The organism is Sphingobium fuliginis, from assembly GCF_015074805.1.
GTDB classification, from domain to species: Bacteria; Pseudomonadota; Alphaproteobacteria; order Sphingomonadales; family Sphingomonadaceae; genus Sphingobium; species Sphingobium fuliginis.
In genome coordinates, this window is record NZ_CP060035.1 from 453,180 (window position 1) to 565,606 (window position 112,427).

At 64.6% G+C, this 112,427-nt stretch carries 111 protein-coding genes, 2 tRNA genes and 1 other RNA gene (2 of these 114 cut by a window edge); 79 read left to right on the forward strand and 35 right to left on the reverse strand.

Features of this window, described 5'->3' with window-relative positions:
• The 5 genes from H5V43_RS02160 to H5V43_RS02180 form a co-directional block, all read left to right on the forward strand.
• Positions 1-1,052, forward strand: partial view of a carboxyl transferase domain-containing protein gene (locus H5V43_RS02160; RefSeq protein ID WP_025549292.1) — the 3' portion only. Its footprint begins 550 nt before the window's first position; 1,052 of the gene's 1,602 nt are visible here — the last part of the coding sequence; the start codon falls outside the window, past its left edge; its stop codon occupies positions 1,050-1,052.
• A 62-nt stretch (positions 1,053-1,114) separates the two neighbouring features.
• Positions 1,115-1,534, forward strand: coding sequence for an endonuclease domain-containing protein (locus H5V43_RS02165; protein ID WP_193666737.1), 420 nt, complete (start codon positions 1,115-1,117; stop codon positions 1,532-1,534).
• Complete coding sequence (locus tag H5V43_RS02170; RefSeq protein ID WP_025549289.1) at positions 1,531-3,429, forward strand: acetyl/propionyl/methylcrotonyl-CoA carboxylase subunit alpha; 1,899 nt, start codon at positions 1,531-1,533, stop codon at positions 3,427-3,429. The genes H5V43_RS02165 and H5V43_RS02170 overlap by 4 nt, the downstream gene beginning before the upstream one ends.
• Positions 3,429-3,881, forward strand: a complete 453-nt coding sequence (locus tag H5V43_RS02175; RefSeq protein ID WP_025549288.1) for a MaoC family dehydratase — start codon at positions 3,429-3,431, stop codon at positions 3,879-3,881. Before H5V43_RS02170 ends, H5V43_RS02175 begins: the two co-directional genes overlap by 1 nt.
• Complete coding sequence (locus tag H5V43_RS02180; protein ID WP_025549287.1) at positions 3,878-4,714, forward strand: HpcH/HpaI aldolase/citrate lyase family protein; 837 nt, start codon at positions 3,878-3,880, stop codon at positions 4,712-4,714. Before H5V43_RS02175 ends, H5V43_RS02180 begins: the two co-directional genes overlap by 4 nt.
• 37 nt (positions 4,715-4,751) lie before the next feature.
• Here H5V43_RS02180 and H5V43_RS02185 read toward each other — a convergent pair whose 3' ends face one another.
• On the reverse strand, positions 4,752-5,699 hold the full coding sequence (locus H5V43_RS02185) for a DUF2171 domain-containing protein (RefSeq protein WP_025549286.1): 948 nt from the start codon (positions 5,697-5,699) through the stop codon (positions 4,752-4,754).
• 230 nt (positions 5,700-5,929) lie between these two features.
• On the opposite strand from H5V43_RS02185, the gene H5V43_RS02190 reads away from it, so the two are divergent.
• A tRNA-Ala gene (locus H5V43_RS02190) sits at positions 5,930-6,005 on the forward strand.
• A 91-nt stretch (positions 6,006-6,096) separates the two neighbouring features.
• Positions 6,097-7,884, forward strand: a complete 1,788-nt coding sequence (locus H5V43_RS02195; RefSeq protein ID WP_025549285.1) for a site-specific integrase — start codon at positions 6,097-6,099, stop codon at positions 7,882-7,884.
• Between the two features lie 78 nt (positions 7,885-7,962).
• Here H5V43_RS02195 and H5V43_RS23745 read toward each other — a convergent pair whose 3' ends face one another.
• On the reverse strand, positions 7,963-8,085 hold the full coding sequence (locus H5V43_RS23745) for a hypothetical protein (RefSeq protein ID WP_274599455.1): 123 nt from the start codon (positions 8,083-8,085) through the stop codon (positions 7,963-7,965).
• A gap of 932 nt (positions 8,086-9,017) precedes the next feature.
• On the opposite strand from H5V43_RS23745, the gene H5V43_RS02200 reads away from it, so the two are divergent.
• Positions 9,018-9,389 (forward strand): hypothetical protein, encoded by a 372-nt coding sequence (locus H5V43_RS02200; protein ID WP_128830755.1) that lies wholly within the window; start codon positions 9,018-9,020, stop codon positions 9,387-9,389.
• Positions 9,390-9,471: 82 nt separating this feature from the next.
• On the opposite strand, the gene H5V43_RS02205 is transcribed toward H5V43_RS02200, so the two are convergent.
• Both H5V43_RS02205 and H5V43_RS02210 read right to left on the reverse strand, forming a co-directional pair.
• Positions 9,472-9,930, reverse strand: coding sequence for a hypothetical protein (locus tag H5V43_RS02205; RefSeq protein ID WP_128830754.1), 459 nt, complete (start codon positions 9,928-9,930; stop codon positions 9,472-9,474).
• Positions 9,890-11,083 carry an RNA-dependent RNA polymerase family protein gene (locus H5V43_RS02210; RefSeq protein ID WP_128830753.1) on the reverse strand — a complete coding sequence of 398 codons (1,194 nt, stop codon included), beginning with the start codon at positions 11,081-11,083 and terminating at the stop codon, positions 9,890-9,892. Before H5V43_RS02210 ends, H5V43_RS02205 begins: the two co-directional genes overlap by 41 nt.
• Positions 11,084-11,256: 173 nt before the next feature.
• On the opposite strand from H5V43_RS02210, the gene H5V43_RS02215 reads away from it, so the two are divergent.
• The 12 genes from H5V43_RS02215 to H5V43_RS02270 all read left to right on the forward strand — a co-directional run bounded on the left by H5V43_RS02215 (position 11,257) and on the right by H5V43_RS02270 (position 22,755).
• Complete coding sequence (locus H5V43_RS02215; protein WP_025549284.1) at positions 11,257-11,943, forward strand: recombinase family protein; 687 nt, start codon at positions 11,257-11,259, stop codon at positions 11,941-11,943.
• Positions 11,944-12,016: 73 nt separating this feature from the next.
• Positions 12,017-12,619 (forward strand): hypothetical protein, encoded by a 603-nt coding sequence (locus tag H5V43_RS02220; RefSeq protein ID WP_128830752.1) that lies wholly within the window; start codon positions 12,017-12,019, stop codon positions 12,617-12,619.
• A gap of 356 nt (positions 12,620-12,975) precedes the next feature.
• Complete coding sequence (locus H5V43_RS02225) at positions 12,976-14,151, forward strand: PDDEXK family nuclease (protein ID WP_025549283.1); 1,176 nt, start codon at positions 12,976-12,978, stop codon at positions 14,149-14,151.
• Positions 14,152-14,249: 98 nt separating this feature from the next.
• On the forward strand, positions 14,250-14,741 hold the full coding sequence (locus tag H5V43_RS02230) for a hypothetical protein (protein ID WP_128830751.1): 492 nt from the start codon (positions 14,250-14,252) through the stop codon (positions 14,739-14,741).
• A gap of 569 nt (positions 14,742-15,310) precedes the next feature.
• Positions 15,311-15,964, forward strand: coding sequence for an outer membrane protein (locus H5V43_RS02235; protein ID WP_193666738.1), 654 nt, complete (start codon positions 15,311-15,313; stop codon positions 15,962-15,964).
• Positions 15,921-16,628, forward strand: coding sequence for a hypothetical protein (locus tag H5V43_RS02240; RefSeq protein ID WP_193666739.1), 708 nt, complete (start codon positions 15,921-15,923; stop codon positions 16,626-16,628). The genes H5V43_RS02235 and H5V43_RS02240 overlap by 44 nt, the downstream gene beginning before the upstream one ends.
• Before the next feature lie 228 nt (positions 16,629-16,856).
• Complete coding sequence (locus H5V43_RS02245; RefSeq protein ID WP_157846852.1) at positions 16,857-17,477, forward strand: HIT domain-containing protein; 621 nt, start codon at positions 16,857-16,859, stop codon at positions 17,475-17,477.
• A gap of 23 nt (positions 17,478-17,500) precedes the next feature.
• On the forward strand, positions 17,501-18,061 hold the full coding sequence (locus H5V43_RS02250; RefSeq protein ID WP_025549280.1) for a hypothetical protein: 561 nt from the start codon (positions 17,501-17,503) through the stop codon (positions 18,059-18,061).
• 35 nt (positions 18,062-18,096) lie between these two features.
• Positions 18,097-20,562: a nucleoside triphosphate pyrophosphohydrolase gene (locus H5V43_RS02255; RefSeq protein ID WP_128830748.1), complete on the forward strand. Its 2,466-nt coding sequence runs from the start codon at positions 18,097-18,099 to the stop codon at positions 20,560-20,562.
• A 237-nt stretch (positions 20,563-20,799) separates the two neighbouring features.
• The gene (locus tag H5V43_RS02260; RefSeq protein WP_025549278.1) at positions 20,800-21,570 is read left to right on the forward strand and encodes an NUDIX hydrolase; all 771 of its coding nucleotides are present in this window, start codon (positions 20,800-20,802) and stop codon (positions 21,568-21,570) included.
• Between the two features lie 3 nt (positions 21,571-21,573).
• Positions 21,574-22,299, forward strand: coding sequence for an extensin-like domain-containing protein (locus H5V43_RS02265; RefSeq protein ID WP_025549277.1), 726 nt, complete (start codon positions 21,574-21,576; stop codon positions 22,297-22,299).
• Between the two features lie 183 nt (positions 22,300-22,482).
• Complete coding sequence (locus H5V43_RS02270) at positions 22,483-22,755, forward strand: DUF4242 domain-containing protein (RefSeq protein ID WP_025549276.1); 273 nt, start codon at positions 22,483-22,485, stop codon at positions 22,753-22,755.
• 90 nt (positions 22,756-22,845) lie between these two features.
• Here the strand turns inward: H5V43_RS02270 and H5V43_RS02275 are convergent, their stop codons facing one another.
• A complete protein-coding gene (locus tag H5V43_RS02275) occupies positions 22,846-25,518 on the reverse strand; it encodes a coiled-coil domain-containing protein (RefSeq protein ID WP_025549275.1) in 2,673 nt (890 codons plus the stop codon).
• 80 nt (positions 25,519-25,598) lie between these two features.
• Between H5V43_RS02275 and H5V43_RS02280 the strand changes: the two genes are divergently transcribed.
• The 4 genes from H5V43_RS02280 to H5V43_RS02295 all read left to right on the forward strand — a co-directional run bounded on the left by H5V43_RS02280 (position 25,599) and on the right by H5V43_RS02295 (position 29,672).
• Positions 25,599-25,901 (forward strand): hypothetical protein, encoded by a 303-nt coding sequence (locus H5V43_RS02280; RefSeq protein ID WP_025549274.1) that lies wholly within the window; start codon positions 25,599-25,601, stop codon positions 25,899-25,901.
• 78 nt (positions 25,902-25,979) lie between these two features.
• Positions 25,980-27,146, forward strand: coding sequence for a hypothetical protein (locus H5V43_RS02285; RefSeq protein WP_025549272.1), 1,167 nt, complete (start codon positions 25,980-25,982; stop codon positions 27,144-27,146).
• 46 nt (positions 27,147-27,192) lie between these two features.
• Positions 27,193-28,290 (forward strand): DUF2336 domain-containing protein, encoded by a 1,098-nt coding sequence (locus H5V43_RS02290; protein ID WP_025549271.1) that lies wholly within the window; start codon positions 27,193-27,195, stop codon positions 28,288-28,290.
• Positions 28,290-29,672: a sensor histidine kinase gene (locus H5V43_RS02295; RefSeq protein ID WP_193666740.1), complete on the forward strand. Its 1,383-nt coding sequence runs from the start codon at positions 28,290-28,292 to the stop codon at positions 29,670-29,672. Before H5V43_RS02290 ends, H5V43_RS02295 begins: the two co-directional genes overlap by 1 nt.
• Before the next feature lie 205 nt (positions 29,673-29,877).
• Here the strand turns inward: H5V43_RS02295 and H5V43_RS02300 are convergent, their stop codons facing one another.
• Complete coding sequence (locus tag H5V43_RS02300; RefSeq protein ID WP_025549270.1) at positions 29,878-31,164, reverse strand: citrate synthase; 1,287 nt, start codon at positions 31,162-31,164, stop codon at positions 29,878-29,880.
• Positions 31,165-31,181: 17 nt separating this feature from the next.
• Positions 31,182-32,636, reverse strand: a complete 1,455-nt coding sequence (gltX, locus tag H5V43_RS02305) for a glutamate--tRNA ligase (protein WP_025549268.1) — start codon at positions 32,634-32,636, stop codon at positions 31,182-31,184.
• Between the two features lie 47 nt (positions 32,637-32,683).
• On the opposite strand from gltX, the gene H5V43_RS02310 reads away from it, so the two are divergent.
• Positions 32,684-34,828, forward strand: a complete 2,145-nt coding sequence (locus tag H5V43_RS02310) for a ComEC/Rec2 family competence protein (RefSeq protein ID WP_193666741.1) — start codon at positions 32,684-32,686, stop codon at positions 34,826-34,828.
• Here the strand turns inward: H5V43_RS02310 and lexA are convergent.
• Complete coding sequence (gene lexA, locus H5V43_RS02315) at positions 34,819-35,505, reverse strand: transcriptional repressor LexA (protein WP_025549267.1); 687 nt, start codon at positions 35,503-35,505, stop codon at positions 34,819-34,821. The genes H5V43_RS02310 and lexA overlap by 10 nt on opposite strands.
• A gap of 153 nt (positions 35,506-35,658) precedes the next feature.
• On the opposite strand from lexA, the gene H5V43_RS02320 reads away from it, so the two are divergent.
• On the forward strand, positions 35,659-35,817 hold the full coding sequence (locus tag H5V43_RS02320; protein WP_165363390.1) for a hypothetical protein: 159 nt from the start codon (positions 35,659-35,661) through the stop codon (positions 35,815-35,817).
• A gap of 84 nt (positions 35,818-35,901) precedes the next feature.
• Here H5V43_RS02320 and H5V43_RS02325 read toward each other — a convergent pair whose 3' ends face one another.
• The 6 genes from H5V43_RS02325 to H5V43_RS02350 all read right to left on the reverse strand — a co-directional run bounded on the left by H5V43_RS02325 (position 35,902) and on the right by H5V43_RS02350 (position 41,216).
• A complete protein-coding gene (locus H5V43_RS02325) occupies positions 35,902-37,083 on the reverse strand; it encodes a molybdopterin molybdotransferase MoeA (RefSeq protein WP_193666742.1) in 1,182 nt (393 codons plus the stop codon).
• Positions 37,080-37,565 (reverse strand): cyclic pyranopterin monophosphate synthase MoaC, encoded by a 486-nt coding sequence (gene moaC / locus H5V43_RS02330; protein WP_025549266.1) that lies wholly within the window; start codon positions 37,563-37,565, stop codon positions 37,080-37,082. Before moaC ends, H5V43_RS02325 begins: the two co-directional genes overlap by 4 nt.
• A complete protein-coding gene (trpC, locus tag H5V43_RS02335) occupies positions 37,562-38,353 on the reverse strand; it encodes an indole-3-glycerol phosphate synthase TrpC (RefSeq protein ID WP_025549265.1) in 792 nt (263 codons plus the stop codon). Before trpC ends, moaC begins: the two co-directional genes overlap by 4 nt.
• A complete protein-coding gene (gene trpD, locus H5V43_RS02340; RefSeq protein ID WP_025549264.1) occupies positions 38,350-39,342 on the reverse strand; it encodes an anthranilate phosphoribosyltransferase in 993 nt (330 codons plus the stop codon). The genes trpC and trpD overlap by 4 nt, the downstream gene beginning before the upstream one ends.
• 370 nt (positions 39,343-39,712) lie before the next feature.
• Positions 39,713-40,303: an anthranilate synthase component II gene (locus H5V43_RS02345; protein WP_025551081.1), complete on the reverse strand. Its 591-nt coding sequence runs from the start codon at positions 40,301-40,303 to the stop codon at positions 39,713-39,715.
• 160 nt (positions 40,304-40,463) lie between these two features.
• On the reverse strand, positions 40,464-41,216 hold the full coding sequence (locus H5V43_RS02350) for an NRDE family protein (RefSeq protein WP_025551083.1): 753 nt from the start codon (positions 41,214-41,216) through the stop codon (positions 40,464-40,466).
• Between the two features lie 24 nt (positions 41,217-41,240).
• Between H5V43_RS02350 and ssrA the strand changes: the two genes are divergently transcribed.
• The 5 genes from ssrA (at position 41,241) to H5V43_RS02375 (ending at position 48,621) form a co-directional block, all read left to right on the forward strand.
• Positions 41,241-41,585, forward strand: a transfer-messenger RNA (tmRNA) gene (gene ssrA, locus H5V43_RS02355).
• Between the two features lie 291 nt (positions 41,586-41,876).
• Complete coding sequence (locus H5V43_RS02360; RefSeq protein WP_025551084.1) at positions 41,877-42,257, forward strand: tetratricopeptide repeat protein; 381 nt, start codon at positions 41,877-41,879, stop codon at positions 42,255-42,257.
• Between the two features lie 387 nt (positions 42,258-42,644).
• Entirely contained in the window at positions 42,645-44,228 is a 1,584-nt protein-coding gene (locus tag H5V43_RS02365) for a hypothetical protein (RefSeq protein WP_193666743.1), read from the forward strand.
• Between the two features lie 93 nt (positions 44,229-44,321).
• Complete coding sequence (locus H5V43_RS02370) at positions 44,322-47,003, forward strand: TonB-dependent receptor domain-containing protein (RefSeq protein ID WP_025551086.1); 2,682 nt, start codon at positions 44,322-44,324, stop codon at positions 47,001-47,003.
• Between the two features lie 169 nt (positions 47,004-47,172).
• The gene (locus H5V43_RS02375) at positions 47,173-48,621 is read left to right on the forward strand and encodes a CYTH and CHAD domain-containing protein (protein WP_025551088.1); all 1,449 of its coding nucleotides are present in this window, start codon (positions 47,173-47,175) and stop codon (positions 48,619-48,621) included.
• Positions 48,622-48,728: 107 nt separating this feature from the next.
• On the opposite strand, the gene H5V43_RS02380 is transcribed toward H5V43_RS02375, so the two are convergent.
• Complete coding sequence (locus H5V43_RS02380; protein WP_171009974.1) at positions 48,729-49,376, reverse strand: prolyl hydroxylase family protein; 648 nt, start codon at positions 49,374-49,376, stop codon at positions 48,729-48,731.
• Between the two features lie 171 nt (positions 49,377-49,547).
• On the opposite strand from H5V43_RS02380, the gene H5V43_RS02385 reads away from it, so the two are divergent.
• The 21 genes from H5V43_RS02385 to H5V43_RS02485 all read left to right on the forward strand — a co-directional run bounded on the left by H5V43_RS02385 (position 49,548) and on the right by H5V43_RS02485 (position 70,676).
• A complete protein-coding gene (locus H5V43_RS02385; protein WP_193666744.1) occupies positions 49,548-50,378 on the forward strand; it encodes a type II secretion system protein N in 831 nt (276 codons plus the stop codon).
• On the forward strand, positions 50,375-52,561 hold the full coding sequence (gene gspD, locus H5V43_RS02390; protein WP_025551091.1) for a type II secretion system secretin GspD: 2,187 nt from the start codon (positions 50,375-50,377) through the stop codon (positions 52,559-52,561). The genes H5V43_RS02385 and gspD overlap by 4 nt, the downstream gene beginning before the upstream one ends.
• 111 nt (positions 52,562-52,672) lie before the next feature.
• The gene (gene gspE / locus H5V43_RS02395; protein ID WP_272481264.1) at positions 52,673-54,217 is read left to right on the forward strand and encodes a type II secretion system ATPase GspE; all 1,545 of its coding nucleotides are present in this window, start codon (positions 52,673-52,675) and stop codon (positions 54,215-54,217) included.
• Positions 54,210-55,427: a type II secretion system inner membrane protein GspF gene (gspF, locus tag H5V43_RS02400; RefSeq protein ID WP_025551095.1), complete on the forward strand. Its 1,218-nt coding sequence runs from the start codon at positions 54,210-54,212 to the stop codon at positions 55,425-55,427. The genes gspE and gspF overlap by 8 nt, the downstream gene beginning before the upstream one ends.
• Positions 55,428-55,670: 243 nt before the next feature.
• Entirely contained in the window at positions 55,671-56,132 is a 462-nt protein-coding gene (gene gspG / locus H5V43_RS02405) for a type II secretion system major pseudopilin GspG (RefSeq protein WP_137709218.1), read from the forward strand.
• Positions 56,133-56,223: 91 nt separating this feature from the next.
• The gene (locus H5V43_RS02410) at positions 56,224-56,673 is read left to right on the forward strand and encodes a GspH/FimT family pseudopilin (RefSeq protein ID WP_037484497.1); all 450 of its coding nucleotides are present in this window, start codon (positions 56,224-56,226) and stop codon (positions 56,671-56,673) included.
• A 10-nt stretch (positions 56,674-56,683) separates the two neighbouring features.
• Positions 56,684-57,067 (forward strand): type II secretion system minor pseudopilin GspI, encoded by a 384-nt coding sequence (gene gspI / locus H5V43_RS02415; RefSeq protein ID WP_083199098.1) that lies wholly within the window; start codon positions 56,684-56,686, stop codon positions 57,065-57,067.
• Complete coding sequence (gspJ, locus tag H5V43_RS02420) at positions 57,064-57,801, forward strand: type II secretion system minor pseudopilin GspJ (protein WP_244968648.1); 738 nt, start codon at positions 57,064-57,066, stop codon at positions 57,799-57,801. The genes gspI and gspJ overlap by 4 nt, the downstream gene beginning before the upstream one ends.
• Positions 57,794-58,783, forward strand: coding sequence for a type II secretion system minor pseudopilin GspK (gene gspK / locus H5V43_RS02425; RefSeq protein ID WP_025550188.1), 990 nt, complete (start codon positions 57,794-57,796; stop codon positions 58,781-58,783). The genes gspJ and gspK overlap by 8 nt, the downstream gene beginning before the upstream one ends.
• Entirely contained in the window at positions 58,780-59,892 is a 1,113-nt protein-coding gene (gene gspL / locus H5V43_RS02430; RefSeq protein WP_193666745.1) for a type II secretion system protein GspL, read from the forward strand. Before gspK ends, gspL begins: the two co-directional genes overlap by 4 nt.
• Positions 59,889-60,374, forward strand: a complete 486-nt coding sequence (gene gspM, locus H5V43_RS02435; RefSeq protein ID WP_025550187.1) for a type II secretion system protein GspM — start codon at positions 59,889-59,891, stop codon at positions 60,372-60,374. Before gspL ends, gspM begins: the two co-directional genes overlap by 4 nt.
• The gene (gspN, locus tag H5V43_RS02440) at positions 60,371-61,093 is read left to right on the forward strand and encodes a type II secretion system protein N (RefSeq protein WP_025550186.1); all 723 of its coding nucleotides are present in this window, start codon (positions 60,371-60,373) and stop codon (positions 61,091-61,093) included. Before gspM ends, gspN begins: the two co-directional genes overlap by 4 nt.
• Positions 61,090-61,851, forward strand: a complete 762-nt coding sequence (locus H5V43_RS02445) for a prepilin peptidase (RefSeq protein WP_025550185.1) — start codon at positions 61,090-61,092, stop codon at positions 61,849-61,851. Before gspN ends, H5V43_RS02445 begins: the two co-directional genes overlap by 4 nt.
• A gap of 107 nt (positions 61,852-61,958) precedes the next feature.
• Positions 61,959-62,035, forward strand: a tRNA-Met gene (locus tag H5V43_RS02450).
• 113 nt (positions 62,036-62,148) lie between these two features.
• Positions 62,149-63,558 (forward strand): circularly permuted type 2 ATP-grasp protein, encoded by a 1,410-nt coding sequence (locus H5V43_RS02455; protein ID WP_025550184.1) that lies wholly within the window; start codon positions 62,149-62,151, stop codon positions 63,556-63,558.
• Between the two features lie 160 nt (positions 63,559-63,718).
• On the forward strand, positions 63,719-64,651 hold the full coding sequence (locus H5V43_RS02460) for an alpha-E domain-containing protein (RefSeq protein WP_025550183.1): 933 nt from the start codon (positions 63,719-63,721) through the stop codon (positions 64,649-64,651).
• 13 nt (positions 64,652-64,664) lie between these two features.
• Positions 64,665-65,534, forward strand: a complete 870-nt coding sequence (locus H5V43_RS02465) for a transglutaminase family protein (protein WP_025550182.1) — start codon at positions 64,665-64,667, stop codon at positions 65,532-65,534.
• A gap of 24 nt (positions 65,535-65,558) precedes the next feature.
• Complete coding sequence (locus H5V43_RS02470; RefSeq protein WP_025550181.1) at positions 65,559-66,296, forward strand: proteasome-type protease; 738 nt, start codon at positions 65,559-65,561, stop codon at positions 66,294-66,296.
• Between the two features lie 120 nt (positions 66,297-66,416).
• Entirely contained in the window at positions 66,417-67,379 is a 963-nt protein-coding gene (trxB, locus tag H5V43_RS02475) for a thioredoxin-disulfide reductase (protein WP_025550180.1), read from the forward strand.
• A 192-nt stretch (positions 67,380-67,571) separates the two neighbouring features.
• Positions 67,572-68,390, forward strand: a complete 819-nt coding sequence (locus H5V43_RS02480; RefSeq protein WP_025550179.1) for an arginyltransferase — start codon at positions 67,572-67,574, stop codon at positions 68,388-68,390.
• 180 nt (positions 68,391-68,570) lie between these two features.
• Entirely contained in the window at positions 68,571-70,676 is a 2,106-nt protein-coding gene (locus H5V43_RS02485; protein ID WP_025550178.1) for a sensor domain-containing protein, read from the forward strand.
• Positions 70,677-70,924: 248 nt separating this feature from the next.
• Here H5V43_RS02485 and H5V43_RS02490 read toward each other — a convergent pair whose 3' ends face one another.
• The 4 genes from H5V43_RS02490 to H5V43_RS02505 form a co-directional block, all read right to left on the reverse strand.
• Positions 70,925-71,728 carry an RcnB family protein gene (locus H5V43_RS02490; protein WP_025550177.1) on the reverse strand — a complete coding sequence of 268 codons (804 nt, stop codon included), beginning with the start codon at positions 71,726-71,728 and terminating at the stop codon, positions 70,925-70,927.
• 173 nt (positions 71,729-71,901) lie between these two features.
• Positions 71,902-72,387: a GAF domain-containing protein gene (locus H5V43_RS02495; protein WP_025550176.1), complete on the reverse strand. Its 486-nt coding sequence runs from the start codon at positions 72,385-72,387 to the stop codon at positions 71,902-71,904.
• Positions 72,388-72,428: 41 nt separating this feature from the next.
• Positions 72,429-72,854 carry an alternative ribosome rescue aminoacyl-tRNA hydrolase ArfB gene (gene arfB / locus H5V43_RS02500; RefSeq protein ID WP_025550175.1) on the reverse strand — a complete coding sequence of 142 codons (426 nt, stop codon included), beginning with the start codon at positions 72,852-72,854 and terminating at the stop codon, positions 72,429-72,431.
• 5 nt (positions 72,855-72,859) lie between these two features.
• Positions 72,860-73,537 carry an RluA family pseudouridine synthase gene (locus tag H5V43_RS02505; RefSeq protein WP_025550174.1) on the reverse strand — a complete coding sequence of 226 codons (678 nt, stop codon included), beginning with the start codon at positions 73,535-73,537 and terminating at the stop codon, positions 72,860-72,862.
• A gap of 68 nt (positions 73,538-73,605) precedes the next feature.
• Between H5V43_RS02505 and H5V43_RS02510 the strand changes: the two genes are divergently transcribed.
• The gene (locus tag H5V43_RS02510) at positions 73,606-74,568 is read left to right on the forward strand and encodes an acyltransferase family protein (protein ID WP_025550173.1); all 963 of its coding nucleotides are present in this window, start codon (positions 73,606-73,608) and stop codon (positions 74,566-74,568) included.
• Positions 74,569-74,678: 110 nt separating this feature from the next.
• On the opposite strand, the gene H5V43_RS02515 is transcribed toward H5V43_RS02510, so the two are convergent.
• Entirely contained in the window at positions 74,679-75,539 is an 861-nt protein-coding gene (locus H5V43_RS02515) for a sigma-70 family RNA polymerase sigma factor (protein ID WP_025550172.1), read from the reverse strand.
• Positions 75,539-75,994 carry a carboxymuconolactone decarboxylase family protein gene (locus H5V43_RS02520; protein WP_025550171.1) on the reverse strand — a complete coding sequence of 152 codons (456 nt, stop codon included), beginning with the start codon at positions 75,992-75,994 and terminating at the stop codon, positions 75,539-75,541. Before H5V43_RS02520 ends, H5V43_RS02515 begins: the two co-directional genes overlap by 1 nt.
• A 174-nt stretch (positions 75,995-76,168) precedes the next feature.
• Here H5V43_RS02520 and crcB point away from each other — a divergent pair, with 174 nt between their 5' ends.
• The 7 genes from crcB to H5V43_RS02555 all read left to right on the forward strand — a co-directional run bounded on the left by crcB (position 76,169) and on the right by H5V43_RS02555 (position 80,920).
• Entirely contained in the window at positions 76,169-76,552 is a 384-nt protein-coding gene (gene crcB, locus H5V43_RS02525) for a fluoride efflux transporter CrcB (protein WP_025550170.1), read from the forward strand.
• Positions 76,549-77,868: an RluA family pseudouridine synthase gene (locus H5V43_RS02530; RefSeq protein WP_193666746.1), complete on the forward strand. Its 1,320-nt coding sequence runs from the start codon at positions 76,549-76,551 to the stop codon at positions 77,866-77,868. The genes crcB and H5V43_RS02530 overlap by 4 nt, the downstream gene beginning before the upstream one ends.
• Positions 77,865-78,467, forward strand: coding sequence for an FMN-binding negative transcriptional regulator (locus tag H5V43_RS02535; RefSeq protein WP_025550169.1), 603 nt, complete (start codon positions 77,865-77,867; stop codon positions 78,465-78,467). The genes H5V43_RS02530 and H5V43_RS02535 overlap by 4 nt, the downstream gene beginning before the upstream one ends.
• Positions 78,464-79,153 (forward strand): HAD-IA family hydrolase, encoded by a 690-nt coding sequence (locus H5V43_RS02540; protein WP_025550168.1) that lies wholly within the window; start codon positions 78,464-78,466, stop codon positions 79,151-79,153. The genes H5V43_RS02535 and H5V43_RS02540 overlap by 4 nt, the downstream gene beginning before the upstream one ends.
• Positions 79,150-79,407: a hypothetical protein gene (locus tag H5V43_RS02545; protein WP_025550167.1), complete on the forward strand. Its 258-nt coding sequence runs from the start codon at positions 79,150-79,152 to the stop codon at positions 79,405-79,407. The genes H5V43_RS02540 and H5V43_RS02545 overlap by 4 nt, the downstream gene beginning before the upstream one ends.
• Positions 79,404-80,099, forward strand: coding sequence for an ATP12 family chaperone protein (locus H5V43_RS02550; RefSeq protein ID WP_025550166.1), 696 nt, complete (start codon positions 79,404-79,406; stop codon positions 80,097-80,099). The genes H5V43_RS02545 and H5V43_RS02550 overlap by 4 nt, the downstream gene beginning before the upstream one ends.
• Before the next feature lie 92 nt (positions 80,100-80,191).
• Positions 80,192-80,920 (forward strand): hypothetical protein, encoded by a 729-nt coding sequence (locus H5V43_RS02555; RefSeq protein ID WP_025550165.1) that lies wholly within the window; start codon positions 80,192-80,194, stop codon positions 80,918-80,920.
• Positions 80,921-81,131: 211 nt separating this feature from the next.
• Here H5V43_RS02555 and H5V43_RS02560 read toward each other — a convergent pair whose 3' ends face one another.
• The 3 genes from H5V43_RS02560 to H5V43_RS02570 form a co-directional block, all read right to left on the reverse strand.
• A complete protein-coding gene (locus tag H5V43_RS02560) occupies positions 81,132-81,812 on the reverse strand; it encodes a murein L,D-transpeptidase catalytic domain family protein (RefSeq protein ID WP_025551774.1) in 681 nt (226 codons plus the stop codon).
• 110 nt (positions 81,813-81,922) lie between these two features.
• Positions 81,923-82,219: a hypothetical protein gene (locus H5V43_RS02565; RefSeq protein ID WP_025551772.1), complete on the reverse strand. Its 297-nt coding sequence runs from the start codon at positions 82,217-82,219 to the stop codon at positions 81,923-81,925.
• 5 nt (positions 82,220-82,224) lie between these two features.
• Entirely contained in the window at positions 82,225-83,679 is a 1,455-nt protein-coding gene (locus H5V43_RS02570; RefSeq protein WP_025551770.1) for a L,D-transpeptidase family protein, read from the reverse strand.
• 73 nt (positions 83,680-83,752) lie between these two features.
• On the opposite strand from H5V43_RS02570, the gene H5V43_RS02575 reads away from it, so the two are divergent.
• Positions 83,753-84,658, forward strand: coding sequence for a histone deacetylase family protein (locus tag H5V43_RS02575; RefSeq protein WP_025551769.1), 906 nt, complete (start codon positions 83,753-83,755; stop codon positions 84,656-84,658).
• Positions 84,659-84,781: 123 nt separating this feature from the next.
• Here H5V43_RS02575 and H5V43_RS02580 read toward each other — a convergent pair whose 3' ends face one another.
• The 7 genes from H5V43_RS02580 to hisB form a co-directional block, all read right to left on the reverse strand.
• A complete protein-coding gene (locus H5V43_RS02580; RefSeq protein WP_025551767.1) occupies positions 84,782-85,363 on the reverse strand; it encodes a hypothetical protein in 582 nt (193 codons plus the stop codon).
• Between the two features lie 77 nt (positions 85,364-85,440).
• Positions 85,441-85,761, reverse strand: a complete 321-nt coding sequence (locus tag H5V43_RS02585) for a phosphoribosyl-ATP diphosphatase (RefSeq protein WP_025551765.1) — start codon at positions 85,759-85,761, stop codon at positions 85,441-85,443.
• A 42-nt stretch (positions 85,762-85,803) separates the two neighbouring features.
• Positions 85,804-86,040, reverse strand: a complete 237-nt coding sequence (locus H5V43_RS02590; RefSeq protein ID WP_025551763.1) for a PEP-CTERM sorting domain-containing protein — start codon at positions 86,038-86,040, stop codon at positions 85,804-85,806.
• Between the two features lie 161 nt (positions 86,041-86,201).
• Positions 86,202-86,966: an imidazole glycerol phosphate synthase subunit HisF gene (gene hisF / locus H5V43_RS02595; protein WP_044661851.1), complete on the reverse strand. Its 765-nt coding sequence runs from the start codon at positions 86,964-86,966 to the stop codon at positions 86,202-86,204.
• On the reverse strand, positions 86,963-87,700 hold the full coding sequence (gene hisA / locus H5V43_RS02600; protein ID WP_025551761.1) for a 1-(5-phosphoribosyl)-5-[(5-phosphoribosylamino)methylideneamino]imidazole-4-carboxamide isomerase: 738 nt from the start codon (positions 87,698-87,700) through the stop codon (positions 86,963-86,965). The genes hisF and hisA overlap by 4 nt, the downstream gene beginning before the upstream one ends.
• A complete protein-coding gene (gene hisH / locus H5V43_RS02605) occupies positions 87,697-88,314 on the reverse strand; it encodes an imidazole glycerol phosphate synthase subunit HisH (RefSeq protein ID WP_025551759.1) in 618 nt (205 codons plus the stop codon). The genes hisA and hisH overlap by 4 nt, the downstream gene beginning before the upstream one ends.
• Positions 88,311-88,898 carry an imidazoleglycerol-phosphate dehydratase HisB gene (gene hisB / locus H5V43_RS02610; protein ID WP_025551758.1) on the reverse strand — a complete coding sequence of 196 codons (588 nt, stop codon included), beginning with the start codon at positions 88,896-88,898 and terminating at the stop codon, positions 88,311-88,313. The genes hisH and hisB overlap by 4 nt, the downstream gene beginning before the upstream one ends.
• A 98-nt stretch (positions 88,899-88,996) precedes the next feature.
• On the opposite strand from hisB, the gene H5V43_RS02615 reads away from it, so the two are divergent.
• The 6 genes from H5V43_RS02615 to H5V43_RS02640 all read left to right on the forward strand — a co-directional run bounded on the left by H5V43_RS02615 (position 88,997) and on the right by H5V43_RS02640 (position 94,292).
• Positions 88,997-89,473 (forward strand): SspB family protein, encoded by a 477-nt coding sequence (locus tag H5V43_RS02615; RefSeq protein WP_025551757.1) that lies wholly within the window; start codon positions 88,997-88,999, stop codon positions 89,471-89,473.
• A gap of 67 nt (positions 89,474-89,540) precedes the next feature.
• On the forward strand, positions 89,541-90,926 hold the full coding sequence (gene fumC / locus H5V43_RS02620; RefSeq protein ID WP_025551755.1) for a class II fumarate hydratase: 1,386 nt from the start codon (positions 89,541-89,543) through the stop codon (positions 90,924-90,926).
• 49 nt (positions 90,927-90,975) lie between these two features.
• Positions 90,976-91,317: a hypothetical protein gene (locus H5V43_RS02625; RefSeq protein WP_193666747.1), complete on the forward strand. Its 342-nt coding sequence runs from the start codon at positions 90,976-90,978 to the stop codon at positions 91,315-91,317.
• A 51-nt stretch (positions 91,318-91,368) separates the two neighbouring features.
• Positions 91,369-92,034 carry a guanylate kinase gene (gene gmk, locus H5V43_RS02630; protein ID WP_025551753.1) on the forward strand — a complete coding sequence of 222 codons (666 nt, stop codon included), beginning with the start codon at positions 91,369-91,371 and terminating at the stop codon, positions 92,032-92,034.
• 242 nt (positions 92,035-92,276) lie between these two features.
• A protein-coding gene (locus H5V43_RS02635; protein ID WP_128830902.1) for an IS5 family transposase occupies positions 92,277-93,028 on the forward strand; the annotation gives its coding sequence in 2 pieces (ribosomal slippage) (positions 92,277-92,607 and positions 92,607-93,028; 753 coding nt in all).
• A gap of 322 nt (positions 93,029-93,350) precedes the next feature.
• Positions 93,351-94,292 (forward strand): IS110 family RNA-guided transposase, encoded by a 942-nt coding sequence (locus H5V43_RS02640; protein ID WP_193666748.1) that lies wholly within the window; start codon positions 93,351-93,353, stop codon positions 94,290-94,292.
• A 14-nt stretch (positions 94,293-94,306) separates the two neighbouring features.
• On the opposite strand, the gene H5V43_RS02645 is transcribed toward H5V43_RS02640, so the two are convergent.
• The 4 genes from H5V43_RS02645 to H5V43_RS02660 all read right to left on the reverse strand — a co-directional run bounded on the left by H5V43_RS02645 (position 94,307) and on the right by H5V43_RS02660 (position 97,868).
• Positions 94,307-95,374 (reverse strand): class I SAM-dependent methyltransferase, encoded by a 1,068-nt coding sequence (locus tag H5V43_RS02645; RefSeq protein WP_025549640.1) that lies wholly within the window; start codon positions 95,372-95,374, stop codon positions 94,307-94,309.
• Positions 95,364-96,266, reverse strand: coding sequence for a prolipoprotein diacylglyceryl transferase (gene lgt, locus H5V43_RS02650; protein WP_173664357.1), 903 nt, complete (start codon positions 96,264-96,266; stop codon positions 95,364-95,366). Before lgt ends, H5V43_RS02645 begins: the two co-directional genes overlap by 11 nt.
• Before the next feature lie 275 nt (positions 96,267-96,541).
• Positions 96,542-96,832: an acyl carrier protein gene (locus tag H5V43_RS02655; RefSeq protein ID WP_025549642.1), complete on the reverse strand. Its 291-nt coding sequence runs from the start codon at positions 96,830-96,832 to the stop codon at positions 96,542-96,544.
• Between the two features lie 28 nt (positions 96,833-96,860).
• On the reverse strand, positions 96,861-97,868 hold the full coding sequence (locus H5V43_RS02660) for a GNAT family N-acetyltransferase (protein WP_025549643.1): 1,008 nt from the start codon (positions 97,866-97,868) through the stop codon (positions 96,861-96,863).
• Positions 97,869-97,917: 49 nt separating this feature from the next.
• Between H5V43_RS02660 and H5V43_RS02665 the strand changes: the two genes are divergently transcribed.
• The 12 genes from H5V43_RS02665 to H5V43_RS02720 all read left to right on the forward strand — a co-directional run.
• Positions 97,918-99,468, forward strand: coding sequence for an acyl-CoA ligase (AMP-forming), exosortase A system-associated (locus H5V43_RS02665; protein WP_244968649.1), 1,551 nt, complete (start codon positions 97,918-97,920; stop codon positions 99,466-99,468).
• The gene (locus H5V43_RS02670) at positions 99,465-100,697 is read left to right on the forward strand and encodes a pyridoxal-dependent decarboxylase, exosortase A system-associated (RefSeq protein WP_025549645.1); all 1,233 of its coding nucleotides are present in this window, start codon (positions 99,465-99,467) and stop codon (positions 100,695-100,697) included. The genes H5V43_RS02665 and H5V43_RS02670 overlap by 4 nt, the downstream gene beginning before the upstream one ends.
• A 146-nt stretch (positions 100,698-100,843) precedes the next feature.
• Complete coding sequence (locus H5V43_RS02675) at positions 100,844-101,488, forward strand: XrtA/PEP-CTERM system exopolysaccharide export protein (RefSeq protein WP_025549646.1); 645 nt, start codon at positions 100,844-100,846, stop codon at positions 101,486-101,488.
• A gap of 1 nt (position 101,489) precedes the next feature.
• Positions 101,490-103,001 (forward strand): XrtA system polysaccharide chain length determinant, encoded by a 1,512-nt coding sequence (locus H5V43_RS02680; protein WP_025549647.1) that lies wholly within the window; start codon positions 101,490-101,492, stop codon positions 102,999-103,001.
• Positions 103,002-103,014: 13 nt separating this feature from the next.
• Positions 103,015-103,962: a P-loop NTPase gene (locus H5V43_RS02685; protein WP_025549648.1), complete on the forward strand. Its 948-nt coding sequence runs from the start codon at positions 103,015-103,017 to the stop codon at positions 103,960-103,962.
• Positions 103,962-105,548 carry a hypothetical protein gene (locus H5V43_RS02690; protein ID WP_025549649.1) on the forward strand — a complete coding sequence of 529 codons (1,587 nt, stop codon included), beginning with the start codon at positions 103,962-103,964 and terminating at the stop codon, positions 105,546-105,548. Before H5V43_RS02685 ends, H5V43_RS02690 begins: the two co-directional genes overlap by 1 nt.
• 30 nt (positions 105,549-105,578) lie before the next feature.
• A complete protein-coding gene (locus H5V43_RS02695; RefSeq protein ID WP_025549650.1) occupies positions 105,579-106,814 on the forward strand; it encodes an XrtA/PEP-CTERM system-associated ATPase in 1,236 nt (411 codons plus the stop codon).
• A 7-nt stretch (positions 106,815-106,821) separates the two neighbouring features.
• Entirely contained in the window at positions 106,822-107,667 is an 846-nt protein-coding gene (locus H5V43_RS02700; RefSeq protein ID WP_025549651.1) for an XrtA system polysaccharide deacetylase, read from the forward strand.
• Positions 107,664-108,725, forward strand: a complete 1,062-nt coding sequence (locus H5V43_RS02705; protein WP_193666749.1) for a FemAB family XrtA/PEP-CTERM system-associated protein — start codon at positions 107,664-107,666, stop codon at positions 108,723-108,725. Before H5V43_RS02700 ends, H5V43_RS02705 begins: the two co-directional genes overlap by 4 nt.
• A complete protein-coding gene (locus H5V43_RS02710) occupies positions 108,722-109,951 on the forward strand; it encodes a TIGR03087 family PEP-CTERM/XrtA system glycosyltransferase (RefSeq protein WP_025549652.1) in 1,230 nt (409 codons plus the stop codon). The genes H5V43_RS02705 and H5V43_RS02710 overlap by 4 nt, the downstream gene beginning before the upstream one ends.
• Positions 109,951-111,471: an exosortase A gene (gene xrtA, locus H5V43_RS02715; RefSeq protein WP_193666750.1), complete on the forward strand. Its 1,521-nt coding sequence runs from the start codon at positions 109,951-109,953 to the stop codon at positions 111,469-111,471. Before H5V43_RS02710 ends, xrtA begins: the two co-directional genes overlap by 1 nt.
• Before the next feature lie 10 nt (positions 111,472-111,481).
• Positions 111,482-112,427: the beginning of an XrtA/PEP-CTERM system amidotransferase gene (locus tag H5V43_RS02720; RefSeq protein WP_193666751.1), read on the forward strand. 950 nt of this gene lie beyond the right edge of the window; only the first 946 of its 1,896 coding nucleotides appear in the window; its start codon is at positions 111,482-111,484; its stop codon lies beyond the right edge, outside the window.

Genomic DNA, 112,427 nt, shown 5'->3' on the forward strand with positions numbered 1-112,427 from the left:
CCTGCGTCATGGGAAGCTGCACGGCGGGCGGCGCCTATGTGCCCGCCATGTCGGACGAGACGGTGATCGTGCGCAACCAGGGCACGATCTTCCTCGCCGGGCCGCCGCTGGTGCAGGCCGCGACGGGCGAGGTCATTTCCGCCGAAGACCTGGGCGGCGCGGAAGTGCATGGCCGCCGCTCCGGCGTGGTCGATCATGTCGCGGAGAATGACGAGCATGCGCTGACCATCGTGCGGGACATCGTTTCGACGCTGCAACCGGCGCCGGAAATCGACCTCAACCTGCGCGAGCCGAAAGCGCCGAAATATGACCCGGCGGAACTGTACGGCATCATCCCCCAGGACGTCCGCGCCCCCTATGACGTGCGCGAAGTGATCGCCCGCATCGTCGACGGCAGCGAATTTCACGAGTTCAAATCGCTCTACGGCACCACGCTCGTCTGCGGTTTCGCCCATATCTGGGGCATGCCGGTCGCGATCCTCGCGAACAATGGCGTGCTGTTCAGCGAGAGCGCGCAGAAGGGCGCGCATTTCATCGAACTGGCCTGTCAGCGGCGCATTCCGCTGCTGTTCCTTCAGAATATCTCCGGCTTCATGGTCGGCGGCAAATATGAGGCGGAGGGGATCGCCAAGCATGGCGCGAAGCTGGTGACCGCGGTCGCGACCGCCAGCGTGCCCAAGATCACCGTGCTGATCGGCGGCAGCTTCGGCGCGGGCAATTACGGCATGTGCGGCCGGGCCTACAGTCCTCGCTTCCTCTTCACCTGGCCCAACAGCCGCATCTCCGTGATGGGCGGCGAGCAGGCGGCGAGCGTGCTGGCGACCGTCCACCGCGACGCCGCCAGATGGACGCCGGAAGAAGCCGAAGCCTTCAAGGCCCCGATCCGCCAGAAATATGAGGATGAGGGCAACCCCTATCACGCCACGGCGCGTCTGTGGGACGATGGCGTGATCGACCCCGCCCAGACCCGCGACGTGCTGGGCCTGGCCTTCGCCGCCACGCTCAACGCCCCGGTCGAGGAGGCGCCCCGCTTCGGGGTGTTCCGCATGTGAGGGGAGGGGACGAAGTACCTCCCCGGAACGGGGAGGGGGACCAGCCAAAGGCTGGTGGAGGGGTGTTCTCGGCAACGACTGAAGCCATCCGCACGGCACGCAAGGAACGCCGCAGCGGCAATCTGCCGGAAGTCATTTTATGGCGTGCATTGAAGATGCGGCCGGGCGGTTTCAAATTCCGCCGCCAGTATCCTATCAATCGTTACAGCTTGGATTTCGCCTGTCTGTCGGCGCGATTAGTCATCGAGGTGGATGGGGAAATCCATTCACGCGGAGATCAGCCGGGGCTGGATCAGAATAGAGACGCTCATCTGGAACGGCTGGGCTTTCACACCCTCCGCATTCCCGCCCGCGATGTCCTCCAGAATCCGGACAATGTCGTCAAGGCGATCACAGCCGCCTGTGTTGCGCGCCAGCCCCTCCACCAGCCTGCGGCCGGTCCCCCTCCCCATATTGGGGAGGTATTTGGGAGTCTCTCATGATCCAATCCCTGCTCATAGCCAATCGCGGCGAGATCGCCTGCCGCATCATCCGCACCGCCCGGCGTCTCGGCATCCGCACCGTTGCGGTTTATTCCGACGCCGATGCGAAAGCGCTCCACGTCCGCGAAGCCGATGAAGCCGTGCATATCGGTCCATCCCCGGCGCGCGAATCCTATCTGATCGGTGACCGCATCATTGCCGCCGCCCAGGCGACTGGGGCCGAAGCGATCCACCCCGGCTACGGCTTCCTCTCGGAAAACGCCGCCTTCGCGCAGGCCGTCATCGACGCAGGCCTCATCTGGGTCGGTCCCAATCCCTCCAGCATCACCGCCATGGGCCTGAAGGACGCCGCCAAGACGCTGATGGCCGACGCGGGCGTGCCCGTCACCCCCGGCCATCTGGGCGAGGACCAGAGCGCAGAGCGCCTGCAAGCCGAAGCCGACGCCATCGGCTATCCCGTGCTTATCAAGGCGGTCGCGGGCGGCGGCGGCAAGGGCATGCGGCGCGTCGAAGCCGCGGCGGATTTTGCCGACGCGCTGCTTTCCTGCCAGCGGGAGGCGGCGTCCTCCTTCGGCAACGACCAGGTGCTGATCGAGAAATATATCCTCTCGCCCCGCCATATCGAAGTGCAGGTGTTCGGGGACAGCCACGGCCAGGTCGTGCACCTGTTCGAACGCGACTGCTCGCTCCAGCGCCGCCACCAGAAGGTGATCGAGGAAGCCCCCGCACCCGGCATGGACGCGGCCACCCGCGAAGCCATTTGCGGCGCGGCGGTGCGGGCAGCGCAGGCGGTGGACTATGTCGGCGCGGGCACGATCGAGTTCATCGCCGACGCCAGCGAAGGCCTGCGCGCCGACCGCATCTGGTTCATGGAGATGAACACGCGCCTCCAGGTCGAGCATCCCGTGACGGAAGAGATCACCGGCGTCGATCTGGTCGAATGGCAACTCCGCGTGGCGAGCGGCGAACCGCTGCCGAAAAAGCAGGAGGAGCTGTCGATCAACGGCCACGCCATCGAGGCGCGGCTCTATGCCGAAGATCCTGCCAAAGGCTTCCTGCCCAGCCCCGGCAAGATCGACCGGCTGCTGTTCGACAACCGCGCCCGCGTGGAAACGGGCGTGGAGGAAGGCGATACCGTCAGTTCCTTCTACGACCCGATGATCGCCAAGGTCATCTGCCATGGCGAGGATCGGGAGGAAGCGCGGGGCGGCCTGATCCGCTGGCTCGACAGCAGTTTTGTCGGGCCGCTGCACACCAACAAGCCGTTTTTGCACGCTTGCCTTTCCATGGCCGATTTTGCCGAGGGTCGCCTCGACACCGGCCTGATCGAGCGGCAGGGAGAGGCGCTGACAAGGATCGATGGCCCCTCGGACCGAGTCCTTGCGGCGGCGGGTGAGCGATTCCGCAGCGACTGGCTCGCCCGGAGCGATTGGGACGATCGGTCCTTTCGCGACGGCTTGTTCGGTTTCCGCCTCAACGGACAGTCGAAGACGAAGGTCGACCTGTTCGTGGACAGCCGCCATGTCGTAGTGGAAGCGCAATCGGACGACCTGCGCACCGGTCTCTGCTCCGACATGGAGCGCGACGGCACGATCATCGTCACCGAAGCCGGGCAAAGCTGGTTCTTCAGCCAGACCCCGCCCGTCAAGGCAGGCGGCGCCGCCGCATCCGACGGCGCGATCCTCTCCCCCATGCCGGGCCGCATCATCGCCGTCGCCGTGGCGCAGGGCGACAAGGTCGCCAAGGGCCAGAAGCTGGTCACGCTGGAGGCGATGAAGATGGAGCATAGCCTGACGGCGCCCTTCGACGGCGTAGTGGCGGAACTGGACGCGTCCGAAGGCGGCCAGGTCAGCGAAGGCGCGCTGCTGGTGCTGGTTGAGCGGGAGGAGGGCTGATGGCGGGCCGCTATTATGACGAATGGCGGATTGGCGACCGGATGACCCATGACATCCGCCGCACGGTGACGGAAACCGACAATCTCCTCTTCTCGACCATGACCCACAACCCCCAGCCGCTGCATCTGGACGCTGAGGCCGCGAAAGCCTCGGAGTTCGGCCATATCCTCGTCAACGGCACCTTCACCTTCGCGCTGATGGTGGGGCTGTCGGTGGGCGACACGACGCTGGGCACGCTGGTCGCCAATCTGGGCTATGACAAGCTCGTCATGCCCAAGCCCGTCTTCATCGGTGACACGATGCGGGCGGACAGCGAAGTGACGGACCTCAAGGAAAGCCGTTCCCGCCCCGAAGCGGGGATCGTGACATTCACCCATCGGCTCTATAACCAGCGGGACGAAATCGTCTGCCAATGCCTGCGCATGGCGCTGCTGAAGAAGAGGCCCGCATGAAGCTCCGTTCGCTGCTTTTCGTACCCGCCGACCGCCCCGAACGCTTCGCCAAGGCGGCGGCCAGCGGCGCCGACGCCATCATCCTGGACCTGGAGGATTCGGTCGCCCCGGAACGCAAGGCCCTTGGGCGGGAAGCGATTGCGGAATGGCTGGCCTCGCCCCGCGACTGCGTGGCCTTCGTCCGGGTGAACCCGCTGGACGGCGATCACACCCGCGCCGATCTGGCCGCCGTGCTGCCCGCTGCGCCGGACGGGATCATGCTGCCCAAGGCGGAAGGCGCCCCCAGCATTCAGGCGCTGATCGCCCTGGCGGACGGCGCGAATGTGCCGCCGATCCTGCCCATCGCGACCGAAACGCCCACTGCCATCTTCGAACTGGGCACGTTCCGGCAGGTTCGCGAAAAGCTCGCTGGCCTGACCTGGGGGGCGGAGGATCTGCCCGCCTCGGTGGGCGCGTCGACCTCCCGCGAGGAGGACGGCCGCTACACCGCGCCCTTCGAACTGGCGCGCAGCCTCACGCTGTTCGCCGCCCATGCAGCAGGCGTGCCAGCCATCGACACGGTCTTCCCCCGGATTGAGGCGATGGACGATCTCAAGGCCTATGTAGGAAGGGCGCGTCGCGATGGCTTCACCGGCATGATGGCGATCCATCCGGTACAGGTCGCCGCCATCAATGATGGCTTTACCCCCAGCGAGACCGAAATCGCCCGGGCGAGGGCGGTGATCGAGGCCTTCGCCGCTAATCCGGGTGCAGGGGTGCTGAAACTGGACGGCAAGATGATCGACCGTCCGCATCTGGTCCAGGCGCAGCGGGTGCTGGCCGCCGCCGAATGAAGAAGGGGCCCGGCCCGCGGCCGGGCCCTCCCATTTTTTACCGGTAACGGCCCTTTTCGGAGGTCGAGCCGCTTGCGCCGCTGAACCTGTCGCTCGCATCGTCGTCCTGCGATCCGAACAGGGCCTGCTGCTCCCGCTCGGTGCGCCATGCGGTCTGCGCCTGTTCCGCCGTCTTTTCCAGCGTCACCTTCTGCGCGTCCACCGACCTGATCCAGGATGACGGGATCGAATGATGCACGCCGCCGGATTCCTGATCGCTCTTGGTCAGGATGATGCGGTCGCCGCGCAGCTTGTCGACCGTGCCGACATGCTCGCCGTCGCTGCCGACGACTTCCATATGCTCGCGGACCTGCTGGACCGCCTGGCGCTGCTCGCCGCGGCGGTTCCGCCAACTGCCGAACTCATTGTTGAAGCGTTCGCGATTCTCCCGCTGATATTCGGCATAGTCGCGGTCCAGCTCGTCGATCCGTTGCTGACGCCAGGCATAGTAATTGGCGTCGTGATGCTCGCCATAATCATGGTTGGGGCCATAGGCGCGCACCCGATAGCCATGATCCTCGCTGCCGAAGCCGCTGCGTTCGCCGGCAAAGGGCGCATAGCCGCGATTGGGCAGGTAACGCGCCGAATTGGAGGCAGAGGCATAGCCGATCCGGCTGCTCTGGTCCCGCGGATCGCCATAGGGCCGGTTGTAATAATCGTCATATTCGCGGCGACGCTCCGCCTCTTCGTCACCGAACCAGCTCCGGATTTCGTCGCCCGCGCGGTCGAAGAAGCCCCGTTCTTCCGGATCATAATCTTCGGGCGGGCGCCGGTTGCCCGATCCGCCATATCCCGATCCCGATCCGCCGAACTGGCCGCGCGTGCCATATCGATAGCTGCGGTCGTCCCGCCAGTCGCGCCGCGCACGGTAACGGTCGGAATCGCGGTCCCAGTCCGTCCAGTTACGATCGCCGTCACCATAGCGACGTCCGCCTTGGTAACCCATTGTCCGTCTCCTTGTCTGCTTTTTGCACGACGTCCTTTCGGAAGCGTCGTCACCGCACCAATGAGCATGCGGCCGCATCGTTCCGGGCGTTACGCAGGAGTAATGTTCCGCCTTGGCCCCGACAGAGCGGCTGCGCTGCGCGGTTCCGGGCCTGTTCGCGGCCGTCGCATTTTGCGCAAAAAGACCGTTGCATGGGCGCAATCGCTCGCTTATAGGCAGCGCTCCTTTACGGGGCCGTAGCTCAGCTGGGAGAGCGCGTCGTTCGCAATGACGAGGTCAGGGGTTCGATCCCCCTCGGCTCCACCAATTTTCCTCCAGGACGCAGAAGTCCTAGAGGACCAGCATTTCCGTTGGTTTTCTTTGCTTACTGCTACATTTTTCTGCTACTCAGCGGGGGATGGATCAGGTGGCGAAACCAAGGGGCTTGCACCTTCGCGGATCGGTTTATTATTCGCGTGTCCTTGTGCCCAAGACGCTTGTTGCGAAATTCGGGCGAACCCAAATCTGGAAGAGCCTGGGAACGTCCGACAGGGACGAGGCTGAAGCCCTGCATCTGAAGGAAGCTGCGAACTGGAAGGCGGCCTTCGTCGAAGCAAGTCGGACAGGCGGGCGTGGTAAACCTGCGAAACCCCTATTGGCCGAGCGTGTGCTGACCGATGCAGATGCCGCGCGGCTTGCACGGCAATTTTTTGATCGGGGCCGAACCGACCTTGATCGAAACCCGTTCTCATCGGCTGATCTGGATGAAGATCAGCGGGAGCAAATGGCCGAAGGGTTGCACATGCAACTCGCGTCTCTTTCATCGTGGCGCAACCCTGACGCCCATCTCCTTGTCGGTGACGCCGTATCACAGGTGCTGGCAGGCACGGGCTTGCCTCTTGTCCACGACACAGCGTCGGCGCAGCTTCTCTCGGAATACCTTCGCCGAGCCTTGATCCAGTTGCATTCACTGGAGTTGGCCCGGCTGGCGGGGGATTATCGAACGCGCGTGGACGACAGCTTCTTTGCGAACGGGCAGGCAGACAATGTGGTTGGGCAGGGGACGCCGGTAACGCAATCAACCGACCTAACCCTGAAGGACGCAGCCGACCGATATTTGACGGAAGAGCTGGATTTGCGCTCGGTCAGCGACAAGACCAGTCTGAAACATCGCTCGCTGCTTACCCATATTGCGGATTTCTTTGGCCCTGAACGGGCGGTTGGGTCGATCACCCGCGCGGATTGCAACCAGTTGCGCGACACGCTATCCCGGCTCCCTCCCAATTTCGGTAAAAAGACGGGTGGCAAGCGGACGCTGGAACAGATCGCCGCGAGTAACAAGATCGGCAACACGCTGGCATGGGAGACGCAGAATAACTACTTGCGGATGACAGACAATCTGTTTGGTTGGATGGTCAAGGAACGACTGATCCGGGATAACCCGGCAAGCGGGATCAACCCTTTACGTCGGCGGGAGGCTCCTGAAACGCAACGGCTGCCGTTTAATCGCGGGGAATTGCAATCAATCTTCTCCACGCCGCTTTACACAGGCTGCGTTGACGATGAGCATGGGTTTTCGAGGGCTGGGCCAAACATTGTCCGCAGGAGCCGCTATTGGGTTCCCCTGCTGGCCTTGTTCACCGGCATGAGGATGGGCGAAGTCCTGCAACTCACGCCCGACCATGTGCGTCTTTCGGCTCAGGGCACAAATTTTATTGTGCTCACCCGTGACATGAAGCTCAAAACCGATGGGGCTGAACGGGAAATCCCGATACATCCAGAATTGGAGCGTATGGGCTTCCTGGCTTGGGTCGAAGAGAAACGCAAAGCCAAGGCCGGAGCATTGTTCGATGATGTGCCCGTCAGCAAACATGGCTATCGAAGCGACATTTTCACCAAGCGCTTTGCCAGTTTTCTGAAAAAGATCGATCTACCTGCCGCCCGGCGTCCGAAACTCTGTTTCCATTCGTTCCGCCACACATTCAAGGATGCGTTGAACGAGACGGATGCCAGCGAAGAGGTCAAGGACGAAATCTGTGGTTGGTCACGGGCAAAGAAGACGGGTCGTCGTTACGGCACGGGTCTGAGCGCCGAGCGGTTGAAACCATATGTCGAGCAGATTGTCTTCGACATCGATCTGACCCACTTGGTTTCATTTTTGCCGGGAACCGTGCGGCGCCAACGGGCAATCGATCCTTCCTATTAAGGCGCTTTGCGCGCCGGGTTTGGTCAATCTGTGAAAGCGGATTGCCGGTTACCAGTTTCCGACATTTATCGCTGGATTTTAAATTTCCGGAAGCAGGCCTTTAAAATCGAATTTGATTTCTAACGCATCGACATGAATAAGATCAACAGATTGGGTGGAGGTTGGAATGAGGCGCGCGCGGATAGCGGCTGTATGGATCATATTTCTGGCGCTATCCTTTTTCTATTGGAAGTGGTGCGCAGAAAATGTGCATGATGGCAAAACCATTCGCGCGGCCCTGATTTATTTCTGTTTCCTTTCGTTCGGCGTTCTTGCTCTGATAGCTAAAATATTCCGGCTAAATCCTCCACCGGGCTAATCTTTTCGCAAACCACCTAATCACGAATAGACCGTGCCGGTTGAAGCAGCGGAGTTGGTGGCTGGCTTGGGTGGAAAGGGGACTGTCGGGTTCTGAGCGGCGTTGGGCAGTTAGCTGCCGTTTCCGATCTGCTCGTATTGCAATCCGATTGGGAGATCTGCCGTCGCCTTCAAGCGCCCCCCTCCAAGGTAAACCAGATAGCAGTTACCAGCGCCTGAAAACCTCCTTGAAAATTCGCTGCTGGGACATGCCGAAGCGAGACGCGCTATTCCCGCTGCCGACCATCCATAATCGCGTCCCCCATCCTTGATCCGAAGCCCACGGATTTCCTGTATCCAATGCGCTCTTGCAAAAGACATCGCGAATCCAGCTTTGATGGGAAACGGTGCAGACCAGTAATCATAGTCCTGATGCAGATATCGGACCGAGATCGGCCCTTGGGCACGATTATCAACAACAGTGGGCCATGCGTCGCACGCGGTTAGAGCCAGAGCGATGCCAAGGATGAAAAACGTCCGCATGAAGGCTGTGTATGATTGTTTGCCCCTGTCCACAAATGGTCGCCTGCCGCCGGGTGGCTTTCCAAGCCCGCAGCGGACTAGCAGGGTATCCTAAGCATAGCGGCATTCGTTGGAAGGGAGCGACGATGCGGGGTGGTTTGGAGACGATCAGCTTTTCCATCAAAATGGTGGCAAGCTGACGTTCTGAACGTTACAGCGGCTTCGAAATTAGGGGTGAGCGTCGGCGCTTGTCATGGCAAAATCAAGGGATGTGGATGCTTCTTCTGCTACTGGCTTTGGCAGCTTCCACCAGTGTCTTGGCACCGGCGCAGGCGGTCAATCCTGGTCTTCCGCCGCCGCTACCGGGCGGAATGCCGTTTGACTTCTCTTCCGTTTGCTATGTCGTGATGACAGCAGAGGCTGAAAAGCTCCATGCGCAGAACAAGACGTCACGGTATGAAGATGCAGCAAGCGGCTATTTTGCGGCGCAACTTTCCCAGGCCCATCCCGGAAGCGAACAAGATGCAATCGCTAAGGCGAAAAATGTAATCGCTGGTCGCCCAGAACGCTATCACCTCAACTGCGCAGACGCATTTTCAATCGGTTACGCTCCCCTGCATGAGAGTCCGCCGGGAGTCCCTCGTTAGACCACAGGGATTGCTGGCCGCTTTTCGCCTATGACCGCTATTGGCGAGAGGAATAGCCCCTTTCAAAGGCAATTTCTGGTCGCTAGCGGTCTACCTGCTGGTAGTCGATCTTGACCCCGTCCACTTCGCTTTCCTGCGCAAAAATGCGAGATTTCGTAGCATAGCGGATTAGGAGGCGATCTGTCCCAAGCCAACGCATATTTGCCCAAGGCCCTTGCCAATCGCCTACCGCAGCGACCCCATGATTGTCATCTGCTTGATAGGCATTGCCGCTGCCGCTGGGTGCTCCGCCGTTGCCCAACACCGAGATTTGGGTCGAGAAACCCGTCGTCGCGCCACAATCACGCTGGAATAGAATAGCAGAATGAATGCCGTCAGGGGACAGGGCACGAGATGCAACGGTATTCTGGCAGGCATTGGAGCATCCGGCGCACGCCAGCAATGCGATAAGTGGCAGATATTTTTTCATCCAGCCCAAAACAGCGTAGCGCCAATCCGCGTCAACAGTAGGTTTCAGGAAGCAAGGATGGTCCATATGCATGATTTTTCACTGTGCCCCACGCATTTTCAAGAAAGTCTTGCTTCCACCCTTCACGGTTGGTCCAAGCGCTGTAACCACTGAAGCTGTCTCGGATGGCTGCCTCGCTTTCCGAGGCCACCCTATCTTCACGAAGTAGATCGCGGTCCAGTGCGGTTACAATCCGGCCATAGAGGCGGTCCCAACCGGCATGGCTGGGTTCGATTGCCACGCCGTTCGACACGAACTCGAATGCGTAGCCAAGGAACTCGAATGGGCATCTTTTCCCAACGACGCGGCTGTCAGGTTTCAGATCGAACGGACCAGCAGGATGCCCGTGAAAAAAATCACGTATCAAGGAAATAGTCGTAGCCAGCACCGGTTCAGACTTTGCCGCAATCAGCAGGTTATCGCTGACTGTGAAGAGCAAGCAATCGTGGGGATCGATTTGTGCAGCCATGCGGGCGAACAGCATGGCCAGTATGATGCTTGATGCCGGTGACCCTTGAAGCAAACCTTGCGGCCCGTTCCATCCGTGACCTAAGGAGGCATAGATACCGCCAGATACACTATTGGCTCTACGGTGCCTTAGGGCTAGGTTGCGGTAGTCAAGTGCGGAACTGACTACCGACCTAGGCAAGGGAAGCTGATCGGCTAGGCTGCTTGCTGATACGTGCTGATAGCAGTCACGCACATCCCCAATGAAGCAATGTTCATAGCCAGCTTCCAGTGCTCTTTTTATGGCCAGGGCTGCACAATCTCTTCCCCGGCCTTTGATGTCGTAAATGTGCTGTGGTGAACAGAATTGCGCCTCCAGCACGTCCTTGATGAGGAAATGGCTGCCTCTGAGCGCCGGTGGAAGTGCGCAAATAATTCGATATCCTGCACCGGATTTCTTTGGTTCATTCCGCCAATGAATATGTCCGGTCACGGTCTCAAATGGATTGATGCGCTCGGCAAGCCTCATGACCGATCTGTCCGAGGCCGTGAATGGCAATGCCCTCAATGCGGCCCAATGGCGGGCAATTCTTGAATTGAGATATGCGTGAGTAAGGCGTCGCAAGCGCGCTGGCCGCCCGCCTTCATTCGCCGTTTCGCTGATTTTCCAAAGTAAGGCACGAGCATCATCGCTGATTTTTTGTGTGTCGCGAGCACGCCCGCGTTGAAATTGCGTCATCTTTAAATTGCCAGCATCTGAAGGAGGTGTTGCTCAATGTCAACATGTCGCAAATGATTCGTCAATAATAAAAAACGTTTCAATTTAAGTACTTACTTGACGAAGGATTTGCGATTTAGTATCGATTAACAAGTCAAATCGTTCGTTAAGAGTTATTACGGGCCGATAAATCTGTGAAACAGATTACGCAAAATTCTACATGTGTAGGTTACACGCGAGTCTCGACTTCGCAGCAGGGTCGCTCCGGCCTTGGCTTGGATGCTCAACGCGAAACGATAGCGAGATTTGCGGAACGCGAAGGAATAGAGGTTCTCGACTGGTTCACGGAGGTGGAAACCGGGAAGGGGGCGGACGCGCTGGATCGAAGGCCGCAGTTGGCGGCGGCGTTGCAGGCTGCCCAGCGGGTCAAATGCCCCATCATCGTCGCCAAACTTGATCGGCTTTCCCGTGACGTGCATTTCATCAGTGGGATGATGTCGCAGCGCGTCCCGTTCATCGTGGCCGAGCTTGGGTTGGATACAGACCCTTTCCTTCTCCACCTCTATGCGGCACTGGCCGAAAAGGAGCGGGCGCTGATCTCCGAACGCACAAAGGCGGCGCTGGCGAGGAAGCGGGACGCAGGTGCCATCCTCGGCAACAGAACCAATCTCCGCGAAGCCCAGCTTGCCGGGGCTGCCGCGAACAAGGCCGCCGCTGCCCGGTTCGCGTCGAACGTCCTTCCGATCATCCGACATATTCAAGCCCAGGGGGTTACAAGTAACCGGGCAATCGCATCAGCATTGGCCGCCAGAGGGGTTCGAGCGGCACGCGGTGGAAAATGGACGGCTGTTCAGGTCGGGAATTTGCTTAGCCGTGGGTGACATTATGCGGCCACGGCAGAACCGAGTGTCACCCACTGGAGAAATCGCCGCAGTGTCAGCGCGGGGCCTCTTCATGGGCAATCGCGGCGACCTCCACGCTCCGGACGGCTCATATGGTGGCAAGTTATCCGCGCGCGATGCTTGGATCAGTTGCCTCCTGATCCACCAGAGCGGTCGCAAAATCACGTTTGAACGTCCCGGAAGATATTACCCGCTTTTCTTCCTCGACGAAGCTGTCGCCATGGCTGTCGGTCATCGCCCTTGCGGTGAATGCCGGGCAGAGATGCTCGACGAATTCAAGGGCGCATGGAAGCGAGCGCTCGGCCTCCCTGCCTCCAGATTTGTGTCGGCACGCCAAATGGACGAGGTGCTGCGCCAGCCGCCCACTGCCCAAGTGGAATTTGACCTCTCAGCCATGCCCGTTGCTCAATTGCCCGATGGAACATTTGTCGATGTCGAAGGGCATGGAGCCTGTCTTTTCTGGGGTGGATCATTGCTGCCGTGGCATTGGCACGGATATGAAAGTCCGATCCTCTTTTCAAAATCAGCCCGGCATAGGGTGTTGACCCCGGCCTCTATGGTCAGGGTGTTGGCCAATGGTTATCGACCTGTGGTTCACCACTCGGTCGTTAGCTGGTGCACAGCCCTCAAAGCAGGGAATGATCTCCTGGCATAAGACTGCCGGACGATCTGGCCGTGCAACTGGTTGCACGCCTGGATTGAACCTGGCGCATTAGCTGCCCGATGCTCGATCCTATTCTTATGACTTGAACTTCTTTGGCCAACGCTCCAAGGTTAGCCTGCTTCCCGTGAAAGCCGGGAAGCGGGGCGTCGAAACCCCTTCTAGTCAGGCTCGGTCACAGTTTCACTGGGGCCGGGTGGCATGCGCGCATGTCCAGCCGGTAACGGTAAAGGCGCATGCGCCTGTGACTAGCAGGTTTTCGAACATCCGGCTTTGGCCGTCGCTCCGAGGGGACATAGGTGCGACGAGGGCCGGGCGGCAGCGTCGCGCTATACGAGGGGGGCGACGCGATGACATTGATTTTGCTTGGTGATGCGCCACAGGTCGTGCATCGCGTGCCGCAAGGCGAAGCGCGCCGCGAAGCCATATTGCGCGATTTGATTGCCGATCATCCCTCGATCCTGCCGGTGCACGACATAGACCCGAACTATGGCGCGCTCGTCACCGTGACCACCGAGCTTTCCATTCCCGGCGTCGGTTTTGTCGATGTCGTTCTGATCGATGAATTTGGGCGGTTGGTCATTGTCGAATGCAAGCTATGGCGAAATCCGCAAGCGCGGCGGGAAGTGGTTGGCCAGATACTCGACTATGCGCGGGAACTGAGCCGGTTCGCCTATGATGATTTGCAGCGGCAGGTATCGATTGCCACCAAGCGCCAAGGTAATGTCCTTTTCGCTTTGGCCCAAGAGGCGGGCAGCACCTTGTCAGAAGCCGAATTTGTGGACCGTGTGACCCGCGATCTGGCTGCCGGTCGCTTCCTTCTGCTTGTGTTGGGAGACGGGATCGCTGAGGGCACGCGGCGTATTGGCGAATATCTGCGTGACCAGCCGGGCCTCGCCTTTTCTTTCGCGCTTGTCGAAATGGCTGAATATCGTTTCATGGATGCCGCAGGGGCAACCCAGGCCATTATGAACCCGCGTATATTGGCGCAAACCGCGCTGATCGAACGCCATGTCATTCGTAGCGAAGTTCCGGGGTTGGTCGTCGATCCGGTGACGCAGGTTTCGGTGGTGGATAGTCGCGCTCCATCGGAGGCAGGCACGGCATGGCGTGAGTTCGCCCAAAAGCTGATTGCCGCAATGCATTTTGACGATCCAGGGCAACCAGCCGCCCGAAGTGGGGGCGTGGGCTGGGTTCGTGTGCCATTGCCACAGGACTTCTATGTCAACGTTTATCGCAGCCGTGCCGAGGGCGGATTGGGAGCGCAAGTCCGCTTCCCCGGTGTCGAGGGTATGGCGGCATTCACAATGTTGCAGGCTGACGCGGGGGCAATTGAAGCCGAATTTGCTTCAACGGGCATAGCTGCGCCGCGTTGGAACGATGGTGATGTTCCGACGCTCAGCGTCAGCATGCCTTCACCGCAGCCTTGGGGCGCCTCTGTGGAAGATACGCAGCGCAAGTGGATGGCCACGGTCGCTAACCAATTCGTGAACAGCTTGCGGCCTCGGCTCCAGCAGATGGCGTGAGTTTTTCATTCCAGTCGCAATAGGCTTTTGCAGGCATGGGGCGAGCAAGGCCGAAAGTCGGAAGTTCATGTTCTTTCAAAGGGGAAGGGAGCGAAACAGTGGGATGGATTTTCATGCAAAGGCGGATCACGCTTTCCGTCGCGGCTGCCGCAGTCTTTCTGTTCGGATCGGACGCCATGGCGCATTGGCAGTTCACGACTTGGAACATGACGGCAGATGAGGTCATTGGCGCGAGCAAAGGCACTGCTTGGAGAGGTGATGGCCAAAGCAATATGCGCGGCAGCACACGAGATGTCAGCGGCGTTTACATGATTGGGAGCAATAAAATCGATGTGGATTACTATTTCACATCAGGTCGGTTGAGCTTGGTTGATCTCCATAGCAAAGACCAAAACTTATGTAGAAACATCCAATCTGACTTGGAAGGTATCTATGGGGCACCGTTCGAACGGTTTCCAAGCGCAAATTTCCCGGCGACAGAATGGCTTGATCGTAACAAGGGGAATAGGGTTAGGATGATTATGGTATTCGGAACTGAATGCGAACTGCATTACTCTCCACTGATCTCAAATTCCTCTCAAGGCCTTTAATGATCTGTGCTCATGGCGCACAAATGACGATGCGATTGCAGCGATGTTGTGTGTGATGTATTGTATTGCAATTGTTTATTATTTTGATTTTTCATGTGTTCAAATTTGTTCGTTTTTTAAGGAAACGAACTATTGAAAGGCAACACGATGGGAACATCCAGCGCTTGGACGCCAGAACGCCGTGCGAAGCAGGCCGCAGCAATTCGGAAGTGGCAGCCTTGGGATAAATCGACCGGACCTACCACGGCGGAGGGCAAAAGGCGGGCTTCTCAAAATGCCAAGCTACCTCCCAAAAGTCCGGAATTGTTGAAATTGCAGAAGCGGTTACAAGCCGCGAAGAAAGGCTTTGTGAGGGGATTGCGGAGATCGCGGTGTAGTAAAGGCACCGAGGTCTAGCAGCTTGAAGTCGATATTATTTCGAAATTCGGAATAAAAATATGACGAAGGTTATAGATATTATCGGTTTGAAAATTTCAATTTCTGTGTTGCTTATTTCAGAGTTGAAAGTTAATTGAATTTTGGGCGCTAAAGAAAATAAGATTATTTTCTCTAAATAGTTGAGGGGGACTATGCGCATCATTCTGAAAATTGCATTGATTTCTGCTTCCGTTCTATCGGCTGCTCCGGCTATGGCTCAAACCTTCTCCGGGGCGCGGATTGAAGCCTTTGGCGGCTTTGATCGTGTCAAAGGCAAACTGTCCTATAAGGATAGCGCGGCACCCGCGAACAACATCAGCGAAAGCGAGCATACCAGCGGGGCCGTTTATGGTGTCGCCATCGGCTACGATTATCCGATGGGCGACGGTTGGATTGTCGGTGTGCAAGGCAATATCGACTTTGCCGATAACAAGCGTTGCTCGGCCATTTTTGGAAGCGACGAAGCCTGCTTCAAAGTCCGCCGCAATTACGAATTGGGCGGGCGCGTCGGCCGCGAACTGGGCAGCAATGTCATGATGTATGTCGGCGCTGGCTATGTGAACGGCAAGGCGAAGATCACTTATGTTGACCAAGGGGACCCGACCAACAATTTCGCCATTTCCGACAGCAAGGGTGGCCTTCGCGGGTCAGTGGGCGCGGAAATCGCCTTCACCCGCAACGTCTACGCGAAGGTTGAATATCGCTACACCAATTACAACGACTACAAGGTGAGTGCGGGGACCGAAAGCGTCCGCCTGGGCTTTGATCGCCATCAGTTCCTCGGAGGCATTGGCTTCCGAATGTAATCAAGCTGGCGGGCCGGGTGAAAATCCGGCCCGTTTTCTTTTGGTTTTAAAATGGGGGGGTTTTATGCTGATGACGCGTAGTGCGCTTTGTGTCGCTTTTCTCGCTCTTGCCTCTTCGGTAAATGCCGAGCCGAGTTCATCGGTGCAGGTCGGGGGTGCCACAGCTATCGTTGTTCCGGTGAACACATTGGTTGTAGTCACGCCTACGGAAGAGATCACCTCCAAGGAAATGAGGGTCGGCCAAATCCGTAACTTTATGGTGGTCAACGACGTGGTGGAAGATGGCGCGGTCGTTATTCGCCGGGGTGCGCCGGTAAAGGCGACCGTCAGTTGGCGGACGGGCAAGGGCATTGTCGGCAAGTCCGCGAAGTTCGAGTTGACCTTCAATTCCGTGCGTTCAGGTGGAAGGGACTGGGCGTTACGCGGGTCCGTCCGTCAGGAAGGGCGTGGTAACACAACTGGCGCTCTTTTAGGTGCAGCAATCATCACAGGTCGCTCGGCGGTCATTGCCCCCGGCCAACTCATCAACGTGTTTACCGCTGAAGAAATCCCGTTTCAGCCGCCCCGTGCTACCACCTTTGGTCCCTCATCGGTCCAGCAACCCGCGATCCAACCTTCGGGTATCAATCCTAACTCTGCTATTAAGTGCATTACTTGCTACTGATGGCGTCCTGCCCGGCAGCTTTTTTTGTTGTCCCGGTGGGGTCGGAGTGATCCGGAAGGGGCTTGCCGCACCCGCTACGTTCGGGGGATAAATCAGGAGTCTTCACCCACCTCGGACCCGATAAAGAACATTTTTGATTCCCAAGCAGAAATTGTTCTTCTAAGGCGCGGGATTCTGGTATCTAGGGCCGCATCTCGTTGCGTCGATGGGAGCTAGGCGGAGATAGAAGTGCATCGTTTCCAAGCTATACTAAGTTCTCATAGTCAGGGCCGGAAGCCGTGGGACAAGATCGTTTGCGAGAGCGAATCGTTCGTTGCATTTCCTTCATTGGGTTCGATGGTCGCGGGGTGGCTGCTCATTGTCCCGCGCCGCCCCCTCCTTAATTTGCGCCTGCTCACGAATGTGGAGCGCAGCGAGTTGCACAATTTTATTTCCACGGTTGTAGCCAAGGTGGACGCATTCCCCGGCAGGGCATACGCCTTTGAGCACGGGAATGATACAATAGGCGGCCCTGTTGGATGCGGTGTCGATCAGGCGCACCTTCATATTGTTCCGCTTGAGTTCGATCTTTTGAAGGCGGCCCGCGAAAAACTTGATGATAACATGCAGTGGACGGATCACGACAACGCAGCTAACTTCGATGCGACTATTCCCGATTTCGGAGAATATGTAAGTATCTGGAGTCCGGGGGACCGCCATGGTCTTACGGGGGTAATGCGTGAGCCTCGGTCCCAGTGGGTTCGACGCGTGATTGCGGAAAAACTCGGCAGGGAACAAGCGTGGGATTACAAGGCGCATCCGGACATTCAGAACCTCACGAAGACTGTGGAGGTGTTTCACACCGCGTAGGGGATGAAGTTCCACAACCGGCTGTGGAACTGACGGATGGCCGTAAGCCCGGCGAATTCGCATCGCGCTATCCGCTTGGTGCATGGGCGCAAATCGGATTTGAGTTCACGTTCCTTTTTGCGGCGTTAGTCGCCGTCGCCTATGTCTTGCTCTCTATCGGAATGTTGGTGGCTGCTGACGCGCCCGCTGATGCAGGGACGCTCCCATTCGGGATAAGTTATCCCAAGGACCGACGCTTTTTGATCTGGCTGTCAATAGCGTTGAGTGGATCGGCAGGAGGAACTGCTTTCGCGTTGAAATGGCTATACCATTCCGTTGCTAAATGGACATGGAACCGAGACCGCATTTTGTGGAGGCTGATTGTGCCCCCGCTATCTGGAGTTTTTGCCGTCTTTGTCGCGTTCATGGTGGCAGCCGAGATCGTTCCCTTTCTGAACGCCAAAGCGTTTGAAAATTTCTATCGCGCTCTTGGGGCGGGCTTCTTGTTAGGATATTTTTCAGACAATGTTCTAGCAGCGCTACAAAATCTCGCAGTTCGCTGGTTCGGGACTGTAGATTCCAAGTTCAAAGGTGGGGACGATTAATCCGTTCTGAAATCGTGAGGTTGCGACGAGGCATTATGGCGGAAGAGGATGTGCTGCGAGAAATCGCACCCCAAATTCTTGCCATTCAAAATGCTCCAGTCGCCCCGGACAGGCGATCTTCTCTTGCCAAGCGTATCGGTAGGAAGGCCGCTGGGTTAGCACTCCTGCCAAGTGAATGGACGCCTCCTTTCATCGTGATTGAAGGGGCTATCTATGAGCGCTGGCGCGATGCATCTCCGGCGCGGGCTGCTGCCTTCATCATCGCTACAGTCGCCGAGATTGCGGCACAGGAGGCAAGGAAATGGGATGCTCGGTGGGATCGGGGAGTTACTGTCCGGTCAAGCGCTACTGAGGAAACACTGAGCGAGCGCGGCTCCAACGACTCTGTTGAACTCGCGGCGGATTATGATGGCGCGATGATTGCACGCGCTATCCTGCAAGTGTTTCAACGTTTCCTTAGTGACGGATCGCCCGGAGCGATGGCTATTGTGGTGCAAGCGCGGGTTCCCCATCTGGCCCTTGGGCACATGTCAAATGAGCAACGAGTTTCCAAAACGATCAATCAGTGGATGTGGGAATATGAACCAGCGGATAAACCCGGCGGGCGTTTCAATTCCCAACGTGACACTCCGCCTGACGAAGCGCTCCAGCTAAGACCATTCGGGCATCGACCCAGCGACTTCACCAAGCTGTTCCGAAAGATAGGGAGGTGGTGCACCCGGTTGCACGCAGGGCGAACCCATCTTGAATGGGGAGCCACTGTGGATGATCTGTGGTTATTTCAACTCGATTTCGAGGAGGATCAGCCAGAGAAAGGGGTCGATCCCACAGCCTTTCTAAGAGACGGTGACTTTCGTCCTCCTGGCGAATTACCGATGGGATCGCCATTTCAGGTAGCGTCGCTGACCGGGCAGGCAGGTTGGCGAAAGATTGACAAGGCCGCCGATTTTTCTGCGGATCGGGCGGGCTATCCGACTTTAATCCATATTACCGGCGACAAGTTTCTTAAAAGCTTTGCTGATGGCTACGATTTTGCGCGCGATTTAGAAGGTTTCGCTCACGGTCGCGTGGTTTGTAGGACGGACTGTAAGGCATCTGGCGTGAGTAGCCTTAATCTTCCTAGAACCCATACTGTCGGTTCTGTCGAAGCAGTGTCGTTCATCACAAAAACTATTAGCGATTTCGGTGCGGCAGGTGTGTCAGCAGAAAACCTTTGCTTCATTCTTCATAAATTCATTCCGTCTGTAACGGCAGCATGGGCAGTGGCCCGCAAAGATAGTCAAATCGTTCGAGTCGATAGCTTGTGGGGCTTGCCGGACGGTCTCCAATATCTCCCGCATGATAGTTATGAATATGACGTCCGCCGCAAGCAGCAGTCCAGCGAACGCTTAAGATATAAACATGCGTTTTTGCAGGAAGCTCCTACAGGGTTATGGGAGGTCGTTCGGGTAGCTCGGCGGGCGACTCGCTGGCGAAGCTTACCTACCCCTGATCTGGCTGAGGTGGCCTTGCGAACTCATGAGATCGCGCATCGCCTTGGGCGCGACATCCAGATCATGTGGTTCTGCCAGGTCCCCGAAGAAACGGGCCTGCAACGGAATATCCCTTGGTTTTCTATGGCTCCGGCAGAGCATTCCCCCAAGGAGCGCAGTGTTTCTCCTGCAAAGAAGCGGTTTGTCATCCGGTCGATGAGCGATTTGGAAAAAGCAGCCGCCCTGAATAAGGCGGGCTATCTTCTCCAATTGGACCCCGACGATCCAGAGCTTTTCCGAAGCCAAGCCTTTCTGGATAAGGTGATCGCGGTTGCAAAAGATCGAGATTTCCCTGTCGGATTGACCGGCTCCATATTGGGCCATGCGTTCTACGTAATCGAAAAGGCCGGTGTCCCTGTCATTGCATTGAACGAGCCGACTAGAAGTCGGACACGGCAAAGGCGGGTGTTCAGAAAGCTCGTTCGGGATGATATTCCGAACAAGATCACCGAGGGCGGCGAAACGGTAACACTGGCGGAGATCGCAAAGGAGGAGGCGCGCGCCGCGCTCGTAGGGAAGCTGCTTGAAGAAAGCTATGAACTTCTCGCTGCCGACACACCGCAGGACGTAACCGCTGAACTCGCAGACCTGCTTGAGGTGGTCCGGTCTCTCGCCAATATCACTGGCGTTGATTGGAGTGATGTTCAGGAAGCAGCCAATCAAAAGCGGGTTTCGCGGGGTGGGTTCGAACGCAATGTGGTTCTTTTGGAAACTGCCTGGCCCGGTTGGCTTGCAGAAAATCGTCAATCTGCCCGGTTTACCATTCCGCTGGGACAGTTGGGCCAGATCAGTGAGCAAGATGGCACTTTTACTGTTCCCTTTCCCTCCCTTCTGGCCGCAGGGCCAAGTCCGATCATTCGTTTGGAGGATGGCACCAGGCTAGAGATCACAATGGGTGGTTCAGGGGTGCGTGTGTCGCCTGTGTCGGAGAAAAATGACGATGAGAAACAGGCGGCCTTTGAGTTCTAACCCAAGCCACTGTCCCTTCTGCCAGTCGGATTGGGAGGAAACAGCACTTCCCCGGTATTTATGTTTGAAAATGCTACACTCAGACGCTATCTAAATGCCTGTAGCAATGCAAATGTTACCTAGGAAATTGAAATAGATAGGGGCGCTGACCGCTCTCCCCCTCGGCTCCACCAATCCCTTCCGGGATTGACCGGAAGGGACTTTACCGCCGGCGATTTCGATGCCTATGGCGGTTTCATGACAGATATGCTTTCCGAAGGCCGCGCCGCTGCGACGGTGGTCATCCTGCGCGACCGCCCGGATGCCGCCGCGGAAATCCTGATGATGGAACGGGCGTCCAGCATGGTCTTCGCCGCGGGCGCGCTGGTCTTTCCCGGTGGCGCGGTGGATGCGGGCGATCATGCTCTTGCAGCGAAGATCGCTGGTGGCCTGCCTCTGGACGAGGCGGCGGCGCGGATCGCCGCCATTCGGGAGACGCTGGAGGAAAGCGGTCTCGCCATTGCCTTCACATCGCCGCTGGCGGCCGATCGGATCGCGGCCATGCGGCAGGCGCTGGGGGCAGGGGCCGGGCTTGGCGACATCCTCAGCGATCATGGGCTGGAAATCGCGCTGGATCGGCTGCTGCCCTTTGCCCGCTGGCACCCCGCGCGCCTGGAGCAGGCGCAGCGGGTGTTCGATACCCGCTTCTACATCGCTGAGGCGCCGGAAGGACAGGCCGCGAGCGTCGATGCCACCGAAAATGTGCAACTGTTCTGGAGCAGCGCAGCGGAAACGCTGGCCCGATGCGACCGGGGCGAGGGGCAGATCATCTTTCCGACGCGGCGCAATCTGGAGCGGCTCGCCCAATTCGGTCGCTTCGATGATCTGGCGGCGCATGCCCTGTCGACCCCGGTCGAGAAGGTGACGCCCTGGTTCGAGGAGAGAAATGGGGAACCGCATCTCTGCATTCCCGATCATCTCGGTTATCCGGTGACGTCGGAACCAATGGGGACGGTCCGGCGTGCTTGAGGCATGCGCCGAATCCACCTCTTCCTGCGCCGCCTTGTCCATGTCGCGGCGGTTCTGAGCCTTTGCCTGATCGGCTATGCCCATGTCAGCCGCCGGCCCCAGAATATCCCCTGGACTCGGCTTGATCTATCCCAGCCGGTCGGCCTCTTCACCGGCCGCAAGCTTGCCTCGCTGACCGGCCGTCCTGCCCAATGCCGCGCCCTGCTGGATCGGGCGGGCATTGCCTATTCCCGCATGAAGCCGGGGGGCGAGGGCCAGTGCGCCCATGCCGACGCCGTGCGGCTGACTCCGGTCAAGGACGCCATCGCATGGGAACCGGCGGCGGTCGCGCCATCCTGTCCGGTTGCGGCGGCGCTCAAGCTCTGGGAATGGCAGGTGGTCCAGCCCGCCGCACGGCGCCATTTCGGCCGCGCGGTTCGGAAGGTCACGCATTTCGGCGCTTATAGCTGCCGCCGCCTCTATGGACGCAGCGCAGGGGATTTCAGCGAGCATGCCACGGCCGACGCCATTGATGTGGCCGGTTTCATCCTGACGGACGGACACCGGATCGGCATTGCGGCAGACTGGAAGGGAGGGGGAAAGGACGCGGATTTTCTGCATGAGGTTCGTGACGGCGCCTGCGGGTTGTTTTCGACCGTCCTTTCGCCCGACTATAATGCCGCACATCGCGATCATCTGCATCTCGATCAGGTGGAACGCGGCGCCTGGGGCGGGCGGGCTTGCCGATGAGGGCCTAGAGCATCGTGCGCAAAAGTGGGAACCGGTTTTGCGTTTAAAACGATGCGACAACAAAAGCTTAGAGCGCGTGGCCTGCGCACGACTTAACGCAGCGCGCTCTAGCCCAATATCGCCCTCGAACAGGGAGCATGAAGGGTCTATGATCCACGCGCCTGTCAGACAGGGGAGGACATCATGCCGCAATTCGTGATCGAACGGGACATGCCCGGCGTCGGCCAATTATCGGGCGAGCAGCTCAAGGGCGCGTCGCAGGGCTCCTGCAATGTGCTGCGCCAGCTGGGCCCGGATATTCAATGGGTTCACAGCTATGTCACCGATGACAAGATCTATTGCGTCTATCGTGCGCCCAGCGAGGAATTGATCCGCCGGCATGCGGACATGGCGGGATTCCCGGCCAACAGCATCGCCCAGATACGCGCGACGATCGATCCGACGACAGCGGACTGAATTTGTCCGGGGCGACGGGGTCCGCTGCGAGGCGCGCATGCTTTTTGACGGCAGCGGGCGATGGCAGAATTATCGCCAGGCTTCGACGACCTATTGCCGCAGTCTTTCGATCGCCTGCGCCAGCGCGACATAGAGCTTGCCCATGTCCGATGAAAGGATCGCAACGCCCAGCGCATTGCCGTCGCGGGCCGACAGGATGATCCGCAGCATCGATTCGAAATCGTGGATGTAGCGGTTCACATGCTCCTGAAATTCAGGATCATTGTCGTAATGCAGGGCGATTTCGCGGGATTCGCCCGCGTCCAGCAGCTTGACCGCGCGGCGGGTGAAGACGCCGCGATCGCCCTTCAGATAGGCTGACCAGGCAGAATCCGTGACATCGTTGGAGAGTATCTTCGATACGTCGATCGCCGTGCTGTTGAGCGATTCGATGATCAGCGCCGACCGTCGGGCGAAATGGTCGCGGTCGCGGTCCTCGGCGGCGCGCTCCGCTTCCTCAATCCGCGCTTCCACGCTGGCGCTGGTGTCCGCGATGGTCAGGAGCTGGCGGGTCAGGCGGTCGGATGCCTGATGCGCGGCCTTCACCGCTTCCTCCGCCACCCTGGCGACCATTTCGATCTGGGCCGTGACCTTTTCGTCGATGGCGCGCTGCATCGCCTGCTCGCTGGCGTCGGCAAGCGCCTCCGCCGCTTCGGGGATGGCGCGGCTGAGCGCCTGGCGGGCGCGTTCGGCCGCCTGATCGGCGGTATCCTTGACGCGGAGCAGGGCGGTGACGAGCAGCGGTCCCGCGCCTTCGGTGATGCGCGTCGCGTCCTGATGCGCGTTGTCGAGCGCGCTGCGCAGCTTCTCCACCAGTTCGCGATTGGCATCCACGCCGCTTTGCGTGCTTTCCAGCCATTCGGTCAGGCGGCGTCCCTGGCCGCGCAGCAATTCCTCGGCCTCCTGCGTGCGCCCGAGCAACGCCTCCGAAATGGCCTCCAGCCGTTCGATCTCCGGCGCGGCGCTGTCGAGCAGGGTGCGGCTGGTCTCGATCCGGCCGTTGAAGCGCTGGAGCGCGGCAGGAAAGGTTTCGTCGAGTTCGCGCACGCTGGAATCAAGCGCGACCATCAGCGTCTCCGCACTGCCGATCAGCTTTTCGGCGGTCAGGCCGCCAGCCCCCAGGGCGGCATCGATGCGCTGCGTTTCGGCGGTCAGGCGCGACAACGCTTCGGTCAACCGCTCATTGCGGGCGAGCGCGGACTGTTCCATCGCCGCAAAGCGCGACTGCGCGGAATCGACCGCATCGTCCAGGCTGCTTTGCAGGCCCGATACAAGCGTGCGCTGGCCTTCGACCAGATCGTTGATCTGGTGCAGGCGGTTTTCGATCTCGCCCACATGATCCGCTATACTGGTGACGGTCTCATCCCCGATGGCGGCGATGCTGTCGCGCGACCGGGCGATGAGCGCCTCCAGCGCCGCGCCATGGCGGGCGATGCCGTCGTCGGTCAGCCTGATGCCTTCATGGGTCTGCGCAATAGCCGCTTCCACCCGCCGGCGCAGTTCGGCCTCCACGGTTTCGGTGTCGCGCGCCAGGGTGGAGAGGGCGGATTGGCTGGTGGCAGCAATGCCGGCCTGCGCACCCTCGATCAGCGCCTTCAGCGACGCGGCCTGCGCGGTCAGATTGGCGTCGACCGCCGCCATGGTTTCCTGCGCGCGCCCATGGGTGGTTTCCAGACGGTGCAGCACGTCGATCTCGACGCGGTTCAATTCCTGCGTCAGCAGGGCGATGACCGACTGGGTGGTCTCCGCTATTTCCGACTTGGTGCGATCGGTAAGGCCGGTCAGCACGATCGACTTCTGCTCGATGTCGAGCCAGCTCTCCTCCATCGCCTTGCGCGCGCTCAGGGTCGTCGCCTCGATCCGGCCCGAAGCGACATCGGCCATGCCGGTCACTTCCTGCGTGGCCGAACGCGTGGTTTCCTGAAGCTCGATAAGCTGGCTCGAAAGGCTCTTGGTTGCCGAAAGCGTGCGGCTGCGGGCATCGTCCGACAATTCGCCCAATGCATGCAGCCGAGCCTCCAACATGTCGATGCGTTCCGACAGGGCGTGGCCATTGTCGATGATCTGCGCGGACATGCGCGTCGCGCGATCCTCCAGCTCCGGGATGGAGGCGACCAGCGCTTCCATCCGCTGGACGAGCGCCAGCCCGGCGCGCTCGGCGGACTCGGCGCGTTCGGCGGTGCTGTTGGCGCGGCTTGCGATCAGTTCGGCCGACGCCTCCATATTGCTGCTGGCGGCGGCGCCATAGCTGTCGAGCAGTTCCGCCTGATCCTGCATGCTCTGGCGTGCGGTTTCCAACTGGCCGGCGATTCGGGCGACGCGCAGCTCCAGCAGTTCCGCCTCGGTCCTGAGCGCGCGGGCGGTGTCGAGATAGCGGCGGGCTTCGCTGCGGCTGTTCCGCAGCAGCAGCAGATAACAGACGCCGAGCAGGATGAGCGGGACCAGGATGGTCGCGACCAGCCCCGGCCACGCCGCGGGCCCGGCGCGCCATTGTCCGGAGGACAGCGTCGCCCAACCGGCAAAGCCGATCCAGCCAAAGCCGGCGGCGGGAAATGCCCATGTCGCGGCGCGCATCCCATGCTCGCCGCTTTCCGCAGGCACGCCCTCATCCTCCAGGTCAAGAACGGCCTGTTTCAAAAGCAAGGCGTCGTCTGCCTGCGCCGTATCATCGGTCGCTGCGTCCTTGTCCCGCCAGAATTCGACGATTGTGCTGCCCCCATTCATGCGTCCTATCCTAGCAGCTTTTGCGCGCACGAAAATGCCCTGTTACCAAAACTTAACGCAAGCCAGATAGCGTTGACCCCATGTCCTATGATCCAGGCGCCCTGAATGCCGCTCTTGCCGCCGCTGTCGGTGACGACAGACCGTTGATCGAGGATCTGCGCGTCGCCTTCATGGAAAGCGCGGAGCGGCAGGTCGATCTGCTGGGGCGGTCGCGATGCGATGCGAACTGGCAGCTTGCCGCCTGGCGGCTGAAGGGGCTGGCGGCCAGTTTCGGCCTCACCGGCCTGATGGCGATGGCCGATGAAGCGGCCGACGCGGCGCCGGGCGACCCACGCATATTGCGGCGCTTGCGTGCCGCGCTTGACGATCTTGCGCAGCGTTGAGGCGTGAGGCTGCTTGCGTGATTGCCTCCGCCTTGTAACAAGGTGGGCTGAACAACGATCGGGTCGGTTTCAACACGCATGACTTTTGCGGCTATTCTCAGCGCGAGCCGGGCCGGCGGCGATTCGGCCGGGTCGCTGCGCGCCAGCCTGCATTTCGCCGGGCAGACGCTGGTCGAATATCAGGCGCGGCAGGCGGTGCGCGCGGGCGCCGACCGGGTGATGATCCTGGTCAGCGTCATCACGCCCGCCTTGTCGCAGGCCGTCGACCGGCTGTCGGCGGACGGCATCGCCGTCGCGCTGGTCCGCGACATGGTGTCGATGGTGCGCGATGCGCCCCGCGACGCGGACACGCTGCTCGTCGCGGATGGGGCGATCATCGGACAGGGTTATTTCGAGGCGATGGCCGCTCAGCAGGGCGATGCGCTGCTGGTGGCGGACGACAGCAGGGCTAGCGCGCCGTTTGAACGGATCGATGCCGGACAGCGCTGGGCCGGCCTGGTCCGGGTCAGTCCGGACCTGCTGTTCAACACGCTCGACATGATCGGGGACTGGGATCTGGCGCTGACCCTGGTGCGGGGCGCGGTGCAGGCCGGCGCACGCCGGATCACCGTGCCGCAGGACGACCTGATGGAAGGGCGCGTCGCGCTGGTGGAGACGCAGGAGCAGGCGGACCTGGCCGCTCAGGCGGTGCTTTCCGGCGGGCCGCGGCTTCGGCGCGTCAGGGGTGCGGCCGAACAATATCTGCTGGGCCCGGCCGCCCGGTTGATCAGCCCGGCGCTGATGCGCATGCAGGTTCCGGCGCTGCAGGTGCGGATCGCCGCCATGGCGCTGGGTGCGATTGCGCTGGTGCCGATCGAACTGCTGTGGACAGGGACGGGCTTCTGCCTGTTGCTGCTGTCGCTGTTGCTGGCGGAAACCGCGGATCGGCTGGACGAGATGGCGCTGCGGCCATTGCCCATGGGCTGGATGGCCTTTATCGCGCCGGCCTTCGCGCTTGGCGGGATCGCGCTCGCGGGCGGAGGAACGACGGCGGCCTATCTGGCGCTGATGCTGGCGATCATCCAGATGGCGGATCGCTGGCAGAAAACCGGGCCGTTGCGGCCGTGGATGATCTTTACGCCCGCCGGCGCGCTCATTCCCCTGCTGCTGGCGTCGCTAGCCGGGGCGCTGGGGCCGATGTTCGACCTGACGACGCTGTGCGCCATCGGGTCGCTTGGAACGATGATCCTGCTCCGCCGGAATTGAGCGATTTTGCTCGTTACGGTTTAGTGCATTTTAACGACGTGCCATTATGCTGGCCGGCATGAGCGCCTTTTCGTCCCTGATCGGACCGACCCGGGCGGACTGCTGGCCGATGGCGCAAGTCATGGCGGGCATGTCCGCCGTGCCTGTCGGCCATGCCATTGATCTGGCGTTTTTCTTTCCTGACGACGGGCGGGAGCGGCACGACGCTCTGGTGGCGGAGACCCGGCGGCATCTTGGCGGATGCCTGACCGCAATGGAGATCGGATTGCGTCTGGCGCTGGAGGATAGGCCGGAAATCGCGGCGGCGTTGGCGCAATGGCCGCAACCCGTTTGCTGGCCGACGCTGCGCGCGCAGCCGACCCTGTTGGGGCCGGCGCTGCTCGCCCATATGCAGATGCGGGGCGGGATCAGCCTGATGCTGCGCCAGTTCGGCGGGCCCGATGGCGGTTCGGGCAGCGAATCGGAGGCGGAGTCGCTCTTTCCCGCCGACGATCCCGCCTTGGGCGAAGCGCTTGCCGCGCTGATGCTGGCGGAAGGGCGCTGGCTGATGACCGCGGCGGAGGATCAGCCGATGCAGCCCGATCTGCCAGCCGGCTTCTTTGCGGAACTGCTGTGGACGGCGGCCGCCTGCCTGGCCGCGATCGTCCAGCGGAGCGGCCTGATCGAAGCGGAAGCGGTGGTGCCGCTGGTCGAAGCCGCGGCGCAACGCCAACTGATCCGGCATGACGAGGCGCAAGGGCCTATCGCGGCGGCGGACAGGCTGGTCCATCAATTGGGCGAGCGCGCCGATGCGCCCGAACTGATGGCCGCCGCGTTGCAGCACAGGCATTTCCTGCTGTTCGCCGCGCTTGCCGGGCGCCGGTTGCGGATGGAGAGCGCGCAGGTCGCGGACATCCTGGTCATAGGTCCGGTGGGGCAGGTTGCCGCTCTATGCCGGGCGCTCGGGGGATCGGACAGCGACTACCGGCAATTGTTGCTGGCATTGCGGCCGGTGCGGCCTTCCTTGTCCGATGCGACCATCGTCAGGGAAGCCATGCGCTATCAGGAATTGAGCGTAACGCAGGCTGACGCGACGGTGGGCGCCCTGCGCGCGCCTGCCGCGCTGCGGGTCAAGCTGGATCATCTGCGGCGGATCGCCGGTTGATGAACATGCCCGCGCATCCCGCCATCATCCGGGCGACGGTTGCTGCGGATGGCCGGCTGCTGAGTGCGGATGCACCCGTGCTGGCCCTTCAGCAGGAGGCGGGCGGCGATCTCGGCAGCGCGCTGGCGGTCCCGCAATTGGCGGCGATGGCGCGGCTGGCGGCGCATCTGGGCATTGCCCTGTCCCGCCCGGTCGTGGCCGCGGCGGAGCGTGGTGACATCGACATGTGGGTGCGTGCCAAGCCCGAGGCCGAACGGGTGCAGCTTTCCATCATCGACTGGCATGAGCGGCAGGCGGTTGCGGCGCCGCTGGATCTGGCGCGGCGAGAGACCGACATCGCTGCCCTGTCCGACGGCTGGACGTGGCAGATCGACACCCAGTTGCGCTTCCAGATGGTGCATGAGGGGTTGGGCGGCGAGGGCGCATTGCCATCCGCCCCGCCTTTGCCGGGCAGCCGCTTCACGAGCTATTTCGAATTGCGCCCGGATGCCGAAGGCGACCTGGCGATCCTGCGCGGCTTCGCGCAGCGGCGCGCCTTTCGCGATCAGGTGGCGGGATTGACGAGCGATCCGGCGCAGCGCTTCATGCTGTCGGGCTTTCCGATGTTCGATCTCGCGGGTCAGTTGGTGGGTTATCGCGGCAAGGCTTTGCCCGTCGACCGCGCGGTGACGGCGCCGCTCGCCACGCCGGAACCGCTGCCATTCTATCCCGCCGAGTTCGGGAAGAGGCTGGACCGATCTTTGCGACGGCCTTTGGGACGGATCATCGCCAATGCGGATTCGATCGGCGCGCAACTGGAGGGGCCGTTGCGGCCGGACTATCTGGGCTATGCCAGCGACATTTCGGCGGCGGGGCGTCATCTGATGGCGCTGATCGACGATCTGGCGGACCTGCAGGCGATCGACCGGCCGGATTTCAGCGTGACCGCGGAAGAGATCGATCTGGCCGATGTCGGGCGGCGGGCCGCCGGGCTGTTCCTCGTAAAGGCGCAGGATCGGGGGATCAGCATCCTCGCCCCTGCGCTGACGGTCGCGGAGCCGGCCATCGGTGAATTTCGCCGCGCCTTGCAGATCCTGATGAACCTTGTAGGCAACGCCGTGCGCTATGCGCCCGAAGGGTCTGCCGTTCGGATAGAGACAGGGCGGTCCGACGGCGAGGCCTGGATCGCGGTGCTGGACCAGGGCGATGGCATAGCCGCCGACAGCAGGGAGCGCATCTTCGACAAGTTCGAGCGACTGGGCCGCAGCGACGCGGGCGGCAGCGGCCTTGGCCTCTACATTTCGCGGCGTCTGGCGTGCGCCATGGGCGGCGACATCCGTATCGACGACGCGCCCGAAGGCGGGGCGCGGTTCACGCTGCTGCTTCCGGCTTTGGGCGTATAGCGGACATCGATATTCGGTCTGGGTAAACCGTGCTCCTGCCAAGGAGGAGCACGGATCAGACGGGGCAATGATCCCTTGAAGCGAGGACCGGGTTCCCGCCTGTGCGGGAGCATGGGGTACTCCCTGTCAGCAACCGGCCAACTCCCCGCCAAATAAAAGCGGCGCCCAAACGGACGCCGCTTCCCTGCCTTATTGCCAGTGCAGACTAGCGCTTGTCGACGGGGACATAATCGCGCTGGGCCGGGCCGGTGTAGAGCTGGCGCGGACGGCCGATCTTCTGCGCAGGGTCGGAGATCATTTCGTTCCACTGCGCGACCCAGCCGACGGTGCGGGCAAGGGCGAAGAGCACGGTGAACATCTCGGTCGGGAAACCGATGGCCGAGAGGATCACGCCCGAATAGAAGTCGACATTCGGATAGAGCTTCTTTTCGATGAAATAAGGATCGTGAAGCGCGATCTGCTCCAGTTCCTTCGCCACGTCGAAGATCGGATCGTCGACGCCCAGCTTCGCCAGGACATCCTTCGCGGTCTTCTGCATCACGGTCGCGCGCGGATCGTAATTCTTGTAGACGCGATGGCCGAAGCCCATCAGGCGGAACGGATCGTCCTTGTTCTTGGCGCGGGCGATATATTCCGGAATGCGGTCGACGGTGCCGATTTCGCGCAGCATGTTGAGCGCGGCTTCGTTGGCGCCGCCATGCGCCGGACCCCAGAGGCAGGCGATGCCCGCCGCGATGCACGCGAAGGGGTTGGCGCCGGACGAGCCGGCCAGACGCACGGTCGATGTCGACGCGTTCTGTTCATGGTCGGCGTGCAGCGTGAAGATCTTGTCCATCGCGTCGACGACGACCGGATCGATGACATATTCCTCCGCCGGGACCGAGAAGGTCATGTTCAAGAAGTTGGCGGTGTAGCTGAGGTCGTTGCGCGGATAGACGAAGGGCTGGCCCACCGAATATTTATACGCCATCGCCGCGATCGTCGGCATCTTGGCGATCAGGCGGTGGCTGGCGATCTTGCGCTGTTCCGGATCGTTGATGTCGGTGGAGTCGTGATAGAAGGCCGAGAGCGCGCCGACCACGCCGCACATGATCGCCATCGGGTGGGCATCGCGGCGGAAACCGCGGTAGAAGGTGGTGAGCTGCTCATGCACCATGGTGTGGCGCGTGATGGTGCGCGTGAAATCCTCCAGTTCCTTCTTCGAGGGCAGTTCGCCGTTGAGGAGGAGGTAGGACACTTCCATGAAGCTCGACTGTTCGGCAAGCTGGTCGATCGGATAGCCGCGATGCAGCAGCACACCGGCGTCGCCGTCGATATAGGTCAGGCCCGAATCGCAGCTCGCGGTCGAAGTGAAGCCGGGGTCGTAGGTAAACATGCCGGTGTTGGCGTAGAGCTTGCGAACGTCGATGACCTGCGGTCCGACCGTGCCGTTCAGAATGGCATAGTCTTTCGCGTTGCCGTCGACGCTCAAAGTGGCATTGTTATCCGACATGGTATTCTCCTGATACTTCAATTGGCCGATGCGTGCCTCACAGCGGCCAATCGTTCCAAGCTCTCCGTCTTCCCCAGAAGGAAAAGGACGTCGAAAATTCCCGGCGAAACCGTGCGACCGGTCAGCGCCGCGCGCAAAGGCTGCGCGACCTTTCCAAGCCCGAGGCCGGCATCCTCTGCCACGCGGCGAATGGCTTCTTCGATCGCTTCGACCGTCCAGGACTGGACGGGTGCAAGAGCGTCGGCTGTCTGTCCCAGCAGCGCGCGTGCGGAATCGTCTAGCAGAGCAAGCGCCTTCTCGTCAAAATCGAGCGGGCAATTTTTGAACAAGAATTCGGCGCCCTCCGCAATTTCGTTAAGTGTCCTGGCGCGCGGCTTGAGCGACGGCATGGCCTCTGCAAGCCGTTTCTCGCCATCCTCCGGCAGGTCGATGTTCAACCTCGCCGCAACCCTTGGCGCGACCAGCGCGGCAAGGCGTGCGTCATCCGCCTCGCGCAGATAATGGCCGTTCAGATTCTCCAGCTTCTTGATGTCGAAGCGAGAGGGTGAGCGGCCGACACCTGAAATATCAAAGAGTTCCACCGCACGCTCGCGGGAGATGATCTCCTCGTCGCCATGGCCCCAGCCGAGTCGCAGCAGATAGTTGAACACCGCTTCGGGCAGCATGCCCAACTCGTCGCGATAGGCATCGACGCCAAGCGCGCCGTGCCGCTTGGACAGCTTCGCGCCGTCGGCCCCATGGATCAGCGGGATATGGGCGTAGATGGGCTCTTCCCAATTCATCGCCTTTATGATGCCTAGCTGGCGGAACGCATTGTTGAGATGGTCGTCGCCGCGAATGACATGGGTGACGCCCATGTCATGGTCGTCGACCACCACCGCCAGCATATAGGTGGGCGTGCCGTCCGAACGCAGCAGGATCATGTCGTCCAGCTCCGCATTCTGGACGACGACGCGGCCCTGCACGGCGTCCTCGATCACCGTCTCGCCTTCGCGCGGCGCTTTCAGGCGGATGACGAAGGGCGCGCCTTCCGGGGCTTCGGAGGGATCGCGGTCCCGCCACCGCCCGTCATAGCGCATCGGCTGCTTGGCGGCGCGCTGCCGCTCGCGCAGTTCCGCCAGTTCCTCGGGTGTCGCATAGCAGCGATAGGCATGGCCGGAGGCGAGCATCTGGTTCGCCACTTCGGCATGGCGCGGCGTGCGCTCGAACTGGAAAACCGCCGGTTCGTCGCCGCCCAGCCCCAGCCATTCCAGCCCGTCGAAGATCGCGGCGACCGCTTCCTCGGTGGAGCGGGCCCGGTCGGTGTCCTCGATCCGCAGCAGGAACTTGCCGCCGTGATGACGCGCGAACAGCCAGTTGAATAGCGCGGTGCGCGCGCCGCCGATGTGAAGAAAACCGGTAGGCGACGGCGCAAAACGGGTTACTACCTGCTTGTTCGAACCTGTAGCACTCACCGTTTCATTCCCTGCCATTCGCCCGGATACCACCCGACCCATCCATGATCGCGACGCCCCCTAGCATGGCTTTCGAGCCACGACAAACCTCCGTTGTCAGTTCGGCCCGGGGGAAAGCAGCGCGGATTTGGCGCGGCGTGGAGCTGTGGCTGGAGGAGGAGCGCGAACGGTTGCCGCTATGGGTTCCGGTCGCCCTGGCTGCGGGAATCGCGGCCTGGTTCCTTCTGCCTAATCGGCTGGAATGGCTGGCCTTTTGCTGCGTGACGCTTGCGGTTGCCTGCGCCGCGCTGCTTTTGCCGCCCGGTGGCCGGGTGCGTCAGGCGATCGTCGTCGGTGGCATTCTTGCCTGTGCCGGGTGCCTGCTGGTCTGGGGGAAAGCGACGATCGTCGGATCGCCGCCCCTCGACCGCCCGGCCTTCATCTCGCTGAAGGGGGAGGTCCGGTCGGTCGAAAGGCTGCCCGCGCAGCACATGAGTCGCGTGCTGGTCCGGCCTGTCGGCGTGCCTGCCCTGCCGCCCCTGGTGCGCGTCAATCTTGACGATGCGTCGATGCCGCCGGGCGTCGGGGAGGGAGCCATCATAGCCTTCCGCACAAGGCTGATGCCGCCTGCGCCGCCCAGCCTGCCGGGCGGCTATGATTTTGCGCGGCGCGCCTATTTCGAGGGCGTCGGCGCGACCGGGCGTGTGCTGCCGCCGGTCACGGTCCTGCGGCCGGCCACGGCCGGCCCCCGGTTGAGGGCGCGTCTGTTCGAGCATATCCTGGAGCGCGTTCCGGGACAGGGCGCCGGCATCGCCGCTGCCCTGGCCACCGGCGATCAGGGCGCGATCGCGCAGGCAGATGCGGAGGCGATGCGGCGGAGCGGCCTTGCGCATCTGCTGTCGATCAGCGGTCTGCATGTCACGGCCCTGATCGCTGCGGTGATCTTCCTGTTGATGCGGCTGATGGCGCTCAGCCGCCGGGCGGCTCTCGACTGGCCGCTGATGCTGCTGGCCGCGGGCGGCGGCGCTCTGGCGGGCATCGGCTATACGCTTCTGACCGGCGCAGAGGTGCCGACCGTGCGATCCTGCGTCGCTGCCCTGCTTGTGCTGGGCGGACTGGCGATGGGGCGGGACGCGATCACGCTCAGGCTCGTGGCGGCGGGGGCGCTGGTGGTGCTGATCCTCTGGCCAGAAGCACTGGTGGGGCCGAGCTTCCAGATGAGCTTCGCGGCTGTGATAGCCCTGGTGTCGCTAGGCGAGCATCCGGCCTTCCGCGCCTTTCTCGCGCCGCGTGACGAAGGGGTATGGCGCCGGATCGGGCGCAATCTTGCGGGCATGCTGGCGACCGGCCTGGCCGTGGAGCTGGTGCTGGCGCCGATCGCGCTGTTCCATTTCCACAAGGCGGGCATGTTGGGATCGATCGCCAATCTGGTGGCCATACCGCTTACGACGCTGGTGGTCATGCCGCTGGAGGCGACGGCCTTGCTGTTGGACCTAGGCGGGTGGGGTGCGCCCTTCTGGTGGCTTGCCGCGCGATCGATCGACCTGCTGTTGCTGATTGCCCATGGCGTGGCATCCAGCCCTTGGGCGGTGGTTCTGGCGCCCGCCCAGTCGGGCGTAGTGTTCGGCCTGATGCTGCTGGGCATGCTGTGGTGCCTGCTATGGCGAAGCCGGTGGCGCTGGGCGGGTCTGATGCCCGTGACCACCGGCGTCATGATGGTGCTGACCAGCCCGATGCCCGCCATATTGATAAGCGGGGACGGCCGGCATGTCGCGGTGCGCACTGCCGATGGCGGCATGGCGATGCTGCGGGCTCGCGCCGGCGGCTATGCGCGCGACGTCATGGCGGAAAGCGCGGGTTATGACGGTACCTTGCAGGCATTGACGGCGCTGCCCCAGGCTCGCTGTTCTCCCGATCTATGCGCCGTTCGCCTGAAGGGAGGGGGCCGGAACTGGAACCTGTTGCTGACGCGAAGCAGCGTGAGGATCGATAATGCGATACTGGCGCGGGATTGCGCCTATTCAGACATCGTCGTCAGCGACCGCCGCCTGCAGGGCGCCTGTCGCCCACGCTGGCTGAAGGTGGATCGACGCTTCCTCGCCAGGACGGGTGGCCTGACCATCGATCTGGACCATGGCACCATGCGCAGCGCGAAGGCGTGGCATGATGAGCACCCCTGGGTCGCGCGGCCTTCCAGCCGGCCGCGCGAATACAGGAAGCATCAGTTATAGCGGCGCAGCAACCCTGCCAGCTTGCCCTGGATGCGGACCTGCCGAGGGTCGTAGATCTGCGGTTCATAGGCGCTGTTGGCGGGATCGAGCCGGACCTTCGGACCCTCACGCCGGAAATATTTCAGCGTCGCTTCATTTTCGTCGATCAGGGCGACCACGATCTGCCCCTCGCGCGCGACGTCGGTGCGCTGGATAAGCGCGAAATCGCCGTCCAGAATGCCCGCTTCGACCATTGAATCCCCCGCCACTTCCAGCGCATAATGATCCCCGGTGCCCAGCAGCGCGGCGGGAACGGAAAGCATGTTCTGCCCCTCCAGCGCCTCGATCGGCACGCCCGCCGCGATCCGGCCGTGCAGCGGAATCTCCAATATGTCGTTGGCGGCGACCGGGGGCCTGCTGGCCGCTGGACCGGGCGTCAGCGGCGGCTTGGCAGGCACGACGACCTTGGGAGCGCGATGCATGGCATCGGGCAGTTTGAGCACTTCCAGTGCGCGGGCGCGATTGGGCAGGCGGCGGATGAAGCCGCGTTCCTCCAACGCATTGATCAGGCGGTGGATGCCGGATTTGGACCGCAGGTCCAGCGCTTCCTTCATCTCCTCGAAAGAGGGGGATACGCCTCCCTCCTCCAGCCGGGTCTGAATGAAGCTCAGCAATTCCTGTTGCTTGGGTGTCAACATCTCGCCTTGCCCTCCTTGGAACGGATGGAGAACGCATAGGAAACGGAACGGGGCAAGTCAAGCGCCTAACCGTTGGGCGCTTTTGCTGGAACGCGGAAGGCCGCAGGCCGTTTAACGCCTGCCTTCCACGAAGAAGGTGAATAGGAGAGAAAGATGGCCAACCAGAACAACCAGGGCGGCGGTCAACGTCGCGACCAGCAGGGCGGCGACCGCTCCAGCCAGGGTGGACGCCAGCAGCAGCAGGAAGACCGGCAGGGCCAGATGGGCGATGAACGCCGTCAGGACAAGTCGCCCGGCAAGCAGCAGCGCTGAAGGAACGGCGGCGGTCCAGCATGGCTGACATCGCCGCCATCCGTCAGGACTGCATTGGAAGGGGTCGCGCGGCGGCCCCTTTCCTTATGCGAGGGGAAGAACCGTGACGGGATCGCCGGCGGCGGCCGGAGCAGAGCCGGCAGGTCGCAGGATGAGGCAGTCGGCCATCGCCATGGCCGCGGTGGCGGCGCTGTCCTGCGATGTCACGGAAACGATGCCCGCTTCCGTGCGGAAGGCGCGAAGGTAATCGTCGCGTTCCCCCGTGGCGGGCAGCGGCGCGGCGAGCGTCGCCGGCGCGGTGCGGGGCAGGGGCGATGCCGCGCCCATCATGTTGCGGACCAGCGGCAACAGGAACAGCGTCGCCGTCACGAAGGCTGATACCGGATTGCCCGGCAGGCCCAGGAAGACGACGGAACCCAATGTCCCCGCCATCAACGGCTTGCCCGGACGCATGCGGATTTTCCAGAAATCGAGCGAGCCCCCGGCCTGGACGAAAGCCGGGCGGACGATGTCGTGATCGCCCACCGATGCGCCGCCGGTCGAAACGATGATGTCCGCCTGGCTGGCGTGGGCAAAGGCCTGGATCATGCCGGGGAGATCGTCCGGCACGATCCCCATATCGATGACATCGCAGGAAAGGCCGGCGAGCAGGGCGGCCAGCATGGGCGCGTTGGAGGAGGGAAGCTGGCCGGGCTGCGTCGGCGCACCGGGGGGCACGAGTTCGTTGCCTGTCGAGAGCAGGGCGACCCGGGCCCGCCGCGATACGGGCAGCGTCCCATGCCCGCCCAACACGGCGAGCGCGATCTGCGCCGCCCCCAATGCGCTGCCGGCCTTCAGCAAAAGGCCGTCCTTGCGGAAGTCGGAACCGGCCGGACGCACATGGCGGCCCTTCGTCAGCGCCTCCTCCAGTCCGCGCAGCATGTCCCCCTCGCGCGCGGCGTTTTCCTGAATCAGGATGCTGTCGGCGCCCTGCGGCAAGGGCGCGCCGGTGAAGATGCGGCAGGCCTGGCGGGGTTCGAGGGGCGGAGGCGGCGGGCCCCCCGCCGCGCTTTCGGCGGCGACCTGCCATGGCCCGGGCCATTCAGCGGCGCGCAGGGCATAGCCGTCCATGGCGGAAAGATCGGCCCAGGGCTGATCACGCAGCGCAACGACATCTTCCTTCAGCCAGCGTCCGGCGCAGGCGGGAATGGGCATATGCTCCGTCGGCAGCGGCCTTGCCAGCGCCATCAGGCGGCTCTGCGCCTCCGCGACCGGAAGCAGGCTCATGACGCCGGCCCGTCCCCAGCCGTCCAGTCGCCGGACTTGCCGCCGCTCTTGGCCAGCAGGCGCACGTCGCTGATGATCATGCCCTTGTCCAGCGCCTTGGCCATGTCATAGACCGTCAGCAACGCGACCGACGCGGCGGTCAGCGCCTCCATTTCCACGCCGGTCTGACCGGCGGTCTTCGCGGTCGCCGTCACGGTCACGCCGCTGCCGTCGAGATCGAGGTCGATGCTGACCGAACTGAGCGGAATCGGGTGGCAGAGCGGGATGAGGTCGGCGGTCCGCTTGGCCGCCATGATGCCCGCCACGCGGGCCACGGCCAGCACATCGCCCTTCTTCACCAATCCCTGCTCGATCGCTGCTGCTGCATCGGGACTCATGCTGATGCGGCCGCTCGCGACAGCCTTGCGCGCGGTCGTCGCCTTGGCGGAAACATCGACCATATGGGCCGACCCCTCCTCGTCCAGATGGGTGAGCTTGCTCATCGCCCCGTCAGCAGCCTGCGCGTGGCGGTTTCGACATCCTCCTGCCTCATCAGGGTTTCCCCCACCAGAAAGCAGCGCACGCCATGGTCCGACATGGCGAGCAGGTCGTCATGGCTGCCGATGCCGCTTTCCGCAACGAAGGTGCATCCTTCCGGAGCCTGTCCGACCAGTTCGTAGGTGCGGGCGAAATCGACCGTGAAGTCGCGCAGGTCGCGATTATTGACGCCGATCAGGCGCGAGCGGAGCTTCATCGCGCGCTCCAGTTCCTGCGCATCATGCACTTCAACCAGCGCATCCATGCCCAGGCCAAGGGCGGCGTCCTCTATTTCCGCCATCTGATTGTCGTCCAGCGCGGCGACGATGATCAGGATCGCGTCGGCGCCGAGCGACCGGCTTTCCAGCACCTGCCAGGGATCGACCATGAAATCCTTGCGCAGCACCGGCAGGGCGCAGGCCGATCGGGCCGCGACCAGATAATCGTCATGCCCCTGGAAATAAGGTTCGTCGGTCAGCACCGACAGGCAGGCCGCGCCACCCGCCGCATAGGCGCGGGCATGGGCGGGCGGATCGAAATCGGGGCGGATCAGGCCCTTGGACGGGCTGGCCTTCTTGATCTCCGCGATCAGGCCGAATCCGGAGCCGGCGGCACCGTCCAGCGCCTTGCGGAAGCCGCGCGGAGGCGTCTGTTCGGCGGCGCGGGCGTGAAGCGAGGAGATGGGCGTGGCGGCCTTGCGCCGGGCGACTTCCTCCCGCTTTACATCGCAGATTTCGATCAGCTTGTTCGTCATTTATAGGCTATCCAGCAATTGAGCAGCGCGTTGGCAAGGCCGCGGTCGATGGTTTCGGCGGCTTCCTCCACGCCTTCGCGGAAATCGGACACGGCGTCGGCTACGACAAGGGCGGCGGCGGCGTTCAGCAACACCGCGTCACGATAAGGCCCCGCTTCGCCTTGCAACAGGGCGCGCAGGGCGGCGGCGTTATAGGCGGGGTCGCCCCCCCTGATCGCCTCGACCGGATGGGTGGACAGGCCGAGTTCGGCAGCGGTCAGGCGGCGCGTCGCAACCAGCCTGCTGCCTTTCACCTCCGCCAGAGCATTGCCGCCGGCCAGCGACAGTTCGTCCAGTCCTTCGTCGCCGGAAACGATCATCGCATGATCGACGCCCAGTTCCGCAAGCGCCTCCGCATAGACGGGGACATAGTCCGGACGCGCTATGCCGACCAGTTGACGGCGCACCCCGGCCGGATTGGCGAGCGGCCCCATCAGGTTGAAGATGGTGCGTTCCCCGATCGCCCTGCGGATGGGGCCAAGCCGTTTGAGCGCGGGATGATAATTCTGCGCAAAAAGGAAACAGATGCCAAGATCGGCCAGCGTCGCTTCGGCTGTCGTGGCGGCGCGGTCCAGGTCCAGGCCGAGCGCTTCCAGCGTATCGGCTGCGCCCGCCTTGGAGGAAGCGGCGCGGTTGCCATGCTTGGCCACGGGCACGCCCGCCGCCGCGACCACCAGCGACACGGCGGTCGAAACGTTGAGGGTATGATGGCCATCGCCGCCCGTGCCGCAGACATCGATCGTGCCCGCCGGCGCCGTGACTGGGATCATCCGGTTACGCATGGCGCGGGCGGCGGCGGCAATTTCCGTTGCCGTCTCGCCACGCCGGGCCATGGCGATGAGAAAGCCCGCGATCTCCTCTTCCGGCAGGTTGCCGTCGAACAGCAGGTCGAAAGCCTTTGCGGCCTGTTGCGCGTCGAGTGGGGTGGCAGGATCGGGCAGGCGGGTCATCGACGCTGCCTTAATCATGGGAAGGCGCCGGAGTCGAGATGGGGAAGCGCGAAAGTCGTTATGGCAGCGCAATATGGTGCGCTAGGCGATGCGGTCGCAGGCGGCGAGATTTGCGGGTTTGCCGCCGCGGTCCCGCCTTCGCGTGATTTGCCGGACTGGCTGATTTGGGTGGATTGCGGACATTCCCCCTCCCGCAGGCGGGAGGGGGCTAGGGGGTGGGTTAGCGCGACATCAGCGGGAATTTGCAACGGCTAAGCTGGAAGCTCGCTGCGCTCGCACCCACCCCTAACCCCTCCCGCCTGCGGGAGGGGAATGTCTTGGATTGGCCATTCCCCCCCAAATTCCGAATTTGGTCTAAGGTGAGGCCGCTTCAGGCCGCCGCGCGTTCGCGAACCGGAATGCCGGCGATCCGCATGAAGTTCGCCAGCATGTCATGACCATGTTCGGTGGCGATGCTTTCCGGGTGGAACTGGACCGAATGGATCGGCAGGTCGCGATGCCGGAAACCCATGACCGAGCCGTCCTCGCTGGTGGCGTTGACGATCAGCGTTTCGGGAATCTCCTCGACGATCAGCGAATGGTAGCGGGTGGCCGTGAAGGGCGAAGGCAGCCCCTGAAACAGGCCCGTGCCGTCATGGGTGACGGGAGAGGTCTTGCCGTGCATCAGGCCGCCGCGCACCACCTTGCCGCCGAAATGCTGGCCGATCGACTGATGGCCCAGGCACACACCCAGCAGCGGCGCACCCGCATCGGCGCAGGCGGCCACGAGATCGAGGCTGACGCCCGCTTCATTGGGCGTGCACGGACCGGGCGACAGCAGAAATGCCTGCGCGCCGGTGGAAAGGGCCTGGCCGGCGGAAATGGCGTCGTTGCGGACAACCTCCACCTGCGCTCCCAATTCCATGAGATAATGGACGAGGTTCCAGGTGAAGCTGTCATAATTGTCGATGACGAGGATCATGCAGCGGCTTTAGCGCGGGATCGAAGCTTGGGGAAGGGCCGCATTTCCGCAGCGGCGGCGATTTGGGTGGGAAGCCGGACAGGGAGTGTCGACCCCAAGCGTATGTGCTTCCGCGAAGGGAGTGGCACGCATCGACTGGCGGTAGCGAATGGATTTCCCTTCATTCGCCCCTCTCGTCCCATTTGAAAGCCAAGCGGGTTTCACCGGTCTGCACGCCGTCCGGGTCGAAGCGGCGCTCCGAAATGACGCCTTGTCCCCGCGCGTCGACTGCGACGATCGTGCTGCATCGCGTGCCATAGACGGGATTGCGGATGAAGATGGGCGAGATCATCGCCTCCGCCGGAATGTCGGAGGGCGCATCGGGGGCAATGCCGGCGTGGGGCAGGCTTTCCGCGCGGAGGGCACCGAACAGCGTCAGAGGATCGTCGGCTCCGGCGACCAGCCAGTCGAGCAAGGCGGATTTGAGGGCGAGCGTCTTCGGCCAAGGCGCATCGAGCGTGCCGTTGGAAAGGCCATAGAGGCCAGGCGTGAGTTCCGTGCGCAGGAGGTGAGGGCGGTTGGTCAGGAACAGCGCTCGGTCCCGGTCGATCAGGATGAGATTGAACGGATTGAAATCCCCCAGCGGAGCCGTCTCGTCGCCGCTCAGAAGGTCTGTCACCAACGCGCCGCGGGACGCGCGATCGGGATCGGGCCCGCCATAGCCGCGCAGGTTGGTGACGATTGCGGCGCGCCCCTGTTCGGAAACGCCCAGCCAGGTTCCGCCGGAAAGCAGGTCCCGGCCTGCGATCAGATGGTCCGGCTGTTCCCAGCGGGCGAGCGGCGCTGCGGGGCGCGCGTGCAGTTCGTCACGATTGCCGATGAGGATCAGCCGCCAGCGGGGGTGCGCGTCCCAAGCCATTGCCATGATGCACATGCGTGTTTTCCTCCAGATCGGGAGCGGCTTGATAAACGGTCCGCGCCTCTCCATATAGGCCGGTGCCGGGTTCGCCCGGCTATGGTGATAAATCGTATCGTGCAATAGGCGCAGCGGACCCGGGGGCGGTACCCGGCGGCTCCACCACATTCCCCGTCGTTCCGGGGCGCGTGACGGGGCCGAACTAGGATCGACGTGTGTTGAAAAGCGATGCCTTCACCCGGCCTGAGTACGCCGTAAAAAGGTTCAAAACTCACAAGTGCCAACGATAACGAGGCTCTTGCTCTTGCTGCGTAATTGATGGCCTCACGGCCGGACATTACTCAAAAAGAACGCGGTTGAACCCACCGGGCAACAGAAGGGAATTCAGCGGCCGCCGGAGGGGCCGGGCAACAGAACCCTCCGGACCTTCCCTCACAATTCCACTTTTTCCAGTCGGCTGGTCGCGGGATCGCTGGCTCCCGCGCGGCTGCTCGCGAATCGATGAAGTCCGGAACGACTTCATTCGATTACACTTTTATGACAGTTAAAAGAAAAAGATATAAGATGTTGAATATAAGTCGATAAAAATCCTTTTCAGCGGATGCTCCTGCCCTTGCTCCCATGTCATCAAAGTGAAATACTTACAGCTATTATAGAAGGTTTTTTTGGAGGTTTTGGATGAGGAAGGCCGCAGCAATTTGTGGGTTGGTTCTGGCGGCGATGGCCCCGGCTGTGGCATCCGCTGCCGATGATACCATCATAGTGGGCGTGTCCGACAAGGGGCTGGCCTCCAAGGCGCTGGCAGCGGGGGACTATCAGGTCGCTGCTCGCCGGCTGGAGGCGCTACGGTCCGATTTCCCCGACGATCCGGCTCGACTCATTAATTTGGGAAATGCCTATGCCGGAATGGGGAAGGCAAAGGCGGCACGCAATGCATATCAGGCGGCGCGCTTCGCTCCTGACGCCGTGCTGGTGACGGCTGATGGGCAGGAAGGATCATCGCGGGAGATCGCTCGCAAGGCGATCGGCCGTCTGCAGACAAGTTACGCCATGCGCTGAACAGGCGCAAAGGCGGACACCCTGGGTGCAGGGAGCGGGGGCGTCGTCCTTTTGGGACGGCGCCCCTTTGTCCTTGCGGCTTGGAAGCTGTTCCGCCTTCATCAGGTGTCTAGATCGCGCTGCGTTCAATCTTACGCAGGCCGCGCGCTGCGGATGGCCCGATCCCATGGCAAGCAAAGCAAAGATCGGGGCGATGTCGCAAAAGTGAAACATGCGTCTTCAAACTGTCATTTGAAAGACCTCGATATGTCATAGAAGCGGCACAACCCTGTCATCTGTCGCGCCTAACTGCCGCCAGCAGGGCGACAGGGGGCGTTGTCCGATTCGAGTTTCTCCCCTGCGCTCCGCAACCTTTATGAAGCCGGCGAGCGCCGGGGCGGAGACTCCATGGTCAAGAATAACCGTTTCAACACCATCCTGATGGCGGGCTGTGCCTGTGCCGCGCTCAGCGCATGCGGTGCCAATGACGTCGCCTCGCCCGGCAGCGGCGGTGACATCACCATCAACTATCCCACCCCCACGCCGACTCCGACACCCACGCCGACCCCGTCGGCGACGGTAACCCCGGCAGGCGGTTGTCCGACCCTTCCGGCTGGCGCCAATCCGCTGGTCGATAGGGGCACCACCGCCACGACACCGACCGGTGTATGGCGCATCTGCGAACTGCCGTCGCGCATCAACCAGTCGATCACCCTGCCGAAGCTCGCCGGCCTGCTCTATTCGCTCCCCGGCCGCGTCGATGTCGGTTGCGACCGCGGACCCAGCGACAGCCAGATTCCCGCCAGCTGCACGCTGCCGTCCGTCACGCTCACCATCGAACCCGGCGTTATCGTCTATGGTGCCACCGGCACGTCCTGGCTCGCGGTCAATCGCGGCAACAAGATCAATGCCGTCGGCACGGCCGACAAGCCGATCATCTTCACCAGCAAGAGCAATATCGACGGCGCAGTGAACGACAATTCCATCGGTCAGTGGGGCGGCGTCGTGCTGATGGGCCGTGCCCGCATCACCGACTGCACCACCGGCTCGGTCGGCGCGGGCACCTGCGAGCGCCAGACCGAAGGCGCGGCGGACCCGGCGATCTATGGCGGTACCCTCGACACCGACAATAGCGGCACGATGAAATATGTGCAGATCCGCTATTCGGGCTATGTGCTGGGCGCCAACACCGAATTGCAGGCGCTGACCACAGAAGGCATCGGCAGCGGCACCACGCTGGAATATATCCAGAGCCACAACAGTTCGGACGACGGCGCCGAATTCTTTGGCGGCACCGTCAAGATGAAGCACTACATCGCCACCGGCGCGGATGACGACAGCCTCGACATCGACACCGGCTTGCAGGGCTTCTTCCAATATGTGCTGATCGTGCAGCGCCCTGGTCAGGGCGACGCGCTGATGGAGGTCGACAGCAACGGCTTTGAAGGCGATACGCCGCGCCAGAAGACCATCGTTGCCAACTTCACCGCGATCCAGGCGCAGTCGAGCGCCAATAACGACGCCAATGACCAGGCCTCGATCCTGTTGCGCGGCAATGCGGACCTGACTCTCGTTAACGGCATCGTCAACTCCCCGAACAACGAGTGCCTTCGCATGAACGGCAGCGGCACCACTCCGGCGACGCTGACAGCCCGTTCGGTCGTGATGGCGTGCAACGCCACCAAATATCTCGGCACGGGCAGCATCACCGCGGCGCAGGTCGCGACAGCCTTCGGTTCGGGTTCGAACGGCAATAACGACGCTTTCACCATCTCGCTGAGCAGCCTGTTCATCAATGGTGCCGGCGAAACGGCTGTGACTCCGTTCGATGCCAAGACGCTGGACGCCTATTTCGACACGACCAGCTATGTCGGGGCGGTCAAGGACGCGAATGACAATTGGTACAAGGGTTGGACCTGCAACTCCGCCACGGCGGCGTTCGACACCACCAGCAACGCCAACCGCGCCTGCACTTCGCTGCCGGTCACCTAAGCGCCCGACGCAGCCATGAACGGGGCGGGCGCGGCTTTCAAACGAGCCGTTTCCCGCCCCGATCTCGCAATTCCAATATTTAGGGGACATTCGATGGCGACGCCGCTCAAGCTTGCGGGCCTGCTGCTCATTTCATCCGCGCTGGTCGCACCGGCTGCAATCGCGCAAACCGCCAGCGCACCGGCCGCCGGTTCTCAGCCGACCGATCCCGCCCCGGTGCCGGGCCAGCCCGCAAAGGAAGCGGATCAGGGTTCCGTGCCCGACATTTCCATTCCCGGCAGCGACATCATCGTCACGGGCCGCCGCGGCGCGAATATCCAGAAGAGCGCGCCCGCCGTCGTGTCGATCCTGTCGTCCGCCGATATTGCCCGGACAGGCGACGGCAACATCGCCGGCGCCCTGGGCCGCGTCACCGGCCTTAGCGTGGTGGGTAGCGGCTATGTCTATGTGCGCGGCCTTGGCGACCGCTATTCGCTGGCGCTCCTGAACGGCTCCCCCCTGCCGAGCCCCGAACCGCTGAAGCGGGTCGTGCCGCTCGACCTGTTCCCGACCAATATCGTCTCGTCCTCACTGGTGCAGAAGAGCTATTCGGCCAATTACCCAGGCGAGTTCGGCGGCGGGGTCATCAATCTCACGACCAGCGTCATCCCGGCAGAAAGCTTCGTCACGGTGAGCGGTGGCATCGGCGCCAATGATGAGACGACCGCGCAAATGGGTTACACCTATTATGGCAGCGGCAGCGACTGGACCGGCTTCGACAACGGTTCGCGCGACATTCCGCCGGCGCTCAAGGCCTTCTTCCGGAGCGGCGAGCGGATCAGCTCGGGCAATGTCGACACCGGCGCGATCGCCGGCCAGCTCGTCAGTTTCGACAATGCACTGGTCCAGCGGGTGCAGGACGTGGCGCCCAACTATAGCGCGACCATCTCCGGCGGGACCTCCTTCGATCTGGGCGGGGCGGTGTTGGGCCTGATCGCGACGGCGGGCTACAGCAACCGTTGGGTGACGCGTGACCAGACGCAACAAAACTCGCTGACGCCTGATCTTGGAACGCTGGAAAATGATTTCCGGCGGGTGACGACCGACAATCGCATCATCGTCAACGGGCTGCTGGGTGTCGGTCTGGAATTCGGGGACAACAAGATCCGCTGGACCAACCTCTATATACGCGACACGCTGAAGCATACGCGGCTGGGCGTCGGCCATCGGCAGGAAACGGCCGTCGACTTCATGCAGCAGGATACCGCCTGGTATGAAAGGCAGTTGATCGACACGCAGGTCGTCGGTGAGTTCAAGTTGACGCCGGAACTGAGCCTGGACGTGCGGGGCGGCTTCGCCAACTCACAACGCGAGGCTCCGGCCGAACTGACCCTGGAATATGTCCGCACCAATTCGGCGTCCGATCCCTTGGGTCAATATTTCGTGAACCGCCTGAACAATGGCAATGGTGGCGACGCGACGATCAGCTATTCCGACCTTAACGAGGATCTGTGGTCGAGCGGCATCGACCTCAGCTATCGGCCGACACCCGAACTGTCGCTGACCGCGGGCTATGCCTTCCTGAACACCAGCCGCACAAGCTCCCGCCGCGACTTCCAGTTCACGGCGCCCAGCACTTTCCCTGAAGGGGTGGCGCTGCTGCGACCGGACCTGTTGCTTCGGCCGAGCGTAATCGACACCTTCGACATCGTCCTCATCGAAACCAATGAGGGCAATCCGGCTTTCCGAGCGCGGCTGCGCAATCATGCGGGCTATGGCAAGTTCAATTGGCAGATCACTCCGCAACTGTCGATCGATGCCGGCGTCCGCTATGAAAAAGCGAAGGAGACGGTGTCGCCGATCCAGGTTTTCAGCACGCCCGGTGCCAGCCTAGCCGCGACCAGTCTGAAGAACGATTATTGGCTGCCGTCGGCTACAGTGACCTGGCAGGTCCGCCCTGATATGCAGTTCCGCGTCAATGCGTCGAAGACCATCGCCCGGCCGCAGTTCCGCGAGTTGATCTATCAATTCTACTTCGATCCGGATACGAACCGCCGTTATCAGGGCAATCCCTACCTTCAGGACAGCCAGCTTTATAATGGAGAGGCGCGTTTCGAATGGTATTTTGCCCGAGACCAGCGCTTCTCGCTGTCGGGTTTTTACAAGCGGATCAAGAATCCGATCGAAACCTTCATCTCGGGAGGCGAGTTCATCACCAGCTTTGCCAATGCGCCCAAGGCGAACCTGTATGGCGGCGAAGTCGAATTGCAGAAATATGTCGATCTGTCGGGCGTCGGCAGCGATGCGTTTTTCGCAACGCGGCGTTTGGTGGCGATCGCCAATTATACCTATACCAAGTCAAAGCTGAAGGTCGGCGCCGATGATCCGGTTGCGGTGTTCGGTTCCTCGTCGGGCAACGCGACCGACTTCTTCCGCGATGGAGCGCCGCTGACGGGCCAGTCAGATCATCTGGTAAACCTGCAGCTTGGGATCGAAGATCAGGAAAGCCTGTCGCAGCAGACGCTGATCCTGTCCTATGCCAGCAAGCGCGTGACCAGCCGTGGTCTGGCTAACCAGAACCAGCCGGATGTCTATGAACGGCCACCGATCAATCTGGACTTCGTCGCACGGCAGGGCGTGCATGTGGCGGGTCGCCAGTTTGACGTGAAGTTCGAGGCCCGTAACATCCTGGATAAGGATTATAGGGAAACGCAATCGAACGGGACCAATATGGTCGTCTATAACGCGTATCGCATCGGGCGGACGTTCAATTTTTCGCTCTCGACGACCTTCTGAAAGCCCGTTGTCGAGGGGATGGGGATGCCGCCTCTCGACCCTCCGCCGGTCTTTGCCTGATCCTCCTCATGTCTCCGCATGGGGAGGATTGCGTTTGCTAACGGGCTGATTGGCGCGACGGGGCTGTTCGTGATAGTTCGAACTCCAGGCAGATGCGCGGAGGCGGCGCATGAAGCGGGAAGTCGAACTGAAGCTGGAACTGGCGCCCGATGCGGCGGATGCTTTCGGGCGACTGGACTGGCTCCCGGCGGACAGCGATGTGGCGACATTGCGGTCCATCTATTTCGACACGGCGCAGCGGGATCTGGCGGGCCGGGGGATCAGCCTGCGTATTCGCCGGTCGAACGGCCAGCGGGTGCAGACGGTCAAGGCCGATGGAGAGGGCGGCGCGGGCCTGTTCGCGCGGGCGGAATGGGAAATGCCGGTTGCGGACGATGCGCCGGTGCTGGATGCCCGGACGCCGATAGCCGAGCTGCTGGGGCAGGGGGTGCATGGCATCCAGCCTGTCTTCCATGCCGAAGTCGAGCGGCGCAGATGGATCGTGCGGCAGGATAATGCCCTGATCGAACTGGTGCTGGACCGGGGGCATGTGAGCGCCGGGGACCGGCAGGCCGCGATCTGCGAAGTCGAACTGGAACTGAAATCCGGCTCACCGGGCGCCCTGTTCCTCCTCGCGCGGCGGATCGACGCCGAAATGCCGGTCCGTCCCGGCGTGCTGACGAAGGCGGAGCGAGGATACCGGCTGCGCGACCGGCTTGCCGCCTTCGTCAAGGCGGAACCGGTGGCGCTCGACCCGTCGATGCGGGCGGAGGAGGCATTGTCGCGGATCGCGGGAAGCTGCCTGCGGCACTATCGGCTGAACGAGGCGCTGCTGCTGGATCATTATGATTCAAGGGCGCTGCACCAGGCACGGGTGGCGATCCGCCGGTTACGCTCGGCCCTTTCGCTGTTCAGGCCCATGCTGGCTCCTGCGGATGTGGAGCGCTTCCAGGGCGAGCTCAAATGGCTGGCGGCTATGCTGGGCGAGGCGCGCAATCTGGATGTGCTGGCCGAACGGGTCGAGACGGAGGAACTGCGCGAGCGATGGGATGCGGTTCGGGGCGAGGTGCATGGCCGCGTGCAGGAATGGCTGCGCTCGGCCCGGGTTCGCATGCTGCTGATCGATCTTGTCGAATGGCTGACCCTGGGCGCGGGGCATGGCGGGGGCAAGGTGCAGGCGATGCGGGACGAGCCGGCGGCGGACTTTGCCGCGCGGCGCTTGCGGCGGCTGCGCAGGCGGATCGCGAAGGAGGGCAGGGGGCTTGCCGGATTGAGCGACGAAGCGCGCCACGAGGTGCGCAAGGATGCCAAGAAACTGCGCTACGCCTCCGAATTCTTCGCCGGGCTGTTCGAGGGCGGGAAGGCGCGGCGGCGGCGGGGCAAATTCATCGCCGCGCTGGAACAGGTGCAGTCGGAACTGGGCGCATTGAATGATCTGGTCGCCGCGCCGGGGTTGCTGGCGCATTATGGGCTGGGGGGAGAGGAAGCCAGGCTGCGCCCGAAGCGGAAACGGAAATTATTGGGCGCCGCGGCCCGCGCCCATGAGGATTTGCTGGAGGCCCCTCGCTTCTGGCGGTGAGGGTATTTGCGGCGATGGATGGAGAGCGGATGGTCTGAGCGCCGCCCTCTCCATGAAGCATGTCGCGCTTGATGGGCTGCCAATGGTCATTCGCGACCCACCCCCGATCACCCCCAGGGCCGTTCGCGATACCATTTGGTGATCACATGCTTGACGCCGCTGCGTACTTTCATGCCGTGGTGGATGCTGGCGGGATTATAGGCCCCCGGACCCAGCCGGTTGTTCCACGCCAGCAGCTTGCCGGTTTCGGGCTGTACCGTCTTGCCGATCTTGACGAAGCGGGTCGCTCCGCCCGCCGCCGGTTCGTTCAGATAGACCATCAGCGTCCATGTGCGGTTCCCGGAAACCGCACAGAAGCGTTCGAAATCGGGGCCCTTGGGTTCGAAATAGTCGGTATGCGCCTTGAATTCCTGACCGACGGAATAGCGCTGTCCCTGAATGGGTTCGCCATGGGCGGGATCGATGCCGGCGAAGGCGGCAAGCTTCGCGTCGATCCTCGCCACAAGCGGGTCGGAAGCGTCCAGGTCGCATGTCTCGCTGGTGCGGAAATATCCGTCGCCATTCGCGTCCGCGATGGTGGAGGGGCGGCGGTGGGCGTCGATCCGTTCGATCAGGCCGGCACATTCCTCCGCCGACAGGAAATGGCGCTGGATGAACAGAACCAGGTCGCGGCTGGGCACGCGCTGGATGCGGGGGTGGGATGCGATCCAGGCAGGATCGGCGTCGGGCGCGGCGGGAGGGAGGCTATCGGCCATCGGCAGGGTCCAGGAAGCGGAAATCCGGCCTTTTGCTATCGCTGGCCGCGCGAAATGCAAGCGCTGTCGCTTCGGCCGTTGCGATTGTCATCAAAGCGTCACAATAGTGTCATCCGGTAGTAAAACCAATTTTCTAGCAGGCGCCGATATCAAGGGGGATGAACGACGCGCATGCGTGTGGCTTTCAGCGAGAATATCCGGAACATGGGCGGACGGTTGCGGCCGATCGACTGGTTGTCGGCGGTCGAGAAGCTGTTGCTGGGCCTGCTGGCGCTGCAATGCGCGGCGCTCGTCTGGACGGTGCTGACGCCCGTCGGCAGTTTCGGCCCCTGGGAAGGGAGGCAGGCCCGCTTCCTTTCCGTCGCGGAACGGCAGGCGCTGTTTTCCAGCTTCGATCCCTTTTATCGCGGCGGTCCGCAACAGGCGGGCGGCGGCGTCGTGACCTCCCTGGCGCTGACCGTTTACGGCATCCGCCTGAACGAAGGGTCCGGACTGGGCTCCGCGATCGTGGCGGGGCCGGATGGGGTGCAGAACAGCTTTGCCGTGGGTGAGGAGATCATGCCCGGCGTGGTGTTGAAGGCGGTCGCCTTCGACCATATCACCATCGACCGCGGCGGGGCGGAGGAGCAGGTGTTTCTCGACCAGTCGCAGCCCGCGCCGACGGCCATGCCGGATGGCGGAACGCCCGCCGGTTCGCCGCCTTCGCCGGTGGCGGGAACGGACAATCCGACCGCCGACATGCTGAAACGCGACGTCGGCTACACCCCCCGGATGCAGAATGGGCGCGTGACCGGCCTCATCCTGACGGCCAAGGGCCCCGGCTTCCAACAGGCCGGCTTCCAGCCCGGCGACATCGTCACCCAGGTCGACGGCCAGCCCATCGGATCGGTGAGCGATCTTCAGGCGCTGCAGGGCAGGATCATGCCCGGCGCGCGCATTTCCCTGTCGGTGGAGCGCGGCGCGGCCATGTCCTCCGTCAACCTGACACTGCAAGGCCAATGACCAGAAAACTGCTTCTTTCCGCCGCCATGGCCCTCGCGCTGGCGGCTCCCATCGCATCGCCGGTCATGGCGCAGCAGACGCTGAACGTGCGCGACGCCGACATCCGCGCCTTCATCCAGGATGCGGCGCGGGTGACCGGGCGGACCTTCATCATCGACAACCGCGTGGCGGGGAAAGTGTCGGTCGTGACCGACCGGCCGCTGTCGCGATCCGAATATTTCGAGATTTTCCTGTCGACGCTGCGGGCGAACGGGCTGGTGGCGGTGCCGGCGCCGGGCGGCGCCTATCGCATCCAGCCGGCGGACGGTGCGGCGGGCCAGCCCAGCGCCGTGGGCCGCGCGGCCAATCGCAACCAGTTCGTGACGGAGGTGTTCCGCCTGCGCTCCATCGACGCGGCGAGCGCGCTGGAAACGCTGCGGCCGCTGGTCAGCAAGGATGGCTCCGTGACGGCGAACCGGGCCGGGAACAGCGTGGTCGTGGCGGACTATGCCGACAATATCGGGCGCATCCGGCAGGTGATCGCGCGGATCGACCGGGATACGGCCTCGACCACCACGGTCGTGCTGAAAAATGCCGGGGCGCGGGAGATCGCGACGTCCCTGCAGGCGCTGGTGACGACGGGCGGGGAAGGGGCGGCGAAGCCCGCAACCATCGTGCCCATCGACAGCAGCAATGCCGTCGCGATCCGGGGCGATGCCGGGACGGTGGCGCGGCTGGCGCAGATGGCGCGCGACCTCGACCGGCAGGCCGCGAGCGGGACCGAGATCCGCGTCTACTGGCTGGAACATGCCGATGCCGAAAAGCTGCTGCCGGTGTTGCAGCAACTGGTGGGGCAGGCGACCGCTTCGTCCGTGACCGCCTCCACCCCTGCGGCGGGAACCGCGCCCTCCGCGGCGCCAGCCGCCGCTTCAACCGCGGTGGCGGGGCCGGGCGGTTCGGGCGGCAACGGGATTTCGTCGCGCGGGCCCGCCATCGTGACCCGCTATGAGGGCGCCAATGCGATCATCGTCGCGGCCAACAGCGACGTGCAGCGGATGCTGGGCGAGACGATCCGCCAGATCGACACAAGGCGCGAACAGGTGCTGGTGGAGGCGATCATCGTCGAGATCAGCGACGCCGCCGCCAAGAAGCTGGGCGTGCAATTCCTGATCGGCAGCACCAAGACGGGTTTTGCCGCGACCAATTATTCCAATGCTTCACCCAATATCTTGACGTTGGCAGGCGCGATCGCCGCCGATCGGCTGGGCGAGACGACGACGACCGTCGTGGCGCCGGACGGCACCCGAACGGAGACGAGGACGCGGGAAAATGGCGACCTTGCCAATACGCTGCAACAGGCGGCGGTCGACAGCCTGATGAACGCGACCGGCGGCTTCGGCGGGGTGGCGACGTCGCTCGGGCGGAACGGGATTTTCGGCGCGATCATCAATGCTGTCAAATCCGATACCGACAGCAACATCCTGTCCACGCCTTCTGTGATGACGCTGGACAATCAGAAGGCGTCGATACTGGTCGGCCAGCAGGTGCCGGTGACCACGGGCGAGGCGCTGAGCCAGAATTTCGACAACCAGTTCCGCACCGTCCAGCGGCAGGATGTCGGCATCAAGCTGGAGGTGAAGCCCCAGATCAACACTGGCGGCGCGATCAAGCTGTTCCTGAAGCAGGAGGTGTCCAGCGTCGCCGGGCCGGTGTCGAACAACAACAGCGACCTCATCATCAACAAGCGCGAGATCGAGACGACCGTGACGGTCGACGATGGCGAGATATTGGCGCTGGGCGGCCTGCTGGACGACAATGAGCGCAAGACGATCGAGCGCATTCCGCTGCTGTCCGACATTCCCGGCATTGGCGAATTGTTCAAGTCGCGCAGCAAGAGCCGGACCAAGACCAACCTCATGGTCTTCATCCGCCCCACCATATTGCGTTCGAAGGAAGATGCGCAGAAGCTGACGCAGCAGCGCTACGGCTATATCCGCGGCATGCAGTTGCAGCGCAACCCGGAACAGGAACCGGGCATTGACGAGCTGGTGCGCGACTATATGGGCGCGACCCCGCCCTCCGCCGCGCCGCAGCCGGGCGACGCCGTGGTGCAGCCGCCCGCCGAGATCATCGAACCGACCGCCCGCCAGTCGAGCGGGGTGGTGCGGCCCGTGGACATCCCGGAAAGCGAGCAACCGAAATGATCGGGAAGCGGGCTTCCTCTCCGTTCGGGCTGAGCTTGTCGAAACCCTTCGCTTTTCTTCCTTTCAGGAAAGGACTGGGCTTCGACAAGCTCAGTCCGAACGGAGGTTAGGGTGCAGGAAGCCGCTTCTGCTTCTGGCGATATCCCCCCGCATATCGCGCCGCGCGCCGTCGACATACCCTATGTCTTCGCGCGAAAGCACGGCGTGGTCATGCTGCCGCCGGATGGAGAGCGGCTGACCATCGCCGTTCGCGAAGGCAGCGATCCGCGCGTCCTGCTGGAGGTGCGGCGGCATCTGGCGCGCAGCTTCGACGTGCGTTTCGTCGATGCCGCGCAGTTCGACCGGCATCTGTCGGATCATTATGCGATGGAGGGCAGCGCCGCCGCCATGGCGGGATCGCTCGATGTCGGGGCGGACGAGCTGGACATCCTCGCCGCCGACATTCCGACCGCCGACGATCTGCTCGACAGCGCCGATGACGCACCCGCCATCCGCCTCATCAACGGCATCATTGCCGAAGCGGCGCGGCAGGGCGTGTCGGACATCCATATCGAACCCTATGAGACCGGGCTGATCGTGCGGATGCGCGTCGACGGCGTGCTGCGGGAGACGCTGCGCATGCCGCCCCATGTCGCGCCGGTCGTCGTCAGCCGCATCAAGGTGATGGCCCGCCTCGACATAGCCGAGCGGCGCGTGCCGCAGGACGGGCGGATCGGGCTGACGCTGGGCGGGAAACTGCTCGACGTGCGCGTTTCCACCCTGCCGAGCCGGGCGGGAGAGCGGGTGGTGCTGCGCATTCTCGACAAGGAGAATGCGGGCATGAACCTCGACCTGCTGGGCATGGCCGGGGCGGCGGACCGGATTTTCCGGGAGGGGTTGCAGGAACCCAATGGCATCATCCTCGTCACCGGGCCGACGGGGTCGGGCAAGACGACGACGCTCTATGCGGGCCTCAGGCAGCTCAACGACGGCACGCGCAACATCCTGACGGTCGAGGACCCGGTCGAATATGCGATCGAGGGCGTCGGCCAGACGCAGGTGAATGCGAAGGTGGGCCTGACCTTCGCGGCCGGCCTGCGCGCCATCCTGCGTCAGGACCCCGATGTGGTGATGGTGGGCGAAATCCGTGACCGGGAGACTGCCGAAATCGCCGTGCAGGCGTCCCTGACGGGGCATCTGGTGCTGTCCACCGTCCACACCAATGACGCGGTGGGTGCGATCACGCGGATGCGCGACATGCGGGTGGAACCGTTCCTGCTCGCCTCCACCCTGCGCGCCGTGATCGCGCAGCGGCTGGTGCGGCGGCTCTGCCAGCATTGCCGGGAGCCGGTGCAGGCGGACAAGTCGGCCAGCGCCCTGCTGGGCTTCGATCCGGGCACGATCATCTATCGGGCGCGGGGATGCGAGTCATGCAACGGCACCGGCTACAAGGGCCGCATCGGCGTGTTCGAGGCGATCCGGGTGGACGATACGATCCGGCGGCTGATCAATGACGGCGGCGATGAATCGCTGATCGCGCGCCATGCTTTCCTGAACGCGCCCAATCTGGGTTCGGCGGCGCGTGCGCTGGTGCGCGACGGCCAGACGACGGCGGAAGAAGCGATCCGCGTGTCGCGGCGCGACGCGGGCGAGGTGGAAACCATCACCGATGGCTGAGTTCGACTATATCGCCATCGACCCCGCCGGGCGTGAGCGCAAGGGCGCGATCAAGGCTGAAACGGTCGAGGATGCGCGGGCGAAGCTGGACTCGCGCAAGCTGTTCATCGTGCGGATCGAGCCGGGCGCGGTGGAAAAGGCGCGCAGGCGGGCAGGGTTGTCGTTCGGCGCGCCGCGCCTTTCGGCCAAGGAACTGACGCTGTTCACCCGGCAGTTGTCGACGCTGATCCAGGTCAGTCCGCTGGAGGAATCGCTCCGCACCATCGGGCGGCAGAGCGAGCAGGCGCATGTGCAGGCGATTGTCGGCAAGGTGCATTCGGGCGTGCTGGAGGGGCGGCGGCTGGCCGACGCCCTGGGCGCCGAGCCGAGGAGCTTTCCGCCGCTCTACCGCGCGATGATTTCAGCGGGCGAGAGTTCCGGCAGCCTGCCCACGATCATGGAGCGCCTGTCCGACCTCATGGAGCGGCAGGCGGTGATCCGGTCGAAAGTGCTGACCGCCATCGCCTATCCTTCCGTGCTTGCCGCCTTTGCGGTGTGCGTGGTCGCGGCGCTGATGATCTTCGTCGTGCCCAAGGTGGTGGAGCAGTTCGATACGGTGGGCCAGCAACTGCCGCTGCTCACCCGCATGGTGATGGGTATTTCCGCCTTTCTGGCGGGCTATTGGTGGCTTCTGGCGATCCTGCTGGGGGTGGCTGGCTTCGGCTTCTGGCGGGCGCTGAAGGTCGAAAGCTTCCGCTATCGCTTCGATGCGATGCTGCTGCGCCTGCCATTGCTGGGGCGGCTGATCCGCGACCTGCATGCGGCGCGGATGGCGCGCACCCTGTCGACCATGGTGGCGAGCCGCCTGCCGCTGATGGAGGGCTTGTCGCTTACCGCCCAGACGGTGCACAACCGGGTGCTGCGGCAGGCTTCGGAGGAGATCGTGGAGGCCATTCGCGGCGGCGGCAGCCTGTCGGCAGCGCTGCGGCGGGCGGGCGTGTTTCCGCCTTTGCTCGTCTATCTGGCGGCCAGCGGGGAGAGCGCGGGGCGGCTGGACACCATGCTGGAGAGGGCGGCGGACTATCTGGAGCGGGAATTCGACAGCTTCACCTCTGCCGCGCTCGCCATGCTGGAGCCGGTCATCATCATCGCCATGGGCGGCATCGTCGCCGTCATCATCCTGTCCATCCTGCTGCCCATCCTGCAATTGCAGAGCCTTACCGGGGCCTGAGGAGTGTTTATGCGCAAGATCCTTTCTTTCCGTCATTCCCGTGAAGGCGGGAATCCATCGCCTGAACGTTCCCCCTGGCGTTTCTTGTGGGAGATGGATTGGCTGCGCCGAACTGGCGTTTCCCGCCTTTGCGGGAATGACGTCAGGAGAGGGGAAGGAGAGAACGGCTTCGGGTCTCCGAGCCGCTCCGCCGAACACGGCTTCAGGTCTTTGAGACGTTCCGCCGAACACGGCTTCACGCCCGTGAGGCGTTCCGCCGAACACGGCTTCACGCCCGTGAGGCGTTCCGCCGAACACGGCTTCACGCTGGTCGAACTGATGGTCGTGATCGTCATCATCGGCCTGCTTGCCACCATCGTGGCGATCAACGTCATCCCGGCGACGGATACCGCGCGGGTGGAGAAGGCGAAGGCCGACATCGCCACCATCGAACAGGCGCTGGAACAATATCGGCTCGACAATCTGGCCTATCCGTCCGCGACCGATGGGTTGCAGGCGCTGATCAACCCGCCGGCCGCGCTCGCCCAGCCGCAGCGTTACCGGCGCGGGGGGTATATCAAGAAGCTGCCGAACGATCCCTGGGGCCGGCCGTACCACTATGCGGTGCCGGGGCGGAAGGGCGCGTTCGACATCAGTTCGCTGGGAGCGGACGGGCAGCCGGGTGGCGACAATGAAAATGCCGACATCTATTCCAGCGAGCTTTGATCGCCGGCGGCAAGGCTCCGGATCTTTGAGGCGTTCTGCCGAACACGGCTTCAGGTCTTTTAGACGTTCCGCCGAACACGGCTTCGAGTCTATGATACGTTCCGCCGAACACGGCTTCACGTTGATCGAGCTGATGGTCGTGCTGACGATCATCGGCTTCATTTCGGCCGCAGTGGTGTTGGCGATCCCCGACCCTCGCGGCCGGGTGATCGAGGATGCCGACCGCTTCGCCGCTCGCCTTGCCGCGGCGCGCGACGAAGCGGTCGTTACCGCGCGGCCCATGGGGGTATGGGTATCGGCCTCGGGCTATGGCTTCCAACGCCGCGATGGCGGGCAATGGGTGGGGCTGGAGGACAAGCCCTTCGCCACCGCCAACTGGAAGGCCGGGACGCGGGCGCTGGTCGGGAAGGACGGACGGCAGCAGATCGGCTTCGACGGCACGGGACTTCCGACCGATCCCATGACGGTAATCCTTGCCCGCGAGGGAGAGCGGGTCTCGATTTCGGTCGATATGGCCGGAAAGGTCGTTGTCGGTGGGTAGGACGCGCCGCATGCGGTCACGCTGCCGCAAGGCGCGTGGGGAGGAGCAAGGCTTCACCCTGCTCGAAATGCTCGTCGCGCTCGCGGTCTTCAGCCTGGCCGCCCTGGCGCTCGTCCGCCTGCAAGGGGTGACTCTGCACACCGCCGCCGACCTCGACAGCAAGGCGATGGGTCAGATCGTCGCGCGCAACCTGATGGTGGAGGTGCAGACCGATCCCGCGCCGCCTTCGCTCGGCAGTGAAGAAGGCGATGTCGACAATGGCGGGCGGCGCTGGCACTGGACACGGCAGGTCAAGGCGACCGATGACAAGCGTCTGCTGCAAGTCGATCTTGCCGTCGACGGTCAGGCGGGCTCCTCCCCCGTGGTGCTGAGCTTCGTGCGGGTGGTGCAATGAGGCAGGCAGGTTCCACCGGACACGGCTTCGGGTCTCTGAGACGTTCCGCCGAACACGGCTTCGGGTCTCTGAGACGTTCCGCCGAACACGGCTTCAGGTCTTCTAGACGTTCCGCCGAACACGGCTTCACGCTGATCGAACTGCTCGTCGCCCTGATGATCTTCGCCATGCTGGCGGCGGCGGGGGTGCTGCTGCTGGGCAATAGCGTATCGGCAGAGGCGCAGATCAAGCTGCGGCTGGACGACATGGCGGCGGTGCAGCGGGCGAGCGGGGCGCTGGCGGCCGATCTGGGGCAGGCGGTGCCGCGCATCAGCCGCACGGAGGCAGGCACGCTGGCGCCCGCCTTCTGGTCGCATCGCGAGGGGGAGAGCCAGCCCATCCTCCAGTTCGTGCGCGGCGGCTGGGACAATCTGGGCGATCTGCCGCGGCCGTCGCTGCAGAAGGTCGAATATTGGGTGCGGCAGGGGCGGCTGGAACGGCGCACCTATGCGCAGGTCGACGGCGCGGCGGGCGACGAGCCGGCCGCGTTGCTCACCAGGGTCGGCGACGTCGCGTTGCGCTTCCGCGACTCCAGCGGCGACTGGCGCGACGAATGGGTGCCCACCCAGCCCGACCTGATGCCCCGTGCCGTGGAGATGACGGTGACGCGAACCGGCGAGCCGCCGGTGACGCTGCGTTTCCTGGTGGGGCCGGGTCCGGCGGAAAAGCAGGAAGGGGTGCCAGCCAATGGTTGACCCCCGCAAGCCGGGAGAGCGCGGCGCGGCGCTGTTGACCGTGCTGCTGCTGGTGGCGGTGATGGCGGTGGTCGCCTCCACCGCGTTGGAGCGGCTGGCGCTGGCCACGCGGATGACCGGCAATGGCGGCGCGGTCGATCAGGCGCGCGCCTTTGCCGATGCCGGCACGGAGATCGCCCGGATGCGCATAGGCGATCTGGTTGCGGCCAATCCGGGCAAGACGACGCTGGCCGGCAACTGGATGGGAACGCCGCAGGCCATATCCGTGCCGGGCGGGGTCGCCACGGCGCGGGTGACGGACGGGGGCAATTGCTTCAACCTCAACAGCGTGGTCGCGGGCGAGACCGAGGCTGATCTGAAGGTGCGCCCGGTGGGCGTATCGCAGTTCCAGGCGCTGTTGCAGGCGCTGGGCGTCGATGCGCGGCAGGCGCAGGTGGCGGCGGCGTCGCTGGCGGACTGGATCGACACGGACGGCGTGCCGCAGCCCGGCGGCGCGGAGGACGAGACCTATGCGCGGGCGCCGCGGCCTTATCGCACGGCCAACCGTTTCATGGTCGATCCCAGCGAATTGCGGGCGGTCAACGGGGTAACGCCGGCCATTTACGGGCTGGTGCGGCCATGGGTCTGCGCCCTGCCGACCGCCGATCTGTCGCCCATCAACATCAATACGCTGCTGCCCGATCAGGCGCCGCTTTTCGCCATGCTGATGCAGGGGCAGCTGAGTGTCGCGCAGGCGCGGCAATTGCTGGCGCAGCGGCCGGTGGATGGCTACGGCAGTACGGTGGAATTCTGGCGCGCCCCGTCGCTGGCGGGGCTCAGCCCGCTGGAAGAGGCGGCACAGCAGGTCAGGTTGACGACGGGATTTTTCGGAGTGGAAGTGTCGGTGGATGTCGGGGGAACGCAGGTGGTCGAACGGGCGCTGATCGATGCGCGGCAAAGCCCGGCCAAGCTGATACGCCGCAATTGGGGGACCGGCGCGTGAGCGAGGGATTGATCGTCGCCCTGCCGGAACGGCCGGGCGCGGAGCCGCTGTGGATGCGGGTGGCGAACGGTGCCGTGGTGCAGAAAGGGGCGGGGACGAACTGGCTCGTGGCTTGCGGCCTCACGGCGCTGCCCGGGGATATGACGGTGATGCTGGTGCCGCCGGCGGCGCTGGTGACGCTGCACCGGGGCGCCTATCCCGATCTGCCTGCCCGGCAGGGGAGGGCGGCGGCACGGCTGGCGGCCATGGCGGGCGGGATCGTGCCCGCGGACCAGCTTTTCGCCGCAGCCGACGACAATGACGATCCGGCGCGGCCGCATTGCGTCGCCGTGGCTGCGAGGGCCGACATGCAGCACTGGCTGCTCTGGGCGCAGCATCATGGGCTTGATCCGGACATCATCGTGCCTGCCCCGCTGCTGCTGCCCGAACCGCAGGAGGGGTTCGAGCGCGCTGTGGTCGGCGGCGAAGCGGTGCTGCGCGGGAGCGACCTGGCGCTGGCGGGCGACCTGGCCCTGCCGGAACTGATCGGCGATGCCGCCGTGCGCGACGTTCCCGCGGACCAGATCGAAGCGCGGGCGATTGCCGCGCTGGACCGGCCGCCGCTCGACTTGCGGCAGGGCGACTTCGCCAAGCGGGTGCGGCGGTCCTTCGATAAACCGACGATGGCGCGCATCGCGGTCTGGAGCGGGCTGATCCTGCTGGTCAGCCTGTCCATCGCGCTGGTCGGCCTTGCCAAGCAGCATTTCGCGGCGAGCGCGCTGGACGCGGAAAGCCTGGCCCTGGCGCGGCAGGTGGTGCCGGGGGCGACCGACGTCCTCCAGGCGGAGGCGGAGATGGACCGTCAACTCGCTGCGCGCGGGGCGGGCGGCTATGCCTTCACCGCGCCGGTTTCGGGCCTGTTGAGCGCGATGCAGGATGTGCCCGGCGTGTCGCTGACGGCTTTGTCGCGCGATCCGGACGGGATGATCCGCGCCACGCTGGCGGCGGCGAAGGGGGATGACATCAACAGCGTGCTGCTGGCCTTGCAGGCGGCGGGCTTCGCCATCACGGCGACGCCTTCGCAGGACCCCGGCGGGCGGATGCTCGCGGACATAACGGTGCGGTCATGATGGAACGGTTGCAGGCATTATGGGGCGAACGGAGTCCCCGCGAACAGTGGATGCTGGGCGTGATGTTCGCGCTGCTGGCGGTGGTGATCCTGTGGCTGGGCGTGGTGCGGCCGCTCGACGCTGCACAGCGTTCGGCCCGCGACGGGTTGCGGGAGGCGACCGATCGCAATGCCGCCATCCGCGCCAAGGTGAAGCTGCTGAAGTCGCTGCCGCGCACGGCGGCGACAGTCGACTCGGGCGTGCCGTTGGACCAGTTCATCGGCCAGAGCGCCGGCGAGGCGGGGCTGACGCTGGAACGCGCGCAGGCGCAGGGCGCCGACCGGGTCGACATGGCCATTGCCTCGGTGCGGCCGGTTGCGCTGTTATCATGGCTCTCCGTCCTGGAGGCAGAGGGCATCCGGATCGAAACGATGAGCGCGCGGCCGGCGGCGACGGCGGGCAGCGTCGCGGTGCAGGCGGTGCTGGTGCGGGGCGGGCAATGATGGGGCTCAGCCTTTCGCGGCGGGTGCGCATCGCGCTCATCGCTGTGTTCGCATTGGGATTCCTCATCTTCCTGCCGATGCGCGTCGCGCTCGGCATGGCGGGTCTGGAGCGGCTGGGCGTGGCGGCGCGGGAGGTGCGCGGCACGGTGTGGAGCGGCGGGATCGACCGGCTGATGCTGGGCACGGTGTCGCTGGGGTCGGTCCATGCGGGCCTGTCGCCCGTGTCGCTGCTGGTCGGACGGGCGCGGTTCGACGTCTGGCGGCGCAATGGCGCAGCGGACGATCTGAGCGGCGCGCTGACGGTCGGCTTTGGACGCATGGGGATCGACGATGTGACGGGCGCGGTGCCGCTGGGCCGGACCTTCGCGCCGCTGCCGGTAAGCAGCTTCGTCATGGACGATGTGTCGGCCTGGTTCTCCGGCGACCGCTGCGGCCATGCCGAGGGACGGGTCCGTGCGCAGATGGCGGGGCAGTTTCCGGGACTGAACCTGTCGCAGGGCCTTTCGGGCGTGGCCAGTTGCGACGGCGAAGCGCTGCTGTTGCCGCTGGTCAGCCAGTCGGGGCTGGAAAAGGTCAATCTGCGCATCTGGCGATCGGGCCGCTATCAGGCGGAAATGCGGGTGGAAACCGCCGACGCGACGCTGGGCGAGGCGTTGGCCAAGGCGGGCTTTGCCGATGCCGGGGGCGCGCGGGTGCTGAAGATCGAAGGGACGCTGTGATTGAGGTCTTCCCCGCCCTGCTGGGCGCGACAGCCGGAGCCATAGCCGGGAGTTTCCTTGCCACGATCGTCCTGCGCTGGCCGCAGGGGCGCAGCGTGCTGCGCGGCCGGTCGGCCTGTGACGGCTGCGGGCGGATTCTCAGCGTCTTCGATCTCGTGCCGATGGCAAGCGCGCTGGCGCAGCGAGGGCGGTGCCGGACCTGCGGCGCGCCCATCGATCCGCTGCATGGACGGATGGAGGCGGGATGCGCGATCATCGGCGCGCTCGCCCTGGGCTTTTCGCCCGATCCGGGCGGGGCGGGATGGGCTCTGCTGGGCTGGCTGCTCCTGACGCTGGCGGTGCTCGACCGGCGGCATTTCTGGCTGCCCGACGCGTTGACCCTGCCATTGGCGTTCCTGGGCTTCACCCTTGGTCCCTGGACGACCGACGCGACGATGGGGGATCGGGCGATCGGCGCGCTGGCCGGCTATCTGACGCTGCTGCTGGTCGCGCTCGGCTATCGGCGCTTCCGGCGACGCGAAGGGCTGGGTCTGGGCGATGCCAAGCTGCTGGGTGCGCTCGGCGCCTGGTTCGGCTGGCAGGCCTTGCCCTTCATCCTGCTGCTGGCGGCGAGCGTGGGACTGCTGGCGGTCCTCGCGGCCATGGCGACAGGCGGGAGGGTGGACGGCACGACGCGCGTGCCGCTGGGGACTTTCCTCGCCCTGGCCGCGGTGCCGGGATGGTGGCTTGCAACCGTCCTTGCCAGTGCAGGCGGATGACCCGGGCAGAGAAATTTCACGATGCTGTGAAACCCCGTTGACCCATCAGCCCGCTCTGCTTATAGCGCCGCCTCACCGCAGGGCATGGCCCGGCGGACGGCCCATGGGGCGGAGTAGCTCAGCTGGTTAGAGCAGCGGAATCATAATCCGCGTGTCGGGGGTTCAAGTCCCTCCTCCGCTACCACCTTTACACACAGTCAGGCCCAGGCGGATTTTCCGCTTGCATTCGTCCTTTCCTGTTGCACTAATGTTGCAATGCACAACCAGCCGATGGCCGGCTGAGGGAGGATCGATACTTTGCCCTTCCACGAAATGTTTGAGCCGGATGGTTCGATACGCCCCTGCTACGCGGAAGTGCAGAATTGGGTGGATCGGACCGGCATTGCCGGGCTCAATCGTCGAATGGATGAGGCGGAGGCGATCTTCCGGCGCATCGGCATCACCTTCGCCGTCTATGGGGAGGGGGGCGATCCGGAACGACTGATCCCCTTCGACCTGCTGCCCCGCATCTTCATGGCCCAGGAATGGCGCGTGCTGGACAAGGGCATCCGGCAACGGGCGCGGGCGCTCAACGCCTTCCTCCACGACGTCTATCATCGCGGAGAAATTGTGAAGGCGGGGGTCATGCCCGCGGACATCATCTATCAGAACAGCGCCTATCTGGCGGAAATGGCCGACTTCACCCCGCCGGGGAAGGTGTACAGCCATATCGTCGGCATCGACATCGTCCGCACCGGGCCAACCCGGTTCGAGGTGCTGGAGGATAATTGCCGCACCCCCTCCGGCGTGTCCTACATGCTGGAAAATCGTGAGATCATGACCCGCATGTTCCCGGAACTGTTCGCGCAGGGCGTGGTCGCGCCGGTCGACGATTATCCCGCGGAATTGCTGAAAAGCCTGAAGGAAGTTGCGCCGCCCGCCTGCAAGGGCGATCCGGTGGTGGTGGTGCTGACGCCCGGTTCGCTCAACAGCGCCTATTATGAGCACAGCTTCCTTGCCGACCTGATGGGCGTGGAACTGGTGGAGCCGGCGGACCTGTTCGTCGACGACGACCGGGTGTGGATGAAGACCACGCTGGGGCCGAAGGCGGTCGACGTCATCTACCGGCGCATCGACGATGAATATATCGACCCGCTGGTCTTCCGGCCGGACAGCTTGCTGGGCGTGCCCGGCATCTTCAACGTCTATCGCAATGGCGGGGTGACGCTGGCGTCCGCACCGGGATCGGGGATCGCGGACGACAAGGCCGTGTACATCTATGTGCCGGAAATGATCCGCTTCTATCTGGGCGAGCAGCCGATCCTCGACAATATCCAGACCTGGCAGTGCGGGAAGCCGGACGAATGCGCCTATGTGCTGGAAAATCTGCACGAACTGGTCGCGAAGGAAGTCCATGGATCGGGCGGCTACGGCATGCTGATCGGGCCGAAATCGACCAAGGACGAGATCGCGGCCTATGCCGACCGCATCCGCGCCAATCCGGGCGAGTTCATCGCCCAGCCGACGCTGGACCTGTCGACCGTGCCCACGCTGGGACCGGCGGCGGTGGTGGGGCGCCATGCGGATTTCCGCCCCTATTGCCTGGTGGGCAAGCAGATCAGGCTGGTGCCCGGCGGGCTGACGCGGGTGGCGCTGACCGAAGGATCGCTGGTGGTGAACTCCAGCCAGGGGGGCGGGGTGAAGGACACCTGGGTATTGCAGGATTGATGATGTTTAGAACCTTCATCACCCTTCTCCGTCATTCCCGCGAAGGCGGGAAACGCCAGTACGGCGAAGCCAATCCATCTTCTGACCTCACCCTTGGCGGCGCGCTTGGGAGATGGATTCGCGCCTTCGCGGGAATGACGAATGCAAAGAGTATGCCTTCATGCTGAGCCGGACCGCCGAAAATCTCTTCTGGATGGCCCGCTACATGGAGCGCGCCGAGGCCACCGCCCGCCTGCTGACCATGGGCCAGCGCATGGCGATCCTGCCCGGCGCGCATCATCGCGACGAGTGGCGATCGGTGGTGCGGGCCACAGGCGCGCTCAACCATTTCCCCGAAGGAGCGCAGGTGACGGAGAGCGACGCCATCGCCTTCCTGATGCTGGACCTCGACAATCCCTCCTCCATCCGTTCCTGCCTGCTGAAAGCCCGCGCCAACGCCAAATCGGCCCGCACCATGTTGACGCAGGACATGTGGGAGGCGCTGAACGAAGGCTGGCGCAAGCTCGACAGCTATGACGTGGCGGAGGCGCGGCAGCAGCTTCCCGCGCTGATCGACTGGGTGAAGACGCGGGTGATGACCTTCCGCGGCGCGGCCCATTCGGGGCAGCTCCGCAATGAGGGGCATGATTTCCTGCGCACCGGCTCCGCGCTGGAGCGGGCGCAGATGACGCTGCGCCTGCTGGACGTCAAATATTATGTGCTGCTGCCGGAAACGGAAGTGGTCGGCGGCAATCGCGACCATTATCAATGGACGTCGGTGCTGTATGCGCTGTCTGGCGCGCGGGCGTTCCACCATGTCTATGGCGGCACCTACACGCCCTGGCAGATCACCGATTTCCTGATGCTGAACCGCCTGTTCCCGCGCAGCGTCGCCTATTGCTACGACCAGCTTGCCTATCGGCTGAACCGTCTGGCCGGATGGCATGATGCGCGTTCGGCCTGCCATGACACCGTGCGGCAGATGGTGACCGATCTGGAGAAGCTGGACAGCGGCGAAATCTTCCGGGCCGGCCTGCATGAAACGGTGCAGAACGGCCTGATGAGCACCAACCGCCTGGGCGTCGAGATCGCCCAGGCCTATCATTTCGGCTGATGGGAGGACGCGCATGAAACTGCTCGTCCGCCACCAGACCATCTATCGCTATGAGGCTGCGGCCGGGCGGGTGGCGATGCGGCTGAAGCTGATGCCCGTCGACACGCCGACGCAGAAGGTGCTGGACTGGCAGGTCAGCGTCAATGGCGATCCGCTGACCGGCTTCCGCCGCAACAGCTATGGCGAGATGGAGGCGATCTGGGTCCGGCACGACCGGTTGGACAATGCCGTCATCGTCGCGGAAGGACTGGTCGAAACGTGCGAAGGCCATGGCGTGGCGGGCTGGCTCGGCTGCCCGGTGAATCCGCGCTATTTCCTGCGGGAAACGCGGCTGACCGGGGCATCGCCGGAAATCCGGGCGATGGCGCTGTCCCTCCCCGACGAAGACGGGCCGCTGGCCCGGCTGCATGCGCTGTCGGCCGCCGTCAGCGATGCCGTGGCCTATCGCGCAGGCGTGACGACCACGAACACCACGGCGGCGGAGGCTTTCGCGCTGGGCGCCGGGGTCTGTCAGGATCATGCGCAGGTGTTCATCGCCGGCGCGCGGTCCATGGGCATCCCCGCGCGCTATGTGTCCGGCTATCTGCTGGCCGATGAGGGCGACGTGCTGCATGAGACTCATGGCTGGGCGGAGGCGCTGGTGCCCGAACTGGGCTGGGTGGGATTCGACCCCTCCAACCGGGTCTGCGTGACGGAGCGCTATCTGCGCCTCGCCTGCGGGCTGGATGCGGATGAGGCGGCGCCGATACGCGGCTCCGTGACCGTGGCGGGCGATATCTGGATTGACGCGGACGTCCGGATCGCGCAGGCGGAGGATGGGGTGGAGGAGCGGCAGCTCCAGCGGCAGCAACAACAGGGCGCGCAGACCACCACGCAGGGTTGAACGACGATAGGAGCCCTTGGGGCCATGACTTATTGTGTGGCGGTGCGCGTCGACCAGGGGCTGGTCATGCTGTCCGACACCCGCACCAATGCGGGAATGGACAATATCGCGCGCTTCCGGAAAAGCTTCACCTACAGCGTGCCGGGCGAACGCGCGATCACCCTGATGTGCTCCGGCAATCTGTCTATCACCCAGGGGGTGAAGGCGATGCTGGGCCGCGCGATCAAGGATTCGGCGCTCGATCCGGATGTGGAGACGATCCTCAACTGCCCCACCATGCACCGCGTCGCACAGATCGTGGGGGAGGCGATGTGCACCATGCAGGGCCGCTATCGCAGCACGATCGAGATGCAGGGCGCGGCGGCGGACGCCTCCATCCTGATCGCCGGGCAGCGCAGGGGCGGCAAGCCGCGGCTCTACCTCATCTATTCGGCCGGCAATTTCATCGAGGCGACGGAGGACACGCCCTTCTTCCAGATCGGCGAGCATAAATATGGCAAGCCGATCCTGGATCGCATCATCAAGCGCGAAACCAGTCTGGAAGATGCGACCAAGGCAGTGTTGGTGTCGATGGATTCGACGCTGCGGTCCAACCTGTCGGTGGGGATGCCGCTGGACCTGACCGTGATAGAACGGGATGCCTTCGACTTCCGCGTGCGCACCCGGATCGAGGCGGACAATGAGGAGTTCCAGCTTCTCTCGCACAGCTGGTCCGCCGCGCTGCGCAAGGGCTTCGAGGATTTGCCCAACGTCCTCGATTGACGGGACGAAGGCGGCCGCCCAAGGCTCAGCTTCTCACCCTTCAAGCAAATCCATCGCTTGCGCGTCCGCCTGCTTCGCCTATCTCATCCCGACAGACGAATCGCAGCCGGAAAGACTTTCATGACCGCCACCCATTCGACCCGCATGCTGATCCTCGGTTCCGGCCCGGCCGGCCTGTCCGCCGCCATTTATGGCGCGCGCGCGGGCCTGGCGCCGATCGTGGTGCAGGGCATGCAGCCGGGCGGCCAGTTGACGATCACGACCGACGTCGAAAATTATCCGGGTTTCCGCGACGTGATCCAGGGGCCCTGGCTGATGGAACAGATGCAGGCGCAGGCGGAGCATGTCGGCGCGCAGATGATGTACGACCAGATCATCGACGTCGACCTGTCGGAACGGCCCTTCCGCCTGAAGGGCGACAGCGGCACGCTCTATTATGCCGACAGCCTGGTGATTGCGACCGGCGCCCAGGCCAAATGGCTGGGCGCGGAGGGCGAACAGCTTTTGCAGGGCAAGGGCGTCTCCGCCTGCGCGACCTGCGACGGCTTCTTCTATCGCGGCAAGAAGGTGGTGGTGATCGGCGGCGGCAATACCGCGGTGGAGGAGGCGCTGTACCTCACCAACCACAGCCATGACGTCACCCTGATCCACCGCCGCGACTCGCTCCGGGCGGAGAAGATCCTCCAGCAGCGCCTGTTCGCGCATCCGCACATCAAGGTGCTGTGGAACCAGGCGGTCGATCGCTTCGTGGGCGGCGGCGATCCCGAGGGGCTGGTCGGCGTCGACCTGATCGACACGGTGACCGGCCACAAATCGCATATAGAGACGGACGGCGCGTTCGTCGCCATCGGCCACCAGCCCGCTACGGAGCTGTTCGTCGACAAGCTGCCGATGGACGAGGGCTATCTGCTGGTGGAAAAGGGCACGACCCGGACCGCCATCCCTGGCGTTTTCGCGGCGGGCGACGTCAGCGACAAGGTCTATCGTCAGGCCGTTACCGCCGCCGGCATGGGCTGCATGGCCGCTCTGGATGTGGAGAAGTTCCTGGCCGAAGCCGATTTCGAGGCTGTCGCCGCCGAATGAAATGGTCAAGCGGTCGGATTGCGTAGCGTCAATGTCCGCAACTGGCCATCCCCGGCCTATCTCATAACGTCCCTGCCTCTTCTCTGCCGCTTAACCAATTTTCGTGGTAAATAAACTTTTCACAGCGGCCCGCGAACGGCATAGTCGACTCATGAATCAGGGGTCGGGCAGCGCTGTGGGGGAGATGCGGTTGTGAGTGCACCGTTCCGCTTTCCGCGCTTTTTCGTCACCAACCCCAGTCCCTGTCCCTATCTGCCCGGCAAAAGCGAGCGGAAGGTGTTCACCGAACTGAGCGGGGACAATGCGTCGGAACTGAACGACGCGCTCGGTCGCATCGGCTTCCGCCGCAGCCAGAATGTCGCCTATCGCCCCAGTTGCGCGGATTGCTCCGCCTGCGTGTCCGTGCGCGTCGTCGCGGGGGAGTTCGAGCCGAACGCCACCCAGCGCAAATTGCTGCGCCGGAACGAAGACCTGGTCATCACCGCCTGCAAGCCCTGGTCGACGGAGGAACAGTTCGAACTGCTCCAGCGCTATCTGCGCGCCCGGCATCCCGGCGGCGGCATGACCGAAATGGATGAGATGGACTTTGCCGACATGGTCGAACAGACCCCGGTGGAAAGCCATGTCGTCGAATATCGCGAACCAGGCGAAGATGGCCGTCCCGGCAGGCTGATCGGCGCCTGCCTTACCGACCGGCAGGGCGATGGCCTGTCGATGATCTACAGCTTCTTCGATACGGAGCTGGAGCATCGCAAGGGGTTGGGCAATTTCATCATCATGGACCATATCCTGCGCGCGGCGAAGGCGGGGTTGCCCTATGTCTATCTCGGCTATTGGGTCGAGGGATCGCAGCGGATGCAGTACAAGATACGCTACCGGCCGCTTGAACGACTGAGCCGCAACGGCTGGACCCGCTTCGACCCGCAGGAGCAGGCGCAGGCCGTGCAGCAGGCGGAAAGCCGTGACGAGCCGGCGCTGCCGCGCGAACTGGCGGCGATCTTCCGCAAATAAAGCCGGCGAAAAATCCAGCCCGTACAAAGGACGGCCGATGGCGCTTTCGAGCGATCGGCATGGAACGGCTTAACGCCGTTATGGATTGATTACGTACTACGGCATTGGAAATCTTATTTAACTTTTTCCGTTACTGCTTTCCCATGGATTGCAGAAATGGCGTTGGATCAGGACCGGCAGATGGACCGTTTTGCTGATCGCAGATTTGGGGAATTTGCCTCCGAACTGGCTCGGGACGGGCTGGAATGGGATGCGTTTCACTATCGCAACGAACTATTATTCTCTCCCGTCTTCCAGCGCGTTTCGCCGCCGCTGATTCGCTGGATCGCTGATTATCGCGGCCGCATATTGTCGCGGGAGATCATGTCGGACCTTTTTGCCCGTCATTTTTCCTGCGACATCATCGGAAATGGCTGGCGGTCGATGCTGGACAGGCATGACTGGAAAGCGCTGGCCGACGCCGCCAAACGTTCCCCCCGGCCCGATCCCGTTCCCGTCCGCATGCGCACCCTTGCCGGTGAAACGAGGTCGGGGATCGTGCGCATGTCGCTGGTCGTGGAGCCCGATGAGGCGCCGCTCTGGTACGGAACGATCGAGGACATCGATGAGCGGTACGACTGCGACCGCCGCGCACTGGCCGATGCCCTGGCGGAAAGCCGGCAGCATTATCGCTGGTCGGTCGAACTCAGTCCGCAGGTCCCCTGGACGGCATCGGTCAGCGGCGAAATCGAGGAGGTGGGACCCCGCTGGCAGGAACTGACCGGCATGGCCCCGGCGCGTGCGCGGGGCAGGGGGTGGATCGATTCGCTGCATCCCGACGATGTCGATCGCACGCTGGCCATCTGGACGGAAAAGCTCCATTCAGGCGATCCTGTCGACGTCGACTACCGGCTGCGCCTCTCCGACGGCGGCTATCGCTGGATGCGGTCGCGCGCCTCGGCGCGCCGCGACGCGAAGGGCCGGATCGTGCGCTGGTACGGAACGCTGGAGGATGTTCACGCGCAGAAACTGGCGCAGCGCGAACTGGCCGACAGCGAGGAACGCTTCCGCCTGGCGGTGCAGTCGGCGCGGCTGGGCATATGGGATTTCGACGCGGTCGCCGGCACACGGACATGGTCGCGGGAATTCCGGACGATGCTGGGCCTGTCTGATACCGAACCGGCGACGAGCGAACTGGCATTGCGGCTGGTGCACCCGGATGATCGGTCGCGTCTCGCCGGAATGTTGGACGCCGTCGCGAACGGGCGCATGCCGCCGCATTTCGAAGCCACGCTGAGGGTGCACAGGGCCGACACCGGCGCCCTGCGCTGGATCAAGAGCGTCGGCTGGAGCAGCTTCTCCGATTCCGGCAAGCCATTGCGCGTCATCGTGACCTTCCAGGATGTGACGGAAGAAAGGAACAGCGAGGAACGGATACGCTGGGCCGCCACGCACGATCCCATGACGCATATGCCCAATCGCGCGCTGTGGCAGACGACATTGGAGGAAATGACCGAGCAGGCGCGCCGGACGGGGGAAAGTTTCGGCCTGATCCTGGTCGACATCGACGACCTGAAGCGGACCAACGACACGCTGGGCCATGATGCGGGCGATGCGCTGCTCTGCGGTTTTGCGCAGCGTTTCGCCTCCTGCGCGCCGGCCGATGCCATGATCGGGCGATTGGGCGGCGACGAGTTCGGCATGATCGCGGCGGCTTTCGACAATGCGGAACTGGCTGTCGAACTTACCGAAAAGATGCTGGCGAAGGTCGTCCGCGACGTCGACCGATGGCTGCGCGCCGGCCATGATCCGGGCCGGGTCGCCATCAACGCCTCCGCCGCCGATTTCATGCAGCATGATTTTGCCGACTATGTCCTCGCCCATCTCGCGCGCTGCACCATCCCGCCGCAGCAGTTCGAGATCGAGGTGACGGAGACCGTTTTCCTGGGCCGGGGCGCCGAACAGGTGGAGCGGGCGTTGCACCGCCTGTCGTCGGCGGGCGTACGGATCGCGCTGGACGATTTCGGCACCGGCTACGCATCGCTCAGCCATTTGAAGCAATATCCGGTCGACGTGCTGAAGATCGACCGCAGTTTCATCAGCAATATCGAACAGGATGCGGGCGACGCCGTCATTGTCGACGCCATCGTCAAGCTGGGCAGCAGCCTTGGCATGGAGGTGGTGGCCGAAGGCGTCGAAACGGTGGGACAGGTCGAGATGCTGATCGCTCGCGGCTGCACCATCGGCCAGGGTTATCTGATGGGGCGCCCCCGGCCTTGGGCGGCGGTACGGTCCCGCGCCGCCTAGAGCGATTTCCAGGCAGATGGAATCATCTGCTGACCCGAAAAACGCGATAAAACAGAAATTTAGAGCAGTCGAGCCGATGCGATCGGATCGGAATCTGCTACAGAGCGCTTTCCAAGCGATCGTAACCGTCGCTGGTCAAGAAATCGCGGAAGACAAGGAAGCTGGAGCGGCGATCTGATTCACCGGAGCGAACGCCGGTTTTTTCCGCTCCAATCCTTCCCGCGCGCACCGGAACAGATCTGTCGATGCTACCGCACCCTGCGCCTGCGGACCGGAACTTCCGTCACATAGGTCCGGGTGGTGGTGACGGCGGGCTGGACCACGACCGTCGTGGTGGTGGCGCCGGGATAATAATAGCCGCCCGATATGAAGCCCGGCGCTTGCGTCGTCGTGACGACGGGTTCTCCCGGACCGGCGCGCCGCTCCGTCCGGTTCGGCCCGGCGGCATAGGGCGGCGGGTCGAAATCGACGCCCGGTCCACCCCGGACCTGCCCCTCGAAACGGCCTTCATAATCGCCGCTGAAGGTCTTGCCGTCCTTGTCCCGCCATGTGCCGCTCCAGCGCCCTTCATAGCCCAGCGGCGGCGGCGGCGGGCCATCCCGCGCGGTGACTTCGTCATCATAGCCGATGCCCGGCGGCGGTGGCGTGTCGCCTGCTTCCTCCCACGCGACGCCGCCGCGATAATCGCGCACGCGGCCATCCCGGTCGGTCATCACCGCATCGTCATAATAGCGCGACCAGCCATAGCCGCTGACGGGCGCCGGCAGCCCGTAAGCGCCATAGTTGCGGATATGATAGGCGGGGTTGACCCAATAGCGTGGCAGGACATAGCCGACCACGGGCCTGCGATAGGCCGCCCAGCCGCCCGGCGCGTACCAGCCCGCATGCCAACGACCCTGATGGCGCGGACCCCAGCGGTGCACCGTGGTTCCCGCATGCACCGCCGGCCGGGCGGCCATTCCTCCACCCCCGACCGGCCCATTTGCGGAAACCGGCGCCGTCAACCCGATGGCCAGACCCACGCCGGCCAGGATGAAGCTCCGGATATGCATGCTCAAATCCCCGTTTTCGGCTGATATGTTAACGGCTTGTTTAGCATGATCGGCCGCCGCCATCCAAGCGCCGGCATTTCCATGCCTGTCCCGAAAAGAGGCAACGGCGCGCATTGCGGCCCGATATGTTCGCTATTTTGGTTCCCTGAAGGTGCCATTCATGGGTTTACCACCTAAGCCAGGCGCGACGCGATCCGCCCGACCAGCGCCTCCAGCCCGGTCCGGTCCGCACTGTCGAAGCGCGCCGGGATCGGGCTGTCTAGGTCCAGCACGGCGACGACCCGGCCTTCGACGATCACCGGCACGACGATTTCCGAAGCGCTGGCGGCGTCGCAGGCGATATGGCCGGGAAAGGCGTGGACGTCCTCCACCAGTTGCGTCTGGCCGCTGGCCGCGGCGGCGCCGCAGACGCCCTTGCCCAGCGGGATGCGGATGCAGGCGGCCTTGCCCTGAAAGGGGCCAAGGACCAGTTCGCCGCCGACCATCCGGTAAAAGCCCGCCCAATTGAGGTCGGGCAGGAACTGCCAGATCAGCGCGGAGACATTGGCCATGTTGGCGATGGCATCGGCCTCGCCCGCCGTCAGCGCATCGGCGGCGGAGAGCAGGTCGTCATGGAGCGTGGCTTTGTCGGCACCGGCCGGGGGAGAAAAATCGAACATGGCCGGCATATAGGATGTGGCGCGGGTGCAGGCCAGACCGGTTAATCCAGCCTCACCTTGCCACGCCCCGCCTTGACCGAACTGCGCGCCTTCTTCGCGTCGACGCGCCGCGCCTTGGCGGCCTTGCCCGGCTTGGTCGCCTTGCGCGCCTTCGGCACGACCGTGGCGTCCCGGATCAATTCCACCAGCCGGGCCAGCACCTCCTGCCGGTTCAAGAGCTGCGATCGCGAGCCTTCGGAACGGAGGATCAGCACGCCCTCCGCCGTCATCCGCCGTCCGGCGATCGCCGCCAGCCGGTGCTTGACCGCCTCGGGCAGCGACGGGCTGTTCGCCACGTCGAAGCGCAACTGCACCGCGCTGTCCGTGGTGTTCACATGCTGGCCGCCAGCCCCAGTCGAGCGGACGAAGCTTTCCGACAGCTCGTCGCTGTCGATGGAGATCGACCGGGTGACGGGGATGCGTGGCAAGGGCGCTAAAGCCCGGCCTGTTCGAGCAGTTCCTGCCCGAAGCCTGCTGCCGCGAAGGTCGCGGGCAGGGGGGCGGTCGCTTCCGCCGGCGGCTTCTCCCCGCGCGGGATGCTGAGGAAGCGGCTGTGCAGCAGCATCGGCCCTTCGCCCGATCCATAGACCGGATCGCCCGCAATGCCGAAGCCCAGGCCATGCAGCGCATGGGTCCGGATCTGATGGGTGCGTCCGGTGCGGGGGGTGAAGACGATCAGCGAGCGTCCATCCTTCTCCGCGATCTTGCGCCAGTCGGTGAACGCGGCCTTCCCTGCCTTCGCCGGGATCATCCGCCACCCCTGGGCGGGCGTGCTGATCTTCTTGAGCGACAGGCCGATGGTGCCGCTGTCGTCCGCCGGGACGCCGTCCACCACCGCGACATAGCGCTTCGCGACCGTTCCGGCCTCAAAGGCCGCGGCGAAGCGCTTGTGCGCCTTGGGATTGCGGGCGAGCAGCAGGCAGCCGCTGGTGTCTCGGTCCAGCCGGTGCACCGGCAGCGGCCAGCGCTGGAAGCCGAAGGTCAGCGAGGACAGGTGGTTTTCCAGCGAAAGCGACCCGTCACGCGGCGCGTCGACGGGCAGGCCCGCCGGCTTGTCGAGGATGATGGCCTCGCCATCGATGAACAGAACTCGGTCATGAAGCAGGGACAAGAGGCGTTTTTCCGTAAATGCAGGGCAGCGATTGACGCGCGTGCCGCTTCCTATAGGGCGTGGAGGGCATGGAGAACAGGGGGCATGAGGCGCATCCGCCGGGCGGAGGGCGGCTGGAATGGATCGATGTCGCGCGCGGCATCGGGATCGTCGCCGTGGTCGCCGGCCATGTGTGGACGCGCGGGGGACTGCGCGACGCGATGTACAGTTTCCACATGCCGCTGTTCTTCCTGCTGTCGGGCCTCCTGTCCCGTCCGCAGCCGGCACGACGCTTCACCCGCCGCCAGCTCGCGTCCCAGATGCGGCCCTATGCGGCTTTCCTGATCCTGCTGATCCTGACGGATCAGGTCGTCGAGACGATGAAGGGCGGCAGGCCGATCTTCCATGACTGGCCGGGGGATCTGGCACCGATAGCGCTCGGCGGCTCCTGGTTGCGTGGGCCGTTCACCATATTCTGGTTCGTGCCCTGCCTGATGATGGCGCGCATCCTGTTCAACATGGTGCTGGCCCGCTGGCCCGACCCGCTCGACCGGCGCTGGGCGTCGCTGATGCTGCCGGTGCTGCTGATCGCCTATGGCGCGGGACAATGCACCAGCCTGTCGCCGCTGGGGCTGCTTACCGTACCCATGGCCCTGGTCCTGCTCTGGGCGGGGGCGGCATGGCAGCGCGTGGACTGGCGAAGCTGGATGCTGGCGCCGCTGGTCCCGCTGTCGCTGGCGGGGCTGACGGCGCTGCTGCCGACGCTCAACATGAAGGCGGCCGACTATGGCTGGCCCTTGCTGTCCATCGCCTCGGCCATGGCCACCAGCTTCCTGCTGTTCCGCCTTTCGGTGCGGATCGCACCCTTTGGCGGGTGGATCGCCGCCATCGGGCGCGCGTCGCTGGTGGTCATGTATCTCCACGTGGCGGTCATTCACTATCTTTCGCCCTATATGGCCAAGCCATGGCTGCTGGTGCAGGCGCTTCTGATACCGCTCGCCGCTTATTATCTGATCCGGGCCGTCCCCGGCGCGCAAAGGATTTTCCTATAGAGCGCGCTGCGTTACACGGGACGCGCGCTCCAGGCTTTTGTCGGGGCATCGTTTGATCGGAAGACCGGTGCCCGACCTTCGACAGGCCCAGCGCAGGCTTTCCGGCCCCGTCAATGCAGATGCCGCAGCTTGTCGGGATTGCGCATCACATAGATGCCGGTGACGCGCCCATCCTCAATGTCGAGCGCCGTGGTCTGGAGTTCGCCGTCCGCCTCGCGGGTGACGAAGCCGGGAAGGCCGTTGATCAATCCCACGCGCACCAGCGTCGACCCATATTTGCCGAACAGCACGGCCAGCGCCTTGTGCATCTGCATGACCGGGCCGAAGCCCAGCACCGGAACGATCGCGGCAGGGCGCTTGCCGCCGCCATCGCTGTGCAGGCTGACATCCCGTGCCAGCATCGCGCCCAGCGCCGCCATGTCGCCGCTCCGCGAGGCGGCGAAGAAGGCGCCGGCAATCTCCAGCCCGTGCTGTCTTTCCACCCGGTAGCGGGGTCTCGCCTCCCGCACATGGGCCCGCGCCCGCGCCGCCAGTTGACGGCAGGCCGCCGGATCGCGTTCGACCGTGGCGGCGATTTCCTCGAAGCCGACGCCGAAGACGTCATGCAGCAGGAAAGCCGCCCGCTCCAGCGGCGACAGCCGTTCCAGCGCCAGCATCAGCGGCAGCGTCACATCCTCTTCTTCCCCGGCGTCGTCCACCACCGGATCGGGCAGCCAGGGGCCGATATAGGTTTCGCGGTTGCGCCGCGCCGACTTGAGCTGGTCGAGGCACAGCCGCGTGACGGTGCGGCGCAGGAACGCTTCCGGCTCGCGCACCGCGTCGCGGTCGGCGCCCATCCATCGGATAAAGGCTTCCTGCACCACATCCTCGGCGTCCGCGACCGAACCCAGCATGCGATAAGCGACGCGGATGAGCCTGGGACGCAGCGGATCGAAGCTCTCCGCCGCGCCCCCATGCGCCCCCTGCGCCATCACGCAGCCGCCCTGGCCGGCGTGTCGTACCAGAGGCCGAAGCCCACCGCGATGCGGTTCCAGCCGTTGATGACGTTGATCATCAGGGTCAGCTTCACCTGCTCTTCCTCCGAAAACTCGGCTGCCAGCGCCTTGTGGGCCGCTTCATGGCTGTGCCCTTCGGAAAGGCGCGTCAAGGCCTCCGTCCATTCCAGCGCGGCCCGCTCCCGGGCCGTATAGCAGGGCGCCTCCCGCCAGGCGGAAAGCAGGTAGATGCGCTGTTCGCTTTCGCCCTGCGCGCGGGCCTCGACCGTGTGCATGTTGATGCAGTTGGCGCACTGGTTGATCTGCGACGCGCGGATCTTCACCAACTCGATAAGGCTCGGCTCAAGGCTGGCATTGATGGCGGCGGAGGTGGCGAACCAGCTTTTCATAAGCTGGGGCGCGGCGGCAAAGGGGTCGAGCTTGGCAGTCATGTCAGCACCTTTCTTCCTGAGTTATGCCGACATGACGAGACAGGATCGGCTGGCGTGACATGGGTCGTGAAAAAAATGCCATATCGGCGATTGGAAGGGGGAACAGCGCCACCTTCATCCCCCCGGCCAATGACCGCTTCCCAAGCCTTGCAAAAATGCTCTAGGGCGGGCGGCATGACCAATATTCTTCTCGTCATGGCAGGAGGCGCCGTCGGATCGGCCTTGCGCTACCTGCTCGGGCGTCTCGCTGCCCAGATATTCCCTGGCGCCCTGTGGCCCTGGGGAACATTCGGCGCGAATATCATCGGCGGTTTCGCCATGGGCCTGTTCGCCGGATGGCTGGCCCGCTTCAATATGGCGGGGGGCGAACCGATCCGGCTGCTGCTTGCCGTCGGTCTGCTGGGCGGCTTCACGACCTTCTCCTCCTTCAGCCTGGAAACCGTGCTGATGATGGAGCGGGGGCAGCCGGGCATGGCGCTGGGCTATGCGGTCCTTTCCGTCATCGGCGCCGTGGGCGCGCTGGCCGGCGGTCTGGCCGTCATGAGGAGCGTCGCATGAAGGGCCGTCCTCCCGGCAAACCCACCGGCCCCCGCAAGCCCGGCGCAGCGCCCCAGGGGCGGGCGCGCGGCGCGGCCAAGGCGGCTCGCGCCCGCAAGCCGGATGCGCCTAAGCCCGCTGCCCGGCCTCCTGTCAAAACGCCCGCCGCCAAAACGCCTGCGGCAAAGACTGCTGCCCGGTCCGCCTCCTCCTCTCCGGCGAAGGGCGTGTCGCTCGACGTGCGGCAATTCCGCGTGGCGGTGGATGACGACGGCATCCGGCTCGACCGCTGGTTCCAGCGGCATCTGCCCGACATCGGCTTCAACACCGTCTCGCGCTGGGCGCGCACCGGCCAGTTGCGCGTGGATGGCGCCCGCGCCGCGCCGGGCGACCGCATCGCGGAGGGCCAGACCATCCGCGTGCCCCCCGCCGAGCCCAAGGCCCCTGAAACCGCGAAGCCCAAACGCATCCGTCCGCAACTGACGGACGATCAGGCGGCCTTCGCCCAGGGGCTCGTCATCCATCGCGACGCGCAAGCCATCGTCATCAACAAACCGCCCGGCCTCGCCACGCAGGGCGGCACCAAGACGGACGATCATGTCGACGGCCTGCTCGATGCGCTGGAGTTCGACCTCGACCAGCGGCCCAAGCTCGTCCACCGGCTGGACAAGGACACGTCCGGCGCGCTGCTCGTCGCGCGCACCGCGCGGTCGGCCGCCTTCTTCGCCAAGGCCTTCTCCAGCCGCACGGCGCGCAAGGTCTATTGGGCCATCGTGATGGGCGTGCCCTCCATCGAGGATGGCATGATCGAACTGCCCATCGCCAAGCAGCCCGGCACCGGCGGCGAGAAAATGCATGTCGATGAGGAGGAAGGGCTTCCTTCCCGCTCGCGCTATCGCGTAATCGAACGCGCGGGCAATCGCGCCGCCTGGGTCGAACTGCAACCCTATACCGGCCGGACCCACCAGTTGCGCGTCCATATGGCGGCAATCGGCCATCCCATCGTCGGGGACGGCAAATATGGCGGCAAGGACGCCTTTCTGAGCGGCACGATCAGCCGCAAGATGCATCTTCACGCCCGCCGCATCCGGGTCGATCATCCCGATGGCGGCCGGGTCGACGTGCGGGCCGAACTGCCCGAGCATTTCGCCGCCAGCCTTGCCTCGCTGGGCTTCGACCTCTCCGCCGGCGACCTGCCGCTCGACGAGGAGGTCGCCCGCGCGCCCACGCGGGAGGATGAGAAGAAGGCCGCCCGCGCTCATGCCAAGCAGATCCGCAAGGGCCGCAAGGGCGAACGGCGCGCCCGCGGTTCGGGTGGAGGGCCGCGCAGGAAATGACGCCCGGCGCGCCTTATCGCTGGCGGGACGAAGCCGCGATCCGCGCATTCGTGGCGGAGGTGGGCTTCGGCCTGCTCTGCGTGACCGCACCGGACCGCCAGCATGTCGTCCATCTGCCGCTCGTCTGGAGGGACGAGCGGCATGTCGGCCTTCACCTCCACCGCGCCAATCCCATCGTCCGCCACCTGGACGGTCAGGAAGCGCTGATCGTCGTGACCGGCGCCCATCATTATATCAGCCCCGACTGGTACGGCATGCCCGACAAGGTGCCGACCTGGAACTACCAGTCGGCGGAATTGCGCGGCGTCATGCGTAGGCTGGACCATGAGCAGACCGTCGCCCATCTCGACGCGCTGTCGAACGATCAGGAAAGCCGCCTCCTGCCCAAACCGGTCTGGACCCGCGAGAAGATGAGCGAGGGGCTGTTCGAGCGTGTGATGACGGGCCTGATAGGCTTTGAGATGGCCGTGCATGCGATGGAAGGCACGATGAAGCTGGGACAGGACAAGCCGGAATCCGCGCGCATCGCCGTGGCGGACGCTCTCGCGGCCAGAGGCGATGCCGCCATGTCCGCCCTCATGCGGGCGACGCGGCCATGAGCAATCGCCTTGCCGTATTCGATTGCGACGGCACGCTGGTCGACAGCCAGCACAGCATCTGCACGGCCATGGTCCGCGCGTTCGAGGGCGAGAAGCTGGTGGCGCCGGACCGCGCGACGATCCTGTCGGTCGTCGGCCTGTCGCTCCCGCTCGCCATGGCGCGGCTCCTGCCGGATGCGGAGGCCGATTATCACGATCATCTGTCGGAAAGCTACAAGCTGGCCTTCCAGCAGCTTCGCCGCGAAAATGCGGTGTCGGAACCGCTCTATCCCGGCATTGCCGAACTGATCCGCGAACTGGATGCCGATGGCTGGCTGCTGGGCGTCGCCACCGGCAAATCGGACCGCGGCCTGCAACTTTGCCTCACCCATCATGGCATCCACGCCCATTTCGTGACGTTGCAGACCGCCGACCGCCATCCGTCGAAGCCGCATCCCTCCATGCTGCTGACGGCCATGGCCGAAGCAGGAGCGACACCGGAAAGCACGGTGATGATCGGCGACACCAGCTTCGACATCGACATGGCGCTGTCTGCCGGCACGCGGGCGCTGGGCGTGGGCTGGGGCTATCACACGCCGCAGGATCTGATGGACGCCGGCGCACACAGCGTCGCCATGGACAGCGCGGAGCTGCGCGGCCATATCCACGCCCCCCATGTCCCTTCGTCCGACAGCCGCTCCCGATGACCGACATGCCGCCCGTTCCTCCCACCGACCCGGAAAAGGTCGCCCGCCAGCGTTTCTTCGCGCTCGGCCTGTTCCGCCTGTCGGGCGCGCTGCTGGTGATGTTCGGCTTCCTGGTGCTGATGCAGCGCTTCCATTGGGTGCAGGGGAACAAGGCGAAGGCGATGGGCGCGATCTTCGTCATCGTCGGCCTGTTCCAGTTCGTCATCGTCCCGCGCCTGCTGCTCGCGCTGTTCAGGAAACCGCCGCAATCATGAAACGCTTCTACCAGGATGCCGCCGTCGTCGCGGTTGAATCCGGTTTCGAAATCCGCCTCGACGGCCGCCCGGTCCGCACCCCCGCCCGCGCGCCGCTGGCGCTGCCCACCCAGGGGCTTGCAGAGGCGATCGCCGAAGAATGGCGCGCGCAGGGCGACACGGTCGACCCCCGATCCATGCCGTTCACCGGGCTCGCCAACGGCGCCATAGACCAGATCGCACCCAATAGCGGGAGTTTTGCCGCAGGCATCGCCCGCTATGCCGAAAGCGATCTGCTCTGCTATCGTGCGGAGGGGCCGGCCGAACTGATTGCTCGAGAGGCCGCGGCCTGGGACCCGCTGCTGGAATGGGCGACGACCCGCTACGACGTCGCGTTCCGGGTGACGCAGGGCATCGTTCCGGTGGCCCAGCCGACCGAAACGCTGGAGCGGCTGGCGGCTGCCGTGGCGGTTCTCGACCCTTTCACCCTGGCGGGGCTATCCACGCTGGTGACGCTGTCCGGCTCGCTCGTCTGCGGTCTGGCGGTGGTGGAGGGGGGCCATGACGCCGACCTGATCTGGACGGCGTCCGAAATCGACGAAGCCTGGGAAGTCGAACAATGGGGCGAGGACAAGGAAGCCGCCGCCCGGTCGGCGCAGCGCAGGAACGAATTTGCCATGGCCCGAGCCTTTTGCGAGATGGCCCGCGCCTGACCGGGTGGGAATGACGCAGCGTCTTCGTTCAATATCGACAGGCGGGCTGCCCTGAAGCCTGCTTTTTTCGCAAGACCGAGGAGTGCTCCATTTTGCCGCCCCGTTTTTCTCTTTTCGTCCTGATCGCCCTGTCCGCGCCGCTGGCGCTGGCGGCCCCGGTGCTTGCCCAGCAGGCGGGGCAGGCGGCTCCCGCCGCCGGTCGGATGAGTTCGGAACAGATCGCGGCCTTCAACCGGGCGGTCACTGATTTCACCGCGGGACAGACCGCGCAGCAGGCCGGCGACAATGCCGCCGCCGCCGCGAAATATGAAGCCGCACTGCCCGCTATCCGCACGGCCGTGGAGCTCGACCCCGCCAGGATCGAAAATGTGAATTTCCTCGCCAACGCGCTTTACGCCGATGCGGCGGCGCAGGGCGCGCTGGGCAGGATGGACAGGGTGATCGCGCTCTATACCGAATCCGCGCCCCATTGGCGCAAGCTGGTGGAGGCAAAGCCCGCCGATGCCGCCAGCCGCAATATCTTCGCCGGCATCTTGATCCAGATGGGCAATCAGAAGCTCGCCGGCAATGACAGGACCGGGGCCGATCCCCTCTATCAGGAGGCGCTGACCCTCGCGCGCAGGTCCGTCGCGGAAAAGGCCGGGGATGCGGTCTCCCGGAACACCCTGCTATCCGCACTGATCGGGGTCAGCCAGACCGGCAACGACCCGGCCCTGTCCGCCGAAGCGTTGAAAATGGGCAAGGCGATGCTGAGCGACGGCACCATCGATGCGATGAACAAACCCTCTATCGAGGCGATGACGGGCGCCAAGGCCGGCTGACGCCGCTATTTAGAGCGCGCTGCGTTAAATCGAACGCAGGCCGCGCGCTCCAAGCTTTTGTTGTCGCATCGTTTAAAACGCAAAACCCGTTCCCACTTTTGCGCACGACGCCCTATTTGTCCAACGGTGAACCTGCCCCCGCGAAGGCGGGAGCACGCCATGTTTCAACCTGCCCGACCCTGTGCGAACGGGACAGGGTAACGCTCTGTGCCTAAGCCGTCTGGCCCATGATCTTGTCGGCATAGAGCAGCCGCCCCGGCCCCATCAGGCCGATGAATTGCGGCAGCATATGGCGGGCAAGCGCGAAACAGCCCTCGCTGCGGCCGATCTTGCCCCAGGTCGCGATATGGTTCTCGCTGACATAGTCCGCGCCATGCACGACGATGGCGCGCATCTCCGCATTGTTGTTCTGCGGATCGAGCCCGGCCAGGCGCATCGCCCGGCCATGCTGGCCCTCATAGATTTCGCCGGTCTTGAAGGCGCCCGAACTGCTCGCCAGTGAATTGGGCTCATTGGAAAAGCTGTGGAGCCATCCCGAATGCTCGGGGTCGGAACCGCGGCCATGGGCAACCAGATAGGAACTTGCCTGCCCGCCGATCAGGTCGACCACATGGAAGCGCAATTCGCGCGACGGCGCATTGAAATCGGCCAGCGCCACCCGGTCCCGCAGGGTGAACATATGCCCATGCTGGTCCAGCGCGGCCTTTGCCCGCTCCAGCAGTTTCGCATAGGGCTGGGTCGCGAGCGGCCCCGGCGAAGCCGGACGCGGTGCGGGAGGAACTGCCGGCTGTGGCTGCGTTTCGCCCAGCGGAGCGGCCCGCCCGGCACTGTCGGCAAGAAACGAAAATGCCAGCCCGCTCAAAGCGAGCTTGGTAAAACTACGACGATCCATGAATCGCAATATAGCAAAGGAGCAGCGCCAGTCCAAGGGCGGCGCAGGATCGCCGCCGCCGTCCCGCCTCCTTTCCGGGGCGGGAAGACTCCGGCCGATGGCGCGGGCCCCTATTCGGTGGCGTTCGCGCCTTCGTCTGCGCCGTCCTGGCCAAGGCGCGCCGTCATGCCTGTCGCGGCGGCGTCGTCCTCGATCTGCTGCTGTTCGGAAATGCTCGGCGGCGGCGCAGGTTCCGGCGCGGCCGCATTGTTGCCCGGCTCGGGAGCGGGGGCCACCGGTTCCTCCTCGATCACATTTTCGACCGGCGGCTCGACCAGATTGTTGGTCGCGGGCGCCTCTTCCTCCTTCTTGCCGCAGGCGGCGAGGGCAAGCGTCCCGGCAAGGGCGATAAGGGCGAATTTGCGCATGAAGATCAGTCCTTGGATGCGATGGAGGTGGCGGGCGCGGCGGTCGGATCGACGCGGCGGCTGGACGCCTCGATCTTCGCCGCCAGCAGCTTGTCCCAGCCATAGGGGTCGGAACGGAAGCTCATCGTCCCGTTATTGCTGGCGAAGGCGGTCCAGTAAAGCAGGTACACCGCCACTTCCTTGGGCAGCGACACCCGCTGGGTCTTGCCCGCGTCGATCAGCGACTGGATCTTGCCGGCAAGGTCGGGATTGCCCGCCACCATCAGCTCCGCCAGCGGGACGGGCTTTTCCAGACGGATGCAGCCATGGCTAGCCAGCCGGTCATAGCTTGAAAACTTTGCCCGGGACGGCGTGTCGTGCAGGTAGACGGCGAAGGGATTGTTGAAGTCGAACTTCAACCGGCCAAGCGCGCTGTTCGGGCCGGCGGGCTGCACGATCCGCTCTCCGGTTTCCGGCGTGCCGACGATCTTGTACCCTTGCCGGATCAGTGTCGCGCGCCCCTTTGGCCACAATTCGCGCTTCGCGATGGAGGAGGGGACATTCCATGGCGGGTTGACCACGATCGAATGGATGCTGGACGACAGCATCGGTGTCGCATTGTCGGGCGAGCCCGTCACCGCGCGCATCGACGTCACCGGCTGGTCGCCCTCGAACACCGTCAGCACGGCGGCGGCGATATTCACCTGCACCCGGTTGACAGGCAATTCGCGCGGCATCCAGCGCCAGCGCTCCATATTCGCCATGATCGCGGCGATGCGATCGTCCACCGGCACGTTCAGCTCCCTGAGCGTCCGGGCGTCCAGCAGGCCGGTGGGGTTGAGGCCATAGCGCCGCTGCGCCCGTTGCAGCACATCGACCAGCTTTTCGCCGGGCGTGACGCTCTTGTCCTCTATGGCGATGCGCGCCCGCACGGCATCGGGGGAGGATTGCGCGGTGAGGGTGGGCCAGCCGCCCGCATCGCGAATGCGTTCGTAATTGGCGAGCCCCTTGCGCAGCCCGTCATAGCCGGCATAGGGCGGCGTCAGGCTGAGCGCCCATTGGGGCAGCCTGTCCTCGCTGATCGCCTTGGCAAGGCCGGGCCGGGGATCGAACCGCGCCGGGCGCAACGCCCAGATCTCCAGGAAGTCGGCGGTATCCACGCGCCCGGTGCTGAGCGCCTTCGCCCGGTCCAGCACGGCGGACAGAAGCGCCTCTCCCTTCAGTTCTCCGGTCGCTCTGGCGCGCGCCATCAACCCTTGGACCGCGCCGCCCTTCAGCCACTCGTTCAGCCATTTTTCCTGCGCTGCCGAGGGTTGCGGCAGCGGCACGGGCGGCGGCGTCACCATGGCCGGAGGCAGGATGACCTGCGGGGCGGGGGGCTGCGCCGACGGGGCGGGCATGGTCGGTGCGACGGCCGGCGGTTGCGCCACCGCCGGCACCGCGACGGCGCCCAGCAGGGAAATTACGGAAAAACGGATCATTTCAGGACGGTTCATGCTGGACCAGATAGCGCAAAGCCCGCATCGTTCAAACTCGAAGATAGCGGAAAAGATGATGCTGCACGTCGTTCACCATCCGGCCTATGTCTCTCCGGCAACAGCGGGCAGTTCCTTTCGCTTCGACAAATATGGGCTGGTGATGGAGGCGCTGACCATGGCGGCCGCACCCTTTACCGTGCATGAACCCGCCCCCATGCCGCGCGTCTGGATAGAGGCGGTCCACGACCCCGATTATGTCGAGCAGGTCGCGACGCAGACCGTGCCGCGGGAAAAGGAAAGACGGATCGGATTTCCGGTGACGGAGCGGGTGGCGCGCCGTTCCATGCTGTCGCCCGGCGGCACATGGCTGGCGGCGCGGCTCGCCATGCGCCATGGCTATGCGGCGAATGCGGCGGGCGGCAGCCATCATGCACTGCCCGGCAGCGGCGCGGGATATTGCGTGTTCAACGACCTTGCCATCGCTGCCAACCGGCTGATCGCGGAGGGGGATGCGCACCGGATATTGATCCTCGACCTCGACGTGCATCAGGGCGACGGCACGGCCGTGCTGACCGGCGGGCGAGGGGACATATTCACCCTGTCCATCCATGCGGACCGCAACTTCCCCGTGCGCAAGGCCCGCTCGACGCTCGACATCGGCCTGCCGGACGGCACGGGCGACGAGGCTTATATGGAGGCGCTGATGAGGGCCCTCCCGCCCGTGCTCGACGATTTCCGGCCTGATCTGATCCTCTACCAGGCCGGGGTCGACCCGCATGAAGACGATCGCCTCGGCCGTCTGGCGCTGAGCGATGCCGGGCTGGACCGCCGCGACCGCGCCGTGATGCGCGCCGCGCGCCGCCGGGGCATTCCGCTCGCCAGCACCATGGGCGGCGGCTATGGCGAAGACCGAATGGCCATCGCCCGGCGCCACGCCGATTGCATGATCCGCCTGGCGGAAGAGGTGGGTGATGGCCGATAGCTGCCGCTGAGCGCGCCGCGTTCCTGCGAAGGCTCTCACGAGCCATTTGTCTCATTCGAGTGCCTTCGCAGGAGCACTCTGTTCAGCAAGGAAAGCGGAAAGTCGGCAAGCCCCCTTCCGCGCTTAATGCAGGGTTGCCTTCCCCGTGGCGTCGGAACCGGCGGCCTGCCTGCTCTCCATGATTTTAGCCGCGACCAGTCCTGCCGCGACCAGCGCCGCGAAATCGCTGAAGGCCAGATAAAGGATATAGCCCCAGGGCGCATGGTTGAACACCGCTTGCCCGATATGCAGCCACAGCACGGCCGCCAGCGCGAACAGGACCGTCGCTCTCGCCCGTCCAGCCAGATCGCCGCTCACGATCCGCAGCATCAGCGCAATGACGATGCCGACGACCAGCGCCAGGATCAGGCCGCCGATCAGCGCCCCGGCATCGGTGACCGGAAATCCGCTATTGTTGTAGAAGACCGTGGCGACCGGCCCCTTGCCATAGAGGATGGTGCCCTGCGCGGTCGCCGGGTCGGGAATCACATAGACGCCCGTGCCCGACGGCGTCAGCGCCTGCGCCAGGGCCGCCTGCAAATTGCTGCCGGCGGCGGACTCCGCGCGATGAAAGGCGAGCGCGCTCAGCGGCGTCCCCCAGAAGAGGAAGCCGATCAGATACATGGCGACGCCGCCGATCAGGCCGCCCAACAGGGTCTTGAACATATGCCCTCCTGTCCTCTCAACGATCGAGAGGCTGACGGACAAACGCCGGAACGGCAATATCTTTCCGGGAAGGGCGCTCAATCGCCCTTGCGCGACGCCTTTTCCGCGATCCCCGACACGCCCTCGCGCCGGTCGAGTTCGTCCAGCACATCGTCCAGCGCGATGTCGAGGTCGGCCAGCAGCACCAGCAGATGGAACAGCAGGTCTGCGCTTTCGCCGATCGCGCCCTCGCGGTCCGCCGCCATGGCGGCGATCACCGTCTCCACGGCCTCTTCGCCCAGCTTCTGGGCGATCTTGCCGCGCCCCCTGGCGGTCAGCTTGGCCACATAGGACTGATCGGGATCGGCCTGCCGCCGCTGGCGGATGGTCCGTTCAAGATTAAATAGGGTCGCGCGCATGGCGCCATCAAGCGCCACGCACGCAAACCGTCAAACGAAAACTTACTTGCGCTTGCGGCGGGCGACGAAAACCCGCGCGCCCAGCACCGCGGCGCCAAGGCCGAACAGCGCCATCTGTTCCGGTTCGGGCACCGGCGTCGGCGTGCCGCCGGACGAGGAACCGCCCGAGCTGCTGGAGCCGCCGCACTTCTTGCCCCAGCACCAGGTCGCTTCCGCCGGAGCCGCCGCGCCCATCAGAGCGGCCACGCCAGCGGCCAGAAACAGCTTGTTCACATTCATCATCTTCACCCCGCTGTTGATTGAGTCAGGTGCGGGAAGAGGTGCAGGCACCGTGCCAGTTCCACTAAATGGAGGCGGAACGGCGCCATCATGGTTAACATGGGTCTGCCGATATCGGTTAATGTAAAGGCAACCGACGCTTTTCGGCGAAATCGGGTCGGTCAGGCGGTCCGGACCGCAATGCCGGCGGCCGCCAGCGCCTGATGCGCTTCAGCAATGCTATGTTGACCGAAATGAAATATGGACGCCGCGAGCACCGCGCTGGCATGCCCCTCCACCACGCCTTCGACCAGATGATCGAGCGTCCCGACGCCGCCGCTGGCGATGACCGGAACCGAAACCGCATCGGCAATGGCGCGGGTAAGGGCAAGGTCATAGCCCGCCTTGGTCCCGTCCCCGTCCATGGACGTGACCAGCAGTTCGCCCGCGCCCAGTTGGGCAAGCCGCACCGCATGCTCCAGCGCATCGATGCCGGTCGGCTTGCGGCCGCCATGGGTGAAGATTTCCCAGCGGCCATCGCCCACCCGCCGCGCATCGACCGAGCCGACGACGCACTGGCTGCCGAAGCGGTCGGCGATGTCCGCCACCACCTCGGGCCGGGTGACGGCCGCACTGTTCACCGCGACCTTGTCCGCGCCCGCGAGCAGCAGGGCGCGGGCATCCTCCGGACTGCGCACGCCCCCGCCCACCGTCACCGGCATGAAGCAGACCTCCGCCGTGCGCCGGACCACGTCGATGATCGTGCCGCGCGCCTCATGCGTGGCGGTGATGTCCAGGAAGCAGAGTTCATCCGCGCCCGCTGCGTCGTAAATCTTCGCCTGCTCGACCGGATCGCCCGCGTCGCGCAGATCGATGAAGTTCACGCCCTTGACCACGCGGCCATTGGCGACGTCCAGGCAGGGGATGACGCGGGTGCGGACGGTCATGCGGCCGCCTGCGCCACCGCCAGCGCCGCCTTCAGGTCCAGCCGCCCGTCATAGAGCGCGCGGCCCGTGATCACGCCTTCAATGCCCTCGTCGGCATGCAGGCTCAGCACCCGGATGTCCGCGATCCCCGCGACGCCGCCGCTGGCGATCACCGGAATGTCCGTGGCGCGGGCCAGATCGACGGTCGCATCGATGTTGCAGCCCTTGAGCAGGCCGTCGCGGCCGACATCGGTGAACAGCAGGCTGGCGACGCCCGCATCCTCGAACCGGCGGGCAAGGTCGACCACCGGCATGTCGGACTTCTCCGCCCAGCCGTCCGTCGCGACGAAGCCGTCCCGCGCATCCACCGCCACCACGATCCCGCCGGGGAAGTCCTGTGCCGCCGCCTTGACGAAGCCCGGGTCCTTCAGGGCCGCCGTGCCGATGACGATGCGCGACACGCCCAGGTCGAACCAGCGCTCCACCGCCTCCCGGTTGCGGATGCCCCCGCCCAGCTGCACATGGCCGGGAAAGGCCGCCACGATGGCCTCGACCGCTTCGGCATTGACCGCATGGCCCGCGAAGCTGCCGTCCAGATCGACCACATGCAGATGCTGCGCGCCCGCTTCCGCGAACAATATCGCCTGGGCGGCGGGATTGTCGCCATAGACGGTGGCGCGGTTCATGTCGCCTTCGGCCAGGCGCACGACCTGGCCGCCCTTGAGGTCGATGGCGGGGAAAACGATCAGGCTCATGGACGCCAATCCAGAAAACGGGAGAGGAAGGAAAGGCCGTAGCTCTGGCTCTTTTCCGGGTGAAACTGACAGCCGATGATGGTGTCGCGCGCCACCGCCGCGACCAGCGGCCCGCCATGATCGGTGACGGCGGCGACATGCGCCGGGTCGGCGGCTTCGAAATGATAGCTGTGCAGGAAATAGGCCTCGCCCGCTTCCAGCAGCGGAGGCGTGCCGCGCAGGGCCACGTCGTTCCAGCCCATGTGCGGCACCTTGATCGCCGGATCGCGCGGCTCGATCAGCCGGACGGTGCCGCCTATCCAGCCCAGCCCCTCGTGCCGGCCGAACTCTTCCCCCGCATCGGCCAGCAACTGCATGCCCACGCACACGCCCAGAAAGGGGACGCCGCGCTGGCGGACGGCCTCGTTCATCGCCTCCACCATGCCGGGAATCGCGACCAGCGCATCGCGGCAGGCGCGGAAGGCGCCGACGCCCGGCAGGACGATGCGGTCCGCCCCTGCCACGACATCCGGATCGGCGGTGATGACGGCGTCGTCCGCCCCCGCCTTGCGCAGGGCGTTGTGCACCGAATGAAGGTTGCCCGCGCCATAGTCGATCAGGGCAAGCGCGGTCACAGCATTCCCTTGGTCGAAGGAATGGCGTCGGCCTTGCGCGGGTCGATCTCCACCGCCTGCCGCAACGCGCGGGCAAGGCCCTTGAAGCAGCTTTCGACGATATGATGGTTGTTGCTGCCGTAGAGATTTTCGATGTGCAGCGTGATCCCGGCGGCCTGGGCGAAGCTGTGGAAGAAATGCTCCACCATCTCGCTGTCCCATTCCCCGATGCGCTGCACGGTGAAGTCCACCTTGAACACCAGCCAGGGGCGTCCCGAAATGTCCAGCGACACGCGGGTCAGCGTCTCGTCCATCGGGGAATAGACGCTGCCATAGCGGGAAATGCCGCGCTTGTCGCCCAGCGCCTTCGCCACCGCCTCGCCAATGGCGATGGCCGTGTCCTCGGTCGTGTGATGCTGGTCCACATGCAGGTCGCCGACGGTCTTCACGTCCATGTCGATCAGCGAGTGACGCGACAGTTGCTCGATCATGTGATCCAGGAAACCGATGCCCGTCGAAACGGTGTAGATGCCGGTGCCGTCCAGGTTGACGGTCACGTCGATCTGCGTTTCCGCAGTGTTGCGGTGAATGTCGGCCGTGCGCATGGCAGCGCCCTATAACGAAGTGGACGGCCGTTGCAATGTGGCGTTGCACCTATAGCGCGCACTTGACCCGCGCCGCCGCGCCGTTAGGACATTGGCGCATGAGCGACGACCTGCCCGACAGCCTGATTCCCTATGACGAAATCGTGCAGGAGGCCCTGCGCGCCGTCGTCGGCCGCGTGCTGGGGGAAATCGAACGGACGGGCGGCCTTCCCGGCGCGCATCATTTCTACATCACGTTCAAGACGCAGGTGGCCGGAGTCGATATTCCGCGCCATCTGGTCGAACGCTTCCCTGACGAGATGACCATCGTCCTCCAGAACAAATTCTGGGACCTGAAGGTCAGCGACGACGCCTTCGGGGTCAGCCTGACCTTCAACCAGGTGGCGGCGCATCTGCATATTCCCTTCGCGGCGATCACGGCCTTCGTCGATCCGGCGGTGAATTTCGCGCTCCAGTTCCAGGCGCAGGCCGACATTGCGCCCGAACCGCATGAAGAGGCGGAAAATGACGCGCCGCAGGTGACGACGGAGGACGGCTCCAATGTCGTGACCGTGGACTTCGGCAAGAAGAAATAAGGCTGGAAACAGGGGCGTGGGCTCCCCAGATTGACGGCACTCCGGCGACATCATGGGAGTGCCCGACTTGAACGACAGCCGCACCGAAACCGACAGCATCGGCGCCATCGAAGTGCCCGCCAGCGCCTATTGGGGCGCGCAGACCCAGCGGAGCATCGAGAATTTCCCCTTCGGCCCCGGAGAACGCATGCCGATCGGCATCGTCCACGCGCTGGCCATCGTGAAACAGGCGGCGGCGCGGGTCAACCGTAGCCACGGACTCGATTCGGACCTGGCGGATGCAATCGAGGCGGCGGCGGTGCAGGTCGTCGCGGGCAACCATGACGACCAGTTCCCGCTCGTCATCTGGCAGACCGGCAGCGGCACCCAATCCAACATGAACGTCAATGAGGTGATCGCGGGCATCGCCAATGAGGCCCTGACCGGCAAGCGCGGCGGCAAGAGCCCGGTCCACCCCAACGACCATGTAAATATGGGCCAGTCGTCCAATGACAGCTTCCCGACCGCCCTGCACATTGCGGCGGCGCGGGCCGCCACGGCGGCCCTGTTCCCGGCGCTCGACCGGCTCCACGCCGCCCTCGACGCCAGGGCGAAGGCGTGGGAGGGCATCGTGAAGATCGGCCGCACCCATCTGCAGGACGCGACGCCGCTGACGCTGGGCCAGGAATTTTCCGGCTACGCCCATCAACTCTACCGCAGCCGCAAGCGGATCGAGCCGGCGGTCATGCACGGCATGATGGCGCTGGCGCAGGGCGGCACGGCGGTCGGCACCGGCCTCAACGCGCCCGCGGGCTTCGACGTGGCGGTGGCGAAGGAAATCGCGGCGCTGACCGGCCTGCCGTTCCGGACCGCCGACAACAAGTTCGAGGCGCTCGCCTCCAACGATCCGCTGGTGCACCTGTCCTCCACCCTGGCGACGCTGGCAGTGGCGCTGACCAAGATCGCCAACGACATCCGCCTGCTGGGCAGCGGCCCGCGCTCGGGCCTTGGCGAACTCGACCTGCCGGCCAATGAACCGGGCAGTTCGATCATGCCCGGCAAGGTCAATCCCACCCAGTGCGAGATGCTGACCATGGTCGCCGCGCAGGTCATCGGCAATCATCAGGCGGCGACGGTCGGCGGCCTTCAGGGGCATCTGGAACTCAATGTCTTCAAGCCGATGATCGGCGCGGCGGTGCTGCGGTCTATCCATCTGCTCAGCGTCGGCATGGACAGTTTCGCAGAACGCTGCGTCGACGGGCTGGAGGCGAATGAGAGGCGGATTGCCGAGCTGGTCGACCGGTCGCTGATGCTGGTCACCGCGCTCGCGCCCGAAATCGGCTATGACAATGCCGCCAGGATCGCGAAACACGCCCATGCCGAAGGGCTGACGCTGAAGGAGGCGGGCCTGCAATTGGGGTTGGTCGATGGGGAAAGCTTCGACCGGCTTGTCCGGCCCGAAAATATGGTCTGATCCACATCGGCATGGTGGAACCGGTCGCGCTGCGGTACATTGATGTCCCATGAGGAAAAAATCGACCGACCAGCCGCTGATCGCCGTCCGCCCGCCCCGCAAGGACGGGCTGCTCCGAAAGGCGGCCCGCGTCGGTGCGACCGTCGTCGCGGCGCGGGTGGCCGCCGATACCGGCAAGAAGGGCGTGATCGGCCTGCTGGCGGGCATGGGGGCCAAGCGGCTCATCATGCGTCATCCCATGGGCACGCTGTTCGTGACGGGCGCCTATATGGCCGGAAAGGTCTATGAGGCGAAGCGCGAGGCGGATCGCAAGCGCAAGGTCAAGGCTCTGCCGGACGGCAGTCCGCCGCCGATCCTGATCGAGGAAGCGCGCAAGGCCCGCAAGGGCTGACGGCGCGACAGTCCCCCTTGCCAAATCCCGTCCATGACGCCAAGAGCGGCCATGGCCGACAGCATCTCCATAGAGACGCCCGATTTCAAGCGCCGCGGCGTCCTGTTCGTTCTTTCCTCGCCCTCTGGCGCCGGTAAATCCACCATCGCGCGCAAGCTGCTGGCTGCGGAGCCGGATCTTGCCATGTCGGTTTCCGCGACCACGCGGCCGATGCGGCCGGGGGAGGTCGACGGCAAGGATTATCATTTCGTCGATCTGGAGGAATTCCGGCGGATGACCGCCGATCACGAATTCCTGGAATGGGCGCATGTCTTCGGGCAGCGCTACGGCACGCCCCGCGCTCCGGTGGAGGCGATGCTGAAGTCCGGCCGCGACGTTCTGTTCGACATCGATTGGCAGGGCGCGCAGCAACTCCACCAGATTGCGGGCGGTGACGTGGTGCGGGTGTTCATCCTGCCGCCGTCGATGGAGGAACTGGAGCGTCGCCTGCGCGGACGGGCGACGGACAGCAATGAGGTGATCGAAGGCCGCATGGCCCGCGCGGCCGGAGAGATCGCGCACTGGGACGGCTATGATTATGTCCTGTGCAATGTCGATGCGGAAGATTGCTTCCGGCGCGTCCAGACGATCCTGCACGCCGAACGCATGAAGCGCAGCCGCCAGACGGGTCTGATCGGCTTCATCCGCAGGCTCAGCCGCTATCATCAGGAAGATTGAGGGGTTTGGACGTACCATGCGCCTGCGAAGGCAGGAACATGGCAGGTTTCAATTCAGCCGGGTCATGCCCGGGGATGATCGCCAGAGCATCGTGCGCAAAAGTGGGAACCGGTTTTGCGTTTAAAACGATGCGACGACAAAGGCTTGGAGCGCGCAGCCTGCGTACGATTTAACGCAACGCGCTCTAGGGGTTGTGGGGATTTAGGATTCCCATTTGTTGGGAGATGTGATTCACGCTCTGGATGGACCGTTTCGTACTGACCGACGCCCAATGGGCAAAGATGGAGCCACATTGTTTGGGTAAGCCGACTGACCCTGGGCGGAGCGGAAGGGACAACCGGCTATTCATGGAGGCGGTGCTGTGGATTGTTCGCACGGGCAGTCCATGGCGTGATCTGCCCGCCATGTTCGGCAACTGGAATACGGCGTTCAGGCGGTTTCGCGATTGGCGGGAAGCCGATATTTTCAAGCGTATTTTCGATGTGCTGTCGGAGGAACCCGACATGGAATACGCCATGGTCGATGCGACCATCGTCAAGGTTCACCGGCATGGCCAGGGCGCAAAAGGGGGACTCAGGGCCAGGCCATTGGTCGCTCAAAAGGCGGCATGACGACCAAGATTCTGGCGCTGACCGATGCCTTGGGCAATCTGGTGCGCTTCGAGTTGCTGCCGGGCAACCGCTACGACACCATAGGCGTCGCACCGTTGATCGACGGTATCGAGTTCGGTGCCCTGCTGGGCGACAAGGCCTTCGATTCCAACTGGATTGTACAGGATCTTGATCAGCGTGGGGCGAAGGTTGTCATTTCACAACATCCCGGCCGTGCCCAAAAGCTCAAGATCGACGTCGAGATGTACAAATGGCGTCACCTGATCGAAAACTTCTTCTGCAAACTTAAGGAATTCAAACGCATCGCTATGCGTGCCTGCAAAACCGACCAGAGCTTCTCTGCAATGATCTATCTCGCCGCAGCCATCATCAACTCACGATGAATCCCCACAAACCCTAGAGCAGATTCCGATCCGATTGCATCGGCTCGACTGCTCCAAGTTTTTGTTTTGTCGCGTTTTCCGAGTCAGCAGATGATTCCATCTGCTTGGAAAACGCTTGTCTTATGACCTTGCGGTCCGTTTGGGTCATGCTGGATTGCCCGGGCCGGGGTGGCCACCCCGGCCCGGGCGGAAGGGGACGGATCGTGAAAGCGCCGGTCGTTGTGGGACCGGGTTAGAGTAGGATCGCCCCTTTCTTTTCGTGTCGGCCCGAACGGATACCGGGGTTTTGGACCCGGATGACAAGCATGGGACAGCGGAAAAGATGAGCGACAATCTACCACAGACGATCGGCATCGACATCTCCAAAGCGAGCCTCGACTGCCATGTCCACCCTGCCGGCGCCGAGCGCCAGTTCGCCAACACCGCCAAGGGCCACAAGGCGCTGATCGCCTGGCTGCGACAATGGCCGGTCGAGCGGATCGCCTATGAGGCAACCGCAACCTACCATCGGGCGCTGGAGGCGGCTCTGGCCGACTGGCCCTGCGTGAAGCTCAACCCGGAGCGCGCCCGGCGCTTCGCCCAGGCGACTGGCATTCTGGCCAAGACCGATCGCATCGATGCCATGTTGCTGGCCCGTATGGCGGCCACCTTGCAGCCGCCGGTCAGACCTGCTCGAAGCGCACAGCAGGCGCAGATGGCGGAGCTCATCAATGCCCGAGACGGCCTCATGCGCGATCGCACCGCGCTCAAGAATCGCGAGAAGAACCTCACCATCGCCTTCCTCAAGCGTCAGTGCCGGCAGCGGCTCGAGCAGATCGATCGGCATATCGAGGCGCTCGATACCGAGATCGCCAACCTGATCGCCGCCGATGCCGCGCTCGCCCGCCGGCATGAGATCCTCACCAGCATCGCCGGCGTCGGAACGCTGACCGCCAACCAGCTCATCGCCACCATGCCCGAACTCGGCAGCCTCGAGAACAAGCAGGCCGCATCCCTCGCCGGTCTCGCCCCCGTCGCTCGACAGTCCGGACAATGGAAAGGCAAGAGCTTCATCCGTGGCGGACGCGCCAACGTGCGGCAGGCTCTCTATATGCCGGCCCTCGTCGCCGCCCGGTACAATCCCGATCTCAAGGCAAAATATCAGCAGCTCGTTACTGCCGGAAAGCCCGCCAAGATCGCCATCACCGCCGTCATGCGAAAGCTCGTCGTCACCGCGAACGCCATGCTCAAAGCCGATCGATGCTGGACGCAATCTCCAGCTTGATCATCACGGATACTCTAACCCTCAAACCCCGCCGGTTCCGCCCAATCCGGGTGCACCCAGGCCATCGCCTTGAACAGCGTGCCCATGGCATCCCCGGCGGTCAGCCGCAGGCGGGCTGCCTCCACCTCCTCGGCGCGGGCCGGCGTCGTGCGGGCGAGCTGATCGGCGCGGGCGTCGATGCCCAGCCGGCGCAGGAAGGCGCCCTGACCGACCGGCCCCATCACCCGAAGCCCCGCCTGCCGCGCCATATTGCCGATCATGGTGAAGTCGACATGGGTGGTGAGGTCGCTTTCGCCCGGCTCCAGAAAGGGGTCGGCGAAGCGGTGCGCTCGCACCGCCTGCAACGTGTCCCCCAAGGCCGGCCCCTCATAGCCGTAGTCGACGATGATCGCGGCGCCGCCCTGCCGGGCGATCCTGTGCGCGAGTTCCAGCGCGACCGCGGCCCCGGCCAGCGGCGTTTCCAATATCGCGCCTTCCGGCGCTTCGGCGGCGAGGGCGGGGATGCCCGACTCGACGCGGCGATAGCCAGCCATGGGCGCGAAACGATCGGGTTCGCCCGGATCGGGGCAGATCACCACCCGTTCGCGCCATTCCTTTCCGCTGCGCACGATCTGGCGCACGGGCAGCGCGTCGAAAAATTCGTTGGCGACGACCAGCAGCGGCCCCTGTTCGGGCAGGCTGGAGACAGTGTCGTGATGGAAGATGTTGGGGATGATCGTCCTTTGCCGCTCCCGCAGGCTGGGGCTGGTCTCCACGAAATGCACCCGTGGGACGAGCGACAGGCCGGCCATGGCCCGGAGGGCATCGGAAGCGAGCGTGCCGCGGCCGGGGCCTAGTTCGACATAGCCGATCTCCGGCCGGCTGCCCGACCGCATCCAGACGTCCGCCAGGCATAGTCCGACCAGTTCCCCGAACATCTGGCTGATCTCCGGCGCGGTGGTGAAGTCGCCGGCGGCGCCCAGCGGGTCGCGAGTGCCGTAATAATGCTGGTTCGCCTCCGCCATATAATGGGCGATGGAGATCGGCCCGCCCGACGCGATCTGGCGCGCCAGGCGTTCCGACAGGCTGGGTTCAGCTGACACTCGCGCTGCCCGCGACCGGTTCCACGCGCACGCGGCGGCTCCTGGCGGTGAAGATCAGGTACAGGCCGCCCAGGATCATCGGCACGCACAGCCACTGGCCCATGTGCAGGCCGGTGCGCGCGGCGAATTCCATGAGCTGCGCGTCGGCCTCGCGGAAATATTCGACGCCGAAGCGGAAGATGCCATAGCCAAGCAGGAAGATGCCCACCAGCATGCCGGGCTTGTAGCGGGCGCGGGTCTTCCAGAAGGCGAAGGCGAGGATCAGGAACAGCACTATGCCTTCCAGGAAAGCCTCGTAAAGCTGGCTCGGATGGCGGGGGAAGGCGCCGCCGGTCGGGAAGATAATCGCCCACGGCACATCGGTTTCCTTGCCCCACAGCTCCCCGTTCACGAAATTGGCGAGGCGGCCGAAAAACAGGCCGAAGGGCACGCAGCAGGCCACGAAATCATGGATGCGCAGCCAGGAGAGCTTCTCCTTGCGCGCCATGTAGAGGATGCCGAGCGACACGCCGATGGCCCCGCCATGGAAGGACATGCCGCCGTTCCACAGCTTGAAGATGTCCAGCGGATGGCGGAGGATTTCGGGCTGGTAGAAGAAGACATAGGCCAGCCGCCCGCCGATGATGATGCCCAGCGTCGCGTAGAAGATCATGTCGTCGGCATGGCGGCGCGCCATGGGCGAACCGGGCTGGGCGATCAGCTTCAGCAGATACCAGTAGCCGATCAATATGCCCGCCAGATAGGCGAGGCTGTACCATTTCAGCGTGAAGAAGCCGAGGTCGAGCGCGACAGGGCTGAGGCCGAGCTGGTCGAAGCGGATGGCCCCCGAAGCGGCGGCGGCAAGGTCAAGGATCAAGTTGGCGTTCCCCTTGGGAAATTCGGCCCCCGCCATAGAGCAAGGTGGGGGACGGAGGAAAGGGAGGAAGTTGACCGGACCGGTTCATGGAGTCCGAACGACGTTCCCGGCCATGGTGGTGGCGAGTTGCGGCGGCCTTGAGACGGAAAGGGCGTCACTCGACCAGACAGGGGCTTGGCATGCGTCAGGACCGACCTTGCAATCCTGCCTTCCCCAACGACGGATCGGGCATCCCCGCCATCCGACCGTCCTCACCCCTTCAAAATCCGCCAGCGCGGAGAAACCTGTTTCCACACGCCGCAAACCGAAATTCAGCCCCCGATCTTCGCCCGCGCAAAGGCGACGAGCGAGCCGAACGTCTCGAACGTATCGCCGTCTATATCCTCGTCCTCGATCAGGATGCCGAAGCGGTCCTCCATCTCAGTGAGCAGGCCCGCAACGGCCATGGAGTCCAGTTCCGGCAGCGCGCCGAACAGCGGCGTATCCGCATCGAAGGCGTCGACCCGGTCCTGCGACAGGGCCAGCACATCGCGCAGCAAGGCGCGCATCATCGTTTCAATATCCATTGCCCGGTCGACCGGTTGTGCATTGTCCGCCCGCATGATGGGCGCCTACCTAGTCGTTCCGCCGCTAACCTACAAGCGCCGAAATGGCCGCACGCGCGGCGGGCAGCCAGACCGAAGCGCGTCGGGGGTTGAAGAAATCCAGCCGGTAGAGCGTTTCCCGTTCCTCCATCCAGTCGGTCTTGTAGCCATTGTCGCCCGTTCCATAATCGATCGTCGCGACATGATCGCGATCGATGGCGTGCGCGAACATCGCATGGCTGAGCAGGCTGCCGGGGGAGGCGCCGTCGAACGCCTGATCATGGGCCAGCTTGTGAATGAGGGCGGTGCCGTTCTCCACCGTCCATAGCTGGGTCGCCACCGGCTGCTCCTCCAGCCGCGCAAAGCCCAGCCGGAGCGTCCCGGCGGCGCTTTCCCGCTGGGCCAGCGCATGGAGAAAGCCAAGATCGGCCTCCGGCTTCTTCCAGCTTCGTTCCTGCACGGCGGCATAGTCGCGCCACAGCGCCTCGGTCAGCTGGTCCGCGATGCTGAGGGTGAAGCGGCTCGCACGGTTCTTGCGCGCGATCAGCGTACGCAGGCGGCCGGGCCGTTGCGCCCAATATTGCTCGAAAGTCCGCCCATTCAGGTGCAGCATATGCCGCCCCCCCATCGGCCGCCGGACGCTGAACCAGCCTGCACGGCGAAAGGCGTCGAGCAGCATGTCCGACGCGGCCGTGACCGGATAGAGGTCGATCTGGGCGCTGTCCGCCAACAGAGACTGGGCGATGACTTCGATCAGGCGACGACGGACGGTCTCGTCCAAAGGGCCAAGGAAGACCGGCCCCCAATCGAAGCTGTACCAGTTGGCGAGCGCGCCCAGCCGTCCCGCTCCGGACGAAAGCAGGAAAAGCCATGCCTGACACTCCCCCTCCAACGCCTGGAAGATGCGGACGTCCGTCGTGGAAAAGCAATGCGCATGGAGCGATTCGAACCAGTCGATGCGGTCGAACAGCGACGGCGTGCCGGCGCGGTCGAGCGCTGAACCCAGCACCTGACGCGCTTGGGCGACGCTGCGATATTCCCTTGCGACCAGCAAACCATTATCTCCCCGTCGACAGCATCGCCTTTAGGAAAAAAGTCTGGAGATGGAGTTAAGCGATTCCCCCGCGCCCATGGCGGACCCCATGATCGACGGCGCGCAGGTGCGGCCGATCGACCATCTGCTGCTGCGCGGCGACGCGGAACGGCCCGCGCTGGACGGGCGGTCGGGCACGCAAAGCTATGCGGATCTGGAAGCGACATTGGGGCGGCTGGCGGCATGGCTTGCCCGATTCGGGCTGGACAAGGGCGCGCGAGTCGCAAGCTGGGTCGCAAAGGGCCCGGTCGCGGCCCTGATGCCGCTCGCCGCGCCCCGCGCCGGGCTGGTTCATGTGCCGGTCAATCCGCTGCTCAAACATGCCCAGGTCGCGCACATATTGGCGGACAGCGGCGCGTCGCTGCTGATCGGGACGGCCAGCCGTCTGGCGACCCTGTCGCCGGGCGACGTGCCGGGGCGATGCGACCTCCACCGGGAGGATGATGCGGCCTGCGCGATGAGCGGCGGGGAGGCGCTGGCCCCGTCCCATGCCGCGCCCGACGAACTGGCCGCAATCCTCTACACCAGCGGATCGACCGGGCGGCCCAAGGGCGTGATGCTGAGCCACGCCAATCTCTGGCTGGGCGCTGTATCGGTGGCGGAATATCTGAAGCTGACGGCGGAGGACCGGACGCTTTGCGTGCTCCCCTTCAGCTTCGATTATGGGCAGAATCAGTTGTTTTCCACATGGTTCGCCGGCGGATGCGCCTGTCCGCTCGATTATCTGACGCCGCGCGACGTGGTGAAGGCGGTGGATCGGTGGGACATCACCACCTTGGCGGGGGTGCCCCCGCTCTGGGTGCAGTTGACCGAACTGGACTGGCCCGCCGATGTGGCGGCGAAGCTCAGGCGGCTCACCAATAGCGGCGGCGCGCTGACGCGGCCCCTGGTGGCGAAGTTGCGGGCGCTGTTTCCGCGCGCGGACCTCTACCCCATGTATGGACTGACCGAGGCGTTCCGCTCGACCTATTTGCCGCCCGCGCTGGTGGAAAGCCGCCCCGACAGCATGGGATCGGCCATTCCCCATGCGGAGATACTGGTCGTTCGCCCGGACGGTTCGATTGCGGGCGACGATGAGCCGGGTGAACTGGTGCATTGCGGGCCGCTGGTGGCGGAGGGCTATTGGCGCGATCCGGCGCGCACGGCGGAACGGTTCAAACCGGCGCCCGTCGCCTCCCGCTATGGCGGCATGGCGGTGTGGTCGGGCGATACCGTGCGCCGGGATGCGCGGGGACTGCTTTATTTTGTCGGACGCGATGACGCCATGATCAAGTCCGCCGGCAACCGCATCAGCCCCACGGAGGTCGAGGAAGCGGCCGTCGCGGTGGAGGGCATTGCCGAAGCGGTTGCGCTGGGCGTCCGGGACGATCGTCTGGGGCAGGCGGTGCTGTTGCTGTTGCGCGGCGCTTCGCCGGAGCTAAAGGCGCAGGTGGAGGCACGGCTTCGGCAGGAGCTTCCCAATTTCATGCAACCGCGCGAGATCGTCATGCTTTCCGAATTTCCCCGCAATCCCAATGGCAAGATCGACCGCGTGGCGCTGGCGAAGGAATTTGCGGCATGAAGCCGATGGGACCGATCCCGCCCGTCTTCATCGGGGAGGAGGGCATGTTGCTGATCGGCGGCTGCGGCGCGGCGAGCCTGGTGGAGGAGGCCGGGGACACGCCGCTGTTCGTCTATGACATGGGCATCGTAGAGGAGCAGGCGCGGGCCTTTCGCGACGCCATGCCAGCGACGCTGTCGCTCCATTATGCGGTGAAGGCCAATCCCCATGCGCCCCTGCTGGAGCGCATGGCGAAGCTGGTGGACGGCTTCGACGTGGCGTCGGGCGGGGAACTGGCCCGGGCGCTGGAGGCGGGGATGGACGCTGCCCATATCAGCTTCGCCGGGCCGGGAAAGCGCGACGATGAATTGATCGTCGCCATAGACAGCGGCGCGACGATCAACCTTGAGTCGGAGGGGGAGGCGCGACGGGCCATCGCCCTTGCGGAGCGGCGGGGCAGGACGCCGAAGCTGGCGGTGCGGGTGAACCCGGATTTCGACCTGAAGGGGTCCGGCATGCGCATGGGCGGCGGCGCCAAGCCCTTCGGCGTGGACGCGGAGCGCGCGGCGGCGCTGGCGCGCTGGGTGATCGATGCGGGGGCCCAATGGCGCGGCTGGCATATCTTCGCCGGCAGCCAGGCGCTGGGGACGCAGGCGCTGATCGAGACGCAGGCGGCAACCATCGATCTCGCCACCCGCCTGTCCGACAGCATCGGCGCGGTGCCCCCGCTGGTCAATCTGGGCGGCGGCTTTGGCATTCCCTATTTTCCCGGCGACGAACGGCTGGACATCCGGCCCATCGGGGACGCGCTGGGCCGGCTGCTCGACGGGCGGGCGGACATATTGCAGGACAGCGCCTTCGCCATGGAACTGGGCCGCTGGCTGGTGGGGGAGGCGGGCGTTTACCTCACCCGCATCGTCGATGTGAAGAAGAGCCAGGGCGAAACCTTCGTCATCGTCGATGGCGGGCTGCATCACCAGCTCGCGGCGAGCGGCAATTTCGGCACGGTGGTGCGCCGCAACTATCCCATCGCCGTCGCCAATCGCTTCGGGGAAGCGCCCGCGGCGGAGGCCGTAACGGTCGCGGGTTGCCTCTGCACGCCCATCGACAGGCTTGGGGACAAGGTCGCGCTGCCGCCGGTGGAGGAGGGCGACCTGATCGCGATCTTCCTGGCGGGGGCCTATGGCGCCTCGGCCAGCCCGGCGGCTTTTCTCGGTCATCCGGCGCCTCGGGAACTGCTGATCGGCTGATTTTAATCAACTGATTTGCCAATAACTTAACTCCTAACGCTATTTTTACCCTTTCGGGGCAAGAAGGCCGTCGAAGCTGAGTGCTTGACGGTTGCCGGCGCCTCCCTTTGGCGGCTGTCGGCGCGGCCGCGAAAAGGGGTGAATCTATGCGTTTCCTGTCACTTTCCCGTGCGTTGATCGGCATGTCCCTGCCGGCTCTGGCTCTTTCGGGCTGCGCTTCGGGCGGGGGCGCGCCCAATCTGCCACCGGCGTCCTTCGTTTCGACGCAGGAGGGGCCGGGCGAGGAATATGTGATCGGGCCGCTCGACGATCTCACCATCTTCGTCTGGCGCAATCCCGATCTCGGCGCGAAGGTGCAGGTGCGGCCCGATGGGCGCATCACCACGCCGCTCATTTCCGACATGCCGGCGGTCGGCAAGACGCCCCGGCAACTGGCCGACGACCTGAAGGTGGCGCTGGGCAAATATATCGAAAATCCGCTGGTGTCGGTGATCGTCAACAATTTCTCCGGCACCTTCAGCCAGCAGGTGCGGATCGTCGGCGCGACCGAAAAGCCCGCCTCCATCCCCTATCGCGCCAATATGACGCTGCTCGACGCGATGATCTCGGTCGGCGGCCTTTCCGAATATGCGGCGGGCAATAGGGCGAAGCTGGTCCGCTTCAACAAGGAAACCGGCAAGCAGCAGGAATATCAGGTCCGCATCGGCGACCTGCTGAAGCGCGGCGACAGCAAGGCGAACGTCATGCTGGCGCCCGGCGACGTCATCATCATTCCCGAAAGCATGTTCTGACATGGCGGCTCTCGTCGACGAACTGCTGGTCATCCTGCATGGCCTCTGGCTCCGCCGCTGGCTGGCGCTGGGCGTGGCCTGGGGCGTGTGCCTGGCTGGCTGGCTGGGCGTGGCGCTCATCCCCAACAGCTATGAATCCAAGGCGCGGGTCTATGTGAACACCCAGTCGCTGCTGGAGGACAAGGTGGGCATCACCCAGGTCCAGGCGCAGCAGGACCTCGACAGGGTGCGCCAGACCCTGGCCAGCACGGCCAATCTGGAACGGGTGGTGAAGGAGACCGATCTCAACCGGACGGTCGACGGGCCGCGCGACCTGGCGGCGAAGATCACCGGATTGCGCGAGACCATCACCGTGATGGCGCAGCTTGACCCCAGCATGATCGACATCAGCGCCACATGGGCCGATTCCGGCCTGTCGGACGGCGCCAATGCGCGCATTTCGCAACAGATCGTGCAGAAGCTGGTCGACATCTTCCAGGAAACCAACCTGTCCTCCGACAAGGTGGAGACGCGGCAGAGCCTTGCCTTCCTCGACCAGCAACTGGCGGCGCGGGGCAAGCAGCTTGCCGCCGCCGAACAGCGCCGCGTCGAGTTCGAGCAGCGCTATGCGGGCATGCTGCCGGGCGCCGGATCGATCGGCCAGCGCATGGACGCCGCCCGGTCGGAGATCAACAGCATCGATTCGCAACTCGTGCAGGCGCAAAGCGCGCTGGCGGCGATGAACGGCCAGTTGGCGGGCACGCCGCAGACCTTGCCGGGCGTCGGCGCTTCGGGCGGGCCTTCGGCGCTGGCCCAGGCGCAGGCGGACCTTGCGTCGATGCGGGCGCGGGGCTTCACCAGCAGCCATCCCGACGTGATCGCGGCGCAGCGGCAGGTGGACCTGCTGCGCGGGCAGGGCGGCGGCAGCGCCGGCAGCACGCCCAATCCCGCCTATCTTTCGATCAGGTCGATGCAGGCGGAACGCGCCGCCACGGTGCAGGGGCTTTCCGCCCGCAAGGCGCAGTTGCAGGCGGACCTGAACGCCATGGCATCGCGCCAGACGGATGAACCCGGCCTCGCCGCCGAGCAGGAACGGCTCGACCGCGACTATCAGGTACTCAAGACCCAATATGACAAGATGCTGGCGGACCGCGAGGAAATCCGTCTGCGCGGCGATGTGAAGTCGGAAACCGGATCGGTCCAGTTCCGCGTCATCAATCCGCCCAGCCTGCCGACCGCTCCGGCCGCGCCGAACCGGCCGCTGCTGCTGCTGGGCGTGCTGATCCTGGGGCTGGGCGCGGGCATCGGCACGGCCTTTGCCGTGGCGCAGCTCAAGGGCGGCTTTCCCAATGCGGCGCGGCTGGAAAAGGCGCTGGGCGTCTCCGTGATCGGATCGATCAGCCAGACCGTCAGCGCGGCGCAGCAGGCGATGGAGAGGCAGCGGATGAAGTGGTTTGCAGGCGCCAGCGGCGGCCTTGCGGCGCTGTGCCTGCTGCTGATCGTCATCGAATTCGTCCAGCGCGGGCTGGCTTGAGGAGGGACCGGATATGAACAGGCACAAGTCCCTTTCCGGCGGATCGCTGATCGAGCGGGCGACCGAAATCTACGATTTCAGCGCGGCCCTGCGCGGGCGCGCCGCGCCCGCGGTCGAAGTTCCGGTGGGCGAACCCGTGGTGGAGACCGCGCAACCCGCGCCCGCCGCCGTCGAAACGCCGGTCCCCGAAACGCCGGTCCCCGGCTATCGCGCGCCGGACTGGACCGGGCCGGTACAGCCGATCGACCGCATCGCGCTGGTCGAGGCGGGCTATCTGCTGCCCGACGGTCCCGTCACCGCGATGAGCGAGGAGTTCCGGCTGCTCAAGCGCGACCTGCTGGCCGAACTGGCGGGCAATGCGCGGGGCAACCGGGTGCTGGTCTGCTCCGCCCATAGCGGGGAGGGCAAGAGCTTCTGCGCGATCAACCTGGCGCTCAGCCTGGCGGCGGAGAAGGATCGCGAAATCCTGCTGGTCGACGCCGATTTCGGCAAGCCCGGCATCCCGCAGGCGCTGGGGCTGACCGCAGGGCCGGGCCTGATGGACGCGCTGGCCGATCCGGCGATTGCCATCGAGGATTGCGTGCTGCGCACCGACATTCCCTCTCTCTCCGTGCTCCCGGCCGGACAGCGGAGCAACAACGACACCGAATATCTGGCCTCCGCGCGGACGGAAATGCTGCTGGGCCGCCTGACCGAGGGACGGCCCGACCGCATCGTCCTGTTCGATTCGCCGCCCCTGCTGGCCGCTTCTCCTGCGGCTGTGCTGGCCGGCCACGCCGCCGTCGCGCTGCTGGTGGTGCGGGCGGACAGGACGACGGAAGGCGCGCTGCGCGATGCGGCCGGACTGCTCAAGGGCGCGTCCAAGGTGAAGCTGCTCCTGAACGGTGTGAACTTCGCCAGCGGCGGACGGCGTTTCGGCAGCTATTATGCGCATGGCCATGAAGGGGAGCATGCGGGCTGATGATCTCTCGCCTAGCCCTTCTTCTCGCGGGGATCGCCCTGGCCTCGCCCGCCCTTGCGCGGGACGAGCAGCGCAAGGTCGACGTCACGCCCTATCTCGGCATCGACCAGGTCGTCGTCGCGCCGATCCAGGGCGGCGGCGACGTTCTGACCTATACCAACGTCACCGCGGGCGTGACCGCCAGCGTGCAGACGCGGCGGCTGGAAGCCGCTGCGGACCTGCAATATGCACATAGCTTCGGCTGGGGCGATGACCTCAGCGATCAGGACATCATCAGCGGGATCGTCAGTGGCCAATATGGCCTCGCGCGCGGGCTGTCGCTGAATGCAGGCGGCCTGGCGACGCGGGTCCGCACGGACGGGTTCTCGGGCGCGTCGGTGCGCAATGACGGCTATAGCAGCCAGGTCTATGCAGGCTATGTCGGCCCGTCCTATGTCACGCGGCTGGGCGATCTGGACATCAGCGCCTCCTACCGGCTCGGCTATGCGCGGGTCGAGGATGACGTGAATGTCGATTTCCCCGGTGCGCCTCTGGGCAATGGCTTCGCGGAATCGACCACCCATGACCTGATGGGTTCCGTCGGCGTCGGGCCGGGGGTGTGGATGCCGCTGGGCCTCGTCGCCAGCGCAGGCTACAGCCGGGAGGATGCAAGCCAGCTCGACCAGCGGTTCGAGGACAAATGGGCGCGGCTCGACGCCACCCTGCCGGTATCCCCCACGCTCGCCCTGATCGGCGGCATCGGTTATGAGAAGATCGAGATCAGCCAGCGTTCGCCCTTGCTCGACGGCAATGGCGTGCCGGTAATCTCCTCCAGCGGCCGCTACGTCACCGACGACAGTTCGCCTCGCCAGCTCATCTATGATTTCGACGACATCATCTGGGATGTCGGCGTGCTCTGGCGGCCGAGCCACCGCACCTCGCTGACCGCGCGGGTGGGCGAGCGCTATGGCGGCATGACCTATTCGGGCAGCTTCATCTGGCAGGGCCGGGACAAGTCGTTCGCCCTGGTCGTGTTCGACGGCATCGACAGCTTCGGGCGCGTCATCACTTCCGATGTGGCGGCGCTTTCGGGCAGCGACCTCAATATCGTGCGCAATCCCTTCACCGGCGATTTCACCGGCTGCGCCTTTTCCACCAGCGGGGGCGGGCAGTGCTTCAACGATGCGCTGGCCGGGGTCACAGGGGCCAATTTCCGCTATCGCGGCGTGGCGGCCCAGTTCGCGGCGGAGCGCGGGCCCTGGGGCATGGGTGTCGGCCTTGGCTATTCGCAGCGCAAATTCGTGACGCCTTCGGGTGAGACGGTGCTGGTGCGCGGCACGCGGGACCAGAACTGGTACGGCAACGCCTCGCTCACCTATCGCGTCGACAGCCAGTCGAGCATCGATACGGCCGTCTATGCCAATTATTTCGACGCCAGCGGCAACCGGCTGGACGTGCTGAACCTGGGCGCCTTCGCCAGCTATTACCGGCTCGTCACGCGCAATCTGCAGGCGTCCGCCTCGGTCGGCGTCGACAGTGCCAAGGCGGACAATCTGGACGCCGTCATCAACGCCATGGGCCAGCTTGGCCTTCGCTACACATTTTAAGCCAATGCCCCGTCGGGTGGAGAGATAGTCATGTACGACCAGTTCTACGGATTGCAGGGACGCCCGTTCCAGCTGACGCCGGACCCGCATTTCTATTTCGAGAGCGCGACCCATCGCAAGGCGCTGTCCTATCTGGGCTATGGCCTTGCGCAGGGAGAAGGCTTCATCGTCATCACCGGCGACATCGGCGCGGGCAAGACGACGCTGGTCGGGCACCTCATGAACACCATCGACCCGTCGCGCCTGACGGCCGTGAAGATCGTCTCGACGCAGGTGGAGGGCGACGACATGCTGCGCCTTGCCGCGCAGAGCTTCAGCCTGGGCGTCGACGGCATGCCCAAGGCGCAGATACTGAAGCAGATCGAGGGCTGGCTCCATGCGCAGGCGCGAGCGGGCAAGCGGTCGCTGCTGATCGTGGACGAGGCGCAGAACCTGCCCATTTCCGCGATCGAGGAATTGCGGATGCTGTCCAACTTCCAGTTGGGCGGGCAGTCGCTGTTGCAGATATTCCTGCTGGGCCAGCCGGAATTTCGCGACCTGCTGAAATCGCCGGAACTGGAGCAGCTTCGCCAGCGGGTGATCGCCACCCATCATCTGGAACCGATGATGCGGCGGGAGGTCGAGCCCTATATACTGCACCGCCTGTCGCTGGCCGGATGGCAGGGCGATCCGCAATTCACGCCGGAGGCTTTCGCCGCCATCTATGCCGCGACCGGCGGCGTGCCGCGCCGGATCAACGTGCTGGTCAGCCGCGTGCTGCTGCTGGGCGCGCTCGACCAGCTTTCGGTGATCGATGCCGAAGTGGTCTATGCGGTGGTGAACGACATGGGCGCGGACGCGGACGTAACGCCGGAACCGATGGCGCGCAGCGTGCTGGACGATGCCGGGGAACTGGCGGACATGCCTGCTGCCGTGCCGTTCGCGGCCGACCCCGCGGTTTCCGACGAGGTTGCGTCCTTGCGCGCCGAGGTGGAGGCGCTGCGGGCCGCCAGCCCCGGGCCGGCCACGGACCTGCTCGACGAGATCGCTTCCCTGCGGGCGGAGATCGACACGCTTCGGGCCGAGAACGACTTTGCCCGCAGCGCGCCGAGCGTCGATCCCGAAGCGCTGAAGGACTGCTTCGCCCTTGTCGAGGAACGGCTTTCCACGCTGGAGTTCCGCGTGACGGAGCAGGACACGGCGCTGCGCCGGGTGCTGACGCTGCTGGTCGAATGGGTCGAGCGCGAGGAAAGGCTGGGCGAAACGCAGCAAAGCGCCGCCGCCTGACGGACCCATGCTGAACGCCCTATCCGTCGATGTCGAGGACTGGTTCCAGGTCGGCGCTTTCGAGCGCACGATCCGGCGCGAGGATTGGGCGGGCCTGACCCATCGCGTCGAGCGCAACACCGATGCGGTGCTGGCGCTGTTCGAGGAGGCGGGGGTCAGCGCGACCTTCTTCACGCTTGGCTGGGTGGCGGAGCGCTATCCGGCGCTGATGCGGCGCATCAGCGCGGCGGGGCATGAGGTCGCCAGCCATGGCTATGACCATAAGCGGGTCTTCACCTTCGACGGGGCGCAGTTCCGCGCCGACCTGCGCCGGTCGCGGGCGATCCTGGAGGATGCGACCGGCCAGGCGGTGACGGGCTATCGCGCGCCCAGCTTTTCCATCGACCGGCGCAACCCCTGGGCGCATGAGGTGCTGGCGGAGGAAGGCTATGCCTATTCCAGCAGCGTCGCGCCGATCCGGCACGATCATTACGGATGGCCTGAAACGCCGCGCTTCGCCTGGCGGCCGGTCAAGGGATCGCCGCTGGTCGAACTGCCCGTGACCACCGCGAGGTTCGCGGGGCGGACGCTGGCGGCAGGCGGCGGCGGCTTCTTCCGGCTGCTGCCCTATGGTTTTTCGCGCTGGGCGATCCGGCAGGTGAACCAGCGGGATGGGCGGCCGGCGATCATCTATTTCCATCCGTGGGAGATCGACCCCGGCCAGCCGCGCGTCGAGGGCGCGCCGTTGCGCTCACGGGTGCGGCATTACAGCAATCTGTCGGTCATGGCGGCCAAGCTGCGCCGTCTGACGCGGGACTTTTCATGGACCCGCGTGGATGCGCTGGCGGCGCAGGAAGCGGAGCGGGCGGCATGATGGCGGGGGAAATGCTCGTCACCACGCTGAACCTCGACGATCCGGCGCAGCGGAGCGCGGCGGATAAATTCGTGATGGCGCATCCGGCGGGGACGCCCTTCCACCGGCCGGCCTGGTTGACGGGCGTGGAGCGTGGGACCGGCAATCGGGCGCACATGCTGGCCGCCGTGGCGCCTTCGGGGGAGATGGCCGGGCTGCTGCCGCTGCATCATGTGAAAAGCGCCTTGTTCGGGCAGGCTCTGGTGTCGTCGGGCTTCGGCGTCGACGGCGGCATTCTCGCCAGCGATCCGGCGGCGGTGCCTGCTCTGGCCGCAGCCTGCGAGGGCATGGCGCGGGACGGCGGCATCGCCTCGGTCGAAATCCGTGGCGGTCCGGCGCCGGGCAGGGGCTGGGCGCTGCATGAGGGCAGCCATCTGGGCTTCGCGCGCCCTATCGCGGCGGATGATGAGGCGGAACTGCTCGCCGTGCCGCGCAAGCACCGGGCGGAGTTGCGCAAGGCGCTGGCCAATGATGCGCTGCGCGTCGAGATCGGGCGGGAGGCGCGGCATCGACAGGCGCATTACCGCGTCTATTCGGAAAGCGTGCGCAATCTCGGCACGCCGGTCTTCCCGGCACGGCTGTTCCGCGAAGTGCTGGCGGCCTTTGCCGAGGAAGCGGACATATTGGCGGTCTATGAGGGGGAACGGCCGGTTTCGGCGGTGCTGACCCTCTATCATCAGGGGCGGGTCATGCCCTTCTGGGGCGGCGGCATTGCGGATGCGCGGCGGCTGCGGTCGAACGAACTCATGTATTTCCGGCTGATGGGTCATGGCCGGGCGCGGGGCATGCGCGTCTTCGACTTCGGCCGTTCCAAGACAGGCAGCGGACAGGCGGCGTGGAAGAAGAGCTTCGGCTTCGACCCCGTGCCCCTTTCCTATCATAGCTGGTCGGCCACGGGCGAGCGGCGGGACATCGATCCCAACAGCCCGCACTATCAACGGCGGATCGACCTCTGGAAGAAGCTGCCCCTGCCGGTTGCGAACCTCATCGGACCGCTCATCGCGCGGGGGCTGGGGTGAGGGGGGACATCCTCTTCCTCTGCCATCGCATCCCCTTTCCGCCGGATCGGGGCGACAAGATCCGGTCCTATCATCTGCTGGAGCGGATCGCGGAGGTCGCGCCCGTCCATGTCGGCTGCTTTGCCGACGACGCGCGGGACATGGGCTTTGCCCCAGACATGGCGAAGCTGACCGTCAGCCAGTGCGTGCTGATGCGCGACCGCTCGCGCATCATGGCGGGCCTCAAAGGGCTGGCGAAGGGGCAGCCCCTGCTGGTGTCGCTGTTCGATCATCCCGATCTGCATCGCTGGGTCGCGAAGACGCTGGCGGAACGGCCCATCGCGGCGGTCGTCACCTATTCGGCGCAGATGGCGCATTTCGTGCCCATGCTGCCGGACGGGGTGCGCTTCGTCATGGATTTCGTGGATTTCGATTCGGCCAAATATGCCGCTTATGGCGCGCAGGGCTCCGGCCCCATGGCCTGGATCAACCGGCGCGAAGGGCGCATGCTGCTGGACTTCGAGCGGAAGGTGGCTGAACGGGCCGACCTCTGCGCCTTTGTGAGCGAGGCGGAGGCCGCGCTGTTCCGGCGCGAAAGCGGGCTGGGCCCCGATAGAATCGTTGGCATCGACAATGGCGTCGCGCTGGACTTTTTCGATCCCTCGGCGGATTTCCCCGCCGTGGATCGGCCGGACGGGCGACTGCTCGTCTTCACCGGCCAGATGGACTATCGGCCCAATGTCGAGGCGGTGGAGAGCTTTGCCCGCGAAACCCTGCCCGCGATCCGTGCCCGCTGTCCGCAGGCGCTTTTCGCCATTGTCGGCCGCAATCCCACGAAATCGGTGCAGGCGCTGGCGGCTTTGCCCGGCGTGATCGTGACCGGCGGCGTGCCCGATGTCCGCGGCTGGCTGGCGGCGGCGGACGTGGTGGTGGCGCCGCTGCGGATCGCGCGGGGTATCCAGAACAAGGTGCTGGAGGCGATGGCCATGGCGCGGCCCGTCGTCGCCTCCCCCCAGGCCGCCGAAGGGATCGACGCCCGCGATGGCGAGCACCTGCTGATCGCCGCCGACCCGGGGCAGGAGGCGGAGACGCTTCTTGCGCTGCTCGCCGATCCAACCCGCGCCGCGCGCCTTGGCCATGCGGCGCGATCCCGGATGGAGGAGCGCTACCGCTGGTCCGCGACGCTGGCGAAGCTGCCGGACATGCTGTTCGGATCGCCGGGCGCCGCCGACATGAGGGCCGCGTGATGGAAGGCGCGCTCCCCATGCGGCCGGAGGTGAAGCTGTCCGGCTGGCGCGGCCATCTGACGGCGTTCGCCATCATCGCCGGCACGATCCTGGCGCTGTTCCACCGCGACCTGCTGGGCATGATAGCGATCTGGTGGAACGCCTCGACCTATGGCCATTGTCTGTTCGTGCCGTTTCTTGTCGCCTGGCTGGTGCAGCAGCGTTTGCCCGGCCTGCGCCGGCTGGAGCCATCCGCCTGGGCGCCGGGGCTTGTCTGGCTGGGGCTGGGCGCTTTCGCCTGGATGCTGGGCGCGGCGGCGGGCGTGGCCGTGCTGCGGCATGGCGCGCTGATCCTGATGTTGCAGGGTTCTGTCATCGCGCTGCTGGGACCGGCCGTGGCGCGGGCGCTGCTCTTTCCGCTGTTCTACGCCTTCTTCATGGTGCCCTTCGGCGAGGAGATCGTCGCCCCCCTCCAGTTGGTGACGGCGCATATCAGCATGATCCTGCTCGGCCTGACCGGCATTCCCGCGCAGATGCAGGGCATCTTCATCACCACGCCCAATGGCTATTTCGAGGTGGCGGAGGCCTGTTCCGGCGCGAAGTTCGTGATCGCCATGACGGCCTATGGCCTGCTCGTCTGCAATGTCTGCTTCACCAGCTGGAAACGGCGGGTCGCCTTCATGATCGGCGCGCTTTCCCTGTCGATATTGGCGAACGGCGTGCGCGCCTTCGCCACCATCTTCGTCGCGGAAGTGACCACCATCGATGCGGCGGCGGGCTTCGATCATGTGGTCTATGGCTGGCTGTTCTTCGCCGTCATCATGATCGTGGTGATGGCGATGGCCTGGCCCTTTTTCGACCGGCAGCCCGGCGATCCCTGGTTCGATCCCGAACATCTGCGCCATGAAGGCCATTCTTCGCCGGGCGCCGTCGCGGGCGGCGCGCTGGCGATGATCGTGGCCGCGCCCCTCTGGCTGGCGGCGAGCGCCGAGGTGGGCCAGCCTCTGCCCGGCGCACCCGCCATGCCGGAGGTGAAGGGCTGGGTCCGAAGCGACGAACCGCCGCTCCCGCTCTGGCGGCCGCGCTTCGACGGCGCCGATTATCTGGCCATGGCGAGATACCGCAATGCGGAGGGACAGGTGGTCGATCTCGCCATTGCGACCTTCGACCGGCAGGATGAGGGGCGCGAACTGGTCGGCTTCGGTCAGGGCGCGGCGGGCACCGACAGCGGATGGACCTGGTCGCAGCCCGCCGCCGCGCCCGAAAATGCGCGCGGCGAGCAGATCACCGGCCCCGGCCGGCTGGTGCGCCATGTCGTCAGCTTCTATGCCGTCGGCAAGGGCCAGCCCACCGGCAGCGCCCATCTCGTCAAGCTGGAGACGATGAAGGCGCGCCTGTTGGGCACTGACCAGCGCGCCGCCGCCATCATGGTTTCGGCAGAGGAACGGGCAGGCCGCCCTTCGGACGCCGCCATCGCCGCCTTCCTCCATGATCTGGGCGATGTGAAGGATTTGGCTGACCGCAGCCTCCGAACCCGCTAAGACCCTTCGAATGTGCGGAATTGCGGGCATTTTCCACCTTGAAACGGCCAAGCCGGTCGATCCGGCGCGGGTCGGGCTGATGCTGGACGCCATGCCGTGGCGCGGGCCGGACGACAGCGGCATCTGGACCGCGCCCGGCGTCGGGCTGGGCCATCTGCGCCTCTCGATCATCGATCTGGGCAGCGGCGCGCAGCCCATGCTGACGGAGGATGACAGCCTGGCCGTCGTCTTCAACGGCGAAATCTATAATTTCCGGGAAGTCCGCACGGAACTGGAGGCCAAGGGCCACGTCTTCCGCACGCATAGCGATACGGAGGTCATCCTGCACGGCTATCGCCAATGGGGCGAGGCCTGCGTAGACAAGTTCAACGGCATGTTCGCCTTTGCCCTGTTCGACGCGCGGGCGCAGGCGCTCTGGCTGGTGCGCGACCGGCTGGGGGTGAAGCCGCTCCATTATGCGCTGCTGTCCGACGGCAGCCTGATCTTCGGCTCGGAACTGAAGAGCCTGCTCGCCCATCCCCTTTTGCGGCGTGCGCCGGACCTGTCGGCGGTCGAGGATTATCTCGCTTACGGCTATGTGCCCGACGACGCCTGCCTGGTCGCGGGCGTGCGCAAGCTCGGCGCGGGCGAGACGCTGCGCATCGTGCGCGGGCGGCCCCTGCCGCAGCCGCAGCGCTATTGGGACGTCAGCTTCGCCGACCGCAGCAGGGCGAGGCCGGAGGCGCTGGAGGAGGAACTGGTCGCGCTGATGCGACAGGCGGTCCGATCCCGGATGGTGGCGGACGTGCCGCTGGGCGCCTTCCTGTCGGGTGGAGTGGACAGCAGCAGCGTCGTCGCGCTGATGGCGGAGGCGTCGAAACAGGCGGTCAAGACCTGCACCATCGGCTTCGACGTCAGGGAACTGGACGAGACCGCCTATGCCGACAGGGTGGCGCGGCGCTTCGCCACCGACCATC

Excerpts from the sequence above, each read along its gene's own strand:
- H5V43_RS02325 (WP_193666742.1), bottom strand. The coding sequence starts at position 37,083 with ATGAGCCTGCTTCCGGTCGCGGAGGCGCAGAGCCGCCTGATGGCGCTG.
- H5V43_RS02510 (WP_025550173.1), top strand. The coding sequence starts at position 73,606 with ATGGAGAACAGGGGGCATGAGGCGCATCCGCCGGGCGGAGGGCGGCTG.
- H5V43_RS02210 (WP_128830753.1), bottom strand. The coding sequence starts at position 11,083 with ATGACGCAATTTCAACGCGGGCGTGCTCGCGACACACAAAAAATCAGC.
- H5V43_RS02200 (WP_128830755.1), top strand. The coding sequence starts at position 9,018 with ATGCTTCTTCTGCTACTGGCTTTGGCAGCTTCCACCAGTGTCTTGGCA.
- hisB (WP_025551758.1), bottom strand. The coding sequence starts at position 88,898 with ATGCGCACGGCCGACATTCACCGCAACACTGCGGAAACGCAGATCGAC.
- gspM (WP_025550187.1), top strand. The coding sequence starts at position 59,889 with ATGATGGAACGGTTGCAGGCATTATGGGGCGAACGGAGTCCCCGCGAA.
- H5V43_RS23745 (WP_274599455.1), bottom strand. The coding sequence starts at position 8,085 with ATGATCCATACAGCCGCTATCCGCGCGCGCCTCATTCCAACCTCCACC.
- H5V43_RS02700 (WP_025549651.1), top strand. The coding sequence starts at position 106,822 with ATGCTGAACGCCCTATCCGTCGATGTCGAGGACTGGTTCCAGGTCGGC.
- H5V43_RS02365 (WP_193666743.1), top strand. The coding sequence starts at position 42,645 with ATGGTCAAGAATAACCGTTTCAACACCATCCTGATGGCGGGCTGTGCC.
- H5V43_RS02465 (WP_025550182.1), top strand. The coding sequence starts at position 64,665 with ATGAAACTGCTCGTCCGCCACCAGACCATCTATCGCTATGAGGCTGCG.
- H5V43_RS02460 (WP_025550183.1), top strand. The coding sequence starts at position 63,719 with ATGCTGAGCCGGACCGCCGAAAATCTCTTCTGGATGGCCCGCTACATG.
- H5V43_RS02345 (WP_025551081.1), bottom strand. The coding sequence starts at position 40,303 with ATGATCCTCGTCATCGACAATTATGACAGCTTCACCTGGAACCTCGTC.
- moaC (WP_025549266.1), bottom strand. The coding sequence starts at position 37,565 with ATGAGCAAGCTCACCCATCTGGACGAGGAGGGGTCGGCCCATATGGTC.
- trpD (WP_025549264.1), bottom strand. The coding sequence starts at position 39,342 with ATGACCCGCCTGCCCGATCCTGCCACCCCACTCGACGCGCAACAGGCC.
- H5V43_RS02570 (WP_025551770.1), bottom strand. The coding sequence starts at position 83,679 with ATGATCCGTTTTTCCGTAATTTCCCTGCTGGGCGCCGTCGCGGTGCCG.
- H5V43_RS02530 (WP_193666746.1), top strand. The coding sequence starts at position 76,549 with ATGAAGGGCCGTCCTCCCGGCAAACCCACCGGCCCCCGCAAGCCCGGC.
- H5V43_RS02300 (WP_025549270.1), bottom strand. The coding sequence starts at position 31,164 with ATGTCGGATAACAATGCCACTTTGAGCGTCGACGGCAACGCGAAAGAC.
- H5V43_RS02255 (WP_128830748.1), top strand. The coding sequence starts at position 18,097 with ATGGCGGAAGAGGATGTGCTGCGAGAAATCGCACCCCAAATTCTTGCC.
- H5V43_RS02675 (WP_025549646.1), top strand. The coding sequence starts at position 100,844 with ATGCGTTTCCTGTCACTTTCCCGTGCGTTGATCGGCATGTCCCTGCCG.
- H5V43_RS02170 (WP_025549289.1), top strand. The coding sequence starts at position 1,531 with ATGATCCAATCCCTGCTCATAGCCAATCGCGGCGAGATCGCCTGCCGC.
- H5V43_RS02285 (WP_025549272.1), top strand. The coding sequence starts at position 25,980 with ATGACTTTTGCGGCTATTCTCAGCGCGAGCCGGGCCGGCGGCGATTCG.
- gspI (WP_083199098.1), top strand. The coding sequence starts at position 56,684 with ATGCGGTCACGCTGCCGCAAGGCGCGTGGGGAGGAGCAAGGCTTCACC.
- H5V43_RS02180 (WP_025549287.1), top strand. The coding sequence starts at position 3,878 with ATGAAGCTCCGTTCGCTGCTTTTCGTACCCGCCGACCGCCCCGAACGC.
- H5V43_RS02280 (WP_025549274.1), top strand. The coding sequence starts at position 25,599 with ATGTCCTATGATCCAGGCGCCCTGAATGCCGCTCTTGCCGCCGCTGTC.
- H5V43_RS02385 (WP_193666744.1), top strand. The coding sequence starts at position 49,548 with ATGCGTGTGGCTTTCAGCGAGAATATCCGGAACATGGGCGGACGGTTG.
- H5V43_RS02350 (WP_025551083.1), bottom strand. The coding sequence starts at position 41,216 with ATGTGCATCATGGCAATGGCTTGGGACGCGCACCCCCGCTGGCGGCTG.
- trxB (WP_025550180.1), top strand. The coding sequence starts at position 66,417 with ATGACCGCCACCCATTCGACCCGCATGCTGATCCTCGGTTCCGGCCCG.
- gspK (WP_025550188.1), top strand. The coding sequence starts at position 57,794 with ATGGTTGACCCCCGCAAGCCGGGAGAGCGCGGCGCGGCGCTGTTGACC.
- H5V43_RS02225 (WP_025549283.1), top strand. The coding sequence starts at position 12,976 with ATGACATTGATTTTGCTTGGTGATGCGCCACAGGTCGTGCATCGCGTG.
- H5V43_RS02275 (WP_025549275.1), bottom strand. The coding sequence starts at position 25,518 with ATGAATGGGGGCAGCACAATCGTCGAATTCTGGCGGGACAAGGACGCA.
- H5V43_RS02685 (WP_025549648.1), top strand. The coding sequence starts at position 103,015 with ATGAACAGGCACAAGTCCCTTTCCGGCGGATCGCTGATCGAGCGGGCG.
- H5V43_RS02360 (WP_025551084.1), top strand. The coding sequence starts at position 41,877 with ATGAGGAAGGCCGCAGCAATTTGTGGGTTGGTTCTGGCGGCGATGGCC.
- H5V43_RS02380 (WP_171009974.1), bottom strand. The coding sequence starts at position 49,376 with ATGGCCGATAGCCTCCCTCCCGCCGCGCCCGACGCCGATCCTGCCTGG.
- H5V43_RS02220 (WP_128830752.1), top strand. The coding sequence starts at position 12,017 with ATGGGCAATCGCGGCGACCTCCACGCTCCGGACGGCTCATATGGTGGC.
- gspJ (WP_244968648.1), top strand. The coding sequence starts at position 57,064 with ATGAGGCAGGCAGGTTCCACCGGACACGGCTTCGGGTCTCTGAGACGT.
- H5V43_RS02260 (WP_025549278.1), top strand. The coding sequence starts at position 20,800 with ATGACAGATATGCTTTCCGAAGGCCGCGCCGCTGCGACGGTGGTCATC.
- hisF (WP_044661851.1), bottom strand. The coding sequence starts at position 86,966 with ATGACCGTCCGCACCCGCGTCATCCCCTGCCTGGACGTCGCCAATGGC.
- H5V43_RS02590 (WP_025551763.1), bottom strand. The coding sequence starts at position 86,040 with ATGAATGTGAACAAGCTGTTTCTGGCCGCTGGCGTGGCCGCTCTGATG.
- gltX (WP_025549268.1), bottom strand. The coding sequence starts at position 32,636 with ATGGCAGGGAATGAAACGGTGAGTGCTACAGGTTCGAACAAGCAGGTA.
- H5V43_RS02690 (WP_025549649.1), top strand. The coding sequence starts at position 103,962 with ATGATCTCTCGCCTAGCCCTTCTTCTCGCGGGGATCGCCCTGGCCTCG.
- H5V43_RS02580 (WP_025551767.1), bottom strand. The coding sequence starts at position 85,363 with ATGTTCAAGACCCTGTTGGGCGGCCTGATCGGCGGCGTCGCCATGTAT.
- H5V43_RS02485 (WP_025550178.1), top strand. The coding sequence starts at position 68,571 with ATGGACCGTTTTGCTGATCGCAGATTTGGGGAATTTGCCTCCGAACTG.
- H5V43_RS02535 (WP_025550169.1), top strand. The coding sequence starts at position 77,865 with ATGACGCCCGGCGCGCCTTATCGCTGGCGGGACGAAGCCGCGATCCGC.
- H5V43_RS02640 (WP_193666748.1), top strand. The coding sequence starts at position 93,351 with ATGAGCGACAATCTACCACAGACGATCGGCATCGACATCTCCAAAGCG.
- H5V43_RS02195 (WP_025549285.1), top strand. The coding sequence starts at position 6,097 with ATGGATCAGGTGGCGAAACCAAGGGGCTTGCACCTTCGCGGATCGGTT.
- gspD (WP_025551091.1), top strand. The coding sequence starts at position 50,375 with ATGACCAGAAAACTGCTTCTTTCCGCCGCCATGGCCCTCGCGCTGGCG.
- gspF (WP_025551095.1), top strand. The coding sequence starts at position 54,210 with ATGGCTGAGTTCGACTATATCGCCATCGACCCCGCCGGGCGTGAGCGC.
- H5V43_RS02205 (WP_128830754.1), bottom strand. The coding sequence starts at position 9,930 with ATGCATATGGACCATCCTTGCTTCCTGAAACCTACTGTTGACGCGGAT.
- H5V43_RS02655 (WP_025549642.1), bottom strand. The coding sequence starts at position 96,832 with ATGCGGGCGGACAATGCACAACCGGTCGACCGGGCAATGGATATTGAA.
- H5V43_RS02670 (WP_025549645.1), top strand. The coding sequence starts at position 99,465 with ATGAAGCCGATGGGACCGATCCCGCCCGTCTTCATCGGGGAGGAGGGC.
- gspN (WP_025550186.1), top strand. The coding sequence starts at position 60,371 with ATGATGGGGCTCAGCCTTTCGCGGCGGGTGCGCATCGCGCTCATCGCT.
- H5V43_RS02270 (WP_025549276.1), top strand. The coding sequence starts at position 22,483 with ATGCCGCAATTCGTGATCGAACGGGACATGCCCGGCGTCGGCCAATTA.
- H5V43_RS02695 (WP_025549650.1), top strand. The coding sequence starts at position 105,579 with ATGTACGACCAGTTCTACGGATTGCAGGGACGCCCGTTCCAGCTGACG.
- H5V43_RS02235 (WP_193666738.1), top strand. The coding sequence starts at position 15,311 with ATGCGCATCATTCTGAAAATTGCATTGATTTCTGCTTCCGTTCTATCG.
- H5V43_RS02565 (WP_025551772.1), bottom strand. The coding sequence starts at position 82,219 with ATGCGCAAATTCGCCCTTATCGCCCTTGCCGGGACGCTTGCCCTCGCC.
- lexA (WP_025549267.1), bottom strand. The coding sequence starts at position 35,505 with ATGTTGACACCCAAGCAACAGGAATTGCTGAGCTTCATTCAGACCCGG.
- H5V43_RS02320 (WP_165363390.1), top strand. The coding sequence starts at position 35,659 with ATGGCCAACCAGAACAACCAGGGCGGCGGTCAACGTCGCGACCAGCAG.
- xrtA (WP_193666750.1), top strand. The coding sequence starts at position 109,951 with ATGGAAGGCGCGCTCCCCATGCGGCCGGAGGTGAAGCTGTCCGGCTGG.
- H5V43_RS02310 (WP_193666741.1), top strand. The coding sequence starts at position 32,684 with ATGGCTTTCGAGCCACGACAAACCTCCGTTGTCAGTTCGGCCCGGGGG.
- H5V43_RS02370 (WP_025551086.1), top strand. The coding sequence starts at position 44,322 with ATGGCGACGCCGCTCAAGCTTGCGGGCCTGCTGCTCATTTCATCCGCG.
- H5V43_RS02665 (WP_244968649.1), top strand. The coding sequence starts at position 97,918 with ATGGAGTTAAGCGATTCCCCCGCGCCCATGGCGGACCCCATGATCGAC.
- H5V43_RS02185 (WP_025549286.1), bottom strand. The coding sequence starts at position 5,699 with ATGGGTTACCAAGGCGGACGTCGCTATGGTGACGGCGATCGTAACTGG.
- H5V43_RS02545 (WP_025550167.1), top strand. The coding sequence starts at position 79,150 with ATGACCGACATGCCGCCCGTTCCTCCCACCGACCCGGAAAAGGTCGCC.
- H5V43_RS02495 (WP_025550176.1), bottom strand. The coding sequence starts at position 72,387 with ATGTTCGATTTTTCTCCCCCGGCCGGTGCCGACAAAGCCACGCTCCAT.
- H5V43_RS02470 (WP_025550181.1), top strand. The coding sequence starts at position 65,559 with ATGACTTATTGTGTGGCGGTGCGCGTCGACCAGGGGCTGGTCATGCTG.
- lgt (WP_173664357.1), bottom strand. The coding sequence starts at position 96,266 with ATGGCGGGGGCCGAATTTCCCAAGGGGAACGCCAACTTGATCCTTGAC.
- H5V43_RS02410 (WP_037484497.1), top strand. The coding sequence starts at position 56,224 with ATGATACGTTCCGCCGAACACGGCTTCACGTTGATCGAGCTGATGGTC.
- H5V43_RS02560 (WP_025551774.1), bottom strand. The coding sequence starts at position 81,812 with ATGGATCGTCGTAGTTTTACCAAGCTCGCTTTGAGCGGGCTGGCATTT.
- H5V43_RS02575 (WP_025551769.1), top strand. The coding sequence starts at position 83,753 with ATGCTGCACGTCGTTCACCATCCGGCCTATGTCTCTCCGGCAACAGCG.
- hisA (WP_025551761.1), bottom strand. The coding sequence starts at position 87,700 with ATGAGCCTGATCGTTTTCCCCGCCATCGACCTCAAGGGCGGCCAGGTC.
- H5V43_RS02520 (WP_025550171.1), bottom strand. The coding sequence starts at position 75,994 with ATGACTGCCAAGCTCGACCCCTTTGCCGCCGCGCCCCAGCTTATGAAA.
- H5V43_RS02290 (WP_025549271.1), top strand. The coding sequence starts at position 27,193 with ATGCTGGCCGGCATGAGCGCCTTTTCGTCCCTGATCGGACCGACCCGG.
- trpC (WP_025549265.1), bottom strand. The coding sequence starts at position 38,353 with ATGACGAACAAGCTGATCGAAATCTGCGATGTAAAGCGGGAGGAAGTC.
- gmk (WP_025551753.1), top strand. The coding sequence starts at position 91,369 with ATGGCCGACAGCATCTCCATAGAGACGCCCGATTTCAAGCGCCGCGGC.
- H5V43_RS02265 (WP_025549277.1), top strand. The coding sequence starts at position 21,574 with ATGCGCCGAATCCACCTCTTCCTGCGCCGCCTTGTCCATGTCGCGGCG.
- H5V43_RS02705 (WP_193666749.1), top strand. The coding sequence starts at position 107,664 with ATGATGGCGGGGGAAATGCTCGTCACCACGCTGAACCTCGACGATCCG.
- H5V43_RS02515 (WP_025550172.1), bottom strand. The coding sequence starts at position 75,539 with ATGGCGCAGGGGGCGCATGGGGGCGCGGCGGAGAGCTTCGATCCGCTG.
- H5V43_RS02615 (WP_025551757.1), top strand. The coding sequence starts at position 88,997 with ATGAGCGACGACCTGCCCGACAGCCTGATTCCCTATGACGAAATCGTG.
- H5V43_RS02625 (WP_193666747.1), top strand. The coding sequence starts at position 90,976 with ATGAGGAAAAAATCGACCGACCAGCCGCTGATCGCCGTCCGCCCGCCC.
- H5V43_RS02295 (WP_193666740.1), top strand. The coding sequence starts at position 28,290 with ATGAACATGCCCGCGCATCCCGCCATCATCCGGGCGACGGTTGCTGCG.
- H5V43_RS02680 (WP_025549647.1), top strand. The coding sequence starts at position 101,490 with ATGGCGGCTCTCGTCGACGAACTGCTGGTCATCCTGCATGGCCTCTGG.
- crcB (WP_025550170.1), top strand. The coding sequence starts at position 76,169 with ATGACCAATATTCTTCTCGTCATGGCAGGAGGCGCCGTCGGATCGGCC.
- H5V43_RS02540 (WP_025550168.1), top strand. The coding sequence starts at position 78,464 with ATGAGCAATCGCCTTGCCGTATTCGATTGCGACGGCACGCTGGTCGAC.
- H5V43_RS02375 (WP_025551088.1), top strand. The coding sequence starts at position 47,173 with ATGAAGCGGGAAGTCGAACTGAAGCTGGAACTGGCGCCCGATGCGGCG.
- H5V43_RS02175 (WP_025549288.1), top strand. The coding sequence starts at position 3,429 with ATGGCGGGCCGCTATTATGACGAATGGCGGATTGGCGACCGGATGACC.
- H5V43_RS02490 (WP_025550177.1), bottom strand. The coding sequence starts at position 71,728 with ATGCATATCCGGAGCTTCATCCTGGCCGGCGTGGGTCTGGCCATCGGG.
- H5V43_RS02585 (WP_025551765.1), bottom strand. The coding sequence starts at position 85,761 with ATGCGCGCGACCCTATTTAATCTTGAACGGACCATCCGCCAGCGGCGG.
- H5V43_RS02550 (WP_025550166.1), top strand. The coding sequence starts at position 79,404 with ATGAAACGCTTCTACCAGGATGCCGCCGTCGTCGCGGTTGAATCCGGT.